The following is a 112,877-nucleotide window of genomic DNA, read 5'->3' on the forward strand; positions in this document are numbered from 1 at the left end:
ATGGACCAGATCGAGTCGCCGCCTGACAAAATCGTCCGACATGCGACACTTTTGTCCAATCAACTTCATGTATTGCGACAGCGCATGTATCCACCGGAGGCACAGAAATCCCTCAGGCCGTTTGCAACGCATGAAGTCTCGTCACTGACGTCTATCCCCGAATCGACGCTGCGGACGATGTCGATTGAGGGTAAGGGCCCGATCCCTTCGCGGCGTGAAAACAACCACCGGACTTATACGCTTGAGCAGGTCAACGAGCTCAGGCAGTTCTTCGCCGCACAGAAGCCGAACGATGCTCTCCGCTACCTACCTCGCCGGCGCGCTGGCGAACACCTCCAGATCCTCGGAGTCGTGAATTTCAAGGGCGGTTCGGCCAAGACCACCTCAAGCGCGCATCTCTGCCACTACCTGGCGCTGCAGGGTTATCGGGTGCTGGCGATCGATCTCGATCCCCAGGCCAGCCTTTCCGCAATGTTCGGTGCCCAGCCCGAACTTGATGTCGGTGCCAACGAGACGATTTTCGCATCTCTGCGAAGCGGCGAAGACAGGCGCCCGATGCGCGAGATCGTGCGCAAGACATACTTTACCGGGATCGATCTCATTCCTGGCAATATCGAAGTCATGGAGTACGAGCACGAGACCCCCCGCCTTCTCGCTGAGAGCAACGGCGGCGAAGCGGCTCTGTTCTTCGAGCGTCTCAGGATGTCGATTGCCGAGGTTGAAGACGACTATGACATCGTCATTCTCGACACGCCGCCATCACTGGGCTTCCTGACTCTTGGCGCCATCTGTGCGGCCACCGGGCTAATTGTTACGGTTCATCCGGCGATGCTCGATATGATGTCAATGTCCCAGTTCCTTTTGATGATGGGGGATCTGATCAGTGTGATCGGTAGTGCTGGCGCAGCCCTGCAGCAGGACTTCCTCAAGTACCTGATCACGCGACATGACCCTAACGACCAGCCGCAGACGCAAATCGTCTCGTTGATGCGCCACCTTTTCGCCGATGACGTCTTTATTCCGACCGCGATCGAAAGCACTGCGGTAGAGAGTGCCGGGCTACACAAAAAGAGCGTCTACGAACTGGCACCCGGTGATGTCGGTCGTGACACGTACCGGCGTGCGCGGGATTCCATGGATGCCGTCAATTTCGCGATCCTCGAGATGATCAACAGGGCCTGGGGGCGCAAATGAGCAAGAAGCCATCACGATCGATCGTCGGCAGCTTCAACCTGCTTTCCGAATCCCTGCGCCCCGACAAGGAACCGGTCGAACCAAACAATCCGTCTTTCTCCCCCGCATCTCACCACACACCCAGGATGCCGGCCGGCGTTGTCGCGGCCACCGAGCGGTCGATCTCCCAACTCCGCGAGGAGCGTGACCAGCTCAGGGCCAGGCTTTCGAATATGGCCCCCGATGAGTTGGACCCGGCCATCTTGGAGCCCTCCCCGATCCCTGATCGTCTGCCGGATGATGATCAGGAAGGCTTTAATGCCCTGGTGGATTCAATTTCTGCCGAGGGACAGAAGCTTCCGATTCAAGTCCGCCCCCACCCGTCCAAGCCCGGTCGCTACCAGATCGTCTATGGCCACCGTCGCTGGAGAGCCGCCCAGCATCTGGGTGTCAAAGTCAGGGCGTTCGTTGTCGACCTGGACGACCGGGAACTGATCATCACGCAAGGACTGGAAAACGAGTCCCGACAGGATCTGAGCTGGATTGAGCGTGCGTCGTTCGCCAGGAAGATGGAAGACGGCAGGATAGATCCACGCGACATCAAAGGCGCGCTGAGTATTGATGACGCCGAACTCTCGAAGATGCGGATGGTGACCCGCGTGATTTCGCGCGAGCTCATCGAGACCATCGGTCGTGCACCCAAGATCGGTCGTCCCCGGTGGCTCAACCTTGCCAAAGCGCTGGAATCCGATCCATCCCGGGAAGCGGACGTTCGCCAAACCTTGTCAGGTGACAAGGCCCCGACCTCGTCGAACGAGCGCTTTAGCCTCGCCATGGCGACGCTTCAGGCAGAGCATTTGAAGTCGTCTGACGAGATCGATCTTCTGACCTCGAAAGATGTTCGAATTGGCACGGCAAGTTTTTCCGGATCCAGCGTCACCATTCGGTTTAGCAAGGATCATGCTGCGCCGCTTCGGGAATTTATTCGAAGCGCACTCGCAGAACTCGCTGATGCCTATGAGCGGCAAGTTGCGTCCAACCGGTCCAAAAAAGGCTGATCCAACCCCTGACCGAGTCAGACCAACGGCGCGCCCATTGTTTCCAATGTTCGTCAGCTGGTGTTATCGCACCGGATAAACCTTGTCAGATGACAAGGCGCTTGAGGGAGCGCGGCACCATGCCTCCGGTCCGATAAACAAAATCAGGAAAATTGTGTATTTGCGCAGCCCGTGCCCACCTTCCAGAACGGATAGAGTCACTCCTCGCCGCGAACTTGTCAGCTGACAAGGCTACACTCGCGATAAGATAATGAGACATCAAGACGGATGTCCGTCAAAGGGGAGGGGAGGAATATACGGAGATGTCCGCCTTCTAAGGCGTCCTTGCCTTATCGGCACTCTCGTAGGCGACAATAAGCTGATTGCACTGGCGGCCTCAAGAACGCCCCGGGAGCTCCGTCTATGTGCCTAGCGATGGTTCGCTCTCCATCGGCAGTCCCTGCGCATACGCAGCCCGCCGTGCCTGCTCGAGAACCATCGCAACAGCCTGCCGGTCGCCGTGTTCAATCGAAACCCGGGCGAACGAGATCCTGAACTAGTTCAGGATCCCGATGATCCGCTCATCGATCTGCTCGACCTGGTCACGTACGTGGACGCGGCTATAGTCCCTGTATCACTCCGACCGGTGGACGAAGAGGTTCAGTGACGAGTACGCGAAATGCGCTTCGAGTGCCGCTAGCTCGATGCCAGGGCTGGTCTGGTAGGCGCAGCACAGCAGGCAAGGGCACTTTGCGCCTGCAGGTGATCCGGATTGGCCTGAAACTGAGTCCGATGGACCTAGAGCACCCCATCCAGCGGGTGTCCGTCAAACAGGTCGCCGAACTCCAGGTACTCCCCGAGCACGTCATAGCTCTTGTGGCGGCCGAGCCGCTTCAGGCGCGCCGGATGCACGCCGCGCTCCATCCCGGTGGTGAGTGCCCCGCGCTTGAGGCTGTGTCCGCCCAGGTCGCGCCGGCCGAACCCGGCCGCCATGGCCCGGCGCTGGATGATCAGGGCCACGCTTTGCGGGGTGAGGGCCTGCTCGCCAATGACCGGCCCAGGCGGCGCGGTCCGCTCGCGCCCTTTGCGGCCGGATGGCGGTGACCAGATCCGGCGGAACAACGGGCCCCGCTGCAGCCCCGCGGCGACCCGCCAGCGCTCAAGGGCATGCACCGGACAAAGTTCGGTATCGCCGTAGGGCAGGGCGACGGTGACCGCCTCGGCCTGGCTTCCTTTGGTCTGCGGCAGGGTCAGGCGGAGCCCCCGCTCTGACGGTGTCAGGTGCTCGATCCTGATGCCGGCGAGTTCCGAGCGCCGCAGCGCGCCGGCGAAGCCGACCAGGATCAGCGCGCGGTCGCGCAGGTCAGTCAGCTCGGTATCGCCGATCGCCGCCAGAAGTCGGCGGATCACCGTCGCTGTCGCCGCCACCTTCTTGCGGCGGATCTCGCCACGGGAGGCGGCGTCACGCTGGATGCCCGCCATGGTCTCGGCGACGCAGGCATCATCGGTGGGCACCGGGCAGCCGGCGAGGCGATGCAGGTAGCGGATCGCGGCGCGCCGGAGCTTGAGGGTTTCGGTCGAGACGCCGCGGCCGCGCTCATCGGCGAGGAAGGCGGCGACATCAGCACCGGAGGCGGGGAGGGGCGTCAGCCCGTGGCGGTCGCACCAGAGGCACCAGACGCGCACGGCCGCGCGGTAGGCCCGCCTGGTGTTGTCCGCCTTGGCCCGGCGGGCATAGGCGCTGGCGGCGCTGCGGGCGCCGGCGAGCGTGCCATCGGCCACCGGGACCGGTTCGTCCTCGATCTCGCTGAACCAGCGCCGGACCGCGTGCCCGTCTCCGGCCAGCGGAGGAGGGGAGGGCACCAGGCTGCCGGCCGATGGCGCGTCGGGGCGGTCTTGCGGTGCGAATTCGGTGTTGTCGGGCACTTGGGGCCTCTCCTGAGCGCGGTTCGGTCGGTTCTGCGCCCGGAATCCTATGAAATTTCTGTAGTAGCGACAACCATGTTTATCAGGAAACCAGTCAAAAAATCCCGATCGCCCGCTGAAAAAGACGGTTGTTTCGTGCTATAAGGTAACTGGAGCAAACTTATGGATCAGGATATTGATTTTCCGTTCGAGGATTTTCCTAGCGTTCCGCCCAACCCAGGCCCGATTCCTTTCCTCCATCAGGGGCCGGAGCAAAATCGGCGTGCCCGCGGCGGTTCGGGGTTTTGCTCCATGGCCACTCGTCGGGCGGTCCGGTCGAGACGATCGGCACAAGGTGGCCGGCGTGCCGCGCCTGTCAGGTCGGGGCGGTGATGGCGAGGTCGCGCATGGACGGCAGACGGTCGACCATGTCCGCGAAATGCTGACGCTCCCTCACCATCAGCCCGGCCGGGACGGCGGGGCCAAGGCACTTCATGGCTCCCCCTGAAATGCCGGCCCAGCAGCTTCTGATGATCGCCCTCGAGCGGGCGGCCGGAGCGTTTGCCCGGCTCGACCAGGCCCTCTCGATGCACCCGCTCCGCGGCGCCTTCCTCTACCGGTTTCGCCTCGATGCGGTGCGCCGCCAGGCGATGGTAGATGGGCAGATGATCGAGCCGTGGCATCTCGCGGCCCTGCTCGAGGGGGTTCGGCTCCGTATGGACCCATGGTTGAGCCTCGCCGAGCGGGGTGACATCTTCGATGCGGCCCGCCACGCGTTCTCGATGCACCAGTGGATCGTCGAGCCCGATTTTGATCAGGAGGGTGAGATCCAGGTGGCGATGAAGGCGATCGAGCGCGATGTCGCGCGCGCCTCCCCGCTGCTCGGCGCGGCGCACGCGGCCCATGCCTGGCTGGCCGGGGGCGGGAGACGAGCTCCATTGCGGGGCGCACTGATCCGCTTCTGGCGTCAGAGCGGGCTGCTGCACCTTCCGGTGCCGATCACCGGACCGCAGGCCCTCGGCGGCGACCTTCCCTTTGACCGGGAGAGCTGGATCCCGCTTCTGCTCCATGCACTGGCGAACGAGGCCGCGGCAGCCCAGGACCTCATCCGCGATCTCGATCGGGCCTGGCAGGTCGCACGCGCTTCGATCGGCAAGCGGCGCAAGAACAGCCGGGCCGCCATGGCGATCGATATCCTGGCGGCAACCCCGATCATCTCCGCGAAATCGCTCGCCGAACGGCTCGGCATGAACGTGGCGAACGCCCACACCCTGCTCGGCGAGCTGCTCGAAGCCGGGCTGGTCGTCGAGCTGACCCACCGCAGCAAGCGACGGCTCTTCGGCCTGTCGGGCATGGGCCGGATGCGCGACTACGTGGCGCCGCCGCGCCGGCCGCAGCCGGGGCGGGGAAGGGGGCGGCCCCGGATCGAACCCGAAATGCCGCAGCCCGCGCCGCCCGCCGAGCTTCCGCCGGCGCCCTCCGGTGGCGTCCTGCCCCGGCTCGCGTTCGACTTCAGCGATCTGGAAGAGGCCATGGCGGCAGCCGATGCCGCGATCCGCGAGACCAGGATCAGCCTCGATCGGATCCGTCAGGCAGGCAGGCCGGAGTAGGGACTACCTCGACCGGTGGTGCGCCCTGGGGAGCAGCTGAAACCTATACGGTTCAGCGGAATGACCCGGCGTTCGTCTCGAACAACGCCGCGGAGGACGTCGCTGTCAGTCGGCAGCCGCCTTCATCTGCTCGCAGCCATGTCGGTAGAGCGCCTGGGCAGCGGCGACGCCTGCGCCGAGGCGGATGTCGAGGCCGAGATCGGCCATGCACATCTCGGCAACGGCAAGGCCAGAGAGCGCCATCGCATCGGTGAGCATGCCGAGATGACCGATGCGGAAGACCTGGCCGGCGACATCGCCGAGCCCAGCACCGAATGCCATGCCGTAGCGCTCGGCGGCGTGGGTGACGATGCGCGCGGGGTCGAACCCGTGTGGGACGCGAATGGCGGTGACCGAGTTCGAATAGAGCTCGGATGCTGCGGCGCACGGTGCCAGGCCCCAAGCGGCGACCGCAGCACGCACGCCATTGGCGATCCGGGCGTGGCGGGCGAAGACGTTGTCTAGCCCTTCATCGAGCAGCATCCGGCTCGACAGCGCGAGCCCGTTCAAAAGTCCGACCAGCGGCGTGTAGGGATACCCGTTCGCGACGTTGGTGGCCCGCATGTCGTCGATATTGAAGAAATTACGCGGGAGTTTAGCATCCCGGCTGGCCGCGAGGGCCTTCTCGCTGAAGGCGGTGATGGCGAGGCCAGGGGGCAGCATGAAGCCCTTCTGCGAGCCGGTCACCGCGACGTCGACGCGCCAGTCATCAAATTCGAACGGCATCGAGCCGATCGAGCTGACACCATCGACGAGGAGCAGCGCATCATGGCTGGCCTCATCCACCACCCGGCGCAGGCCGGCAATGTCGGAGACCACGCCGGTCGCGGTTTCGTTATGGGTGGCGAGCACGGCCTTGATCCGGCCCGCTTTGTCCTCGTGCAGGAGCTCGGCGAAGCGGGGAAGTGGAATCCCCTCGCCCCATGTCACGTCGATCTGGATGACTTCGAGGCCGAAGCGCCGGCACATCTTGATCCAGCGGTCGCTGAACATTCCGTTGCGGGCGGCGAGGACGGTGTCGCCGGCGCTGAGCGTGTTGGAGATCGCGGTTTCCCACCCGCCGGTTCCCGTCGAGGGGAAGATGAAGATTTCGCCACGCTCCGCCTTCATCACGCCGCGGCAGCCGGCGAGCGCCGCTTTCAGGATCGGCGCAAAAGCCGGCGACAGGTGATCCACGGTCGGCATGTCGCACGCCTTGCGGATCACTTCGGGAATATTCGTCGGCCCGGGGATGAAGACAGGGTTTTGCAGGCTCATTGGGCGGATCCTTCGTCGGTTGCGCGAGATATAGAGAGCCGCCCGACAGCGCGCAATTTTATGGAATGGCCCGCCCCTTCCCCCTTGTAGAGTAATCTGCTGGGGGCCAACGGAAGAAAGGGAGGCAGGCAATGAAGACAGAGATCGCGGTTTTAGGGATTGATCTGGGCAAGAACAGCTGCAGCCTTGCGGGACTGGATGGGACTGGTGCGGTGATCAAACGGCGGCGGATGCGACCGGAGACCGTGGTGACGTTCACGAAGGAGTTGCCGCCTTGCGTGATAGCGATGGAGGCGTGCTGGGCCCGTGTTCGCGGTCATGAGGCAGATTTGGCTGTGTGTGGCTTGGGCAAGTGGTTGAATTGATTGGATTGAATGATCGTGGAGTGGGCGGAATCTGCGCCAACACATAGACACACGACTCTCGGCCTTATGTCTTTTATAACCTGACGAGATACGCTATTCGATAGGCATGTATCTGCGTGTCACCCAGCGCCGGAACCGCGACGGCTCCACGGTCCGCTACTATGGGCTCGCGGAGAACGTCTGGAACACCGACAGCAAGCGGTCGGAGACCCAGGTGATCCACAGTTTCGGCCGTGCGGATCAACTCGATCGCGCCGCTCTCGAGCGGCTGGTGCGCAGCATCAACCGTGTGCTGGGCGATGACGAGCAGGTCGGTGATGGCGCGCCGGCAGGCACCGCGCCGCCCGATATCGAGATCGACGCCGCCTTCGAGTTCGGCATTCCGTTGACAGCGCGGCATCTGTGGGAGGAACTCGGCATCGGCCCGCCGGTCAGGGATTGCCTGAGCAAGGCCGAACTCACCGCCCCGCATGAGGCAGCGTTGTTCGCGATGGCGGCGAACCGGCTCGATGATCCGGGCTCGAAGCGTGCCTGCGCGGAGCGGTGGCTCACCGACACTGCCTGGCTGCCGGAGGCGACTGGTTTGACGGTCGACCACCTCTACCGCGCCCTCGATGTTCTGGCGGTCTGGGCCGACGCGATCGAGCGGGCGGTGTTCCTGCGGGCCGCCGACCTGTTCCGCCTCGATGTCGATCTGATCTTCTATGACACCACGACGGCCTATTTCGAGATCGACGAGGCCGACGAGACCGAGCAAGTCTGGGCCGGGCGGCTGTTCGCCCCGCTGCGCCGGCGCGGCCACAGCAAGGAGGGACGCGACAATCAGCCGCAGGTGATCATCGCCATGGCGGTGACACGGGACGGCATGCCGGTTCGCTCCTGGGTGCTGCCGGGCGACACCGCCGATGTCGCGACGGTGGCGCGGATCAAGGAGGATCTGCGCGCCTGGAACCTTGGGCGCTGCCTGTTCGTCGGCGACGCTGGCATGTATTCGGCGGACAATCTGATGGCGCTGAGCAAGGGGCTCGGCCGCTACATCCTGGCGGTGCCGATGCGCCGGCTGCGCGATGTGGATGAGGCGGTTCTGACCCGACCGGGGCGCTATCGGAAGGTTGCCGACAATCTTCAGGCCAAGGAGGTCGTGGTCGGCGACGGTGAGCGGCGCAAGCGTTACGTTCTTTGCCTGAACCCTGAGGAAGCCGAGCGGCAGCGCCAGCATCGCGACGAGGTTCTGGCCGGCCTGCGCGCCGAACTGGCGTTGCTCGCCGCCCGAGATGCCGAGCATCCCAAGGCCGCCTGCGCGCTGCTCACCTCGCGCCGCTACGGCCGCTACCTGAGCACGGATGCGGCCGGCAGGCCGCATCTGGATTCCGGAAAGATCGCCCATGCCGCCCGCTTCGACGGCAAGTTCGTCGTGATCACCAACGACGACACGCTGTCCACCGAGGACGTCGCCCTCGGCTACAAAGGCGGAACCATCATCGAAGCCTGCTTCCGGCGGATGAAGCAGACCGGGCTCGAGGTCCGGCCGATGTATCACTGGAGCCCGCGCCGGATCGAGGCGCATGTCAGGCTCTGCGTCCTTGCCCTGCAGATACAGCGCTCGGCGGAGTTGCGCTGCGGCCTTCCCTGGGCGCGGATCGCCCACATCCTGGCCGGCCTCAAGGCGGTCCGCTATCAGATCGCCGGCCGGACTATTGTTCAGCGCACGAAAATCAGCCCCGAAGCTGCCGAGACCCTCAAAAACCTTGGAATATCAAAGCCAAAGAAGCTGCTCACAGTCATCGAGCCGCCGCAGGCCAACGCCACCTCATAGATACACGCCCCGATTCCGTATCGAAAATCCATCGGAAAATAGACAGACTTTCCTCACGTCTGCCTCATGACCGCGAACCCGGGCTATGTCGACCGCGGCTATCGCGGCCACAGCGTCGAAGCCGAGGGCAGAAGGATCTTCATCTCCCGCCAGAAACGCGGCATCACCCCCACCATCCGCCGCGAGTTGCGCCGACGCACAGCCATCGAACCCGTCATCGGCCAAATGAAGACCGATGGCCATCTGGGGCGAAACTTCCTGCTCGGCGTCGACGGTGATGCCATCAACGCCGTCCTCGCCGGCGTCGGCCACAACCTCCGCCTCCTCCGCAGATGGCTGATCAGGCTTCTTTGTGCCCTCGTCGCATGGCTCTCTGCCACAAACCGCTCACCAAGCCTCGGCTTCGCCCACCGCCAGATCACATAGTTCACAGGCGACTAGGTAACCATAAATCAAGTATTTCGTGCGATAGGGATCGAATGCTGGGCATCATTCCTCATACGATCGATCAGTATCTCAGGACCCGCGTTCCGCCTGAGGCCAGGGCGGGAATTCTCGGGCGCGCGGGATTTCCGGACGGGCAGACCTTCCGGCTCGATACGGAATATGACGACGAGGCCTGTTGCGCGCTGGTCGATGCGATCGCCGCGGAAACCGGCACGACAACCGAGGCCGTATTCGATGAGATCTCGGCGTTCTTCCTCGACTGGGCGGAACGCACCTTCTCGGGATTTTTCAAGGTTGCGCCGGATACGCGCGGCTTTCTCCTGCTGCAACCGGAGATCCATAGCAGCCTTGCCTGTGGGCTGCGGGCCAGCGGGCAGCGAAAGGTGGCCGACAAGTTCAGGGTCGAGGCGCTGCCGGACGGGGTGCGGATGCATTACCGCTCGTCGAACCGGCTCGGCTATTTCTACTGCGCGCTCGCCCGCTGCCTCGCCGCCCGCAGGGGCGAGGTGGCCGAGATCAGCTTTCTCGACGGCGATGTCGACTCGGCCGCCGCGATCATCGAGGTGAGGCTAAAACCGGCGCTGGCGGCCTGACGCGCATGGATCAGGCCGAAACGCTCGATCGCGCCGCGGTCGAGGCCCTGTGCGAGGCGATGTGTGGCGTTGTCTCCGGCGACCTGTCGGTGCGGCTGCGGACGGCGAGCGCGGACCTGACGGTCCAGAAACTGTCGCTGCTCGCGAATTTCATGCTGGAGACCGCCCAGCGCGCGGTGGAGCGCAGCCGGGCCTATGCCGGGGCACTCGACAACGTGCAGCGCATCGCACGGCTTTCGGCCTGGCAACTGGTGTTGCCCGACCAAGAGGTCGTGCCGGTCGGCACCGCGGCGGGCCTGCCGGATGCGGCGGCCGCGCCGCTGCGGGGGACCGCGTGGTTCCTCGACCGCGTGGGCCCCGGCTGTCGCGCCGCGATGGCCGCCCTGTTCCAGGGCGATGGCGGGACGCTCGAATGGCTGGCGGCGGATGGCGAGGCCTGGTTCCGCACCGAGGTCGCCGCCCTGCGCGACGAGGGCGGGCTCTCGGGGTATCTCGTGATCACCCAGGACGTCTCCGAGCGCCGGCGGGCGACCGAGCGCATTCGCTATCTCGCCGAGCACGACCCGCTGACCGGGCTCGCCAACCGGAGACGGCTGCACGAGCAACTCGAAGGGGAACTCGAGGCCGGCCGCCGGCAGGGTACGAAATTCGCGGTCCATGTCATCGATGTCGACCGATTCAAGACGGTGAACGACCTGTTCGGCCATGCCGCGGGCGACCGGCTGCTGGTCGATCTCGCCACCTGCCTGCGGCAGGAAGCGCGGGAAAGCGACATGATCGCCCGCATCGGCGGCGACGAATTCGTCGTCCTGCAGACCGGGATCGGCGATGCGCGGGACGCCGGGGCGCTGGCCGGGCGGCTGGTCGGGGCGGTGAGCGCGCGGCTCGCCGAGACCGGCGCGCGCGCGCTGGCGGCGACGGTCTCGATCGGCATCGCGCTGGCGCCAGATGACGGCACGACCGCCGAGGCCCTGCTCTCGCATGCCGACATGGCGCTCTACCAGGTGAAGTCGACCGGACGGAACGGCTTCGCCTTCTTCAACACCGAGATCAACGAGGCCCAGCTCGCCCGTCGGCGGATGGAGGCGGAACTGCGCGGCGCCTGCGAGCGAGGCGAAATGGCGGTGCACTACCAGCCCCTGTTCGAGATCGCGTCCGACCGGGTCGTCGGGTTCGAGGCGCTGGTACGCTGGCGGTGGAACGGCGAGGAGATCTCGCCGGCCACGTTCATCCCGATCGCCGAGGAGTCGGGCAGTATCATCGAGATCGGCCGCTTCGTGCTGCGCGAGGCGTGCCGCGAGGCGGCGGGCTGGCCGGCGAAGCTGCGCGTCGCCGTCAATATCTCGGCGCTGCAGATCCAGGACGGCGGGCTGCCCGATCTTGTCGCCACCGTGCTGGAGGAGACCGGTCTGGAGGCCGGGCGGCTCGAACTCGAGGTGACCGAGTCGCTGCTGCTCGCCAATGCCGAGGCGGCGACCGAGGTGCTCGCGCGGATCCGGGCGCTCGGGGTGACGATCTCGCTCGACGATTTCGGCACCGGCTATTCCTCGCTGGCGACGCTGCGGATGTTCCCCTTCGACAAGATCAAGCTCGACCGCTCCTTCGTCAATGATCTCGGACGGCTCGGCGAGGCGGAAGCGATCGTGATGGCGGTGCTCGGGCTCGGCCGCGCGCTCGACGTCTCGGTGGTCGCGGAAGGGGTGGAAACCAAGGAACAGGCCGCCATGCTGCGAGAGGCAGGATGCTCGCTGCTGCAGGGCTACCTGATCGGCCGACCGGCACCGATCGCCCGGTTCAGCGCGGAGGTCGGCCGCGACGTTACGAGCAGGATGACGAAAACACCGATACCTGCGGATTCGCCTGGTTAGGCAACCCGGGCCAGCTAGTGTCCTGATTCTGTAGTTTCTCCGATTTGGCTTGAGCGCTGGCAGAAGCGCTGGATAGCGGCGAGGATGTTGTCGGCGGACTTGGTCCAGCGGAAGGGCTTTGGGATCGGCGTTATGAGCGTCGATGAAGGCGCGGATATCGCTTTCCAGCTGCTGGGTTGAGCGGTGGACGCCGCGTCTGATCTGCTTTTCGGTCACCAAGGCGAAGAAGCGCTCGACTTGGTTACTCCAGGATGCTCCGGTGGGGGTGAAGTGGACATGCCAGCGCGGGCGCTTGGCGAGCCAATCGCGGATCGGTTTGGTCTTGTGGGTGGCGTAGTTGTCCATCACCAGATGGACGTCGAGGTTGCTCGGCACGTTGGCCTCGATCTGGTCGAGGAACTTCCTGAACTCGCTGGAACGGTGCTTGGGGTAGCAGCGGCCGATGACCGCACCGGTGGCGATGTCGAGCGCGGCGAACAGCGAGGTTCGGCATGCCGGGTGTAGTCGTGGGTTCGGCGCTCGATCTGGCCGGGGCGCATCGGCAGCAGTGGTTGCGTACGGTCAAGCGCCTGGATCTGCGATTTCTCGTCGACACACAGCACCAGCGCCCGTTCAGGCGGCGCCATGTAGAGGCCGACAATGTCACGGACCTTCTCGACGAAGAGGGGATCGTTGGAGAGCTTGAACGTCTCGCTCCGGTGGGGTTGCAGGCCGAAAGCGCACCAGATGCGATGGATGGTGGATGGCACGTAGCCGACCGCCCTGGCCATCAAACGGAGCGACCAGTGCGTCGCCCCGGGCGGCGTTGTCTCCAGCGTCAGGCGGATCGTCTCGGCGATCTCGTCGTCACCGATCGGACCAACAAAAACGCGCCATAATTCATGTGCAAACTGCCCCTCTTGCAGGGGGATGAAAATCATGAAAGCCAAGCACATTGGACTCATTGTCAGCCTCTTCACCCTAGCCATCGCTGGTTCTACATCGATCGCGATAGCAGGACCGCCACCATGGGCCGGCGGTCCTCATGGTCCTCCACCTCCAGGCTGGGGCCACGCACCCGGACCACCGCCCTGGGCGCACGGCCCGCACAGGCCTTGGGGATGGTGGTATCCAGGCCCCCCCCCTCCACCGCCTGTTGTGTATTATGCTCCCCCGCCAGTCATATATGTGCCGCCGCCGCCACCGCCTCCTCCTCCGCCGCCGCCGGTGGTATATGCGCCACCACCTGTATACTTCGGGCCGCCTTCACTATCCTTTGGTGTAACCTTCCCTCTCCATTAGGAAAGTATCGACACGGACAAGATCAGAACATAAAACGAACAAAGGAGTTGCTCCCTGAAGTTCCAGGATAGGTGATCACACTATCGTTATGAACCGGACCGTTCTCCAGATCGATCTTGAACTCGATGCCGAGCGGCGGCTCCTCGATGCCGCCGTCGCTGAAGCCCGGGCCGATCTCCGGCCGGCTGTGCCGCATGAGCAGGTGCGAGCCGATCTCCTGCGCGAGATCAAGCGGCTGAATCTGGCGATCGCTGGTCACTGAGCATGCAGGTCGAATGGCATCAGCTTGCCCTGGAAGATCGTGATGTCATTGTTGCTTATCTCGAACTGCTCAACCCGAACGCAGCCTCAAGCGTTCTGCGTGGACTGGTGCTCGCCGGCGACAGCCTGGCACTGTTTCCCGCCCGGGGCCGCTTGGGCTTGGCCGCCGGCACCCGGGAACTGGTGGCGGTGTGGCCGTATCTGATCGTGTATGAGGTCGATACGTCATCCGATACGGTGCGGATTCTCCGTATCTGGTACGAAGCCCAGGATCGACCGTGATGAATGCCAAAAAGAAAATGGCGGCCTTTAAGGCCGCCAAGTTAAGAGATTGGGAGCGAACCTCAGCGGAGATCGCTTTCCGCTTCACGGTCCGATATGGCCCGGTTTGGCGGGGCTGCAATATGCATGTTTTGAGAGGTGATGTGGGGCGGCGGCCAGTCTGCCGCCATGACACGAGAGCGTAATATCGCCTTGAAATCAGGGCTGGAAAACGCATGTCAAACTCCGGACAAGGCTTTTGGGTTGCCTTTCCAATCGTCTCAGCGTTTAGCGATCTGCCACTCAGCGACCCCGGCCCATGGGGTCGCCATTTTCTCGTCTGCACCACACCAGACGCGACACTCCCCGCGGCGAAAGGCGACCAGGGGCAGCCAGCAATCATGCGACTGGTGAAAGAGCCGAGAGAAAGGATTCGTGCCTGCCATCCTGGCGAGCTTGTGGCGCGTTGATTTGACAGTCTATGGGGCGGGCTCTGGAGTTCGCCGGCGGCCTGTGCGGTGTCTATGTGACGACTTCGCGGCGACTTGCCAGGAAGTTCCATAATGCCGAATCTGGGACGCAATCATTCCTTCGAGACACGCTCCAGGTAGATCGCAGGACCATCAGCCGTAGATTTTCGATTTCATGACAAGATATTTTACATATCATGAATATTTTCATATAAAGATGATAGATAAGTTCGTCCCTGACGTAAGCGCAGGCGTCAAAAGCATCTTTACGATAGGGCATAGTCGATGTTGACATGGACAAGGATTGGGCTCCCCCAACGGGTCGCCATTGTGGCCGTCATCAGCTTTGGGGCTGCCACTTTTGCACAAGCTCACTCATTTCCGACGCAACCCCAAACTGTTTCAGTGCCGGGCACAGTATTGGAGTGCCACCATCAGTATGGTGCATCATATATGCATTTTTGTGTAAATCCCACCAAAGCAAATTCTCCGGAAAAGAGGGATGCTTGCCTATCCGGTTGACTCCCATACCTACTAGATCTAGTGTTGGGCATGGATGTCCTGGCCCGTGAAGACCTGCCGTTCCCGCAGTCTCTGCCGGAATTCCAGCGTATTTTCCCGAACGACGCGGCCTGTGCCGCCTATCTCGAAAGCGCCCGCTGGAATGGAGGGTTCGCCTGCCCAAGGTGCGGCGTCGTTGGCGAGCCGTTCCGTTTCGAGGCGCGCCCGGGCGTTCTGCGCTGCCGGGCCTGTCGCAAAGACGTAAGCCTGATGGCTGGGACCGTTATGGAACGCAGTCACACGCCGCTGTCGACTTGGTTCTGGGCGGCTTACTTGATCGCCAGCCAGACGCCCGGAATGTCGGCCGTCCAATTTCAGCGGCAACTCGGCCTGTCGCGCTACGAGACCGCCTTCGGCATCCTTCATAAGCTGCGCGCCGGGATGGTGCGCCCCGAGCGCGACAAGATTGGCGACACGCCGCAAGAACACGTCGAAGTGGATGAAACGTGGGTTGGAGGACGAACCCGAGGCGATGGACGGGGTGTCCATCACAAGGTTCTCGTCGCCTGTGCCGTGGAGGTGCGCCACCGGAAACCGGGAACCAAGCTCGACAATCGGAAAGACGGTCGCTACGCGGGACGCGTTCGTCTCGCTGTTGTCCCCGACCGTAGCGCCAATTCGCTCTGCGGATTCGTCGAAAACGCCGTTGCTCCCGGATCGCTGATCGTTACCGACGACTGGAGCGGCTATGCCGGTCTCGGAAGGCGCGGGTTCGACCACCATGCAATCGCCGAATGCGGCGACCCGGAGGTGGCAGAAGAATTCCTGCCGATCGTCCACTTGGTCTTTACCAACCTGAAGACCTGGATCAACGGCATCCATCACGGGGTCAGCGCCAAACATCTACAAGCCTACCTCAATGAATTCACGTTTCGGTTCAACCGGCGCCTCTATCCCTTCAACGCGTTCCGCTCGCTGCTCGGAATCGCGGGTAGGGCAGCCGCACCAACCTTTGACGAGCTTTATTCCGGGGAATGGACACACCCTACATTTAGTGGGTGTGGGTAACAACCGGATAGGCAAGGAGGGATGATTATAAAAATGAAAAATCCAAAATAAAAGGATTTTTTATTGTAATTGGTCCGGCGACACCTCTTGTTGGATCTTGAAAAACATAAATAAAAATTTCCACAAACTTATTAAACAAATATTCGAGTGAGAAAACTCAAAGATGAAAAATGATTTCAATATATATAAAAATAAAAAATATGATCATCAATATTTAATATTCGTCATATCGTATGACCAAAACATAATAGAGAAATTTAAATACAAAAAGATTTATCTTGCGCCTTTTTTAGTTGGAGACGACGAAACCATATTTAGTTTATTGTTTGAAAAAAAAGAAGGCGAAATAAATTTCGATATTTGCATATTTTATTCAGAAAATTATTCTTATAATATAATTAAAATCATTCCAGAGATAAAATTGATAACTGACATCCCGATTTTAGCTATATCAGGATCATATGATGAGTTATTTGTTGTGGATTTACTTAGGATAGGAGCAGACGACTGTGTCGTCTCAGCAATAGGAGCAATAGATCTAAATCTACGGATTGAGAAACTAATTGAAAAAAATAGAAGTTCTGCAGATCACCAAAACCATAATATTCAAAACAATCCAATAAACAAAAACAATAATAATAATAATAATAATAAAATCTTTGTTTTTGAAAAGTTTTATAAATATTTTACTCCAAGTGAGGATAAAATACTAAGCGAACTCATAGAAAATAAGGGGAAAGTCGTTAGCAGGGAATCTCTGTCTCTTCATACAAGAGATTCATATAAAAACACATCAAAAAGAACAGTTGATAATATCATTTGTAGGATTAGAAAAAAATTCGACATGCTATCCATTAACAATTACGTCATAAAGACTTATAGCTCTTTAGGATATTCCTTCATAGGAGATCCAGATAAATTCTTTTATGATTTAGCAATTAATATTGAAAAATATGAAAAAACCCTGCCAGAAAATCGTAATTGATATAGTTTATGCGGAGGGAACGCACAGTAAACATCGGATGCGTCTGAATCTTGGTGTGAGTTCAGCAGGCGCAGGACAGCGCCCGCCGGGCGCTGGAATAGAGGCCCCAGAGCATGAGGGCGATCGCCACCCCGTAGATTGCACCTTCATGGGTGGCAATGAAGCCCTGGATCGGCAGACCGAGCTGCCCGACAGCCGGTAGTACAGAGGCGATGGTTGCAATCGCCAGTGGCAGGATCGGGGTACAGCAGAGCAGTGCAGGCAAGGTTGCCAGCACCGCGCCCAGCACGGTGCCAGTCGGCCCCACCCGTGCCCCCTGTCGGATGCCGTAAACGCCGAGCGTCACCGTCAGCGCGAGAAGAACGGCCATGATCAGCGCCAGAACAAACTGGCCTGGTGTCAGGAAGCGAAGCGAGACCAATCCGACGACACCGCCCGTGCTGGTGGCGGGCAGCAGCATCGCATAGAACCCGAGCGCCGCGACAAACAGGACCATCGTCCCGATCACGGCCCGGCGGGAGCCCAGGGCGAATTGCAAGGCGCGCGGCACCATCTCCACGCGCTGATAAAAGGCGGCAATCATGATCCGGTCTTTGGCTTGATGAAGCTTGCGATCTTGCCGAAGGTGGCGGAGGGCGTCGAGGAAACCACGGCGACGTGCCCGTCCGGCGCGATCACCTGGTAGACATCGACAAATTTGTGCGGATTGTAGAGGTCGAACAACGCCTTCGTGTCGTCTCCGATCACGAAATGCGGGTCGTTCAGCAGCTTCGGTGCCGCCTGCTCGACAAACTGGTGCATGCTCGGGCCAGAATAGCCGCCATTCTTGTCGTCGCGCAGCACGAGGATCGTCATGTCAGACTTGTCGATCTCCGCCTGATGCTGTGCGAAGGTCCTGAGCCCGGCCTTGCAGCTTGGACACCAGGTGGTGACCTGCCAGACCACGAGCGGATGGCCCATATAGGTTTTCAACTCGACGCTCTTTCCGTCAACGATGAACGGCGCGTTGGGCGCAGTCATGTCCTGCGGCGCCGGCGCGCTGGTTGGCCCCATCTTGCCTGTGGGGCCGGCAAATGCGGTCGCTGAAGCAAGGCCGGTGAACGCCAGTGCAGCCAATAGCGGTTTCCCGAGCCGCAGGAACCGAGAGTGAAAGAGGTTGTTGGTTTTTGTCATGCGCATTCTCCTTTCGTGGTCATGAATCCATCCTCGTTCTGCCGTGCCTGACTGTTGCATCGCGTTCACCCGGCGCAGCAGGAGAGTTGCTTCACGTCCTTGGTAAAGGTCTGTGCCGCAAGCTTGATCCCCTCGCTCATCACCAGATAGGGGAACAGCGTGTCGCCCAGCTCCTGCACCGTCATCCGATGACGGATGGCGAGTGCCGCAGTCTGGATCATTTCTCCAGCATTGTGAGCGAGGATCTGTGCGCCGATCAGCCGGTTGGTGCCGGCTTCGGCAACGAGCTTCACGAAGCCTCGCGTGTCGAAATTCGCGAGTGCTCTGGGCACGTTTTCCAGATCGAGGCGCCGCACGATAGCTTCGATGCCTGCCGTTCTCGCCTGCCCCTCGTCCAGTCCGACCGTCGCGACCGAAGGGTCGGTGAAGATCACCGCGGGGACCACCGAGAGGTCGAGGCTGGCGTCGCCGCCCGTCATGTTGATCGCAGCCCGCGTTCCGGCCGCCGCGGCGACATAGACGAGCTGCGGCATCGTGCTGCAATCGCCTGCCGCGTAGATATTCGCGGCTGATGTCCGCAGATGGTCGTCGACCACGATGGCGCCGTTGCGATCGGTAGTGACACCGGCCTGCTCAAGGCCAAGTCCTCCAGTCGTGGGCCAGCGTCCGGTAGCCACCAGTAGCCGCTCGGCTTCGATGCGCCCGGTGCCAAACGCCACTATGAAACGACCAGCCTCATAGGCGACGTTCTGAACCCGGGTCTCGTTGAGAACACGGATGCCCTCGGCTTCAAACGCCTCCTGTAGCGCCGCGCCAAGTTCGGGATCGTCGCGCGTGAGCAGGGTGCTGCGGGCGAGCACGGTCACGTCGACGCCGAGACGGCGATATGCCTGGGCCAGTTCGAGAGCCACGAAGGACGATCCGATCACCGCGATGCTGGTGGGAAGCTCGTCAGCAAACAGGGATTCAGTCGAGGTCCAGTACGGGGTCTCCGCGAGCCCCGGGACCGGCGGGATCATCGGCGCGGCACCGGTCGCGATGAGGATGCGATCCGGAGTCTGCCGCGTTACCTTTCCAGTGTGCTCAGTGATCGTGAGCGTGCGCGCATCCGCGAAGCGTGCTTCGCCACGCAGCAGCGTGATCCCCGGATTGTCATCGATGATCTTCTGGTATTTCGCACCACGCAGCGCGTCCACCCGCCCGCGCAACTGGGCAAGCAACACCCGCCGGTCCACCGGTTCTTCGCTGCGGGCGATACCGTCGAACGGATGGTGCCCACGCTCATGCCGGATTTCGGCGGCCCGGAGAGTGATTTTTGAGGACACGCATCCAGCATTGACGCAGGTGCCGCCGATGACCTCGCCTCGCTCGATCATGGTCACCCGGGCGCCGGCATCAACCGCCCGGATGGCGGCCGCAAAGGCAGCGCCGCCACTGCCGATGATGGCGATATGCAGCCCACCGCCGTGCGGGGCCGTCGTGCCGCGCGTGGTGTCGTCGTTCAGCGTCTCCATCCCATAGCCATGCGGCGCAAGCGCAGCTCGCAGCGCCGCGAGGTCAAGACCATCGGCGCCGTCGATCCGCGCGGTCCGGCGATCGTAGTTGACATCCGCCCGGACGTCCGGAAGGCTGTTGAGGGCTTTCTCGGCTATGCGAGCGCAGTGCTCGCAGGTCATGCCCGTCACGCTCAGAGTAAGAGAGGTCATGCCAGGTCTCCGATGGTTCCGGTGCAATTGATATTGTGTGCTTCCAATGACTGCTGATCCTGGTGTCTGACGACCACCGCAGCGGCAGGTGACGGCATTGGGTCATCCTTGCGGGTTATGGCCGCACCGTGTCTGGATGGCGGTGTTACTGGCTGGCGCAACATCTGACTCCGATCGGCGCACAGACCCAGCGCGCAGAGTCCAAGGGCGCATGTGACCGCGCAGGGCAGGATCGTCAGGATGATAGGCGCAACGCCGGCCGCCACCAGCCAACTCCAGCCTCCGGCGGCAAGACCACCAGCCACGGCGAGAGTAAGGCCACCGATGATCGTCACGCGACTGGTCAATAGGCGCCGCCAGTTGACCCGGACGCCGGTATCCGAACGATTACAACATGCAGCCATGGCCCGAACTCCTTCTGCAGCCCTGGTGCGAGCCATAGCGCGAATATCCGCAGCATTCCGATACCAAGACTGCCCCAGGACACTTTTGGCCACCGGCAGGATCATCGCCGGCCCACCCATGGCTGCGCGGGGCGCGGAAAATATCACCTGGTCGGAAACGCATGACCCCTCCAAATTTATCTCACGATGGTCTAGATAGGTTCTGGAGTAACTCCAGAATCAAGGGCATGTCGTGGGTAATGTGAATGACCGCCAAATTCGTGCCTCGGCTGCTAGGCTGGATGGTCCGTTGGAGCCGATCGGCAAGGTTGCGCGGCAAATCGGCTGTGGCATCGACACGATCCGCTTCTATGAAAAAATCGGAGTTCTACGTCAGCCGCGACGCACCGGGAGTGGCCGTCGGGTTTACGGCCCCGCCGAAATCGCACGCCTCGCCTTCATCTGCCGGGCACGGGAACTCGGCTTCTCTCTTGACGAGGTGCGCGGACTGCTCGACCTCGCGGAGGAGAAAGAGCGGCCCTGCGAGGATGTTAAGCAGGCCGCTGTCCGTCATCGCCAGGACGTACGACGCAAGATCTCCGACTTGCGGGCGGTCGAAGCCACGCTCGGCACCCTGATCCAGCAGTGCGAAGCCGACGGGCCAGCGGAATGCCCGTTGATCGAGGCATTATCGCAGCCGAGCATCGTCGTGCCCCGTCTTTGAAAGCGTCACCCGGAAAATCCATTCACAACCCCAAGCCAAGCAACGCCACAGAACTGAACCACGCCGGGATATGCCGCTGGCGTGGCCGGCCGCGGCCCGCGGTCGGGAAGATCAGCGCCACGTCAGCCGGATAGACCTTCTGCTTGAACGGAATCCCCACGGCCCACCGCAAATTGCGGGCACTCAGCGCCTGGCGAAACGGCGCACTCAGGCCATAGCCGGTGTCAGCGAGCACACAGCCGAACCGCGCGCCGCCCACCCTGATCCGGTCGATCTGTCAATCGCGATCTCCGTCTTCCTACGAAATCCCTGGCGATCCGGCGGCACTCGCGCCTTGCTCATGCGGATTGGATCGCTTGTCCAGCTCTCCGGCAGGAACAGGCGCAATCCCCGGTGTCGGTGTAGCGCGACAATCTGGGGTGAGAATACGCCATCACCGTCCGGGAACATATTCTCGTGAGGCAATACGATTCTCACGCTGATTGTCGCGCGGCAGTCGGGCCAATTACCTCGATTACCATGGCCCTGTCTGCGGTAAACCCGGCAAATTTCGAGAGTGGCCGCCACTTCGCTGCGTGGCTGGGACTGACGCCACGAGAACATTCGACAGGTGGAAAACATCGCCTTGGCCGGATCAGCAATGCGGGCAATGAGCGGTTGCGTTAGTTACTGGTCGTCGGCGCGATGGGGGTGTTTCGATACGCCAAGCCGGGCAGCAAATCAGCAAATACCTGGCTGTTGCAATTGCAGGAGCGCCGGCCGCGCAAGATCGCGGTGATCGCTCTGGCCAACAAGATCGCCCGGATCATCTGGGCGATGATGGCGCGCGGCGAGGCATACCGGCGGCAGCCGGCAGCAGCCTGACCGCGGCCGGTGCCAGGGAGGCAAGAGCGACAGAAGAAGATGGTGATTGGTCGAACCGACGAATGGCGGCAATCCAGCGGGGGTCAACGGCAGGTCGATGCCGCAGATTTGTTTGGATGCCATTCGCGGAACCCATCTGGGCTGGCGGTCATGAGGCCGCGCCAAAAAGCCGGACACATGACCGCATTCGTGCCGCCGCCAAATTCTCGCACCGTCGATCTTGAATCCCGGGCCGTTCCACACATGACCCCCTCGATTGAGAGGAGGGACAGATGGCGAGCGGCGCTGCCTTATCTTGTCGAACGCGATACGCCGTTGGGCCGCTGGGCGCGGGGATTGCTCGACCGAGCGCATAAGAACGTGGGCGTAGTCGCGCTGGCCGCGAAGCTGGCTCGGATCGCATGGGCTGTTTTGGCGCACGGTTGCGATTACGGCGCCCAATTCGAAGCGGCGGCTGCGGCAGCATGACGGAATCGCCCGAACAGCGCTCGCAGTTGGGCGCGAAAGGGCAGTCGATGTCTGCGTGAGGTGAAAGGAAGATGGCCTGACAGTCGAATGGCGGCTTGAAACCCTGACCCATTGAACGGCCTCCGAGGCCGGTGTGATTATAAGGATCAGGCCGCGCGGATCTCCATCTTGGCCGGGTTCGAAGCCCGAGACCGGATACGTTGAAGCAGACTGATTAGAGCCAGATGAAATTCACCCCTTGCGGACGGGGCGGGCCATACGTTCAGTTCGTTTGCGAAGACGAACGGAGATACGATGGACTGGAGGTCAACCGGGCGAGCGACAATACGCCGAGTTACTGCATCTTCGTAGGCCGGGCGGATTATGCGAAGCGCCGGATAATGCGGAGTGTCGGCCGCTGAACGCCGGCATTCCATGCTGCTGCGCCTAATGCTGCCCGTCGATCCGCCGAGCCACGCGTCGCCCGCCTTAAGGTCGTGCTCCCTTTGGTCTATGTTGTCTCTTGGTCTATGGGTGAGAGCAACGACTTTGGCGGACGAGAACGACCTCTCGGCGGACATCGCGCGCGTTCGGCGTCGGTTGACCGATCTCGATGCCGAGCGCACGAGGCTCAAGGCCGAGTTGGAGACGCTGGAAAAGAGGCGGGCGTCTGATCGCCGACCGGCCGAGCAGCCGTTCCCTGGTGATGCCGCGGTCACCAACCACTCGTCGTCGCTCGAGAAGGTCGATTTGTTCCGGCGGTTGTTTGCCGGGCGCCCCGATGTCTTTCCGGTTCGATGGGACAATAGAAAGACCGGGCGTTCAGGATATTCGCCGGCCTGCTCGAATGAGTGGGCAAAGGGGATTTGCGGCAAGCCGGCGGTGAAGTGCGGAGAGTGCCCACATCAGGCCTTCATCGCACCCTCCGAGGACGTGATCGAAAGACACCTGCGCGGCGGTGGCACCTCCACCAGCGGCTTTGTCGCCGGGGTGTATCCATTGCTGCAGGACGAAACCTGCTGGTTCCTGGCCGCAGACTTCGACAAGGAAAGCTGGGCGGACGATGCCAGGGCATTGCAGGACACCTGCCACGCGAAAGGAATTGCCGCCGCTTTGGAACGGTCGCGGTCGGGGAATGGTGGCCATGTTTGGATCTTCTTCTCCGAGCCTGTGCCGGCAAGGGCCGCCAGGCAGTTGGGCTCGGCGTTGATAACGGAGACGATGGAAAGCCGCCCCGAGATCGGTTTCTCCTCCTACGATCGGTTCTTTCCCAACCAGGACACGATGCCCATCGGTGGCTTTGGCAATTTGATCGCGTTGCCGCTGCAAAGAAAGGCTCGCGAATGCGGCAACAGCGTGTTTGTCGACAAGGATCTACAGCCTTACGACGACCAGTGGGCGTACCTGTCATCCCTGCCTAGAGTGCCGGCAGCCACCGTCTTCCGGATCGCGGACGAGGCGGAATCGTCGGGTCGTGTCCTGGGTGTTCGCATGCCGGTCGAAGACAAATATGCGGAAGAGCCATGGAAGATGTCGCCGGCGCGGCGCAGCGAGCCGCGGCGCATCGAGGCTGCGATACCGAAAACCGTCAGGATCGTGGTCGGCGATCAGGTTTACATCGACCGGACGGAGCTTCCGCCGGCCCTGATCACGCAGTTCATTCGACTGGCGGCGTTCCAGAACCCGGAATTCTATCGTGCGCAGGCCATGCGGCTGCCGACATTCGGCAAGCCGCGGATCGTCTCCTGTGCCGAGCTTTATCCGAGACATGTCGCTTTGCCCCGCGGCTGTCTCGAGGAGGTGATCGATCTCGCCAAGAGCCACGGGGCCGTCACCGAGTTGGAGGACCGCCGCGAGAGCGGCACGCCACTTCCCGCGGGCGTCGTCTTCCAGGGCGAGTTGCAGCGGCCGCAGTCGAGGGCCTTCGAGGCCCTCGTCGCCCACGACGCCGGGGTGCTTGCGGCAACGACCGCCTTTGGCAAGACTGTTGTCGCGGCGGCGCTCATCGCCCATCGCAGCCGGAACACGCTGATCCTCGTCCACCGGCGCGAACTGCTGAAGCAATGGGTGGAGCGTCTGCGGACTTTCTTGAATATAGGCCGCAATCAGATCGGCGTAATCGGTGGCGGAAAACGGAAGCCGACCGGCATCATCGACGTTGCGCTCATCCAGAGCCTGGTCCGCAACGGGGAAGTTGCGGACACAGTTGCCGATTATGGCCATCTGATCGTCGATGAATGCCATCACCTGTCGGCGGCAAGCTTCGAGCTTGTCGCTCGGCGATCGAAGGCGCGGTATGTGGTGGGCTTGTCCGCGACTGTGGCCCGCAAGGACGGCCACCACCCGATCATCTTCATGCAATGCGGCCCCGTCCGTCATCGGGTCGATGCTAGAGTTCAAGCCGCCGAAGGCGGCATCCGCCACCGGGTGCGCGATCGCTCGACGACATTCGAGCTGCCGCCGTCCCTGGCGTCAGTCGAGCGTCCGTCGATCCCTGCGATCTACGCGGCATTGGCTCAGGACGGCTCGCGGAACGATCTCATCTTCGGCGACGTGCTGAAGTCGCTCGAGGCGAAGCGCTCGCCTGTCGTTCTGACGGAGCGGAAAGATCATCTTGATCGGCTTCGGCAGCGGTTCTCGCCGTTCGTGAAGAACCTCGTCGTGCTGCGCGGCGGCATGTCTGCGGGCGATCGCAAAATGGCCGAAGCCGCAATGCGGGTCCCGGACGATCAGGAGCGCCTGATCCTCGCGACCGGCCGTTACATCGGCGAAGGCTTCGACGACGCCCGCCTCGACACGTTGTTCTTGACGATGCCGATCGCCTGGAAGGGGACATTAGCGCAATATGTCGGCCGTCTCCATCGCCAGCATGCTGGAAAGCGGGACGTCCTTGTCGTGGACTATGTCGATCATGCTGTGCCGGTTCTCGCTCGGATGGCCGTGAAACGCCGCGCCGGCTATCGCGCCTTGGGCTACATCATAGAGTAGCTGCGCCTCGCGGGGATGCGAGACGCCGCATGGCGGTCAGCGCGACCAGATAAGTTGGACACCCGCAAGAACCCCTTCGGCTTGGGACACTCATGCGGGTTTGACCAGGCTCGTCCATCTTGAAATAATGTTCACTACATCTTACACTAAATCAGATAGTGTAAAAGTTAGTGAGCAATATGAGCGCCAAACCCGAAGCCACATTGCCAATCCCGGTGCGCCGTGCCCTCAGGAAGCTGGGTGCGGACATCCGTGATGCGCGTCGCCGTCGGAGAATTCCGACGACGACCATGGCGGAGCGCTCGCTCATCAGCCGCGTGACGCTCACCAAGGTCGAGAAGGGCGATCCCAGCGTCAGCTTTGGCATCTACGCCACTGTGCTCTTCGTCCTCGGCATGACCGAGCGCCTGGCTGAACTGGCTGACCCCAAGCACGACACCATTGGCCTCAGCCTGGAGGACGACCTGCTGCCGCAGCGCATCCGCAGCCCGAACAAGCCCAAGGGAACCGGCTGATGGACCGCGAGATTTTTGTCTACATAGACCTGCACGGTGAACCCATTCTCGTCGGCCGCCTGTGGTCGCGCGTGCGCAAGGGGCGGGAAAGCGCGTCGTTTGAGTACGACCCGGCGTGGCTTGCGCACCCGGAACGCTTTGCGCTGGAGCCAGCCTTGACGCTTGCGCCGGGGCCGTTCCACACTCCGCCCGAAAAGGCGCTATTTGGCGCGATTGGTGATTCCGCACCCAGGGGTTACGCATGAAAGAAGCCGGTGAGCACTTGCTCCATGTAACGGTTATCCCAGGCGGCCATTTTGCGGCGCCCCTTGAGACTGGCCTTTGATGCCTGATGGCGGCGAACGAGGTTGATTGCGATCTTGCGAAGCAGGGAGAAGTTCTGGACGGCGTTGCGATCCCGGATCCGGCAGTGATCTTCGTTGAAGGTGACGTCGAGCACCCAGTGTAGGCTGTTCTCGATCTGCCAATGTTGACGGATCGCTTTCGCCAGGATTTCGGGTTGATCGTCGCTGCTGGACAGGAAGTAGCGGATTTCGGCTTCGATCTTGCCGGATCCGTTGACGCCGCGGATGGTTTCCACGGCCAGAACGCTCTTCAACCCCGGCCAGTCGCGCAGCGGTTCCAGCGCTACGGCGTCCGGACAGACGAACACCCGGCGCCGAACAAGACGACCATGACCATCATCGAATTCGTCATGCACCGGCCGATCAACGGGTGAGCGGCTGAAGCAGGTGGTTGCGCAATACTCCTGCACGGCGCTGTGTTTCTTCCCCTGGTTTGCTTTGAGGGTGACGAGATAATCAGCACCCCGCTCGAGAATTTTGGACGCGATGGCTCGCTGGCACCCCATCGCGTCCAGCGTGACAATGGCGCCCTTGATGTCCAGCACATCCAGCAATTCCGGGATCGCGGTGATCTCGTTCGATTTGTCGCCGACCTGACGCTGGCCGAGCACCAGCCCCCGATCACTCGCCCATGCACTCACAACGTGAAGCGCCGCCTGGTCCCGGCTGCGATCAAACGAGCCGCGGATCGTTTTCCCGTCAATCGCCACCACTTCCCGGTCCAAAGTCGTCCCGAATGAGCGCGCCCACGCTTCGAAACATGCCTCGAAACGCCCGGTATCGATCAGCATGAACACACGCCGGAAGGTGTCGTGCGATGGAATGCCGTTCGGCAGCGCCAAAAACGTGCCCAGCCATTCCTGCTTGCTACGGCCATACAGTGCCATATCCTCCCAGCTTTCCGCCCCGGCAATCACCGCGCACACCGCAATCACCAGAATATCAATTAGCCGGTGCTCAACCTTGCCGCCGCAGCGGGGGTCTTCCAACGCCGAAAATTCCTCCACAAGCCGCCTCACCGACATGCACGTCTCCCAATCTCAAGGAGACTCCCCGAATCACACCCGATTCCATGCCGTCAACTATGCCCGAAATTTTCATGCGTAGCCCCTGATTCCGCACCCGACCGTTGGGGCCGTGTGCTCATGCGCCGGGCTGAACGCCGCCGCGCCGAGCGGGAGAGGCAGGCACCGCGCACGCTGTTTGAGGCTGACTTTTTGCTCCTGGTGGACGACGTGGCGCGTCAGGGGGCCTTGCGGTTCAGGGCCGAGCCGGATGGTCCTTTCCTTGCGCCGGAAGACAGCATGCGGATTCCGCCCTTGATAGAGTTGCCCCGTCTGCTGTCCGCCGTCGAGCGGGTTTCGAACGAGGAAGAGGACGACGAAGACCTGCGCGTCTTGATCGTTCCCGGTTCTTCCTTAGGCGGAGCGCGCCCCAAGGCGTCTGTGCGCGACCATGACGGCCATCTGGCACTGGCCAAGTTCCCGCACAAGCAGGACGACATCAACGTCGTCCTTTGGGAGGGGGTTGCCCTGTCTTTGGCAGAGAAAGCTGGGATTGGTGTGCCCGAATGGCGCATCGAGACGATAGGCGAGAAGCCTGTCATTCTCATCCGCCGCTTCGACCGCAAAGGGGGGCTGCGCGTCCCGTTTCTGTCCGCCATGAGCATGTTGGGCGCGAACGACAACGAACAACATTCCTATCTGGAGATTGCCGACGCGCTGCGGCAGTTCGGGGCCGCGACGAAGGACGATCTGGCCCAACTCTGGCGACGGATCGTCTTCAGCGTCCTCATATCAAATACCGACGACCACCTGCGGAACCACGGTTTCCTGTACGGTAGCCACAAAGGTTGGCGACTATCGCCTGCCTACGACCTCAATCCCGTCCCCGTGGACATTCGCCCGCGAGTCCTCTCCACAGCAATCGACATGGATGATCCTACGGCTTCCATCGAGTTGGCGCTGGAGATGGCCAACTACTACGGCCTGAAACCGGTAGACGCAAAGGCCATCGCCCAGCAGGTGGCGCTTGCCGTCGCCAAATGGCGCGGTGATGCCGCGAAGCTGGGCATATCAGCACGCGAGATCGAGCGCATGGCGTCAGCCTTCGAGCATGAGGACGCCAGGAAGGCGCAGACGCCTTCCTGCTGACGCCGGGACAGGCATACGTCAGGGCCACAATCCGGTGGAGACAAAGGGTCAATCCGAAGCGGAAATCAACAGGCGGGCCGTTTCCTGGCGAAAACTCCCATCTCACTCCGCCGCCCTTCTTTCAGCTCGGCCTGCAGCCCGTCGATGATCGCCTGCCGGTCTTCCCTGTCCTTTTCCGCCTCGGCACCCTCATTGACCGGGACGATGTAGCGCTGGGCCGCCTTGCCCTTGCCAATCCAGACCTCTTTTACCCAGAGCTGGGTATCGCCATGCTGGCGATCGAGCACTAGCGGGACGATCGACACCAAATCCTGTGGGGAGTGACTCACGATAGTGCTTCCGCGACTCGGACGCTGTGATTATGGGATGGCTGGCTCACCCCTCTCGTGGCGATCGGGTAGTATCGCCGCTGGTTTGGAGAGAGGAGCAGGCCGATGGATATCGTGATTCTCGGCATCGATCTTGGCAAGAACTCTTGCAGCATGGTGCGCATGGACGCCGCCGGCCGGTCGTTGCGGTCGAATTCGCGCAAGCCTTCGCCCGGCTGGGCAGCCAGGTAACGATCCTGGCGCGTCACACGCTGCTTTTCCATGACGATTCACTGATCGGCGAGACCATTGCCGCTGCCTTCCGCGCCGAGGGGATCGAAGTCCTCGAACATACCGAGGCCAGCCGGGTTGACTACCGGAATAACGAATTCATCCTTGCGATCGGGAAGGGTGAACGACTACCTCACCTATGATTCTGATGATGTCCACCGACTGAGGTTCATCAGGCGGGGGCGCGCGCTCGGCTACCTGATCGCGACAATCTGTCAGCTTCTCGCACTCTGGGGTGACACCAACCGGCCGAGCGCGGATGTCAAGCGGATTGCTCTGGCTCATCCGGAATCCATGCGCCGCAAGATTGCCGAACTCGTTTCTATGGACAGAGCGATCGAACACCTTGCAGATTTTTGCACGAGCGATCATCAGCGAGATTGTCCGATCCTCGATGATCTCACCAGCGCATCTCTTCTACCTGACGATGGTGAACCGGGGTTATCTGATCGACGCAATCATTGCTGGCTTCGGCGCCGTGCCCCACATCCGCAACGCGACCGTCGCACTTGCGCATATTTCCTTGAATTACACGACGATCTTCAACATCCTGTTCCTGGCGGTATCATCACTCCTTGCGCAACATGTCCGGTGCACCGGACATGTTGCGCATGATGGTGGCGCTATCCGAAGGCCAGGATCATCACCATGACCATATCTGAACCACCCACCGCCTCCCCCCGCATGCAGGAAGCCTTCGATCCTGCGCCCAGACGCCCTATGCCGGACAGCGACAATCAAAGAGGATACTGGGCGTCTCCGGCCTGAAGCCGGCGAACGCTACAGTTATGGTGCAAGGCAACAAACCCAATCCGGCGCGAGTGAGGATCACTCTGGCCTTCGGCGCACTCGGGCTGTTCGCCGTGGTCGGCATCGCCGCGTTCGCCGCCGGCTTGTCCTTCCATGGGCTGACCGCCTCGCCGGACGCAATCGTCCGCATCATCCGCTCCTGGGGCGCATGGGGCGCGCTCGCCGCGATCGCCCTGATGATCGCGCATTCCTTCCTGCCGCTGCCAGCCGAGGTGATCGCGGTTGCAAACGGCATAATCTTCGGGCCCGTCTGGGGAACCGTGATCACCTGGACCGGCGCGATGCTCGGGGCCTGGGCCGCCTTCGGCCTCGCGCGCCTCTTCGGCCGCCCCCTCGTCGAGACATTCGTCCCCGCACGATATCGGCACACGCTCGATGACTGGGCGGAAACGCGGGGCGCGATGCCGCTCCTCATCCTCCGCCTGATTCCGATCGTCGCGTTCAACCTGATCAACTACGCGGTCGGCCTCGCGCGTATCTCGTGGTGGACCTTCACCTGGACGACCGGCCTTGGAATCCTCCCCATGACCCTGTTGATGGTGGTATTCGGAGATCGTCTGGCCAGCGTTTCCGGCGAAGCGGGGCTGGTCGTCCTCGCCGGTGTGCTGCTGGCCTGGCTCGCGGTCAAGCTACTGCGGAAGCGTCTCCCACTGCACCGGCCGGGCCGGAGATCGCCGGCCCGCCCACGCTCTGGATCATGAAGCTTCCCGATGTATTGGCTCGCCAGTAATGAACGCCGCAAAGCGGGGGCAATTGGGTTCGACTGCACCCGCGCCCGATATCGCCGCGATTATTCCCCGCCAGGCAAAGTTTGGAGTAGTTCATGGGGCCGGCGATGACCACAAAAACGGAGCCTTCGGGATTTGCTGGGTCACCTCTCTGACACGATCGTTCATGCAGCCCGGACGCACGCGCTACTGGCGTATGGTCTCGCCTTCGTGCTGACCGCGGCGGAAGCGTTTCCCGTCATCGGCGCGCTGGTACCTGGAACCGCCATTATTGTCGGATTGGGCGCTCTCGTGCCGACGGGTGCCCTGCATTTCTGGCCTCTGGTGGCCTGGTCCACGGGAGGCGCCATCCTGGGCGACGGGCTGCCCTTCTGGTTTGGCTCCCGGTTCCGGAACCAGGCGACAGGGCTCTGGCCACTGAGCCTGCATCCGGATCTGCTGCCGCGAGGCAAGGCATTCTTCGAGCGCCATGGCGGGTCCGCCGTCATCATCGCACGCTTCACGCCAGGCGTGCGGGCCGTTGTGCCCATTGTGGCCGGAGTCAGCGGGATGCGTTCGCTCCGCTTTTATGTGCTCGACGTCGTTTCAGCGGTCATCTGGGCGCCCGCGCATGTCGGCGCCGGGGTTCTCGTTGGCGCCTCGTTGGCCATTCTGGGCGTCATGGCAGGCAGGCTCGAGGCCCTGCTCATCGGCTTGATCGTCAGCCTCGTGCTCCTGCTCTGGCTGGTTCCACGGCTTCTCCGCTTTGTGATTATGGGATGGCCCGCCCCTCTCGCGGCGATCGGGTAGTATCGCCGCTGGTTTGGAGAGAGGAGCAGACCGATGGATATCGTGATTGTCGGCATCGATCTTGGCAAGAACTCTTGCAGCGTGGTGGGCATGGACGCCGCCGGCCGGGTTGTTTTGAGGCGGAGACTTCGGCGGGGAACGTTGGAAAGTTTCGTTGGCGAGCTTGGGTCGTGCATTGTGGCAATGGAAGCATGTTGCGGCGCTCATCACCTCGGGCGGATTTTCGCCGCGCGGGGCCACGAGGTGCGGCTGATGTCGCCGGAATATGTCCGTCCGTACGTGAAGGCGCAGAAGAACGATGATCTCGACGCGGAGGCGATCGCAGAGGCTGCGACGCGGCCAACGATGCGTTTCGTGCCGGTGAAGAGCCAGGACCAATCTGATCTCCAGGCTTTGCACCGAGCCCGGGAGCGCCTGGTCTCGGAACGGACGGCGCTGATCAATCACTTGCGGGCGTTGCTGCTGGAGCGAGGGATCGTCGTTCCGCAAGGCCGGAGGAAACTGGAAGCCGAGCTTGAGACATTGGCCGAAGATGGCGGTTTTGCCGCGTTGAGCCCGCGCATCCGGACGTTGATCGAAGATCTTCGGGCGGAATGGCGTTCACTCGACCAGAGGATCACCGGCTTCGACGCCGAGTTCGTTCAGTTGGCTCGTGACGACGTGGCTGTGCGACGTTTGACCAAAATCCCAGGAATGGGAACGATAAACGCTACGGCGCTGGCGGCGGCGGTCGGCGAGGCGCAGGCATTCAAACGTGGGCGGGACATGGCGGCGTGGCTGGGGCTCGTTCCACGGCAAATGACAACGGGTGGAAAACCGCGCCTGCTCGGCATCAGCAAACGCGGCAATCGTTATTTGCGGAAGAACTTGATCCATGGCGCACGAGCGGCGCTGCCTTATCTTGTCGAACGCGATACACCGTTGGGCCGCTGGGCGCGGGGATTGCTCGATCGAGCGCATAAGAACGTGGTCGTAGTCGCGCTGGCCGCGAAGCTGGCTCGGATCGCATGGGCCGTTTTGGCGCACGGTTGCGATTACGACGCCCAATTCGAAGCGGCGGCTGCGGCCGCATGACGGAATCGCCCGAACAGCGCTCATAGTTGGGCGCGAAAGGGCAGTCGATGTCTGCGTGAGGTGAAAGGAAGATGGCCTGACAGTCGAACGGCGGCTTGAAAACCTGACCCAGTGAACGGCCTCCGAGGCCGGTGTGATTATGAGGATCAGGCCGCGCGGATCTCCATCTTGGCCGGGTTCGAAGCCCGAGACCGGATACGTTGAAGCAGACTGATTAGAGCCAGATGAAAATCACCCCTTGCGGACGGGGCGGGCCATACGTTAGCTGGTTGGAAAGCAAGCGCGGGCCAGCGCTTGCCTGGGCCCACGCCGGCAAAGGCAGGATCCGCAGTAATGTGGCTTCCATCCTCGATCCGGCACGGGCGGAACTGTCCGGCCTGATCACCCTCGCCGGGGCTCTTGCGGGCAGCCTCTGGCTTTTGCTCGGCGTTCTGCAGGATCTGATCGCCGGAGATCCGCTGGTTTATGCCGATCACGCGATCCTGCATTTCCTTGAGCCCTATCGAAGCGGCATACCGATGGAAGCGGCGATGGCATTCTCTCGGCTTGGCAGCGGCGCGGTCACGGTTGCTGTCGCAGCGGTCGTGCTCGTCTGGCTCGACCGGCAGAGCGCGTGGCGTGGTGCGGCCTATGGTATTGCCGCTGTGATTGGTGCCTCCCTGTTCACCGCGGGGCTCGATCTTGCCCTGCATCGCGCGCCACCGTCGCCGATTGCGCCCGGCTGGAGCCTTATTCCGTTTCCCGGCGGCGATCTTGCAACCTCATGCGCGGTTTATGGCATCCTGACCGTCATCGCCGGCCGACGGCTCGGCGCGCGCCCACGTATTGGGCTGATCACGGCGACGGTCCTTTTCGCTGCACTGCAGCTCGGCAGTCGGGTCTATCTCGGGCTGGACTGGTTTTCATCCGAACTGGCTGCGCTGGGCTTCGGGTTCGCGTGGGCTGCCGGTCTCGGCCTCGCCTATGTTGCGCGTCCGGTCGAACCCGTGGCACCCTGGCGCCTCGTCGCCATTACGGCGGCTACGCTCGCCACCGCCGGTACGGCGGCGGTCGCCCTAAATCGCAATGCCGATCTGGCGCGCCATGACGTGGGGCGCATGAGCACGACGATGACGTGCCCTGACTGGCTTCAACACGGCTGGCAAAACCTGCCAACACGCAGCCTCGGCATGCTCGGCAGTTTTTCCGGCTCACTGACGATCCAGTGGATTGGCCCGGCCGACGGGCTTCGGCACGCTCTCGCCCAGCTCGGCTGGCGCTCGTCCGCGCCCTGGACATTTCGCAATGCTCTTGAATTTCTAGCCCCGCACGCAAGCCCAGCCGAGATCCCGGCGCTGCCGCGCTGGGATGACGGCCGACGCGCAGACCTGATAATGGTTTTCGTCGGACACGGCCTTGCCGCCGATCAACGGCTGGTGCTGCGCCTCTGGAAGACGAGTGTATCTGTAACCATGCCGACAGGATCGGTACGGACGCTCAGGATAGGGGAGATCGAGATGCAGAGGCTGCGAAGGATGGTCTCAACCCTGACAATCCCTGTCTCGGAAGGTTCCGCTTATACCGTCCTGCCTCGAATCGCGGCGGCATTACCTGCCTCGCGGCTGGTGACGCGTGCCGCCGATGGCGCCACCGTCCTGCTCGCCGGTGATCGTGCCGTGGATACGGAGGGATGCCTGACGCAGCACCGAGGGGACGGTGCGCAATGAGGGTTCTTATCGTCGAGGACGAGGCGAAGACCGCAGCCTATCTCCGAAAGGGTCTCGAAGAGAACGGCTTCACGACGGATGTGGCTACTGATGGAGAGACGGGGCTCCAATTCGCCCGCCACGGCGGCTACGATGCCATTATCCTCGACATCATGCTGCCACGGCGCGACGGCTTCGAAATCCTCGCCGAAATCCGGCGGCGCGACAGCCATACCGCCGTGCTTCTACTCACCGCGCGGGACCAGGTGACAGATCGCGTCGCCGGGCTGGAGGCCGGGGCCGACGATTACCTCGTCAAGCCCTTCGCGTTTTCCGAGCTGCTTGCCCGTGTGCGCACCATCCTGCGGCGAGGGCACGCGCGGCAACCGGCGCTGATCCAGATCGCCGATCTCGAGATTGACCTCTCGGGACACCGGGCAACGCGAGCGGGTCAGGCGCTCGATCTGACGCCGAAGGAGTTCCGCCTGCTTTCGTTGTTGGCCCGCCGCGCGGGCGATGTCATCTCGCGAACGGTCATTGCCGAACAGGTCTGGGACATCAATTTCGATTCTGGCACGAACGTCGTCGACGTCCACATGTACCGCCTCCGCGCCAAGCTGGACGACCCGTTCTCCCGCCGCCTGATCCACACCGTTCGTGGTGTGGGTTACGTGCTCGAAGACCGTGGCGGCTGATCCTGAAGCGCCGAGCGCTGGCGGATCGATGTCCCTGCGGATGACCGCGTGGTACGCAGGGACGGCGTTCCTGCTCGTCCTGCTGGCCACTAGTCTCCTGACCTGGTCGTTCGGCGCGCGCATCGCCAGGCAGGAAGACCGCACGCTGCACGTGCTCGCACGGATCGCCCGCCCGCTGGGCGGCGCTGCCGATCCGTCCGCGTCGCTGGCCATTGCATCGGCGCTTGAGCGAGCGGGCAACACCCGCGAGATCCAGTTCCGCGTCATCGGCCCGCACGGTCGGATCACAATCCAGTCAAATGGCAATCATCTGCCTCTGCCACCATCGGTCGGCTTGCCGAACGTTGCCACGCTTGATAGCGGCGGGATGGCGTTTCGTGTTCTCACCCAGCCCCTGCCGAACGGCTTCATGCTGCAGATCGCCATCGCCAGCCCCGGCTCGCAGGCCCTCCTGCTCCGTTACCGCGAAACCCTTACCCTGGTTCTTGCGGTGTCGATCATCCTCTGCGCCGTGCTCGGATATCTCATCGCCCGTTCGGGCATGCGCCCGATCGAGCGCATTGCCGAAACGGCCGAAAATATCCGCCTTTCGACCCTCCATGAACGTCTCGACGTCGCAGGGCTTCCCGCCGAACTCGCCGCGCTCGCCAACACGTTCAACCTGATGCTGGACCGGCTTGAGCAATCCTTCCTCCAGCTCTCCCAATTCTCGGCTGACCTCGCGCACGAGCTGCGCACGCCGATCAGCAATCTGCGCGGCGAGCTGGAAGTTGCGTTATCGAGGCCCCGCTCTGACGATACTTATCGGGAAGTCCTCGGCTCCGCACTCGAGGAATGCACTCGCATCAGCCGGGTCATCCAGAGCCTCCTGTTCCTTGCCCGCGCCGAGATGGTCGGGGCTCCACCCGCCGTTGAAGCTCTTGATCTTGCCACCGAGATCGCAACGGTTCTCGAATTCTACCAGCCGATGGCGGCGGAGGCGGGGCTGTCGCTGACCGCCCGCGTCCGCCCGGGACTACCGATCAGGTTCGACCGCATTCTCCTCCAGCAGGCGCTCGGCAATCTGGTGGCCAATGCAATCGCCCATACCGGCACCGGCGGGCAGATCACCATCGAGGTTGCGGAGGTGCTGGAACAGCTCTCCATCCGCATAAAGGATACCGGGCAGGGGATCGCACCCGAGCATCTGCCGCATGTGTTCGACCGGTTCTATCGCGCCGATCCCGCGCGTTCGCATGTCGGCGGCAATCTCGGGCTCGGCCTCGCCGTGGTTCGCGCGATCATGGACCTGCACGGAGGCCGGGTTTCCATTGAAAGCACGCAGGGTCAGGGCACCACCGTATCGCTACTGGTGGCAGCGACCGCGCGTTAATCCCGAAACGGTGAGCCCAAACTGACGAAATCGTCATTCTGGCGTGGTGGAAACGTCATTCTCGCCGGCTAAAGCGCGAACTCATTTCCGCTTGAAGCCATGAAGAAAACGTCCCGACACCTCCGTTTCAGACCCAACCGCGTCGGTGCTCTTGCGCTTGCGACACTGCTTGCCGGCTGTGCGCGGTATCAGCCGGCGCCGTTGCATCCCGGTACTTCGGCCACGGCACTGCTCGGCCGCCGTCTCGACGAGCCGGCGCTTGGCCAATTCCTCGCGGCTATGGGCGTGCATCCGCGCGGACACTGGGGATTGCGGGCTCTGACGCTCGTTGCCGTCTATGAGCGGCCAGATCTGCGAATCAGCGTCGCCGCCTATGACGCCGCGAAGGCGGCAGTGACGACGGCCCAGCAGATCCCGAACCCCACGCTTTCCCTCGCGCCCAGCTTCAACGCGACTCAAGCCTTCCCGTCGCCAATCAAGATCGGGCCGGTCATCAGTTTTCTCGTCTCCAATCTCGGCGCTCGCGAAGCTGGCATCGCCGCCGCGCGGGATCGCCAGCAAGCCGCGCGAATACTCATCGCTGCCGCGGCATGGCGGGAACGCAGCAACGTCCGCAACGCGCTGCTCACACTCTGGCTCGATGAACGGATCGCCAGGATCAAGGCGCGCGTCGCCAGCTATGCCGCGACAGCGTCCCGCCTCGTAGCACAGCGCGTTACCTCTGGAATGCTTGCTGATACCGTGCTCGCCAGCACAACCGAGGCGGCGAACAAGGCAAGCTTTGGCACCGCTGAAGCGCGGGTCCAGATCGGAATGGACCGGGCCCACTTGGCCGCTGCGATCGGAATGCCGGCGGCGGCGCTTCGAGGTAAGCACCTTTCATTCACCGCCTTTGAGCATCCGTTGCCGCCGGCCAATCTCGCCGCTCTTACGCGCACGGCGCTGGTAACCAGTCCATCAGTCGTCGCGGCCTACAAGAATTATCGCGCGGCCGACGCTTCTCTCCGCAAAGCGATCGACCAGCAGTTTCCAGGCTTTCGTATTGGCCCCGGGTATCACTACGATCAGGGCGCCAGCAAGTTCATACTCGCCCTCTCGCTGCCGCTGCCAATTCTCAACCAGAATCAGGACCCGATCGCCGAGGCGCGTGCAAGGCGCCAGCTTGCGGCGGCCCTGTTCGATCGGGCGCAGGTGCGCGTTCTCCACGAGATCGACGCGGCCAAGGCCGCTCTGCAAGGCAGCGTAAGCGTTGCGCGCGCGGCACGGCTTCTTCTCGCAACCGCCCGCGAGCGCGAACGCCAGGCTATTGAAGCTTACCGCGCCGGTGCGACCGGCCAGCTGCGCATGGTCGAGGCCGAACAGCAGGCAACTTTGGTCCGCGAACAGGAGCTGACCACGGATGCTCAGCGATTACGCGCCCTCGCAGCCGTGGCCGACGCGCTCCATCACCCCATTTTCCGGGAGAGCCACTGATGAAGCGGCATCTGCAGGCCATCGCGGCAAGCCTGTCACTTGTTTGCGCCGCAGCTGTCGCGCATGCCGCGGCCCTGCGCAGCGTGACGATCAATGCGGCCACGATGAGCAGCGGCCTCATCAAGACGAGCGTCCTGCGCCTTGAGACTAAACATCCCAGCTCCGCGGCTTACGGCCTGGTGATCGATCCTTCCCCGATTATCACCTTGCGGCACCGGATCGTCTCGGCACACGCAAAGCTGACGCTGGACGATGCAAATCTCGCCCGCGCCCAGAAGCTTTATCGCTCTGGAGGTAACGTCTCCAAGGCCAGCCTGCAGCAGATCCAGGCTAAAACCGCCATTGCGCAAGCGCGTGTCGAGGAATTGCTGGCCCAGGCGAAAATGCGCTATGGCGCCGCCCTCGGAACGGCAATCGCCGATAATGGCCCCTCGTTCAGGACAATCAACGGCGGAGGTTCGCTTGTCTCGGTTGTGCAGGCAGGTGCCACACTTGTATCCCCGCCGGCCGCATCCGCCAGAGCGCCGGATGGATCTCGCGTCATGCTGCGCCCTGTCGGATCTGCCGGCCGGATCCCGAAAGGCTTGCTGGGGCAGACCTTTTTCTACACTGGCCCCGCACTGCCCATCGGCGTACCGCTCGCCATCACGCTCCGCGCGCCCGGCGTTGTTACCGGCTACGCCGTGCCCGCGGCCGCGCTGATCTGGCACAACAATGGCCCCTTCATCTTCGTCCGGATCGGCGCCAGCCGTTTCGCGATGTACCGTGTGACCAGATCGCACCCGCTGTACCGTTCGGGCACGATCTCGGGCTTCTTCGTGCCCGGCGCAGACCTGCCTGCCCACCCGGCGATCGTGACGTCGGGCGTTGGATTGCTGAACTCGGCGCTGGCCGGCGGTGGCGCATCCGCCGCGAACAACGACTGAGACAATCACATGCTGTCTCCGATCGTCCGTGCCGCCCTGCGCTACCGCCTCGTCGTCGTGCTTCTGGTCGCGGGCTTCGCGGCCCTACAACTCGCCCGCCTGCCCACCGCCCGCTACGATGTCTTCCCCACATTCACTGCCCCAACAGTCGTGATCCAGACAGCGGCGCCTGGCTTCAGTGCGCTGCAGACCGAGCAGGTGGTCACCGATCGCCTCGAACGCACCCTCACCGGCCTGCCCGGGCTCGCGAAGATGCGCTCGTCCTCGGAATCGGGCCTGTCTGTCATCCATCTCGTCTTTCACGGCGGCACCGATCCCTATCAAGACAGGCAGCGCGTCGCCGGGCGTCTGAGCGAGCTTGGCGGGGTGCTCCCGGCCGGGATCCTGCCCCGCCTTGCGCCGATGCAGTCCTCCACTGGCACCGCCCTCGAAATTGGGCTCTACGCCCGGCGCGGCATGTCCCTCGAACGTCTGACCGCTATCGCCGAAGCCGGACTACGGCCCGCCCTGCAAGCGGTGCCCGGCGTTGCGAATGTCGTGATCTTCGGCGCACGCCCGCCACAGCTGAATGTCGAGGTCCAGCCCCGATCGCTCATCGCCACCGGCTTCACCATGCAGGATGTGGCGCGTGCCGCAAGGCACGGCAGCGCCGTGCTCGGCGCCGGCTTCATCGACAACGGCAACCAGCGGTTGGTGCTCGCCCCTCACGGTCAGGCACGCACCGCTGCCGTCCTCGCGAAGACCTGGCTCGGCACAAGCGACGGCGCGCCAATCAGCCTCGGCGATGTGGCAAGCGTCCGGTTATCGGCGCCGCCCCGCTACGGCGCGGCGCTGATCCACGGTCACCCCGGCCTGCTGATGATCGTCTCCTCGCTCTATGGCGCGAACACGCTTGCGGTGGCCGACCAGGCAGCCCGAACGGTCGCGCGGCTGACGCCGGGCCTTGAGGCGCAAGGGATCGAGATTGATCCCAGAGCCTTCACGCCGGCTACGTTCATTCATGTCGCACTGGCCGATCTCGGCCATGTGCTGCTGATCGGCGCGGCGCTCATCCTGCTTGTCCTGCTCATCGCGCTGCGCGACTGGCGGGCCTCAGTCATCTCTTTTGTGGCTATCCCGGTCTCGCTGCTTGCCGCCACTGCGATCATCACGGCCCTCGGGATCACGCTGAACACGATGGCGCTCGCGGGGCTTGCGATCGCACTCGGCGAACTCGTCGATGATGCGGTCGTCGATGTCGAAAACATCACCCGCCGCCTGCGCGAGAACCGCATCGCCGGCAGCCCGGAACCACCGCTCCGCGTCATCTTCAGGGCATCGTTGGAAGTGCGCAGTGCTATCATTTTCGCCAGCGCCGCCGTCGCCATCGCCTTCACCCCGGTGATCGCACTCGGCGGTGTCGCAGGCCGGCTCTTCGCCCCCCTCGGGATTGCCTACATTGCTGCGATCGGCGCGTCACTCGTCGTCGCGCTGGTCCTTACTCCGGCCCTCGCCGCGCTGCTCCTGGTTCGGCCCACCGCGGCGGCGGACCACACGCCGCCGATCGCACTGCTGCGCCCGGCTTATCGCCGCGCTCTCGGCAGGCTGGAACATCACGGACGTGCCTTCATCGCCGCCGCGCTCGCCCTGATCCTGCTGGCCGGTATCAGTGTCCCGCTGCTGCAAATTCGATTCCTGCCGCGCTTTCGAGAAAACGACGTCATCGTCCATTATCTCGCCGCACCTGGCACGTCGATCGACGCGATGCTCGCCATTGGCAGGCTCGCGATCCACACGCTCGAGAACCTCCCCTCGGTCGGGGATGTCGTGATGCATATCGGCCGCGCTTCGATGAGCAACGGCCATGCCGGGGTGAACAAGGCCGAGATCGACATCACGCTCAGCGAGACCGGCAACCGCCACGTCGAACGATCGACGCGGCAGATCCTGGCGTCGGTCGACCATATCGACGGCCTGTCCTGGTGGTCGCGCACATTTCTTAGCGAGCGTGTCGATGAAAGCCTTTCCGGCGTCACCGCCCCGGTATCCGTTTCGGTATTTGGCCCCTCCCTCGATGCGATCGACATCGCAGCGGCGCGGATCGTGGCGGCGTCACACGGGGTGCCTGGCGTGCGCGCAGCAAGCATGGCGGCAGTCCAGCAGGTGCCCGCCCTCGCGATCGACCTGAACCGCGCGGCGATGCTGCGATACGGCATTACCCCCGGCGCGGCGCTCGAGGCGATGAAGATCGCTTATTCAGGCGCCACCGTCGGCCATGTCTATCGCGGTACTCTCGTTGAGCCGATCGTTGTCACGCTGCCCGCAGAACTCCGCCATCAACCGGCTGCAATCGGCGACCTCCCGGTCGCGGCGGCAGGCGGCATGATCGTGCCCCTCGACCGTATCGCGACAATTCGCCAGACACGGGTTCCGGCGCAGATCCTGCATAACGACGGCCGCCGCGTTCAGGTCGTCACCGTCCAGGTCGCGCATGGCCATGCTGTCCCGGTGATCCGCAGCCTGCGCCAGCGGCTTGCCAGGCTTCGGCTGGGCACGGGGGTTTACGTCCGCTACGGCGGCACGGCAGTCGCCGGCGGTACCGCGCGGCGCGAGCTTGCCATCCACGCCGCCATCGCGCTTGCCGGCATCCTGATCCTGATCGCGCTCGCCCTGCGCGAGGCGCGGGCCGTTGTGCTCATGATGGCGATTATGCCGGTTGCCTTCTCCGGTGGCATCACGGCGACCTGGGCCTTCCTTGGTGGCCATCTCGAACTTGGCGCCATGGTCGGTCTAGCAACGCTGTTCGGCCTCACGTTGCGCAACGGCCTGCTGCTCCTGATCCACATGCGCCGACTCATGGAGGGCAGCGGCAAACCATGGTCAGCAGATGTCGCGCGACAGGCCGCGGCCGACCGGCTTCCGGCGATCCTGATCACCGCCTGTGTGACCGCCCTCGGCCTGCTTCCGCTCGCACTCGCTACCGGCTCCCCCGGCGACGCCATTGAGGGGCCGATGGCCATCGTCATCCTCGGCGGCCTCGCAACCGCAACGATCCTGACGCTGTTCGTCCTTCCGATCCTTGCGCCGCGCGTTCTTCGTCTCGCCGCCCCGAAGCCCGACGGCCTCGGTTGACAAGACCTCACCGCGAAGGTGGGAGCCGAACAACCTCGCTCCCCTTATCGTGGACATGAGCCGCGACCTGCGCTGGCCTAGACCTCGATACCGTCGTAGCGGACCTCCGTCATCATGCCCGTCATCATGTGATAGAGGTTGTGGCAATGCAGCGCCCAGCGCCCGGGGTTGTCGGCGTCGAAGGCGATCCGCACACTGCCCATCATCGGCGTCACCAGCACGGTGTCCCGCACCGCACCATTCAACGGCCGACCGTTCACCGCGACGACCGGGAACGCATGGCCATGCAGGTGCATCGGGTGAGCCATCATCGAATGGTTTACCATCTCGATTTCCACGCGCTGGCCCTTCCGGAGCATCAGCGGCGTGATGTTCGGCCAGAACTCCCCATTCAGTGACCACGAATAGGGCTTCATGCCGCCCCCGAGGACAATTCGGTGCACGAGGTCGGGCTTGCGGGCGGCCAGCGGCGCGCGGGCGACCAGCCTGGTTTCCAGCGAATTGTCGACCGGCAGCATCTGGTCGAGCCCGGTGTCCTGGATCCGTACTACCCGCGAGCCCGGCGTTGCCAGCACGACACCGGTCCGCCGGCGCGACCCCTCCAGCCGCGCGAGAACGGGGAACGCTCCGGCCCCCGGCAGATCGACCACGATGTCCAGCCGCTGCGCAATAGCCAGCGGAAAGCGGCGTCCGACAACCGGCACCACCGGATGCCCGTCGACCGCAACCACCCGGCCGGTCAACGCGCCGAGATCGATCCAGAACTGGCTCGACGATGCCGCGTTAATGATCCTGAGCCGCACACGTCCCGACCGCTCAACCTGAATGGTTTCAGGGTCGTGCAGGGTACGGTCATTTGCCAGGAACGCGTCGTAGTTGATGTCGTTCAGGTCCATCGACATCCCACTCATCGACATGCCGCTCATCGACATGCCGCTCATCGACATGCCGCTCATCGACATCCCCATCCCCTTGCCGGCGGCCGTATGGGCCATTCCCTGCATCGGTCCCATGCGATTGCCGACAGTCATCGGGGCCGGCGCAGCATTCTCCGTCGAGCGGGCCATCGCGTGAATCGCCGAGGGCGTCTGCCCGGTCAGGCCGGCTAGCAGCGCGTCGGGCGCGGTGAAGCTGAAATCATGCAGCATCACCACCACCTCCTGCCGGCCCTCGGCCAGAACGGCAGCATCCTGGACGATCAGCGGGGCCGTCATGAGACTCTGCTCCTGCAAACCCTGGTGCGAATGCATCCAGTAGGTCCCGGGGATCGGCACGTAATCGTAAGCGCGCGTCGCCGCCGGCGCGAGTGGCGGGGTCTGCGGCCATGGAAAGCCGTCCTGTGTCCAGGGCGGCAACTGGCCGTGCCAGTGAATTATGGTGTGATCGGCGGTCCGGTTCAAAAGTTTGACCCGAAACTGCTCGCCCGGCGCCAAGGTAAGCCCGGGGCGGCCGGCCTGATCGGTCAGACGGAAGACCCGCGCCGCGCGGGGCTATGGCTGAAAATAGGTGATGAGGTTTGAGAAGGCGGCGTATCGTGGCGGGTGTCCAAGCCTGCCAGAACCTCCCTGAGGAGCGATACGCCTATGAACGAGAATAGCACGATCACCTCCTTTCATCAGCCTGGTTCGATCATGGACCCGTTGACGGACATTGCCCGTGAGGGCGCGCGGCAGATGCTGATGGCAGCCCTGAAGGCCGAGGCGGCAAGTTTCGTCGCCCAGTTCAGCGAGGAACTCTTGCCCGACGGCCGGCAGCGTGTTGTCCGGCACGGCGCCGGACCGGAACGGGCGGTGCAGACCGGGATCGGACCGGTCCCGGTGCAGCGGCCGAAGGTGCGTGACCGCGCGCCGGGCGTGTCGGCGGAGACGAGGATCCGCTTCACCTCGGCGATCCTGCCGCGCTGGGCACGCCGCTCGAAAAGCCTCGATGCCCTGTTGCCCGTGCTGTATCTGCGCGGCGTCTCCACCGGCGATTTCCAGGAGGCGCTGACGGCGTTGCTCGGGGCGGACGCGCCGAACCTGTCGCCGGCGGTGATTTCCCGCCTCACGGCAGGCTGGCAGGAGGAGTATGATCGTTGGCAGCGCCGCGATCTCTCGGCGCGCCGCTATGTCTATGTCTGGGCCGACGGCGTCTACCTGCAGGCCAGGATGGAGCCGCAGGCCGAGTGCATGCTGGTGATCATCGGGGCGACACCGGAAGGCCGGAAGGAGCTTCTGGGCTTTCAGGTCGGCTTCCGCGAGAGCGCGCAGAGCTGGCGCGAACTGCTGGTCGATCTCAAGGCCCGAGGGCTTGCCGTGCCGCCCGAACTGGCCGTCGGCGACGGCGCCCTTGGGTTCTGGAAGGCGCTGGACGAGGTGTTCCCCGGCACCCGCCATCAGCGCTGCTGGTTCCACAAGATCGCCAACGTGCTCAACCACTTTCCGAAATCCATGCAGCCAGCGGTGGCAGCCGACCTGCGCGAAATCTCGCACGCTGAAACCCGCGCCGCCGCCCTGGCGGCGATCGACACCTTCAAGGCGAAATATGCCGCCAAGTATCAGCGCGGTGTCGCCTGTCTGACCAAGGACACCGAGGTTCTGCTGGCCTTCTATGACTACCCGGCCGAACATTGGGAGCATCTGCGTACCTCGAACCCGATCGAGAGCGTCTTCGCCACCGTTCGTCACCGCACGGTGCGGACCAAAGGCGCGTTATCGCAGAAGACCGCCAAGCTAATGGTCTTCACTTTGATTCGGGCCGCTTCGAAGAAATGGCGCAAGCTCAACGGCACCAGCCAGTTGCCACGCGTCATCGAAGGCGTCAGATTCAACGACGGCGTCGCACAATCCGACGCCACCCAGAGCCGCGCCGCCTGATCACGCCGCGTCACCCAAATTCCGCCATAGCTCCGCCGCGCGCCCGTTCACCTCGAGGCTACGCGTTCCGGCAACGAGGCGCTGCCCAGCCCGAGCAGCCGTTGCGGCCCGGGCAACAGCCATGTCGGCAGCACTCAGGGTCAGACTTGCGGCCATAAGTCCCCGACGGGTTATCATTGGCATTTTTGCATCCTTTTCTCGTTGCGGCAGTGACAGGCCGAAACAGCTCGTGGCGGGCCGGAGCAAAGACGGTGGTTGGGAAGACGTCGTCGCGATGCGCCGGCAATCCCCGGATTTTCGGGTCGGACATGATGGCGGTGAGGCGCCCTTTGTGAACGCCGGATCCTAACGCCACGCGATCGGGCGGCCTTGACGCTCCAGCGATGCGGGTGAGCGCTCTCTACGTTCAGCACTCGATGGGACAACCTGCCGCCTTCCACTCGGGATACCCATCTTCCAGTCGTATCGCCTCAATCCCACAGGCGCGAAGCTTCGCCACCGCCTCGAACGAAAGAACGCAGTAAGGCCCCCGGCAATAGGCAACAACCGGCGACCGGGCGACAAGACTGTCCAGCATCGCGTCAAGCTGATCGAGCGGAATATTGAGCGCCCCCGGCAGATGCCCGTGAGCAAATTCCTCCGTTGGACGGACATCGAGGAGTGTCACGCTGCCGTCCCGGAGGCGTTCAAGCAGGGTCAAGCGCGATACGGGCTCGAGAGAATCCCGCGCCCGGAAATACGCCTGCATCACCTGGTCGATTTCCGCGATGTTCCGCTCGCCCACTCGCCCCAGGCTGGCCAGCAACGTGACCACCTCGGTCTCGGAGACCAGGCTGTAGAACACGTTCTTGCCCTCCCTCCGCGGCGCCGCAAGGCGGGCACGGCGCAAGACCTGCAGGTGGCGGGACGTGTTCGAGAGCGACAGGCCGATCCGTTCGGCAAGATCCTCCACGCTACGCTCGCCCTGGGCGATCAGTTCGAGAATTTCGATCCTGTGCGGATGTGCAAGTGCCGCGGCGATCTCGGCGAGATGGCTGAAAATCTGTTGCTTTGGACCACTGCTTGACTTCATCACCGACTCATTCAATCAATATCGCGAATGATAATGTGACAGCGCGCTGGCGACAAGATCGCCGCGTCAGCCGGGAGCCAAACCCATGATCCTCCGACAGTTCCTGCACACCGACCCCACGGCGGCCTCCTATCTGCTCGGCTGCGTCGGCAAGGGCGCCGGCGTGGTTGTCGACCCGCTGTTTCCGATCGAACCTTATCTGCACGCCGCATCGGCCTCGGCGACGCCGATCCGCCTTGTGATCGACACGCATCTGCATGCCGATCATCGCTCCGCCGGCCGCGCGCTGGCCGAAGCGGCCGGTGCCGAATACGCCATCCACGAATCAGCCGAGGTGGGCTATGCTTGCCGCCGTCTTGTAGACGGCGAACGGCTCGAACTCGGCAATGTCGTGCTCGAGGTGTTGCACACGCCCGGCCACACGCCGGAGCATCTCTGCCTCACGGTGACCGACCGCACCCGCGCGGATGAGCCATGGAGCGTGCTCGGCGGCCACACGCTCATGGTGGGCGATGTCGGCCGGACCGAGCTTGCGACCGACGCCGCGCGCGGCGCGCGCGACCTGTTCACCAGTCTCGTCAGGCTCAAGGCGTTACCCGACCATATCGAGGTGCTGCCCGGTGCTCTGGCCGGCTCGGTCTGCGGCCGCGGTCTCTCCGGCAAGCCGGTATCCACCATCGGTTTCGAACGGCGACACAACCCCGCCTTTCGCATCGGCGATGCCGACCGCTTCGTCGCCTTCATGCTCGAGAACATTCCGCCCGCGCCCGAGGGGGCGGCCGAACTGCGCGCCTGGAATGCGGGCTTCACCGCGTGACCATGGTGGCAAACGCCTCGGATCATATCCGCGGCATCACGGCCAATCGCGGCCAGTTTACCCTGCAGGCGCTGCAGGTCTTCTTCGTCGGTCTTGTCATCGGTATGGAGCGAGCGGTCCTGCCGACCCTCGCGCACGAGTTCGGCGTCGCTCCCGGTGCCTTTCTTTTTCTCGCGAGCTTCGTTCTCTCCTTCGGCCTGGTGAAGGGCGCGCTCAACCTTGTCGCCGGCGGGCTTGCCGACCGGTTCGGCCGCAAACCTGTCCTCATCGCCGGCTGGATCGCCGCCATTCCCATCCCGCTGCTGATCTGGGCGGCACCCAACTGGTGGTGGATCGTGATCGCGAACGTGTTTCTCGGTATCAGCCAGGGCTTCACCTGGACGATGACGGTGACCAGCCAGATTGACCTCGCCGGCAGCCACCAGCGCGGGCTTGCCGTCGGCATCAACGAAGCCACGGGGTATGTGGCCGTCGGCCTCGCCGGTGCTTGTGCTGCCTTGCTGGCCGAGGCGGTCGGCGCGCGTGATGCCCTGCTGATTTTCGGCATGGCCACGATTGGTCTGGCCTTCGCCACGATCACCCGTGTGCGCGACACGCTTGCCTGGGTGAAGGCCGAACATGCCGAGGCCGGTGCCGGTGCCTCGCAGGATCATACGCTCACGCTGCGCGCGATCTTCGTCCGCATCTCTTTCCGCGATCGGGTCGGGCGGGCGATCTGTCAGGGCGGCATCGTCAACAAGATCGCCGACACACTGGTCTGGGTGATGTTCCCGCTGTTCTTCAAGGCACATGGTGCAAGGCTGGTCGAAATCGGCTGGCTGACCGGCACCTACGCCATGGTCTGGGGCGTCTCGCAGCTCTGGACTGGCCATCTGGGTGACCGGGTCGGCCGCCGCGCCCCAGTGATCGCCGGGTTTTTTCTCCTCGCCGCCGGCATCGCGATCACGGCGGCCGGGCGCGATGCGTCGCTATGGCTGCCGGGGGCGATCGTCATGGGCGTTGGCATGGCGCTGCTCTACCCGAACCTCATCGCTGCGATGTCGGACCAGGCAGCGCCGTTGATCCGCGGCAAGGCCCTCGGCACTTACCGCTACTGGCGCGACACCGGCTACGCGCTCGGCGCCGTCGCGCTCGGCCTCATCGCGCAGTTCGCCCACGCAACCCTGCCGGCGTTGTGGATCACGGCGGCCCTCGTGGCCGGCTCGGGCCTTTGGCTCGCGCGGGATATGCCGCGCGCCGCAGAATAGCGCCGCCTCGCTCAGCGCTCACGCGCCGCCGGGGCGACGACACGCACCGTCGCGGTCATGCCGGCGGCGAGGAGCATGCTCGGCGGCACATGGTCGAGCGTCACATAAACCGGAATCCGCTGAGACAGCCGCACCCATGAATACACCGGATCGACGCGCGGCAGGCCGCTGCGTGCATCCTGCATGTTGGCATCTGCAACCCCGCGTCCGATCCCCTGCACATGGCCATCCAGCACCCGGCCGGGGTCGGACATCAGCTCGATCCGGGCCGGCGCGCCCGGCCTGATCTGGTCGAGCTCGGTCTCCTCGAAATACGCGGTCACCCAGAGTTCGCCAGTATCGACCATCGTGATCGCGCCGCTGCCGGCATGGGCATAATCGCCTGCATGGGCGGTGAGATTGGTGATCGTGCCGCTCACCGGCGCGCGGACCACCGTGCGCGCGAGATCGAGCGCAGCCTGCGCAACCCCCGCCTCGTCCGCCTGCACGCGTGCGGCGGCGGCCCGTGCGGCGGCGGCATTGCCCCGCGTCTCCGCCGAAACCGCGATCGAGGGCAGTCGCGCGCGCCGCGCCGCATCCGCCGCCTTCATCCCCGCGATCGCCCGATCGGCGGCGAGTGTTGCCCTCGCCACAGCGAGACGATTGGCGAAATCCGCAGGATCGATCCTGAACAGGACCTGCCCCTTGCGCACGCGTTCATTGTCATGAACCGCAACCGCGACGATCCGGCCCGAAATCTCCGGCGCCACCGTCACGGCGAAGGCGCGGACTCGCGCATCCCGCGTCCGGGGCGTGGCGTCGTAGCGATGTCAGGTGGCAAAGCCGAGCCAGAACCGGCGGTCGAGCTCCACCATCGCAAAATAAGGCGATGCCTTACGCAGGATCTCATTCGCCTGGCGTAGCTCCCGGACCTCTCGTTCCAGAGACTTGATCCGCTTCTGGTCAGCACTCGTCGGACCGGGCCGTAGCCCCTGATCGCGCTCCGCCCGGCGAACCCACCCCCTCAGCGCCATGGATCAAGTTCTTGCGCAAATAACGGCACGCCGGCCACGGAATGCATAGACCGCACCATCAAACGGGTTCCCGCCAAAGACCTGCTGGACCATCATCGCCAGCCCGTCCAGCCCCTTCCTCGTGTCCGTCCGGCCGCAGGCAAGATAGACCCGGACACCCGCACCCGGCGCGATCATGCGCCCCTCAGCACCGCCAGCACCCGGCTCAATGCCGCCTGGCTCACCCCGGCGCCGAAACGCAATACCACCCCGTCCGGCAGCGCGATCTCGATTGTCTCCATCGCCGTCGGCGCCGCCAAGCCCAACGCCGGCGCAGTCCCGCTTACCACCGCCCGCGCAAAGCCCGGCACCAACGGCGCCGCTTCAGCCAGATCCCCCTCGCCTGAGCCGCGATTGTCCCGCGCGCGGGCTCAACTGCCCGTGCGGCGGAGCAGGTAGATATCCATGATCCAGCCATGCTGCGCCCGCGCCTCGGCACGGCGGGCAAGGATGCGGGGGCCGGTCTCTGCAAGGAGGCCGGCCTCGGTGAGCTCTTCTGCCATACCGACATAGGCGCCCCACCAGATCGAGAGGCCTTCCGGAGCAAGGTCCTGGAACGCGCAATCGCCGTCGAGCATGACAAGGATTGTGTCGACGCCCTCTGGCCAGCCACCGTCACGCAGCCGCCGGCCGGTGGTGACAGTGAAGGGAGTACCGATCTCGCTCAGCGGGATAACATGGGCCGCGGCGAGCGCCTGGATCGAGGTTATGCCGGGGATCACCTCCGTCCGCAGCCCAAGCCGAGCGGCAATGCGCAAGGTGCTGTCGTAAAGCGAAGGATCACCCCAGACGAGCAGCGCCACCCTTCCATCGCCGCCCGGCAGCTCCTTGGTGATGGCCGCTCGCCAGGCCTTGGCAATGGCGTCGTGCCAATCATCCACCCGTCTGCGGTAGTCGGGAGTAGCGGGGTCGCGCACCGGCTGGTTGAACTCCACCATACGGGTCGCGGGATTGGTGATGAACTCGGCGCAGATCGTGCGGCGCAGTTCGGCGAGGTCGGCCTTGCTCTCCCCCTTGCAGGGAATGAGGACGACATCGGCCGCGTTGAGCGCGCGGATCGCCTGAAGTGTCAGATGCTCCGGGTTGCCGGTGCCGATCCCGATCAGCGAAAGAGCGATCATGCCTCCGCCGCCTCTGCAAGCGGCCCATAGAGGATCAGCGCCGGCGCCGTTCCCGGATCGCCCGACAGCCGTTCGGCCAGTTCCGCAACGGTGGTGCGGACCAGCTGCTGCTCGGCCCGGCCCACGGCCTCGGCCAGAAGGGCGGGGGTGCCAGGCGGCAATCCTGCGCCGGTGAGCATGGTGAGGAACGCCGGGAAGGTGCGCTTGCCCATGAAGACCACCGTGGTGGCCATCGGATCAGCGAGCGCCGCGAGGTTCAGATCCTCTGCCAGCCCGCCGGTCACGTCATGTCCGGTGACGAATTGCACCCGCCGCGCTGTTATCCGCCGCGTCAGCGGTATTCCGGCGGCAGCGGCGGCGGCGCAGGCCGAGGGCACGCCGGGGATGATCTCGAACCCGATCCCAGCGTCGCGGAGCGCGGTGGTCTCCTCCTCCAGTCGCCCGAAGAGCCCAGCGTCGCCGGATTTCAGCCGCACGACCCTGGCGCCGGTCTTCGCATAATCGACCAGAAGCCGGCTTACTTGATCCTGCTTCGGCGAGGCGCGACCCGCCCGCTTGCCAACTCCGACCAGGTCCGCATCGGCCCGCGCATGGGCAAGGGCGGGCCCGGAGGAGAGATCGTCGAAAAGGATTGCATCCGCAGCCGCGATACGCGCCGCGGCCTTCAGTGTCAGGAGCTCGGGATCGCCCGGTCCAGAGGAGACGAAAGAAACGAAACCATTCATGACGTCCCCCCGATCAGGTGGAAGAAAGAGCCGGAGACATTGCCGCGCCGCGACCCGGTCTCTGCCACCGTCTGGCCCGCCGCATCGGCAACCGCCGCCATCGGCGCATCGGGCTGCTCGACAACCCCTGCGTAGTGGAACTCATGCCCGGCAATAACGGCACCCCCGGGCAGGCCAAGGCAGGGGCCGGCAAGCCGCGCCCGCCTGTAACCCAGATGCATCTGCCGCTTGGCGAAGCTGGTGACGAGGCCCAGAAGCCCCGCCATCTCGTGCCGCGTGCCCTCGGCATCAACCAGTCCCGCGCCGAGCGCCATGTAGCCCCCGCATTCGCCATGAACCGGCCGGGTCTCCGCGAAGGCTCGCAGCGCCGCCCGGAACCGCGCGGCGGCAGCAAGGCGGCCGGCGTGCAGTTCGGGGTATCCGCCCGGCAGCCAGCAGGCGTCGGCACCAGGGTCAGGCGCCTCATCGGCGAGCGGAGAGAACGGCAGGATCTCCGCCCCCTCAGCGCGCCAGTCGTCAAGGAGATGCGGATAGGTGAAGGAAAAAGCTGCGTCCCGGGCGAGCGCGATGCGCTGGCCGGGCGGCGGGAGGCGTGTTGCGACGGGCGCGGGCAGGACGCGCGCGGCGGCGGCGATATGGATCGCCTCCAAGTCGCAATGTTCGGTGACCAGCGCCGCCGCGGCCTCTATCAGCGCCTCGAGAGCCGGATGCTCGCCGGCCTGGACGAGGCCGAGATGCCGCTCCGGCATGGTTATGGTCGCGACGCGGGGCAGGGCGCCGAGGACGGGCAGCCCCGCCTCGGCCATGCCCGCGCGGATCAGGGCCTCGTGCCGCGGGCTTGCCACGCGGTTCAGGATCACGCCTGCGATCGGCAGATCCGGCCGGAACCGCGCGAGGCCGAGCGCCACGGCGGCTGCGGTCTGTGCCTGCCCCTTCGGGTCGATCACCATCAGCACCGGCCAGCCCGCCAGCGTCGCGATATCCGCGCTCGCCCCGGTCCCCGCCAAGCCCGGCTTCGCGACCCCGTCGAAAAGCCCCATGGAGCCCTCGGCAAGGATCAGATCCGCCCCCTTGGCGCGCCCAACCTCCGCCGCGATCCGCCCCGGCGGCATCGCCCAGCTGTCGAGGTTGACCGAAGCGCGCCCCGCTGCTGCGCTATGGAAGGCCGGATCGATGTAATCCGGACCGGATTTGAACGGCTGAACCGCCAGCCCCGCGTTGGCAAAGGCCCGTGCCAGCCCCAGCATCAACGTCGTCTTGCCACTGCCCGACGCTGGGGCCGAGATCATAAGCCCCGGCACCGGCCCTGCCACGGTGGCGCGCGCGCCACTCACTCCCGCCCCTCCGGGAAGCGCGGCTCGGATCCGACGGGGCGGTAGCGGCGGTCGTAATCCCCGGCGTAGAGGCGGCTCTCCGCGAAGCCCTCGGCGGCGAGTGTGCGGCCGACGAGGATCAGCGCGGTGCGGTCGATCTCGGCGGCCATCTGCGCCTCGATGGTCGCAAGACTGCCTCGCAGCACCCGCTCGTCCGGCCAAGAAGCGCGCCAAACCACCGCAACAGGGCAATCTGCGCCGTAATGCGGGGTCAGTTCCTCCACGACCTTCGAAAGGACGTGGATCGACAGGTGGATGGCCAGCGTTGCGCCGGTTACGGCGAAGGCCGCGAGCGTCTCGCCTCCCGGCATCGGCGTCGCCCTACCAGAAGTGCGGGTGAGCACCACAGACTGCGCCACGCCCGGCAGTGTGAGCTCCGTCGCCAGCGTCGCGGCGGCGGCTGCGAAGGCAGGCACGCCCGGGGTCACGTCGAAGGGAATCGCAAGCGCGCGCAGGCGGCGAAGCTGCTCCCCCATCGCCGACCAGACGGAGAGATCGCCGGAATGGAGGCGTGCCACGTCCTGCCCCGCCGCATGGGCGGCGGTGATCTCGGCTATGATCTCGTCGAGCGAGAGTGGCGCGGTGTTCACGATCCACGCGCCTTCAGGGCAATGCGCCAACACCACGGGCGGCACCAGCGATCCAGCATAGAGACAGACCGGAGAGGCCGCGATCAGGTCGCGGCCGCGGAGCGTCAAGAGGTCTGGAGCGCCGGGGCCGACGCCTATGAAATGAACAGTCATACTTTGGCCTCGGTAGTGGCGATGGCGGCGGTTGCGGTCCCGTCTGCGGAAGTCGCGCGGGGGCCGAGAAGGCGGGCGCCGGGGCCGGCAGCGGCGAGCGCCGCAGCCTCTGCCAGGCTTCCTGTGCCGTAGCGGGCGGCGACGCGGGGGGATCGCGTGAGCGTTTCGGTGTTCGCGAGCGTGGCAAGCGGCACCAGCGTCACCGCCAGCCCCAGCTCGGCGGCCAGCACAAGAAGTGGCGGCGCCTCGGCCTTGTCGGCGGCGGTGGCAAGGCTGCTCAGCGCCCCGCCGCCCGCTGCAGCGATGGCCTCGGCCAGCGCTGCGGGCGTCGTCCCGTCCCGGAAGCCGAGCCCCGCCACCCTCATTTCACAACGCTCCATTGCACCACCGGCCGTGCCGCGCTCCACCCCCGCTTTCGGCCAAGGGGTTGCGCCTCGGCAAGCTCAATCCGCAGCAGGCTGCCACCCTTCGCGGCGGACCATTGGGCCAGCAGCGCTTCGGTTTCAAGCGTTACCCCGTTGGCGACAAGCCGTGCGCCTTCGGGCAGCCTCGGCCAGAGCGCCGCAAGCAGCGTCTCCGTCGCTCCGCCGCCGATGAAGACGGCATCGGGCGGCGCGAGCCCGTCCAGTCCTTCCGGCGCGCGCGCCTCGGTGACGCCAAGCCGCGCGCCCAGCCCGAAAGACTCGGCGTTGGCCCGGGCGCGAGCGGCGCGGGTTGGATCGGCCTCCAGCCCCGAGGCGCGGGTGCCCGGCGCGGCGAGCAGCCATTCGATGGAGATCGAGCCGGAGCCGAGGCCGATATCCCAGAGATGCTCGCCCGGCTTTGGCGCCAGCGCCGAGAGTGTAAGCGCGCGGACCGGGCGCTTGGTGATCTGGCCGTCATGGGCGAAAAGCGCGTCTGGCAGGCCCGACGCGCGGGGGAGGGCGGGACCGCCCGCCGCCTCCAGCGCCACCGCGACCGGCGGCCCGCCCGGGGCGGCCGACGGGACGGGGCGGGCGGCGAGAGCGTCGGCCGTCATCACCTCGATCCGCTCGCGCGGGCCGCCGAGCGCTTTCAGCCGCCAGAGCCGCGAGGCCCCGAAACCCTGCGAGGCGAGCCATTGGGCAAAAGCCGGTGCCGCCGCCCCGTCGCGCAGCAGGCACAGAAGCCGTGCCCCGGGGGCGAGATGCCGCCGCGCCTCCGCGAATAGGGCAGCGTGGAGGGCGAGAGTTGTGACCTCCTCCTGCCGCCAGCCGAGCCTGGCGGTCACGAGCGCGAGTGTCGAAGGCGCCGGAAAGGCCCGCCAGTCTCCGGGGGAGAGGTGGCGCGAAAGGCTCCCTCCGGCCCCATGCCAGAACGGGTCGCCCGAGGCGAGCACCGCCACCCGCCGCCCGGCATGCGCCAGAACGGGAGCCACGGAGAAGGGCACCGGCCATGCCTGACCGCGCTCGTCCACGCCCTCTGCCACCCCGGCAAGTGCGAGGTGACGCGGCCCACCAAAGACCACTTCGGCCGCCTCCAGAGCCGCCAGCGCGGCGGGAACCAGCCCCTCGCGCCCGTCCTCACCGATGCCGATGATCGAAAGCCAGGGTTCAGCCATGCACGCCCCCGCTTGCGATGCGCGCGCGTTCACGACAGGAGAGGGGGAAGACGGAAGGAGACAGGCGATGCGGGTCCTGCTGCTCGGTGGCACCAGCGAGGCGAGCGCGCTCGCCCGCGCCCTGGCGGAGGCCGGGGTGGATGCGGTCTTCTCCTATGCCGGCCGCACCGGGGCACCGGTAGCCCAGCCGCTGCCACAGCGCATCGGTGGCTTCGGCGGCGTTGCGGGGCTGGTGAACTGGCTGACGGCGGAGCGCATCACCCACATGATCGATGCCACCCATCCCTTCGCGGCACAGATGAGCGCCCATGCCGTCGCTGCTGCGGCCGAGACCGGCGTGGCGCTTCTGGCCTTCGAACGCCCGCCCTGGCGCGCGGGCGCGGAAGACCGCTGGACCCATGTGCCGGACACCGCTGCCGCCATCGCCGCGTTGCCGTGGGCCCCGAGGCGGATCTTCGTCGCCATTGGCAGGCAGGGCCTTTCCGCCTTCGCCGCGGCCCCGCAACACCATTATCTCCTGCGCCTCGTGGATCCGCCCGAGGTGCCCTTGCCCCTGCCGGATGCCGAGGCCGTCGTCGCCCGTGGCCCCTTCTCCGCGGCGGGCGACCGGGCGCTGCTGGAGTCTCATCGCATCGAACTGATCCTCGCAAAGAACGCCGGCGGCAGCGGCGCGCGCGCCAAACTCGACGCCGCCCGGGCGCTCGGTCTTCCGGTAATCCTGATCGACCGCCCGGAAGTTCCCGACCGGCCAGTCGCCGTGAGCATCGCCGAGGTGATGGCCTGGATCTTTCATTCCACCTGCCCTGAACCCTGAGCGCGCGCGCTTTCGGACGGCGAACCGGTGCCCGCTTCGCCAGGGAACATGCGCGGCGTATAGACGAACCGCCCCACCCGCCGCGTGGCGGAATTGCCCATCAGGACTACCGTCCGCATGTCGGCCATCTCCGGCGTTGCCTCTACCAGGGTTACCGTGTTGATCCGCTCCTCGAGGGTGCTCACGGCCCGGGCGAAGGTGATCAGCTGATGGGCCCCGCATTCCTCGCGCAGGATCTCAAGCGCGCGGGCGAAGCCTTCGGGCCTGCCTCTGGAACGGGGGTTGTAGAAGGCCATGGCGAAATCCGCCTGTGCTGCGAGCCGCAGACGCCGCTCGATCACCACCCACGGCTTGAGGTTGTCCGACAGGTTGATCGCGCAGAAATCATGCCCCAGCGGCGCCCCGGCACGGGCAGCAGCGGCCAGCATCGCGGTGATCCCGGGAAGCACGCGGATGTCAAGCTCCTGCCACTCCGGCGCGCCTTCCAGCGCCTGGAACACGGCCGAGGCCATGGCGAAGACCCCCGGATCGCCGGAGGAGACCACGACGACGCGCGCGCCCGCAGCTGCCATCTCCAGCGCATGGCGGGCCCGGTCGAGCTCTACCCGGTTGTCGGACGGATGCAGCGTCAGCCCCGCGCGCGGCGCGACGCGAGCGATATAAGGGATGTAGCCCACCACATGGGTCGCCTCTGCCAGCGCGGCCTCTACCTCTGGCGTCACCAGCGCGGCGTCCCCGGGACCGAGCCCGGCGATGGCGAGCCAACCACTCATGCGTCGATCTCCGGTCGCCGGCCCTGGCCGTGGACGAGGACGATAGCGAAATAGGGGTAGTCGCCCTCCGGAAGATCGGCGAGGCGGGCGACGCGCTCGTCGGCCATCGTGCCGCGCTCCACAAGCCAGGCATCCGCCAGCCGCCCGGCCTCTGCCAGCGCACGGCGAACCTTCGGCAGATTGCGGCCGGTCTTCATCACCACAAGCGCCTCCGCCTCCCGCATCTGCGCCACAAGCCGTGCCTCGGGCAAGGTTCCGGGCAAGACGCAGAGGATATCGTCGCCCCAGGTGATCGGCACGCCGGTTGCCGTCCAGCAGCCCGACATGCCGGTGATGCCGGGGATGACCTCCACCGGCACCCGGCCCTTCAGGCGAGTATAGAGATGCATGAAGGAGCCGTAGAAGAATGGGTCGCCCTCACAGAGGACCACGACCTCCTCGGTCTCGGCCAGCTGGGCAAGGTGGTCGGCCCAGAGGTCGTAGAACCGTGCCAGCGTCTCGGTGTATTCCAGGCTGTCGAAGGCGATCTCAGTCGTGACCGGGTATTCCATCGCATGTTCGATTGAGCCAGGGGCGAGCATCCCCTCGACGATGCGGCGCGCCTGCCCGGCGTGGCCGGCCTTGCGGAAGAAGGCTATGTGACGGGCACCGCGGATCGCACGGTCGGCCTTAACGCTCATCAGTTCCGGGTCGCCGGGGCCAAGCCCGGCGCAGAGAATGCGGCCCATGCTCATTCTTTCCGGCTGGCAAGCGCGTTGATCGCGGCGACGGTGACGGCGGACCCGCCGAGCCGCCCCATGACGGCCATCGACGACACCGGCGGCGCCTCCATCAGTGCGGCCTTCGACTCGGCGGCACCGACAAATCCCACCGGGCAACCGATTATCGCGGCCGGGCGCGGGCAGCCGGGATCTTCCAGCATGTTCAGCAGGTGGAAAAGCGCCGTCGGCGCATTGCCGATAGCCACCACCGCGCCCGCGAGCCGTGGCCGCCAAAGCTCCAGCGCGGCGGCGGAGCGCGTGGTGGAAAGGTGCTGCGCCAGTGCCGGCACCTTAGGGTCGTGGAGCGTGCAGAGGATCTCGTTCTCCGCCGGCAGCCGCGACCGGGTGATCCCCTCGCTGACCATACGCGCATCGCAGAGGATCGGCGCACCGGCCATGAGGGCGGTCCGGGCGGCCTCGGCCAGGCCCGGGGTGAAGGCGACGCTCGCCTCCAGCCCGACGAAACCGAGCGCATGGATCATGCGCACAACGACCGGTTCCTCCTCCGGCGTGAAGCGGGCGAGGTCGGCCTCGGTGCGGATGGTGGCGAAGGACTGCCGGTATATCGCGGCGCCGTCGGTCTCGTAGGCGTGGGGCATCAGGGGGCACCGAATGGGTAAGGGGTGGCGAGAAGTGCCGCGGGCGAGAGAGCGGGGCGAAGGGGCGGGGCACCGGCGGAGGCGTCGCGGGCAAGATCGAAGCCCTTGGGCGTGGCGGTCAGAACCAGGCCGCAGGGCCCGGGATGGGCGCAGCCCTTGGCGCAGCCAGAGACATGGAGGCTCTGCCCGGCCGCCAGCTTGGGCGCAAGAGCCCGGGCGAGCGCTCGGGTCTCGGCGAGCGCCTGCGGACAGCCGAGCCGCCCGGTGCAGGCATGGACGCGCAGCAACGGATCCTCAGGATAGGCCAGAATCCCGGAAAGCGCAGGCAGCGCCCGCAGGCCGGGCATAAATACGCCCCGCCAGGGCGTCAGCCGAATCTCGGCGCTCAGGTCCGCGAGGGCCGAGAGCGTCTGTGCAGGCATCAGCCCGAATGCTACGATGGCGAGTTGCCCGTCGCCGACCGGCCCTGGTTTTGGCAGCGCAGCAGGTAGGGCAGGGGCAACGTTGCAACCCCCTGGCAGGTCGTGCTTGCCAATAAGATGCTTGCGCATCCGGCCGCGGCCGTTCCGGACACCTCCAGTCTCCAGGAACCAGCCGATCAGCTTCGTCAGAATAGCCGGTAGCGTCTCGGCCGTCACAGGCCAGCCCGTGGCCGAGCCATCGGGGCGCAGCACTAGCCGACCGTCCGCCGCCCGTTCCAGCCGGAGATCGGCGGCGGTCCCCGCCAGCACCGGCGCAGAGCCGATATCGAGCGTTGCGCCGAATTTCGAGGGCAGGGGCGCGGCGCGGAGCGCCTCGGTCAGGATGTTCGCCAGGCTCGTAATCTCTGCCGCCTCTCGATAGAAAGGCGCGATGGCGATGGCGCGCGCGCGCTCGGTTTCCGGGTCGGGGTCGACCAGCCCGTGGGCCGCCAGCTCCGCCAGCAGTGCCGCGTGGTCCGCCTCGGCCACGCCACGGATCTGTAGGTTGGCGCGCGAGGTCAGCTCCACTTCCCCCGATCCGAATCGTACCGCCGCCGCTGCTACCGCCCGCGCCTGTGCCGAGCTGAGGCGGCCCAGCGGCGGGCGCAACCGCACCACAAGCCCATCGGCCGAGGCCATCGGCGTCAGCGCACCAGGGCACCAGCCGCGGATTTCGGGCTCGCTCATGCCCGACCCTCCAGCGCCGCGGCGATGGAGTTGCGCTGGGTGATCCAGAGTCCCGCATCACGGAGTGCGGCGAATGTCTCGTTCATCCGGGCCAGCGCCGCCGGGTTTTCCCGGGCTAGGAACTCAGCCACCTCGATCCGCCCCAGCGTCGCCTCGTGATAGAGGTCGAAGAGATGCGGCGGGACGGCGCGGGCAAGATGGGCGAAGGCAGCGAGGTGGTCGAGCGTCGCTGCGATCTCCGCCCCGCCGCGGAAGCCGTGGCGCATCATCCCCTCGGCCCAGGCTGGGTTGGCGGCGCGGGCCCGCATGACGCGCGCGATCTCTTCCGAAAGCGCCCTCGCGCGCGGCGCCTCCGGGTTGGTCGCGTCGAGGTGGTAGAGCGCCGGGGCCGGCCGGCCGAGCCGCGCGGCGGCGGCGGCGATTCCGGCTTCATGGGCAGCAAAATCCTCGGCCAGCAGCAGGTCCGTCTCCGGCAGATCCTGGGAGTGGACGAAGGCATCGGCGGTACCCACGCGGGCCTCCAGCGCCGAACGGGCCTCGCGGCTTGCCCCATCCGCGCCGATCGCCCAGGCGGAAGCTGCCAGCCATGCCTCACCCGCCGCCGCACGCGCGGCATCGCTAAAATCGATGGGATCTGCGGCGATGCCGAGGCCATAGGCCCCGGGCTTCGGCCCGAAGACGCGAGGGCTGAGTGCGGCATATGGGTTTTCAGCCGGATCCTCCTCGCGATCCGCCAGCGCCGCGGCGCCCGCCTCGAAGAGCTGGGCGAGGCCGGGGAATATGTCGCGGAAGAGGCCCGAGACGCGGAGCGTTACGTCGATCCGCGGGCGACCGAGCAGCGCTGGCGGGATCACCTCGAATCCCGAGACGCGAGTGGAGCCTTCGTCCCAGACCGGCGCAAGGCCGGCAAGATGCAGCGCCATGGCGAAATCCTCGCCCGCCGTCCGCATCGTGGCAGACCCCCAGAGGTCTACGATCAGCCCCCGCGGCCAGTCGCCCTGGTCCTGCAAATGGCGGCGGATCAGCTCCTCGGCGAGCTTCACGCCCTGCGCATGGGCGGCCCGCGTCGGCACTGCGCGCGGATCGACGGCGAAGAGGTTGCGCCCGGTGGGCAGCACATCCGACCGCCCACGTGCAGGAGAGCCGGAGGGCCCTGACGCTACCCGGCGGCCGTCGAGCGCGGCAAGAAGCCCGGTGCGCTCCTCGATCCCGCAGGCGCCGCGCCCGAAGACGTGGAGCCCCTCGCCGAACCGGCTTTCCTTCAGATCACAGACGAAACGGTCGATCCGGGTGATCGCCTCCGCTGCACTGGCGCCGGGCGGTAGCGCTAGGTCATCCTCAACCCCCTGCGCGCGCGCTTCCTCTCGAATCGCGGCGACCAGCCGGCTCCGCCTCGCCGGGTCGAGCCCTTCGGCGGTGGAATATTCGTCGAGCAGGCTCTCCAGCCGTGCGAGCCCCTCAGGCAGTGTGGATCCGACGAGTGGCGGCGGAAGGTGGCCCAAGGTCACCGCGCCGAGCCGCCGCTTGGCCTGCGCCGCCTCGCCGGGGTCATTGACGATGAACGGGTAAATTACAGGCATCGCGCCGGTAAGCGCCTCTGGCCAGCAATCGGCCGAGAGCGCGACCGACTTGCCCGGCAGCCATTCCAGCGTCCCGTGAGCGCCGATATGCACGAGCGCCGCCAGCCGCCGGGCGCGCAGCCACAGATAGAAAGCGACATAGGCGTGCCGCGGTGTGGAGGCGAGGTCGTGGTAGCTCGCCTCCCGCCCGGCGCGGTGCCCACGCTCGGGTTGCAGTGCGACGAGCATGCGGCCAAGCGCGAAGGCTGCGAAGTGGAAGACGCCGTCGCGCACCGCCGGATCCTCTTCCGGAGCGCCCCAGGCCTCGTTGAGTTGCTCGCGCAACGCCTCGGGCAGGGTGGTAAGCGCGACGCGGTAATCGGCGAGCGGCCAGGCCAGCGTCTCGGCCCCCAGCCGCGCTGCCAGCCCGGCCTCGGGGCCAGTCACGTAGCCCGCCGCAGCGAGATCGGAGAGGATCGCCTCGGCCGAGGCCAAGGCATCGAGCCCGACGGCATGGGCCATCTGATGCGCCCGGCCGGGGTAGGTGGAGAGGATCAACGCCAGCTCCCGCTCCGCTGCCGGGGTGGCGGCCAGCCGCTGCCAGCCCCCTACCCGGGCGGCGGCGCGGGCCACCTGCTCGGGCTCGGCCCGATGTACGAAGCGCGAATATTGCAGCGCGTCATCGCGCGGTGTCGCCGCCTTGAAGCTGACGGCCCCTGCGAAGAGCCGTCCGTCCACCTCCGGCAACACCACATGCATGGCGAGGTCGGCCGGCGACAGCCCGCGATCCGAACCTGCCCAGTCACGCCGCTGCGCGGTCGAGAGTGCGACCTGGAATACCGGCGCCCCCGGCCCGTCGAGCGGCGAGCGCCCCTCCGCCCCCTGCGCCGAGAAGGCCGTCGCATTGACGATGACAGCGGGCGGATGCGCGGCCAGCAGCTCGGAAACGAGCGGCGCGGCGCTCGGGGCCTTCAGCGAGGGCGCGAAAAGGCCGTAAGCGGCAAAGCCTTCCGCCTCCAGAGCCCCGATCAGCGCATCGATCGCACCGAGATCCGCCGCCGTCAGATAGGCGCGGTAGAACGTGACCGCCGCCGCTGGCCGCGGATCCTCCGGCAGTGCGGCCACGACACCCCGCCCGGGCAGGTATAGCCCGACCTCCGGCATCGTCTTCGCGCCTGCGACCGGCCCGGCATAGAGTCCGGCGGCAAGCGAGAGCTGCGCCAGTGCCGCCTGCGCGGCAACCGCCCCTCCGGCATCGCACAGGGCCGAAAGCCGGCGCAGGGTGGAGACGGGCAGCGTCGAATAGGCATCGAGTGCCGGATCCTCGCGCCCGTCGGCGGGCAGCACGGCGAGCGCCAACCCCTGCCGTTGGGAAAGGTCGCGCAGGGTCGAGAGGCCATAACTCCAGTAGGCCTCGCCGCCGATGAGCCGGACCAGCATCGCCTTGGCGCCGGCCAGGGTACGCTCGGCATAGGTGTCAACCGACAACGGATGGCGCAGCGCCACTAGGTTGGCGAGTCGTAGCGTGGGAAGGGTGCTACCCGCCTCCCGCGCGCGGTGCCAGCCCGCCGCGAAGGCGCCAAGGTCACTGTCGGAAAACGAGAGCACCACAAGATCGGCCGGATCCTGGCCGAGATCTTGCGGGGTCTCGGTCTCCTCTAGTCCATGACTCTCGCGGAAGATGACATGCACGGCGCGCGCACGCCCTCAAGCGCCGAGCGCGGTTCGGATGCGCGCGGCATCGACATCGCCGCGCTCCGCGATCACCACCAGTTGGGAGCCACGGGGCAGGCTGCCCCAGGGCCGGTCGAACTGGCTGCGCACCCGCGCACCTACCGCTTGAACCAGAAGCCGCATGGGCTTGTCGGCCAGCGCGACATAGCCTTTCACGCGCAGGATATTCTGCTCGGCTGCCAGCTTTTCGATCGCGACCTCCAGCGCCTCCTGGCTTGCCTGTTCCGGCAGATCGACGACGATCGTATCGAAGTCGTTATGCTCGTGATCGTCCGCCCCATCGTGATGCGAGGGGCGGGCGGCGAGGTCGTCCTCCGCAGCCGCATTGAGACCGAGGATGACGGCCGGGTCGACCTTGCCATCGCGCACCGTGACCATCGGGATGCGGCGCGGCGCCTCGGCTTCGATCGCGGCGCGGGCGACGGCGATGCCGGCTTCGCCGGCGAGATCGGCCTTGGTCAGCAGGATCAGGTCGGCGCAGGCGATCTGGTCCTCGAAGACCTCGCCCAGCGGCGTGTCGTGATCGAGGCTGTCGTCGGCCTCGCGCTGGGCCAGCACCGCATTCGGGTCCGGCGCGAAGCGGCCGGCGGCCACGGCCTCGGCGTCGGCCAGCGCGATAACGCCGTCCACGGTGATGCGCGAGCGGATGGCGGGCCAGTCGAAGGCCTTCAAAAGCGGCTTCGGCAGGGCGAGACCGGAAGTCTCAATCAGTATATGGTCGGGCCGCTTCGGTAGGGCGAGGATCGCCTCCATCGTCGGCAGGAACTCGTCGGCGACGGTGCAGCAGATGCAGCCATTTGCGAGTTCCACGATGTTCTCCACTGGGCAGCTCTCATTGGCGCAGCTTTTCAGAATCTCGCCGTCCACCCCCTGGCTGCCGAATTCGTTGACCAGCACGGCGAGGCGACGGCCACCCGGATTGGCCATAAGGTGGCGAATCAGCGTGGTCTTGCCGGCGCCGAGAAAGCCGGTGACGACGGTGACGGGTATCTTGGCGAGGTCGTTCATGGCGCGGGTTCCTGCGGGGGGATTCTTGCGATGGATTGCTTGCGGAAGATCACGGGCCGCTCGCGCCAGGGTACGAGGCCGTTCGGCGCGCGGGCATAGGCTGCGGCGCCCCCGAGGATGTCGGGCGCATCCTCGGGGGCCAGCCGGCCGTAGATATAACTCCACCGCCCTGGGGCGGAGAGCGCGACGGCGGCGCCGGTATTGCAGGCAGACAGGCACTCGACCGGGCGGATCGTGACGCCCTCGGGGCAGTCCCCGGCCTGAAGCGCGGCTAGCAGGCGCGCGCCGAGGCAGGGCATCCCCTCCACCGGCTCTTGCCCGGCGCGGCAGGTGATGCAGACATGGAGCGTCGTGCCCATCGGGTCCTCTCGGTTGGCGGCGGCCCTGGGGGCATGCGAGACGAGGACGGGCCAGAATGCCACACCACCGTCGGTCGCAGCGCACCCCGGCCGCCCGGTCAGTTTTGCTGCTGGCAGGTCTCCCGGCTAACGGATATAAGCCTCTCGGCCCTGCGGACGCCCGCCTTCCCGGTCCGCGGACCAGTGGCATCGGGCGACCTCTCCGGTCACGGTCGCGGGGGCGGCTGCGCTCGGGGTTCCCCCTGTCGCATTCCCTCTTAGGCCCGACGCAAGCCGGGCACCAGCATGGCGTCAGGTGTGGCAGGATGCAGCCTGTTGTCAAGAACAAGGAGCGACGCAATGGGCCGCAAACCCGTCAGCGAGGAAGAGCACGCCGCCAAGAAGGCCAAGATCAAGGCCGCGCGCGACCGGATGATGGCGGAGAAGATCGGCGAGAAGGGCCTGATCATCGTCCACACCGGCCCCGGCAAGGGCAAGTCCTCCTCCGGGTTCGGGATGATCCTGCGCTGCATCGCCCATGGCATGCCCTGCGCGGTCGTCCAGTTTATAAAGGGGGCCTGGGACACGGGTGAGCGACGGCTCCTGACCGAGCATTTCGGGGATCTCTGCCAGTTCCACGCCATGGGCGAGGGCTTCACTTGGGAAACCCAGAACCGCGCCCGCGACATCGCTGCCGCCGAGGCCGGCTGGGAAAAGGCCAAGGAGTTGATCCGTGACCCCTCGATCCGTATGGTCCTTCTTGACGAGATCAACATCGCGCTGCGCTACGAATACCTCGACATCGAGGCCGTGATCGCCTTCCTGCGCGAGGAGAAGCCCGAGATGACCCATGTCGTCCTCACCGGCCGTAACGCCGCCGAGGGGCTGATCGAGGCTGCCGACCTTGTGACCGAGATGACGCTGGTCAAGCACCCGTTCCGCGCCGGAATCAAGGCGCAGGCGGGGGTGGAGTACTGAACGTCAGAGGGCACTGCGCCGGGAAATTTGGGCCACGAGCAAGACGAACTTGATAAACGGGGTGGGGAGCGCGCGATGCCGGCGCTGATGATCCAGGGTTGCGGCTCGAATGTGGGCAAGTCGATGCTGGTCGCGGGGCTGTGCCGCGCGGCGCGGCGGCGCAGGCTGACGGTGGCGCCGTTCAAGCCGCAGAATATGTCGAACAACGCAGCCGTGACCGCCGACGGGGGGGAGATCGGCCGCGCCCAGGCGCTTCAGGCGCTTGCCTCGGGGTTGGAGCCGGTGACCGATATGAACCCGGTCCTGCTCAAACCCGAAACCGACCTCGGCGCTCAGGTGATCGTTCAGGGCCGCCGCATCGGCACCATGCGGGCGCGGGACTATTCCCGGCGCAAGCCCGAGCTGATGGCGCCGGTGCTCGAATCCTTCAACCGCCTCAAGGCGGCCCACGATCTCGTACTCGTCGAAGGCGCGGGCAGCCCGGCAGAGGTGAACCTGCGCGCGGGCGACATTGCCAACATGGGCTTCGCGCGCGCCGCCGACGTGCCGGTGGTGCTGGCTGGAGACATCGACCGCGGCGGGGTGATCGCCCAGGTCGTCGGCACCCAGACCGTGCTCGACGCGGAGGATGCGGCGCTTGTCGTGGGCTTTCTGATCAACAAGTTCCGCGGCGATCCCCAGCTCTTCGAGGCTGGGTACCGCCTGATCGAGGGCAGGACCGGCTGGCGCGGCTACGGCGTGCTGCCGTGGTTCCCCGGCGCCTCGCGCCTGCCGGCGGAGGACGCGCTCGACCTCGGGCGCGTCGCCAAAGGCGGACCGTTCCGGGTGGTCTGCCTCGCGCTTTCGCGCATCGCCAATTTCGACGATCTCGACCCGCTCTCTGCCGAGCCAGCCGTCAGCGTCACCATGCTGCGCGCGGGCGAGGCCCTGCCGGGCGACACCGACCTCGTGATCCTGCCAGGCAGCAAATCGACACGCGGCGACCTCACTTTTCTGCGCGCGCAAGGCTGGGACATCGACCTCGCCGCGCATCGCCGTCGGGGTGGCGCGGTGCTTGGCATCTGCGGCGGCTTCCAAATGCTCGGGACGCGGATCGCCGACCCGGAAGGCATCGAGGGGCCAGCGGGCGAGAGCCCAGGCCTAGGTCTTTTGGACGTCGAGACCATCATGGGCGGGGACAAGACGCTGACCCGCATCTCTGCCCGCCACACCGCCACCGGGGCGGAGTTCGATGGCTACGAGATCCACATTGGGCGCACTCGGGGACCCGACTGTGCCCGGCCCTTCGCCGAGGTCGCAGGCCAGCCAGAGGGTGCCGTGTCCGGCGACGGGCGGGTGATGGGGAGTTACCTTCACGGCATGTTCTCGGTCGACGGCTTCCGCCGCGATTTCCTCGACCGGCTCGGTGCGCAGGGTTCCGGCCTCGACTACCGGGCGGGTGTGGAGAAGACGCTCGACCAGCTCGCCGCGCATCTCGAGGCGCATCTCGATCTCGACGGCCTCTTCGCGCTCGCGCGGTGACGGCTGGCGCGGCTCAGCGGATCTCCCAGTCAGTCGCGCAGTTCTGTTGCCAGCCATTGCGGTGCAAAAGCGGTGTGTCGTCGCTGAAAGCGGGCCAGCCGAGGCAGAGGTAGGCGGCGAACTCCCAGCCCTCTGGTACCTCGAACAGCTCCTCTATCCGCTTCGGCTCGACGATCGAGACCATGCCGAGCCCGAGGTTCTCGGCCCGCGCAGCGAGCCAAAGCGTATGTATCGCCATCGCGGTTGACTGCCGCAGCGTTTCCGGCATGGTCTGGCGGCCGAGGCCGTGCCCTGCGTCCGGATCGGTCACGGTGAAGACGGCGAATTGTACCGGCGCGGCCTCAAGGCCCGCGAGCTTGAGCTTGGCGTAGGTCCGCGCCTGATCGCCCGAATAGAGCGAAGCTGCCGCTCCGTTGCAGCGGGCAAATTCCACACGCACGGCCGAGCGCAGCCCAGCATCCTCCACCCGGAAGATCCGCCAGGGCCGGGCGTTGCCGACCGAGGGCGCGCTGTCGACCGCCACGCGCAGCCGCCGCAGCACCTCATCAGGCACCGGATCGCGGCGGAAGTGGCGAACGTCGCGGCGCCAGTGGAGGAGACGCGAAAGCACCGCCGCCTCTTCGGTGCCGAATGTCTTCGGGCCCTTGAGCGCCGCTTCCATGCGCTTCCATTCTTCCTCGCTCCCCGGCAGGCCGAGGCGCAACCAGTCCGGCCGGGCCGGAAAAATCCGCGACCAGATCCGATGGCGGGCGAGCCGCGCCTGCGCCGCCGTCCCTTCGGGCGTGCGGTAAAGGCGGAAAAGCCCGGTGCCGCCGATCAACTCCCACCCCGCGCGTGCGACCAGCGCGTCGAGCCGCAGGGCGTTCTCGGCGAGGCGCTGGCGCGTGGCCTCCGCCCAGGCGGTGTCAAGAAGCGCGCGCCGGCCGATCTCCAGTGCCGGGCCTGAGACGGCCCAGGGACCGGCGCGCTCGGCTAAGGCCGCGATATCGGCGGCCGGGCCGATGGCGAAGCCGAGGCGCACGCCCGCCAGCCCCCAGAACTTGCCGAACGACCGGAGCACTATCAGCCCGGGCCGGCCACAGCCCGCGGCGAGGGAAAGCGCCGGATCGGGGTCGCCGAAGCTTTCGTCCACCACCAACCGCCCAACCTGCGGCAGTAGCGCGAGAAGCGCCTCGGGCTCGATCCGCCGGCCGTCGGGGTTGTTGGGGTTGACCAGCACGGCGAGGTCCGCACCCGCCAGCTCCTCCAGCCGCGAGACCTCTTTCACCGCCCATCCGGCAGCGCGCAGCGCAGCGGCATGTTCGTTATAGGTCGGCGCCAGCACCCTTGCGCGGCCCGGGGGGGCTAGATGCGGAATCAACTGTATCGCCGCCTGCGCGCCGGCCAGCGCCACCATAGGCGCCTCGGTGCCCCAGACCCCGCGCGCCGCCTCGATCAGCGCGGCAAGTGCGCGCTTGGTGGGAAGCGCCGTCCAGGCCTCTGGCGGCAGTGGTGGCACCGGCCAAGGCTGGCGGTTGATGCCGGTCGACAGGTCGATCCAGTCCGCGGCCGTGCCGCCGAACCCCGCCATTGCCTCGTCCAGATTGCCGCCGTGGTCGCGCATCATCCCCTCACAGAGCCGCCGCAAGCAGCAGGAGCGCAGCCAGAGCCGCCAGCGCTCGGCGGTAAAGCGCAAGAGCCGCCGAAATGCTAGCCGAATTCGGATCGCCGCCGCCAGCGTTCACCCAAGGCTCGTCCGAAAGCCGGTCCCCGTAGACCCGGGGGCCTGAGAGGCGAATGCCGAGTCCCCCCGCCATCGCCGCCTCCGGCCAGCCCGCGTTGGGCGAGCGGTGGTGGCCCGCGTCCCGCCACATCGTCGCGCACGATGCGCGGGGGAGGGCCGAGACCGCGGCGAAGATCAGCCCGCAAAGCCGTGCCGGGATCAGGTTCGTCACATCATCGATCCGCGCCGCGGCCCAGCCGAAGGCCTCGTGCCGGGGTGTGCGGTGCCCGATCATCGAATCTAGCGTATTAATCGCCTTGTACCCAGCGATCCCGGGCAGGCCAAAGATCGCTCCCCAGAAGAGCGGCGCCACGATCCCGTCGGAGGCGTTTTCGGCCAAGCTCTCGATCGCCGCTCGGGCGACGCCTGCCGAGTCGAGCCGCTCCGTGTCCCGCCCCACGATCATCGCGACCGCGCGCCGCGCGCCGGGCAGGTCGCCCCGGCCGAGCGGCTCGGCCACGCGCGCCACGTGATCGTCGAGCGAGCGTGCCGCGACCAGTGGCCATGCGAGAACGCCCGTCAGCACCAGCCCTGCCCAGCCGCCGGGCTGCAGCGCCGCGATTATAGCGGCGAAGGCGACGGTCACCGCAATGACCAGAAGCGCCGCCGCGACCCCCAACAGCCGGTCCCGCCCCGGCCGCGCGCCTGCCGTGTTCCAGTCCCGATCCAAGCGCCCAATCAAATCACCGATCCAGGTCACGGGATGGCCGATACGACGATAGAGCGGATCGGGCCAGCCGAGCCCCCAATCTACTCCAAGCGCCACCGCCATTGCCGCCGCCATGCTCATCTTCCGCCCCGAATCCGGAAGCGCAGGATATGGCGGAAGCCTGAGGCGCGAAGGGCGGCGGGCGTCGTTTCGGGCACCGTTCCCGGCGCGAAGATCAGCCCGCCCGCCGCCCCGGTATGGGCGATGACGAACCCGAGCGCGCCTTTCGCGGCGGCCAGTGTTTCGGTCGGATCGTCCGCCGGGCCGCGCAGGCGGATCGTGCGCCGAGCCGACTCGGAGGCAAGCGCGGCCACTCCGGCGAGGTCGCCGCAAGCGGCGGGCCAGGCGTCGGAGTGGTCGGCGATGTCCGGGAAAGCCGCGTCCCGAGGATCGGTCCGCCGCATCGGCCCGAAGAAGCGGCCGACGATCTCCATTCGCGACGGCGCTGGCGGTCGGGCAAGCACGCGGCCTGCGCGCGAGGCCCAGAGAAGCCCCTCGGGATCATCCAACATCAATGGATCGACCGCCCCCTCGGAGCCGAGGCAGGCCAGCACGATGGTCTTCGGGTCCGTGACCCCTGCCGCCCGTGCCAGGGCCACCCGCGCCGGCATGTCGAGCCGCAGGCTGAACCGCCCCTCGGGCCGGACCCCGAGGCTTCTCAGCAGTCCGGCCGCGCCTGCCTTGCTCAGCACCCGCGCGCCCGGCTGGTGCAGTGCGAAGGGCCCGGGAAGGCGCAGGGCACGGTGACCAGCGCCACTGGCCCGCCGGGGCCAATGCGTCCCTGCAGGAACTCTCCGAAATGGCCGAGGACGGCGATCTCAATGCCGTTCATGCCAGCGCCCGGTTGGTGAAGCCGATCGACCAGACACCGCCCAGCTGTGCCCGCAGATGCGTGGCCGACAGCGGCGCGATCTCGAAGCCGAGTCCCGCCGGGGCTTCCCCCAGTGCGAGCCCGAGCGCTGCGCGGATCGTCCCGGCATGGGCAACGACAACGACCATGCCGCCCTGCGTCAGCCCCTCCAGCGCGGGTGTCACCCGGGCCCAGAGGTCAAGGAAACTCTCGCCCCCCGGCGCGCGGTGCGCAGCGATCTCCACCCGCCCGAGCGGGCCCAGATCGGGGAGTTCCTCGGGCAACAGCCCCTCCCAGGCGCCGAAATCCTGCTCCCAGAGCCGGGGGTCCAGCGCCGCCTCCCGACCTGGAAGGAGCGCTGCCACGGTCTCCCGGCAGCGCCGGGCGGGGCTCGTCACCAGCCGCGCCTCCGCCGCGCCGAGCGCAGCCAGCGCAGCCCGCGCGCGCGTCAACGCCTCGGTGCCGGGCAGCCGCGCAGCAGGGTCGCTGCGCCCGGCAAGCCGCCCGCCCGCGTCCGAGGGCGCATGACGGATCAGAATCAGGCTGGTCGTCTCCGTCCCCGACACAGTCGGCTTTCTCCCTTTTCCTTCGGCCAAAATGATGTTTTCTGCTGCCTCGAAAGGAGAGGCAGCATGATCCTACTCATTACCGGTGGCGCGCGCTCGGGCAAGAGCAGCTATGCGGAAGGGCGGGTGGCTGCGCTGCCGGGGCGGCCCTGCTATATCGCGACGTCAGAGATCCGCGACGCCGAGATGGCTGAGCGCATTGCCCACCACCGCGCCCGCCGCGGCCCTGAATGGCGCGAGCGCGAGGCGACTTTCGACCTCGTCGCGGCCCTTACCGAGACCGACGGTGACGGCCCCCGCCTCGTCGATTGCGTCACGCTGTGGCTGACGAACCTCGTGCTGACCGATCGCGACTGGCAGGCGGAGCTGAACGCCCTTCTGGCGGCGCTGCCGGCGCAGCAAAGCCCGGTGATCTTCGTCACCAACGAGGTCGGCCTCGGCATCGTCCCCGAAAACGCGCTCGCGCGCGCCTTCCGCGATGCGGCGGGGCTGGTGAACCAGGCCCTCGCGGCTGCGGCAGACGAGGTGCAATTCGTCGTCTCCGGGCTGCCCCTGAAGGTGAAATGATGCAAGCTCCGCTTTTCCCCGCCGCCTCCTTTGGCGATCTCCGCGCCCGGCTGGCGGATCTGCCCGCCGCCGACCCGACCAGCATCGCCGCGGCCCGGGTGCGCCAAGACAACCTGACGAAACCCCCTGGCGCGCTTGGCCGGCTGGAGGAGCTAGCGATTTTTATGGCCGGCTGGCAGGGCCGCGCGCGCCCAGTGCTGGACCGTGCGCAGGTGGTGGTCTTCGCCGGCAACCATGGCATCTGCCGGCAGGGCGTAAACCCCTTCCCGCAGGAGGTTACCGCCCAGATGGTGGCGAACTTCACGCGCGGCGGCGCTGCGATCAACCAACTTTGCCGGGTGAGTGGCGCGGATCTCTCGATCGTGGCGCTCGACCTTGACCGCCCGACCGGCGATTTCACCGAAGGTCCTGCGATGACCGAAGCCGAGGTGCTTGACGCCATGGTCCGCGGGGCTGCGGCGGTCGACACCGGCGCGAATGTCCTTTTGCTAGGTGAGATGGGGATCGGCAACTCGACCGTGGCGGCCGCACAGGCCCGCGCCTCCTTCGGCGGCACGGCCTGGGACTGGGTCGGTCCCGGCACCGGCGCGGATGCCGACAAGATCGCGATCAAGGCTCATGTCATCGAGGCGGGGATGGAGCGCCACGCTGCCGCCCTCAGCGACCCGCTTGCCACACTCGCGGCCTTCGGCGGGCGCGAGCAGGCGGCGATCTGCGGGGCGGTTCTCGCCGCGCGGGCAGCGCGGATCCCAGTGATGCTCGACGGCTTCATCTGCACTGCCGCCGCGGCCGTGCTTGCGCCGCTTGGCATCGGCGCGCTCGACCACTGCATGGTCGGCCACGCCAGCGCCGAGCCGGGGCACCGAAAGCTACTTTCGGCCATCGGCAAGAAGGCCGTCCTTGATCTCGGGATGCGCCTCGGCGAGGGGTCGGGCGCGGCGGTGGCGCTGGGCGTGCTGCGGGCGGCGCTCGCCGTGCATGACGGCATGGCGACCTTCGCCGAAGCCGGCATTTCGGCCGGATGAGCGGATCCTGGATCCAGTCCCGGACGGACGAGGCGCGGCTGGCGCTGATGCTGCTGACGCGCATGCCGATGGGCCGGCTCGACGCGGCGCCGACGCTCGCTGCAGCCGCCTGGGCCTACCCGCTCGCCGGCGCTGCGGTTGGGGCGGTCGCGGGGCTGGTCTATCTGCTGGCCGCGGGACTCGGCCTCGCGTCCCTTCCATCGGCGTTGCTAGCAGTGGCGGCGGGCGTGGTCGCGACCGGTGGTATGCATGAGGACGGGCTCGCCGATCTTGCCGACGGCTTCGGCGGCGGCGGCGACCGCACCCGGAAGCTGGAGATCATGCGGGACAGCCGTGTCGGCAGCTACGGGGTGATCGCGCTCTGCCTTGCGCTTCTCCTCCGCGTGGTGCTGTTGGCCGAAGTCCTGCCGGGCCATGCGCCGCTGTTCGTTCTCCTCGGGCTCGGCGCGCTCAGTCGGGCGCCGCTGCCGGTCCTGATGCGGCTTCTCCCCGCCGCGCGTGCCGAAGGGCTCGGCCACTCCGCGGCGCTGCGCATAGGTGCAGGGCAGGCGGCCGCCGCGGCCCTAACCGGCTTCGTCCTCGCCGCGCTCTTCCTGCCGTTGCTTCTCTGCCCCGTCCTCGCGGCGGCGGCGGCAGCCGCTCTGACCGGCCTTCTTGCTCGCCGCCAGATCGGCGGTTTCACCGGAGACGTCCTCGGAGCCGCGCAGATCGCCGCCGAACTCGCGGCCCTGCTGGCGCTCGCCGCCGCCTGAGGGTCGGATTTTGCGTTGACGGCTTGGCGTGCCGGCTTCTATGCAGGTCTCGATGGTTCCCCTCGGGGATGAAAAGGGATCGCGGTGAGGATTCAGGTCCGATGCCGCGGCTGCCCCCGCAACTGTTAGTGGCGGGCCCTCTCCAGAAGCCACTGGCCCAGCGGGCTGGGAAGGCGGTGGGGGCAAGTGCTACGGGCCAGGAAACCCGCTACCACGCAGCGCTGTTCAATGCTTTGGGATAGTAATGAGTGCGAGAGGGGTGTTTGAGTCCGGCGAGAGCTGCGCGGTAGCGGTCTTGGCTGAGTGCGCTGGCGCTGACTTTGCTGGTCATCAGGATGTTGAAAGCGAAGCTGCGCAATCGGGCGATGACGCCAGGGTTGGTTCGGATCCAGGGCTGTTCAATACTGATTTCTGAGTTGTGGTGATGATCCGCAACATCGAGGAGAGAATTGATTTTTCGGGGAGCGCGGGGATTCCCGACCGGCGGGATTTGGGATTCTTGGGAAGGCAACCGATTCGGAGGTTGTCATGGCCGCGTTCAGCTCGTTGCTGAATATACTGGCAGAGGTCTCCGATCCGCGGCGCGCGGAAGGCAAGCACTGCAAGCTGCCGCATTGTTCGTGGATGACGTAGTCGGCGCCGGCCGCCGCGGCGAGCGCGCGGCCGGCGGAGCGGTGATCGGCATGCAGATGCGTGTCGATCACGAGACGGATCGGCGTCGCCGAGGTCGATGCGGCCAGCAAATAGGGCTCGATCGGGAATAGCGGGTCGACGACCACGCCGGCCCCTTGCCGACACAGTCGAGCAGATAGGAGGTCCTAGTGTCAGCCCGATCATCGCCGGGACGGTAAATGTGTACGCGGCGGTGGAAAAGCTAGGCCTGCGCGGATCACATCTCGCTGAAAATCAACACCGATTCTTTATTGCAAGAGTGAAACTCGAAGGATTCAATAATCCCGTCGATAGAATGCTGCGGATCGCAAGTGTCATCAACGTGTAATACGATAGCTTCTTGCAACCCAAACTTGCGGCACCTTAAATCTTCACCTGTTTGGGCATTTCCTAAACGCAGACCAGTGAGCAGGTTGCGGCTCCCGCCATAGGACGGTGAATTCTAAACGACGGATGAATAAAGCACTCGGCATTGTTGCACTGATCTGCAAAGCCGGAGATAAGTCCGAGGCAAAAATTGAGGCGACTATCAGCGCGGAGCGGATGATTTTCTACGCCCGCGAGGCCGAGGCAGAGGCCGGCACCGGGCCAGGCGCTTCCAGAGAGCGCGAAGAGGCGGAAGACCTCATGAGCCGGGCCATCGCGGGCAGTCAGGAGATCCGTTCCGAGGCCAGTGACGCTCTTGCGGCAGGCCGAAACGGCAACGCCGAGGAAGCGGCCTTCATCCGCGAAGGCATCGCGAGAGAGATCGGAACCATGCATGACCAGATCCGTGATGAACGGGAAGCCGTGCAGGAGACGCCACCTCACCACCAGGTTGAAGACGACGGGTACGAATTCGAACCGGGCTTCTGATCACAACACCCAGCCGGGAAACTGGCTGGGTTTTTTTGGAGAGTTTCAAAATGACTACGCTCGAAGCCGCCGCCCCGGTTCACCGAGGCAACGCTTGTCAAGGAGATGGAGAGGTTGGGGATCGGCAGGCCGTCAACCTACGCCTCGATCCTCGAAAACATCACGTCCAGGTCATACGTCATCGAGGGCAAAAAAGGGTTCCTCTCGCCCGCACCAATCGGTGAGAAGATCCGAGATGCCTTGGTTTCGCGCTTCGACTTTGCCGAGCTTGCATACACCAAGGGACTTGAGGATCAGCTAGACGAGATCGCGGAGGGCCGGGCCGTCTATGAGGACGTTGTGCGGGGGGCGTGGAACGCGCTGGATGGCGGTCTAAGCAAGCTCGACACACTGACCATCACCCCGGCGCATCCGTGCCCAGAGTGCGGCAAAGCCCTCACGAGGCGGAAAGGCCAGCACGGCTTTTTCTGGTCCTGCACCGGCTGGCCGGACTGCAAAGTGACTTTGCCAGACGAGAAGGGACAACCCGGCAAGAAGAAGGCACCAGCACCGCCGACCGGCATCATGTGCCCGTCATGCGGCAAGGAACTGGCGAGGCGGCAGGGGACATCAAAGCCAAAGATGAAGGGCATGAAGCCGAGGCCCTACGACTTCTATAGCTGCACAGGTTTCCCGAAATGTGAGGCCAAGTTTCAGACTGGCGCAGACGGGAAGCCGGTATTCGAAAACCAGACCAAGCAAGCGGCGGAGTAGGGAAAATGAACCGTTTTACTTTCATGGGATGGGCAACAGAGAAGCCAGAATTAAAAACCTATGGCAAAACGACCATTGCTCGTATCCGTCTAATACGGAATGACTTTATAGGAATGGATGAAGACGGCAAAAAGAAAGAGATGGAAACCTCAATAACCTTTACAGCCTTCGGGAATCTCGCGAAGGTTTTGTGTAAGACAGTAATGACAGGTGACCAAATCCTTGTGGAGGCCCGCGTTCGGAACAACGACTATGAAGCAGACGGCAGGAAGCTATATGGATTCAATTTCGAAATTTTAAATTTTGAATATGGGGCGCCGGGGAGAGCCAAGCGGGAGCGATACGCCGATGAAGGGCCAGGGAAGGCCAATCGGGAGCGAAACGCCCATGAGGGGCCAGGGAAAGCCAAGCGGGAGCGTTACGCCGAACAGTTCGCGGTGCGGGCCTTGAAAAAAAGGTCTGATTACCTCCAAAACTATCTAAACACCGTCGAAATCTACGCCCCCGGCACCGTTGAGAGGTGGGTGGCCGAAGGTGAGTATGAAGCCGTGAAGGCGATTGTTGGACGCGGTCAAAACCCTGAACATTTTTCCCGCGAGATTCTATTGGCGGGCGAGAAAGCAGCGATCGACGCGGCTCGGCGGGAGGCAGACGCCAATGGTGGAGGCCTCTCGCCCTGAAATCGATGGTATCGATAGATTATCTCCCGTTATGGATATAGTCTATTCATGGATAAATGGAGATGGTCATGCCGAATGCATCATGCGCCGCACGACAGCCTGATCCCGAGAGATCGGATCATCTCGATCAGAGCCGATTTTCGCCACAGAACCGGAGACGCCTGAGTGCGCCCGGCATGCGGGCGTTCCTGGCCATCGCGGATCTATGGGGCCTCGACGAGGAGCAGCGGCTCCTGATCCTGGGATGTCCTACCCGATCGACATTCTACAGATGGGCCAAAATCGCACGCGAGCATGGCGAGATGACCCTCGATGTCGACACCTTGACCCGTATATCGGCCGTGCTCGGCATTCATCAGGCCCTTGGTATCCTGCACCTAAGCGAGAAAGAAGGTGTCGCCTGGCTCAAGACGCCGCACGGAGCCACCGTATTCGGCGGCAGGCCGCCACTGGCTCTCGTGACAAGCGGCACCCAGGACGGGCTCATGACAGTTCGGCGCTTCCTGGATGCAGTGCGGGGCGGCATCTACATGGAACCCTTCGGGGGACTGGACCGTAACTTCGTTCCCTGCCTATCCGGTTAGGACACACAACCACCATATCTAGGGTGCCGCCGTTCTCCGGAGTAGAGCGCTCCATAGGTTGGTGCCGCGGTCCCGCCGGCAATTCCCAACAACGATCGGAAGGCATTCATCGGATAGAAGCGCCTGTTGAACCGAAACGTGAACTCGTTGAGATACGCTTGTAGGTGCTTCTCGCTGACGCCATGATGAATGCCGTTCAGCCATGTCTTCAGGTTCGAAAACACGAGATGGATGAGCGGCAGGAATTCGTCCGCTATCTCGGGGTCACCGCAAGCCGCAATGGGATGATGGTCGTAGCCGGCCTTTTGCAACTCGCCGTAGCCGCTCCAGTCGTCTGTGACGATGAGTGCCCCTGGAGTGACCGCAGCTTCCACAAATCCACCCAGCGACCTGCTGCTGCGATCAGTGACCACAGACAGCCGCACGCGGCCCGCGTAGCGGCCGACCCGTCGATGGTTCTGGACGGCGCCCGGCTTGCGGTGCCGCACCTCCACGGCACAGGCGACCAGCGTCTTGTGATGGACGCCACGCCCTTCGCCGCGTGTTCTGACACCCACGAACGTCTCATCGACCTCGACATGGGTTCCCGGCAGACCACCGATGCGATCCTGGTCAGGCCGCACCATTCCGGCCCGCAGTTTATGGAGGATGCCGAAGGCCGTCTCATAGCGCGATAGGCCGAGCTGCCGCTGAAACTGGACGGCTGAGATGCCAGGTGTCTGACTGGCAACGAGATAGGCCGCCCAGAACCAAACCGAAAGGGGGGTGTGACTGCGCTCCATGACTGTGCCGACGGTGAGGCCGATCTGCCGCCGACATGAGCGGCAAGTCAGAATGCCAGGGCGCGTAGCGATCCGAAACGGATCGCCGACAACGCCGCAACGCGGACAGGTGAACCCGCCGGGCCAGCGCGTTCGCTCCAGGTAAGTCGCACAGGCAGCATCGTCCGGGAACAGGCGTTGGAACTCAGGGAGTGACCTAGGGAACGGCATATCATGACGTTCCTGCACAGCCACGTCCGTCATTCAAAACTCCGGACGGGCATCGGTGGGGCTGGTTGCCTACCGGCAACGACCAGATTCCAATACGACCAAGAACACGGATCGATGATGCCTGGGGGCGCGGTGTCGAGAGCGACAATGAAATCCCTATCGGAGACGTATTGGCGAATTTTAGCCATATCTTCAGCTGTCGCTCGCGTCATCGCGTAAGCCAGGAACCTTACCGGATCAGCAAGAGATCGTTCCGGTGGCTCAAACCAGACAATCCGACTGGCGATCTTGGCCAGATCGTCTGTGACAGGGAAGGCCCTCACGTTCCCACGCCGCCGGGGCTATGTCCGCCACCGTTTGGATGATGCGTGTGTTTTGTCGGCAATATTGAAGGCAATCGCTGTAAATCGACCCTGCGGACAGCGTCCAGGATCAAGTTCCTGCTTTTTGTAGGTAATTCCTGAAGATTCCCGTCGCCAAAGTAGGACAAAGCCTTCAAGCTGATCAGCGGATTGAATTGGCTTCCATAGATCACCTGCCCGGCGCTCAAAGCCATCGGTAGCGTGATACGGCCATCCACAAGGAGCGCAGCTATATCGAGATAGTCCTTCATCTCACTTCGTTTTTGGACTACTGAGACCTTCGTCCCCGCAATATCCAGTAACGAGGCAACCTGGATATGATTGTCCGGACAAGTCACCGTAGGGAGAATGCGCTTAAAGCCAGGAAGGCCGAAAAATGACACCTTTATGGCGCCGCCCCGATCGACGCTGACATCAAGCGTGTTCTCCGCCTTTCGTAGAACTTGTGCGCCATGCAGGAACGGCATCACATTCAACAGATGATCCGGGTCAACCCCCTCGCTGCTGAAAAAGTCGAAGTCGATTGACTCTCGGTGGCCAAGATGGAGTGCCAAGGCCGTTCCGCCATAGAGCGCAAAATGGCCCGGTACCTGATCGAGATCACGCCATAGGGCAATCTGCGGGGCCGGCAATACATCGACTCGTGGAACAAAGACATTTGACATTCGCACGCCTCTTTCCCAATGCACCAGCGCTCGCTCTAGGCATAAATCTACATCTATGGCGTGTATGCGTCAAGCGGATAGGCATGCTTCGTTCCATACCGGGACCTGGTGAAGGAGTTGAAACTATGAGAAATGAACGGTTCAACAGCATATGGGATGCCATTGAGGATACGCCTGCCGAGGCGGAGAACATGAAGCTCCGTTCTACACTGATGATGGCGCTCAAGGATCACATCGCCCGTGCTGGTTTGAGTCAGGGCCAGGCCGCCAAGCTGTTCGGCGTCACGCAGCCGCGCATCTCCGATCTGCTGCGCGGTAAGATCAATCTCTTTGGCTTGGATACCCTGGTCAATATGGCGGTCGCGGCCGGTCTGCACGTCGAGTTGCGCGTAATGGAAGCGGCATGACCAATGGAGACGCCGTCGTGTTGAGCCGCTATCCACAGCTCAGGTTCATAGCTTCACAGCTCACGGAAACGACGATCCTAACCGAGGCTGAAGCCCTCGCGCTTTATGAGCGCAACTGGCGGTTCCTCGACCTTGAAACAATGGATGACGAAGAGCGCCGCTTCCTTGATTCGCTCGTTCGTGGGGTCGGAAAGGGTGTCTTGAACATCTGAAATCCGGACCGGCTGTATTTCGATGGCCGGACAGTGCTCATGACCAGACCAGGCTCAACGCCGATGTCACCGGCAGATAGAGGGTGCGCGGTCGCCGGACCAAAGGTGTAAAGCCGAAGGCCATATAGAAGGCTGCCGCACTGTCATCGATAGCGTCGGCAAAGATTGCATGCGCACCGATGGGCGCCGTCGCCACGGTCTTGATGGCGTCGAACAGCAGGGCGTCTCCAAGCCCCTGTCCAGCATAATCGCGATGTCGCGCAAGCCAGCCGATCAGCACGGCCGGGACAGTCGGATAGCGCGGCAGCTTCTTCGCCAGCGGCTCGGGAACCTCGTTCAAGGGGACGTTGCTCGACGACAGGGTGTAGAAGCCCGCCACCCTGTCTGTCGCAATCTCCCTAGCGACGAAGCAGGTGGCGTATTTGCGCTTCAAGTCCTGCGAGACGGTCTCGCGGAAATAGCTGTCGATCCGATCGTTGCCGCAGGTGAAATCCACCCTCTTGTGCGCTTTCGCCAGCGGCTCGATGGCGAAGCGGACACTCACCGACGTTCGATCAGCTCGGCATGACGCTTCGCGGCGCGGACCAGCCGCTCATTCGGGTTGGGTGGATTGATCAGCGCCTCGGCGAAGCGGATTTGATCCTCACGAGCGAGGCGCATGATCTCGGCATCTTCGACGACGCGCCTGGCGTCTTCTCCCGCAGTCGCAATGAGATAGCCGGTCAGGGTCAGGCCGCGTAGGCGAGCGGCGCGCTGCATCTGGTCGTAGACTTGGATTGGAATACGAGCCTCCAACCGTGCGGTCTCAGTTTCGACTTGTGGCTTGGGCATAGCGGCCTCCTTCTCTCCATAATATACGGCAATTTGCCGTATCGATCAAGGATCGAACCACCAGCAAGCCCCCCCTGGCCAGGCTGACCGTGTGGTCTGGTGAACGGCTAAGCGTTTGCCCAACAAACGACCGTTGAACGGTCAACGCCGGAATGTCCGGAAACCCTGGACCTTTGACGAGAAGTCGGACAAGGTGATTGACGGACGGAAAAACGGACATCTGCCATGGCGAATATCGGCTACGCACGCGTCAGCACGATCGACCAGGACCCAGCGCTCCAGCTCGACGCGCTCGCGGCGGCCGGGCAGGGGCTACGCATGAAAATTTCGGGCATAGTTGACGGCATGGAATCGGGTGTGATTCGGGGAGTCTCCTTGAGATTGGGAGACGTGCATGTCGGTGAGGCGGCTTGTGGAGGAATTTTCGGCGTTGGAAGACCCCCGCTGCGGCGGCAAGGTTGAGCACCGGCTAATTGATATTCTGGTGATTGCGGTGTGCGCGGTGATTGCCGGGGCGGAAAGCTGGGAGGATATGGCACTGTATGGCCGTAGCAAGCAGGAATGGCTGGGCACGTTTTTGGCGCTGCCGAACGGCATTCCATCGCACGACACCTTCCGGCGTGTGTTCATGCTGATCGATACCGGGCGTTTCGAGGCATGTTTCGAAGCGTGGGCGCGCTCATTCGGGACGACTTTGGACCGGGAAGTGGTGGCGATTGACGGGAAAACGATCCGCGGCTCGTTTGATCGCAGCCGGGACCAGGCGGCGCTTCACGTTGTGAGTGCATGGGCGAGTGATCGGGGGCTGGTGCTCGGCCAGCGTCAGGTCGGCGACAAATCGAACGAGATCACCGCGATCCCGGAATTGCTGGATGTGCTGGACATCAAGGGCGCCATTGTCACGCTGGACGCGATGGGGTGCCAGCGAGCCATCGCGTCCAAAATTCTCGAGCGGGGTGCTGATTATCTCGTCACCCTCAAAGCAAACCAGGGGAAGAAACACAGCGCCGTGCAGGAGTATTGCGCAACCACCTGCTTCAGCCGCTCACCCGTTGATCGGCCGGTGCATGACGAATTCGATGATGGTCATGGTCGTCTTGTTCGGCGCCGGGTGTTCGTCTGTCCGGACGCCGTAGCGCTGGAACCGCTGCGCGACTGGCCGGGGTTGAAGAGCGTTCTGGCCGTGGAAACCATCCGCGGCGTCAACGGATCCGGCAAGATCGAAGCCGAAATCCGCTACTTCCTGTCCAGCAGCGACGATCAACCCGAAATCCTGGCGAAAGCGATCCGTCAACATTGGCAGATCGAGAACAGCCTACACTGGGTGCTCGACGTCACCTTCAACGAAGATCACTGCCGGATCCGGGATCGCAACGCCGTCCAGAACTTCTCCCTGCTTCGCAAGATCGCAATCAACCTCGTTCGCCGCCATCAGGCATCAAAGGCCAGTCTCAAGGGGCGCCGCAAAATGGCCGCCTGGGATAACCGTTACATGGAGCAAGTGCTCACCGGCTTCTTTCATGCGTAACCCCTGGGCGGCCGGGTGTGTGAAAATCTTCGACGATCGCGCTTCAGGAGCGCGGGCCGATCGGGCCGGGCTGCGCGCCGCACTCGACTATGTACGCGACGGCGACGTGCTGATCGTCTGGAAACTCGACCGCCTGGGCCGCTCGCTACCGGATTTGATCGAGACCGTGACGTCGCTGGCAACACGCAGTGTCGGATTCCGGTCACTCACCGAGGCGATCGATACGACCACGCCGGGCGGTCGCCTGGTCTTCCATCTGTTCGGCGCCTTGGGGCAGTTCGAGCGCGACCTGATCCAGGAGCGCACTCGCGCCGGCCTGGCCGCGGCGGCAGCCCGCGGTCGCAAAGGTGGCCGCAAGCCGGTCATCACCAACGAAAAGCTCAACCGCGCGCGGGCCATCATCGCCAGCGGATTGACCGTACGCGAGGCCGCAGCCCGGCTCAGAGTCGGCAAGACCGCACTCTATGATGCCCTACGCCGCTGATTGAGAGGCCACACAGCAGCCTCCGCCAGCAACGTTCACTGAAAGTTCGCCCTTAGCGTTGTTCAGATGACAGCCGACGCTCTGCCCTCAGTAAAACGTTGAAGTCTAATCAGAATAGCCAACAGGAGGAAGTAATGAAGAGTAACACAAATGGGCTGATATTCGTCGAAATCTGTTCCAAAACTCGCATGGCGTGCGCAGCGGGCGTGATCAGCCTTTTCGGTCTTGCTCCGCTTGCGCACGCGCAGAGCCTGAGCGACGCGCTGCGGCAGACGACCTTCCAGGGCATGGTCGGCGCAATCCACTTCGACTATGGCAATAACGGCCATACGAGCAAGAGCACGCACTCCTTCGCGATCGGCGGCCATCTGATCGCCCATACCGGCTCGTTCGACGGGTTCAGCGTCGGCCTCGGTGGATACACCGCGCAGTCGCTCGGCCTGTACAGCAAGAACAACGCTGGCGACCAGGTTCATTATGACGGCGAACTCACCGGCTCGCACTACGGGATCCAGTCGTTCCGGCAGGCCTATCTGCAGTATCAGACACCGAAAGTAGAAATCCGCTTCGGCCGTCAGCTGATCCAGACGCCGTATGCCAACCAGGATTACTACACCTTCAACCCGCGCGCCTTCATGGGCGTTGCCGGTGTGGTGAACGTGCTTGGCAATGGAAGCAACAAGGTTGATGCCGGTGCGCTGAGCCTCGATGGTAATCCAGCAGCGTTCAGCGTCTTCATGACGCGAATGTTCACCTATGAAAGCCGCTATTCCAGCTCCTTCGTTACCAACAACCGCTACTCCGGCACCAAGCCAACCAACGGCTTGATCGCGATCGGCGCACGGTATCATGGTAATCTCGGCTCGACACAGCTGACAGCACAGGCGTGGTATTACGACTTCTATCAGTATGCGCAACTCGTCTATGGGCAGGTCGATCTCGTCCAGCCGCTCGCCAACGGCCAAGCTATTTTCGGCTCGGTGCAGGCGCTGACCGAAGGCAACTCGGCCGGCAATGCCGCGAACATCCAGGCGTTCACCAACAATACTTCCAGCTCGGTCAATGCGCATATCTATGGCGCCAAACTAGGCTATTCGTTCGGCGACGGCAGCATTGCGCTGATCGGCGACTATGCCCCGACGGAATACAATTCGTTCCATCACGGTGGCGTGTTGCACCCGTATAACGACAATACCGGGACCACGTTTACCGATACGATGCAGAACGGCTTGGCCAATCTCGGGCCGGGCTATGCCTACGGCATCACGACGAACTACGACTTCCTCAACAAGAAGCTGAAGGTCGGCGTCACCTATGTCCGTTACCTCGTCCGTTACGGCTTTGGCGGCGATGCGCGGAACTACTCCAGCTATGCCTATACCGGGAGCTTCCCGAGCAACAACTACATACCCAACCAGCAGCTCTGGGCGCTGGACGCAAATGCTTCCTACGACCTCTCCTCGGTGCTGAAGCAGGGGTTACGCATGAAAGAAGCCGGTGAGCACTTGCTCCATGTAACGGTTATCCCAGGCGGCCATTTTGCGGCGCCCCTTGAGACTGGCCTTTGATGCCTGATGGCGGCGAACGAGGTTGATTGCGATCTTGCGAAGCAGGGAGAAGTTCTGGACGGCGTTGCGATCCCGGATCCGGCAGTGATCTTCGTTGAAGGTGACGTCGAGCACCCAGTGTAGGCTGTTCTCGATCTGCCAATGTTGACGGATCGCTTTCGCCAGGATTTCGGGTTGATCGTCGCTGCTGGACAGGAAGTAGCGGATTTCGGCTTCGATCTTGCCGGATCCGTTGACGCCGCGGATGGTTTCCACGGCCAGAACGCTCTTCAACCCCGGCCAGTCGCGCAGCGGTTCCAGCGCTACGGCGTCCGGACAGACGAACACCCGGCGCCGAACAAGACGACCATGACCATCATCGAATTCGTCATGCACCGGCCGATCAACGGGTGAGCGGCTGAAGCAGGTGGTTGCGCAATACTCCTGCACGGCGCTGTGTTTCTTCCCCTGGTTTGCTTTGAGGGTGACGAGATAATCAGCACCCCGCTCGAGAATTTTGGACGCGATGGCTCGCTGGCACCCCATCGCGTCCAGCGTGACAATGGCGCCCTTGATGTCCAGCACATCCAGCAATTCCGGGATCGCGGTGATCTCGTTCGATTTGTCGCCGACCTGACGCTGGCCGAGCACCAGCCCCCGATCACTCGCCCATGCACTCACAACGTGAAGCGCCGCCTGGTCCCGGCTGCGATCAAACGAGCCGCGGATCGTTTTCCCGTCAATCGCCACCACTTCCCGGTCCAAAGTCGTCCCGAATGAGCGCGCCCACGCTTCGAAACATGCCTCGAAACGCCCGGTATCGATCAGCATGAACACACGCCGGAAGGTGTCGTGCGATGGAATGCCGTTCGGCAGCGCCAAAAACGTGCCCAGCCATTCCTGCTTGCTACGGCCATACAGTGCCATATCCTCCCAGCTTTCCGCCCCGGCAATCACCGCGCACACCGCAATCACCAGAATATCAATTAGCCGGTGCTCAACCTTGCCGCCGCAGCGGGGGTCTTCCAACGCCGAAAATTCCTCCACAAGCCGCCTCACCGACATGCACGTCTCCCAATCTCAAGGAGACTCCCCGAATCACACCCGATTCCATGCCGTCAACTATGCCCGAAATTTTCATGCGTAGCCCCTGGGTGCTGAAGGGTCTCTCCGTTGCCGAGGATACGGATATCACCGATGCAGAGAATCGCGCCGGTTACCACCACTACAACAACCCGTATTTCAGCAGCCGTTTCTACCTCGAATACAATTTCTGAGAGGCTGTCTCGAAACTCATTCGAGATGATTGGGTTATGGGCTGGGCGGTTGGGCCGGATCTTGATTCGTCGAGGTTATAAACACACTGGACGAGACCTCGATGTGGACCCCGACCACCCGGCGGCGAGATAGCCGCGCAGGGCTATGCTATGGGAGCGATCTGACCGATGCCGAATGGATCATTCTATTGCCGTTCCTGCCGCCTCATGCCGATTGTGGCCGAAAACGAGCGCATTCCATGCGGGAGATCATGGACGCCATCTGCACATGCTTCGCGGCGCCAATGCATGGCGGCTGATGCCGGACAGCTTCCCGCCGTGGCGAGCGATGTATCGCTGGTTCGCCCGTTTTCGTGACGAGGGAACGTGGGAAATCATAAACTACCACCTCGTCATGCAGGACCGGGAACGGGTGGACCGCGCGGCGAACCCGTCCGCGGCTGTCATCGACAGCCACAGCGTCATGACACCTGAGAGCACCTTCACGGCCAACTGGGAATGGGCCCGCCTCAGGTCACCGCAAGCCAGCGCCCTTCGCGGCTAGAGACCTGAATTGTCTCGACTAGCGTCTGTATCCGCAGGCCCATGCGGAAGTTGTAGGGCTCTGGCCGCATTTCGGCTATCGCTTCAAGGAAGCCTGCCACCTCGATCGCCTTAAGGTCATTGAAGCCAAGCTGATGGCCCGGGGCGACACAGAAAAGGCCATAGGGCGCGTGCTCGGGCCCCGCCTCGATCCGGCGGAAGCCTTGGCGGCCATGGGGATCGTCGGTCGCGTAGAAGTGCAACTCGTTGAACCGCTCCTGGTTGAACGCCAGCGCGCCCCTGGTGCCAAAGACTTCGAAGGCATGCTGCATCTTGCGCCCCGTTGCGATCCAGTTTCCCTCGATCGACCCGGTTGCACCGTTGGAAAAGCGCAGGAAGGCACGGCCGATGTCATCTACCTCAACCTTGCGGATACCCCCCTTGCCGTCCGGACGCTCTCGGATCATCGTCACGCAGTCGCCCATCACCGTTTTGATCGGTCCCGCTGCGGGACCCATGAGGAACTCCGCCGTGGCCAAGGCATGGCTGCCGATATCGGCCAGCGCCCCGCCACCCGCCGGATCATGGCGGAAGGTGAACGAGCCAGTGGGATCGGCCATGTAATCCTCGGCATGCAGGCCGCGATAGCCAAGGATCTCTCCCAGTTCGCCCGACGCGATCATCTCGCGCGCGAGCGCGACCATCGGGTTGCAGAGGTAGTTGAAACCGACCTGCGTGCGCGCGCCCGCATCCTCTGCCGCCTCTGCCATCTCAAGCGCGTCTGAGGCCAGCGGCGCAAGCGGCTTCTCGCAATAGACATGCTTGCCTGCGGCGACGGCAGCCAGCGCCATCTCCTTGTGCAAGGCATTTGGCGCGGTGATGCTGACCAAGTCGATCTCTGGATTGGCCACGGCGGCCTTCCAGTCGGTCGCGGCATGGGCGAAGCCAAGTGCATCGGCTGCCCGTTGCGCAGCGGCATCGCTGATATCGACCAGCGTGTGGAATTCGAGCGCATAGGGCAGGTCGAAGACCCGGGCCGCCATGGTGTAGCCGAAGGCGTGCGCCTTGCCCATAAAGCCACTGCCGATCAGGCAGATGCGCAGCCGCGGTTTGTCGGTCATGTCATTTCTCCGGGAAGTCGTAAAAAGCCTGATTGCAGATCAGCGAGCTACCGGCCTTACCCATGCCGGCAAATCGCCCTCCGCGCTGTCCACGACCGCCTCGACAAAGGCGACGCCTTTCAGCCCGTCGTAGGCCAGCGGCAGGTTTTGCCCCAGTGGCCCCGGATCGCGCCCCGCATGCCGGGCGCGGATCGCCTCGCCGAAGCCTGCGTAAAGGTTGGCGAAGGCTTCAAGATAACCCTCCGGATGACCAGGCGGAGTGCGGGTGCGGACCTTCGCATCCTCGGACAGGTCGTCAGCCCCGCGCTTGATGAGCTGCACACGACCGTTCAGCGGGGTGTAGACCAGCTCATTCGGCTGTTCCTGAAACCACTGGAACGATCCCGTCTCGCCGAAGACGCGCAGGCGCACACCGTTGGAATTGCCGATGGCCACCTGCGAGCACCACAGAAGTCCCCGGGCCCCACCTTCGTACCGCATCATCACATGAGCGTTGTCATCCAACGCCCGTCCCTGGACGAATGTGGCCAGATCGGCCGAGAGCGCCTGCAGCTTCAGCCCCGTCACGAAGCCGGCAAGGTGATACGCGTGGGTGCCGATGTCGCCGATAGAACCACCCCGTCCGTTCTTTTTCGGATCGGTGCGCCATGCGGCCTGCGCATTTCCCTGCTGTTCGATTGCGGTCGCCATCCATTCCAGCGGATATTCCACCTGCAGGCTGCGGACAGCGCCGATATCGCCCCGCGCGACACGCACGCGGGCATCATGCACCATCGGGTAACCGGAATAGGTGTAGGTCACGCCGACGAAACGCCCGCTCTCACGCGCGAGCGCCTCCAGCGCTACACCATCCTCCAGCGTCGCGGTCAGGGGCTTTTCGCAGATCACATCGAAACCCGCCTCGATCAGCGCCTTGGCGATCGGGTAATGTGTGAAGTTCGGCGTGCAGATCGCGACCGCGTCTACCCGGTCAGCGCGGTCCTTTTCGCCCGCGATCAGCTCTTGATAGGTGCCGTAGCTGCGATCCTCTGTAATGCCTTGCGACAGCGCAAAGGCACGCCCGCGGGCTGGGTCCACATCGAAAGCCCCCGCGACCAACTGCCAGACCCCATCGAGCCGCGAGGCGAAGCGATGGATGTTGCCGATATAGGCGCCTTCGCCGCCGCCGACCATGCCGAGGCGCAATTGACGATCAAAGCTCATGTCTTATTGCTCCAGCCCGAGCATTGCCCGGTTCGCTTCCAGGTTCGCACCCGGTTTGACAAAGTTGTCAAAGGCGCGGTCCGAGACGCGGATGATGTGATCACGGATGAACTGTGCCCCTTCGCGGGCGCCATCCTCGGGGTTCTTGATGAAACATTCCCATTCCAGCGTCGCCCATCCGTCGAAGCCGTAGCTGGAAAGCTTTGTGAAGATCGCGCCGAAATCCACCTGCCCATCACCCGGGCTGCGAAAGCGGCCCGCCCGCTTCGACCAAGGCTGGTAGCCACCATAGGCACCGGATTTGCCATCGGGCCGAAACTCGGCGTCCTTCACATGAAAAGCGCGGATGCGATCGTGATAGTGGTCGATAAAGGCGAGATAGTCGAGCGCTTGCAGCACGAAATGGCTGGGATCGTACATGATGTTGGCGCGGGGGTGGTTGTTCACTTTCTCAAGGAAATACTCCCACGAATGCCCGTCATGAAGATCCTCACAGGGGTGGATCTCGTAGGCAACGTCTACGCCATGAGCGTCGAAATCGTTCAGGATCGGGGCCCATCGGGCGGCCAGTTCGGTGAAGCCCTCGTCCACTAGACCCTCGGGCCATTGCGGATACGGATAAACATAGGGCCACAGCAGAGCGCCGGGAAAGGTCGTATGCGTTGTGATGCCGAAGCGCTGCGAGGCGCGGGCAGCAAAGCACAGCTGTTCCTCGGCCCAGGCGCGGCGCGCGGCGCGGTCTCCGCGAACATGCTCCGGCGCGAAGCTATCCATAATCTGGTCGTGCGCAGGATGCACTGCAACCAGCTGCCCGGTGATATGCGAGGCAAGCTCGGTCAGAACCAGCCCGCGATCGGCCAGCATGCCCCGGATCTCGTCGCAATAGGTCTGGCTTTCTGCGGCCAGCTTCATGTCAATAAGCCGCGTGTCCCAGGTCGGGATCTGCACGCCCAGAAAGCCCTTCTCCGCCGCCCATGAGGCAAGCGACGGCAGAGAGTTATAGGGCGCGTCGGCGGCGGCAAATTGCGCAAGGTAGACCGACGGTCCTTTGATCGTCTTCATGGGCTCAGGCCTTCAATTTCGTAGATGGAACAGGCGCGTCGTCATAGCCGCCCCAAACTGACTGATCGAACTGGATAACTGCCCCGGTCATCATTCCGCTGTCGTCGGAGGCCATCCACAGAACCGCGCGGGCCACTTCGTCCGGATCGAGGATGCGTCCGAAGGGTTTGCCCGCCGCAGCGCGATCGATGAAGTCTGGGTCGCCTGTCTCCGAAAGAACCAGCGCCCGTTCGTGGTCCGAATTCATCCAGCCAATATCCAGCTGATTGACGTGGACTTTGTTGCGCAGAAGCGCGAAAGCCGCGTGGCGCGTCAGAGTTGTTAGTCCACCCTTCGACACGGCATACGGGGCGAGGAACGGCTGACCGGCATGGGCAGACATGGTTCCGATGTTGACGATCCGGCCTTCAATTCCCAGCCGATCCATGACCCGCGCCGCATCCTGAATGAGGAAGAACGGCGCACGGGTATTGATAGCCGTCATTCTGTCAAACAGCTCAGGCGAAGTATTTAGCATGTTTCCACGGTCGGTAAGGCCGGCAGCATTCACCAGGATATCCACCCGACCGAAGCGCGCATCCGCCGCAGGGATGATCCGTCGTACATCTTCGATGTTGCCAAGGTCGGCCACGATCATCTCAACCGGCACGCTGGTTTTGTCGGTGATCTCCTTGGCCACGGCGACACCCTTCTCGCGCCCGCGCCCGACGATGGCGATGCCCGCCGCCCCGGCCTCGGCAAAGAGCCGCGCGATGGCGGCGCCAAGGCCCTGCGTGCCGCCCGTGACAACTGCGATCTTTCCGTCGATCCGGTTCATTACACCACCTCGTATCCTGCCAGCGCCATCACGCGCATCAGTTCGGCATGCCCCTTCTTCGCCATTTCTAGCGGGTGCGAGACCTTCGGGTCCTGTTCTGCCTCGACGACGAACCAGCCCTCGTAACCATAAGCCGCCAGCCGTTGCGTGATGGCGACGAAATCCAGCGAGCCATCGCCCGGCACGGTGAAGGCCCCCTTTACTACGGCGTCGAGGAAGCTTTCCCGGCTTCGGTCCAGTGCGTCGATCACGTCCATGCGCACGTCCTTGGTGTGGACATGGCTGATTCGCGCATGATGTTTGTCGATCACTCGCAGCACGTCGCCGCCGGCGAAGGCCATGTGGCCCGCGTCGAAGAGAAGCGGTATGCCCTCGCCCGAATGGGTCATGAACTGATCCAGCTCAGCCTCGGTCTCGATCGCGGCGGCCATGTGATGATGGTAGGCCAGCGGCATGCCCCGATCGGCGCACCATTCGCCGAACTCGGTCATCTTGCGGGCGTAGACGCGGATCTCGTCGTCCGAAAGCTTCGGCTTCGTCGCCAGCGGCTGCGACCGGTCCCCCTGGATCGAGCGGGCGGTCTCACCATAGACGATGCAGGGCGCACCGGCATCTACGAAGAAATCCATCTGTGCGCGGATGCGGTCCTTCTCGGTCTCGATATCGCCATCAAGCAAGAGACCCGAGAACCAGCCCCCGCAGACCGAGATGCCGTAGCGATCGAGGATTGGGCCAAGCTCAGTCATGTTCATCGGAAAGCGGCGGCCGGTTTCCATCCCGGTGAAGCCTGCGACGCTGGCCTGGTGCAGGCATTCGTCGAGGCTGACGTCGTCCGACAGCTCCTCGAGGTCGTCATTCCACCACGCGATGGGGGCGATGCCAAGTTTCGCTTTCATGGTTCAGACTCCTACGCGTTGCTTGGCGCGGATCGCGTCCTGGGCCTTCCGGGCTTCGGTGACGGCTTTGAAATTGGACACCTCCGGCACACCCACGTCCCAGTCGGCGTCGCCCGGCACCCAAGCGTATGCGTCCGACACGATGCTGATGACTGTCGGTCCGTCATTGCCCTGCGCCCATTTCAACGCCTCTTCGAGGTCTGCGAGGCTTTCGACATGGCGCGCGGCGGCACCCATCGCCTCGGCATGCTTGGCAAAATCAACATGCGGCGGGTTTTCCGGATTGGCGATCCTGCAATCCTTCAGCAGGTTGTTGAAGCCCGGCACGCCCTTGAACTGCTGCAGGCGGTTGATGACGGCGAAGCCGCCATTGTCGCAGACCACGACGATCATTCTGTCGCCGGTCAACACTGCGGAATAGATGTCCGAGTTCATCATCAGGTAAGTGCCGTCTCCCAGCATGACCATCGGCGTGCCGCCAAGCCCACCCGGCCCCTTCTGGGCCATGGCATGGCCCCAGCCGGCGGGGATCTCGTAACCCATGCAAGAAAAGCCGAATTCGCAATCGAAGGTGTTGGGGTCTTTCACTCGCCAGTTCTTGGTGATCTCGCCCGGTGTGCCGCCCGCGGCACCGATCAGCGTGTCATTGGGCCGCGCGACCTTGTTCATCACGCCGATGACCTGCGCATAGGAGGGCACCGGGGAATTGGTTGGCGCCTGATGCTCGTCAAGGATCCGGTTCCACTCGGAAAAGAGATCTTTTGCGACCTTCAACCGTTCATCCGGCGCGACCCAGTCGCCGAGGGCGGTGTCCATCTCGGTCATCGTCTCGCGCGCATCGCCCACGACCGACAAGGCGCGGTGCTTCACTGCGTCGAACCGTGCGGCGTTGACGGAGATGAACTGCGCCTCTCGCGCGAACGCGGTCCAAGAGCCGGTGGTGAAATCCTGAAGCCGCGTGCCGACGGCAAGGATCACGTCAGCCTCGGCCGCCAGCGCATTGGCCGAGGTGGAGCCGACGATGCCGATCGGACCCGCATGGACTGGATGATCATGCGTCAACCCGCCCTTGCCGGCGATCGTCTCAACCACCGGAATGCCGTGTTTCGCGGCGAATTCCGCCACGATATCCTCCGCCAGCGAATAACGTACGCCCCCCCCGGCGATGATCATCGGCTTCTTCGCTGACTTTAGTAGCTCCACCGCCTTGGCCACCGCATCGCGGTCCGGGCGCGGCCGGGGGATGTGCCAGACCTTGGGTTCAAAAAACACCGCCGGGTAGTCGAAGGCCTTTTCCTGCGTGTCCTGCGCCAGCCCGATGAAGGCCGGGCCGCAATCCGCCGGGTCCAGCATCGTCGCCACGGCCTGCGGCAGCGAGGTAATGATCTGCTCGGGCAGCGAGATGCGGTCCCAGTAGCGCACCACCGGCTTGAACGTGTCGTTCACCGTGATCGTCGGATTGCCGAAATGCTCCACTTGCTGCAGCACCGGGTCAGGCAGGCGATTGGCGAAGGTGTCGCCTGCCAGCAGCAGCACCGGCAGGCGGTTTGCCATCGCGGTGCCGGCGGCGGTGACCATGTTGGAGGCCCCCGGTCCGATGGAGGTCGCCGCGATCATGATCTGGCGGCGGCGCTTCGCCTTGGCATAGCCGATGGCGGCGAGCGCCATGCTCTGCTCGTTCTGACCACGGTAGGTTGGCAGCTGATCTTGCACCTGCTCCAGCGCCTCGGACAGGCAGGTCACGTTGCCGTGCCCGAAGATGCCGAAGAGACCGGCAAACAGCGGCACGCGTTCGCCATCGATCTCTGTGTACTGATGGGTGAGCCAGCGCACGAGCGCCTGGGCCATGGTCAGACGGACCGTTCTCTCGGACATTTCGCCTCCTCCCGCAGATGGAATCTTGTTATCGAGGAAATGTATATTGACATATTAAAGATAATGCAACAAATATTGTTATCGAGTTCAGGGAGGTTTTCATGCTCAAGATTGCGGTGCTCGGCTGCGGTCGAATTGGCCGGATGCATGCCGAAAATATCAATTCGCATCAACGCGCTACGCTGGTCGGGGTTTATGACGTCGTCAAGGAGGCCTCGCGCTCCGTCGCGCAGAAACTTGGCGTACGCGAGTTCGAGTCGGCCGCAGAAATCTTCGCGTCAGCCGAGGTCGACGCAGTGTTGATTGCAACCTCGACAGCAACCCATGCCGATTTCATCGAACAGGCCGTGGCGGCGGGCAAGCCAATCCTGTGCGAGAAGCCGATCGACCTGTCGCTAGCCCGCGTGCGCTGCTGCGCGGCGAGGATCGCGGGTAGCGACGTGCCGATCATGCTGGGCTTCGTGCGCCGCTTCGACACCGGCCATCGCGCCGTGCGTCAAGCCATCGAGGCCGGTCAAATCGGCGAGTTGCATCAGGTTGTTATCACCTCGCGCGATCCCGACATCGCGCCGGATGCCTATATAGAGGTCTCGGGCGGGATCTTCCGCGACATGACGATCCACGATTTCGACATGGCACGCTTCATCCTTGGCGAAGAGATCGAAACCGTCACAGCCGCCGGCGCGCGCCTCGTTTCGCCCGCACTGATGGAGCGTTGCGACGACTGGGATACCGTCAGTGTGCTGATGACCACAGCAAGCGGCAAACAATGCGTCATCGGCAATTCGCGCCGCGCAGTCTACGGTTATGACCAGCGGGTTGAGGCCTTTGGAAACGAAGGTATGGCGATCTCGGAAAACCGCACGGAAAGTAATCTCCGTCTTTCACGCGCCACCTTTACCGATCAGGCTCCACCGCTACAGAATTTCTTTATCGAACGCTACGCGCAAGCGTTTGCATCGGAAATTGACGCCTTCGTAAATGCTGTCGAGAAGGGTGTCGCGCCGGAGGTCGGCTTCGATGATGGCGAAAAAGCCCTCATGCTGGCAGAAGCCGCGCTGCTTTCGGTGCGCGAAGGCCGTACCGTTCGGATGGAGGAACTGGGATGACCCTCTACGCGTCATTCGGCAATTTCATCGACGGTGCATGGCAGGCGGGACGAGCGAAACTTGATGTCGTTTCGCCAGCGACGGAAAAGCTGCTGGGCACCATCCTTGCCGCCGATACCAGCGACACGCAGGCTGCGCTGGAGGCCGCCGCCCGTGCGAAGGCGCCACTGCGGGCCATGGGCGGCTTCGGCCGCGCCGATGCGATGCACCGTATCGCCGATGCGATGCTGGCCCGCACCGAAGAGGCGCAGCGCATGATCGCGACCGAGACCGGCAAGCCGCTGGCCCAGGCGGGCCGAGAATGGGGCCTTGCCTGCGACCAGTTCCGCTGGTTCGCCGAAGAGGCCCGCCGCATCTACGGCCGTATCGTGGACAGCCGCGTTCCCGGCGGCCGGTTCGAAGTGACGTACGAGCCAGTGGGCGTGGTCGGCGCCTTCACGGCCTGGAACTTTCCAGCCGCCCTGCCCGCTCGCAAGCTGGCCCCGGCGCTCGCCGCTGGCTGCCCGGTCGTGCTGCGCCCCTCGTCTCAGACGCCCGGCGTAGCGATGATCATGGTGGATTGCATCCGCGCGGGCGGCCTGCCCAATGGCGCGGTTAACCTTGTCGTGGGCAGTACGGCCGCGACCTATGCACCAATCATGGCGGACAAAAGGGTCCGCAAGGTCTCGCTGACCGGGTCGACGCGGGTGGGTCAGCAAATGATCCGCGATGCAGCCGACACCGTTAAGAAGGTGTCGATGGAACTCGGCGGCAACGCGCCGCTTATCGTCTACGACGACGCCGAGTTGCAGCATGTGCTGGATATGACGGTGCCAACGAAATTCGCCAATTGCGGGCAGGTTTGCGTAACGCCCGACCGGATCTTCGTCCACGACAGCCTGCATGATGCCTTCGTCACGGGCTTCGTGGACCGTGCCAAGGCCATCGTGCTGGGCGACGGGCTAGATCCAGCGACTACAATGGGCCCGCTCATCAACGCCCGCCGTCTGGAAGACATCGACGGCGTAGTGCAGGCGGCGGTGAAGGCCGGGGCGAAGCTCGCACATGGCGGCCGCCGCTCGCCTACCCACAACACCGGCCATTTCTACGAACCGACCGTGCTGACCGAGGTCACCGACGACATGGCCGTCTTCGCCGAAGAGAACTTCGGCCCTGTCGCTGCCATCACCCGCTTCACCAACGAGGACGAGGTGCTGGAGCGCGCCAATGCATGCGACATGGGGCTGTCGGCCTATGCCTTCACTCGCTCGGCCGACCGGGCGCGGCGCACGGTGGCGGCGCTTAAATCGGGGATGGTCGGGATCAACTCCTTCGCCCTTGCGGCCTCCGAGGCACCGTTCGGCGGCACCAACCATTCCGGTATGGGCCGCGAGGGCGGGACCGAGGGGATCACCGACTACCTCGACACGAAGCTGGCACAAGTCGTTTTCTGAGGGGGGATCATGCGCAACAAGCTCAAGGATATCTGGGTTGAGGGCCGGCCCGTGCTGCACGGCTGGCTTTCGATAGGCAATCCCTTCACCGCCGAGATCATGGCGGCGCAGGGCTATGACGCGATCTCGATCGACATTCAGCACGGGGCGCTGGACTATTCCGCGGTCCTGCCGATGTTCCAGGCGATGCGGGCCTCGGGCGTGGTGGCGATGGCGCGGGTGCCCTGGCTCGACCCGGCGGCGATCATGAAGACGCTCGACGCGGGTGCGATGGGGATCATCTGCCCGATGATCAACTCGCGCGCCGAGGCAGAGGAATTCGTCTCCTACCTGCGCTATCCGCCGAAGGGTCAGCGCAGCTTCGGCCCGACCCGCGCGGGCGTCGTCATGCCGGGCTACGGGCTTGCAATGAACGACGAGATCCTCGCCTTTGCGATGATAGAGACACAGGTCGGCATGGACAATCTGGAAGAGATTGCTGCGACGCAAGGGCTGGATGGCATCTACGTCGGCCCCGCCGATCTGACGCTGGGCACGAAGGCGGGCCGCCTGCCCCCGGGCTTCGACCGGCAGGAGGACGAGATGATCGCACTCATCCAGCGCATCGCCACCGTCTGCCGCGCGGCGGGCATCAAGGCTGCGCTGCATTGCGGGACGCCCGAATACGCTGCCAAGGCGATCAGCTGGGGCTATCATATGACCACGGTCTCGGGCGACACGCGGCTGCTGGCGGGTGCTGCGGCCGCCTCGGTCGCACGCTGGCGCGAATTAACCGGCGCTGAGCCCAAGGCAGCTGGGTCCACGGGCAACAAGGGGGGAACCTACTGATGCCGCATATTCTGGCCGCCGGGAAACTGCATCCCTCCGGGGTGGCTTTGCTCGAACAGACGACCCATAACGGCTACACCTTCGATTATATCGAGGAGGTGTCCGAGGCCTCCTATATCCCGCTGATCTACAAGACCGACGCGCTCATTCTGCGCACCCAGCCTCTGACGGCCGAGACGGTGGCGAAGGCTCCCAAGCTCAAGGTCGTTTCGCGCCATGGCGTGGGTTACGACGCGGTCAATCTGGAGGCGCTGAACGCGCGGGGAATCGCGCTGACGGTGGTCGGCGACGTAAACTCCGTCTCGGTCGCCGAACATGCGATGATGCAGATCCTTGCCCTGGCCAAGCGCGCTTTGGTGGCGGACCACGCCGTGCGCGAGGGGCCCTGGGGCTGGCGCAACCGGCTGGAGGCGCGCGAGATCAGCGGGCTGAACTTGCTGATCCTCGGCTATGGCCGCATCGGCCGCAGCCTTGCACGCATGGCGAAGGGCTTCCAGATGGAGGTGCGCGCCTACGACCCGTTCCTACTTAAGGCAGGCTGGCCGGAAGGTGATGTTTCCCCTGTCGAAACGCTAGCTGAGGGGCTGGCCTGGGCCGATTGCATCTCGGTCCACATCCCGAAGGGCGACAAGCCCCTGATCGGCGCAGATGAAATCGCGGCGATGAAGCCCAACGTAATCCTTGCCAACACCGCGCGCGGCGGCATCGTGGCCGAGGAGCCGCTGCGCGCGGCGCTGGCTTCGGGCCATGTCTTCGGCGCGGGCATGGATGTCTTCGACGCGGAGCCGCCGGTGGATGGCGGCCCCTTTGCCGCGCTGGACAATGCCCTCCTCTCGCCCCACATCGCCGGCCTAACCGCGGAATGTGCCGAGCGGATGGCCGTTTCGTCCGTGCAGAATGTGCTGGATTTCTTCGGCGGGAAAATCTCGCCCGATCTCGTGGTCAACAGAGTCGTGGCTTCCGCGCACTGACCACAACCGTTTAAATGTTCGGGGTGGGGTAGTATCATCAACGGCTCTGGTGCGAATAGCCTGACGAGCCAAAGGTTGTGGCGGCGAGGCTGCGATGTTGTCGCTTTAATGGGCGGCGAGGACGGCCTCCCAGACGGCAGGCGCAGGTCGACCCCGAAGACGTAGCCGACCGAGGCGGAATTGCCCCTTGCGGATCCGTCGCTTCAATTCGATCCCGGCTACCGTGATCGCGGCGGTCTCGAACCGCTTGAAGCCGAGCGTTGGACCGACCCGCGACTTCACGCCCCGATGGTCCTGCTCAACAAGGTTATTCAGATACTTCGACGATCGCAGCTTCGTGTCAGCAGCCAGTTCACCGTCAGCCTTCATCTCGCGCACCGCGCGGTGCGATGCGGCATAGCCGTCCAGCGTGACGGTCCGCGGACCCGAGCCCTGACCCTTCTGACCCTTGATCGCCTTGCGGAAGAACGCCTTGGCCGCGGCAACGTCACGCTTGGTGCTGAGGCGGAAGTCACACCTGGCCATTGCGCCGCCCTCAAAGTCACCAAATGGCTAGTACGATATCGCGGCCAGCCGTTTGCACCAGAGCCTCATCAAGAACGGGCGCCGCAACATACATTGCAGCGCCTTATCTTATTCAATACACTTGTGTTTCAGGGGTAATGGGCAGCCTGAGCTTCGGGGGCCGCCGAACTATGAAGGGACAAAGCCGTGACAACCAGCGAAAAGGCACCGGAGAACTACGAGGATCTCATTCGGCTCATTCATGATCGGTATGACCAGATGAGCAAGACCTATCAGCGGATCTCAGTCTACCTCACCCAAAACCCAAATGACGTTGCAATTCGCCCTATAAGCACGATCGCCGCAAGCTGCAACATCCATGCGTCAAGCTTTGTCCGCTTTGCACAATGGCTTGGCTATACGGGCTTTAAGGACCTGCAAACCCTCTTCCAGAAACGCCTGTCGACGGCCGCCCCTGGCTTTGACGCCCGGAAGAGGGCTTTGGAAGACGAACTCCAGCTGCTCGAGGACCACTCTGAACTCGGCTTTCTGAGGGACTTGGTAGTTCGCGATATCGCTTCTCTGCAAGGTCTGTTGGACAAGATCAGTGCCGCGGACATGGTAAACGCGACAGAGCTGATTGAGCGTGCCGATACGGTCTACCTGATCGGGCAGCTCAGGTCGGAACCGGTAGTCAACCTTCTGCGCTACATCCTGACCATGCTGGGCAAGCGCTGCGTCCTACTGGATGAAAGCGGCGGTCTTGCGACGCATGTGGCGCGCACCATGCGACCGACCGACGTGCTTATGGCCGTTACCTTCCGCTTCTATGCGAATGAAGTCGTGAACATCGCGGAAGAAGCCGAACAATCCGGTGTGCCGATCATCGCGATCTCCGATACGACGCTCTCGCCACTCATGAAGTCAGCAAGAATCCTCTTCGCGGTGCCCGAGCATGAATATACATTCTCGCGCTCGCTAGCAGCACCGATGTGCCTCGCACAGGCACTGATGGTCGCCGTGGCGGCCCGGCTGCAGCACAACAGCGTCGATCCAAGGATCCCAACGGTCACCGGCCAATAGCGAAAGAGTTCTTCAAAACGGGAATTCCTGTGGCGCGGCGTTCAGGATGAAAAAAGTGATCGCGACTTTGGTGTCCGTCGTCAGGATATTTGGCGCAGATTGTCAAGGATGCACAGGCGCTATTCACGGTTCCGGAGGATGAATACTCGTTCACGCGCACGCTCGCGGCGCCGATGTGCCTCGTGCAATGCCTTGCGGTGGCGAGTGCGGCGATCCTTCAGGGCAGCCGAGACGAATTGCCACGTATCCCCACCGTCACCGAGAAGGATCGCAGCCGCGGTGCCGCCGGCCTTCGTCGCCGGCGCACTGAAGGAACATGACGCTTCCGGCGGCGGTATTATTGCAATAAAGCTTGCAATAAACCACTATTGGCAATAAAAGTTCTAAAGCGGCGCGGATCGCATGCCAGAGCCGCAGTATGGGAGGACTCTGAATGAAAGCCAAGCTGGCCATTGCCCCGATCGCCTGGACGAATGATGACCTGCCAGAACTCGGCGGTGACACGCCGCTCGAAACCTGCCTCGCCGAAAGCCGCGCCGCTGGCTTCATCGGCGTCGAGAATGGCGGCAAGTTTCCAAAAGATGCTGCGTCGCTGCGGGCAAAGCTGGACGCTTTCGATCTTTCCCTCGTCGGCGGCTGGTATTCCGGAACGGTGCTGGACGCGCCGGACGATCTCGTGGCCGAGCGCGAACAGGCCGCCGCGCAACTCGCCCTGTTTCGCGAACTCGGTGCTTCCTGCCTCGTCTACGGCGAAACTGCCGGCACGCTGCAGAACCGCCGCAACGCCCCGCTCGCCGGCCGCCGTGTGTTAGCGGAGGATGCGTTTCCCGCCTATGGGCGGCGCCTGACGAGCTTTGCCGAATACTGTGCGGAACAAGGCGTTCCGCTCGCCTTTCACCATCACATGGCCACCGCGGTCGAGACCGAGCGCGACATCAACCTGCTGATGGCCCATACCGGCGAGGCCGTCGGCCTGCTTTTCGATGCCGGGCATCTCCGCTTTGCCGGCGGCGACATGTTCCGCGTGCTGACGAAACATGGCAGGCGAATCCGCCATGTTCACGTTAAGGATGTGCGAGAGCCAGTGATCGCGGGGCTCGACCGTACGCGGCAGTCCTTTCTGGATGCGGTCCTCGCTGGCGCCTTCACCGTGCCGGGCGACGGCTCCATCGATTTCGGACCGGTCATCCAGCGTCTTGCCGATTTCGGTTACGAAGGCTGGTTCGTCGTCGAGGCCGAGCAAGACCCGGCCAAGGCACCGCCGGCGCGCTATGCGAAAATCGGCCACGACGCTCTCGCCGATGCGCTGCGTCGCGCCGGCTATTCTATTCAGGAGACCCGATGATGGCTCAATTGTCGGGAAAAATCGCGATTGTTTCCGGCGGCACCCAAGGGCTTGGCTTGGCGATCGCCCGGCTATTCGCCGAGCGCGATGCCGCCGGGTTGGTCACCTGTGGCCGCTCGCGTGAAAAGGGTGAGGCGCGGGCAAGGGAAATATCTGAAGCCACTGGCGCTCGGGTAATCTTCGTGCAAGCCGATCTCGGGCAGGTCGAGGATTGCCGAGCGGTCGTCGCCGCGGCCGACACCGCTTTCGGTCGGGTCGATGTCCTTGTCAACGCCGCTGCGATCACCGACCGCGGCACCATCATCGATACCTCCCCGGATCTGTTTGACCGCATGTTCGCCGTCAACGTCCGCGGACCGTTCTTTCTCATGCAGGATGCAATCCGGATCATGCGGCGAGAGAATACCGAAGGCACGATCGTCAATATCTGCTCGATGTCGGCGAAGGCTGGGCAGCCCTTCATTTCCGCCTACTGCGCCTCGAAAGGCGCGCTGGCGACCCTGACGCAGAACACCGCCTATGCACTCCTGCGCAACCGAATCCGCGTCAACGGCCTGAATATCGGCTGGATGGCGAGCGATGGCGAACACCGGGTTCAGACCGAATTCCACGGCGCCAGCGAGAACTGGCTGGCCGACGCCGCAGCGCAGCAACCCTTCGGCCGGCTGATCGACCCGACCGAGGTCGCGCGCGCGGTTGCCTTCCTCTCCAGCGCCGAATCCGGATTGATGACGGGGGCGATGGTCAACTTCGACCAGTCGGTCTGGGGTGCCTACGACTCGTCTCCGGGACCCGCGGCACCGCTCTGACGGTGGCGACTTTCGTCAGGGCGCGGGTGCCGGGCACCGAGTTAGTATTCGACCTCCAAAGTCTAGACCGCATGGTTGTCGCTAAAGTGCGAACTGAATAGTGTCACGTGAGGCGCGTAGCGGCGGTGTTCCGGCGCCAGCACGATCCGCCGCAGCGCAGTCTCGATCTTCGACTGAAAATGCAGCAAGGCCTGATTGCGTTCCACGCCCATCCACAGCGAAGTGACCCGGCCAACCTTCGCGAAGCAGCCCGCGCAGACAAGGATGAACGGAAGCCCCGGCGCGTGGATTGCGGCGAGCGCGTGGTCGATGTCCCAGGCCTGAAGCGGTAGGCTTCGCCGATGACGCGCAGTGTCACATGATATTTTGCGCCGCCACCTTCGCGACTTGATCGACGCCTACAACTTTGCCCAATGGCTCAAGACCCTAAAGGGTCTCATACCAAACGAATTCATCTGCAAACGATGGACGTCAGAGCCAAACGGGTTCATCATCACCCCAATCGACCAAATTCCGGGACTAAACACCTAGTCCAACGACAACTGACTAGATTCCTCATAATTGCGGGCGGGCAGATTCTCCCGGGTGTAAATTCGCAGTTCGGCATGCGACAGTGCCGGGGTGGAGGTGATCAGACCGCAGCGGTAAAGAAGGGTCTGCAAGCTACCTAGGGCCTGGCCACGCGGATTCTGATCAATCGCGTAATCCATTGTGCCGTCCTTGAGATAGATGATGTGATCGTCGGATAACTCGTGTCCGATCCAGAATGGACGCGGCATAGCCCCTTTCAGCGCATTCATGATGCCGATCGAGCCGGCGCCGGTATTGTAGACGCCGACAAGCGGCCCGAACGACAATGCCGCTCGCAGAGAACGCGCACAACGATCAGGGTCGTCGCGCGTATCCATTTCGATGATCTCGCAATGCAGGTGGGGGAAATCGCGCGATAGCGTCGTCTGGAAGCCTCCCATGCGCTCGACATGACCAGCCCAGTCGTGATGGGCACCGAGAACGGCGACCCGGCCACTCTGCCGGCAGCTGCGCCCGAGAAGATGGGCGGCAGTGGCGCCTGCCTGACGATTATCAATGCCAAGATAATCAGCTCCGGCGAGACCCGGCAGATCGGTCACGATCGTTACCACCTTCTGGCCGGCGGCCTGGATGGATTGGACCGCGGCACGGATCTCCGGTCGGTCCGGGACGGCGAGGATCATTCCTTTTCGTGCGTACGACGTCTCGGAAATGAGGCGCACGAAGCTTGCGGTATCCTCCACGGCAAGGATGTGCCGGTGCATGGCGATGCCACGATCCAGCATGGCGATACCGTCGCGGAAAGCCGCCCGAAGGCGGACGAAAAATGGTGAGTCGTTCTGCGGCAGGATCAGGTCAAGATGCGTGATCGGCCTGTAGGCTTCTGGCAGATCCCGGCGCACACCCATCTCGCGCGCGACCTGGATCACCCGTTCGCGCGCGGCATCTGAAACTGACTCACGCTCGTTGAAGACCCGGTCCACTGTGGCAATGCTTACACCCGCCACCCGCGCAATGTCGGCAAGGCGGGCGCGCGGCCGTGTCTTGCGGGAAGCTTGGGCTCCAGTCATGCGCGAGAGTGCGCCGCTGACGAAAAATCGTCAACAGCGCACGCGGCGTGCCCGTTCCAGAGCGCGTAAGAAGAGATGCCGGACCGCGCGGCAGGACTTGCCGAAGCGCTGCCGCAGGGAGGACATACGATGAAGATCGCACTTGATCCGTTCATGCACCGTCATCTTGGCCTGGAGGAACTACCCTTCAGAGTGAAGGAAATCGGCTTCGACTGGATCGAACTTTCCCCGCGGGGAGATTTTCTGGAATGGTTCAAGGCGCCGCGGGTGTTTCCGGAACGGGTGCGGGGCTTCAGGCGGGCGCTGAAAGAGGCCGGTGTGGGGATCGCCTCGCTGCTGCCGATGTATCGCTGGGCGTCGAATGACGACGACGAGCGCAAGGCAGCGGTGCGGCACTGGAAGCGCGCCATCGAGATCTGCCTCGAACTGGAAGTCGACACGATGAACTCGGAATTCGGCCGTGGCCCACACCCCGACAAGGGGTCCTGCTATTGTTGCCATACCGGCTCGATGATCGAGGCCTGTGAAGACTCCTGGTGGCGTTCGATGGAGGAACTTGTGCCAGTGTTCGAGCGGGAGGGTATCAACCTTCATGTCGAGCCGCATCCGGAGGACTGGGTGGAAACCCTTCAGCCGGCAGTGGACATCATCCGCACGGTCAATTCGCCGCGGGTGCGATTTCTTTACTGTGCGCCGCACACCTTCTACTTTGGCGACAATACAGCGGCAATGCTGCGCGAATGCGCGGATGTGCTGGCACATGTGCATGTCGGCGATACATTCAATCACCGGGCCAGTTCGGGCCTGCGCTACATCGTCAACCCTCCCGGTTCGGCTGCGCGGGTGCACCAGCACCTCGATATCGGTCAGGGAGAGGTGCCATGGGACGAGTTCTTCGGCACGCTCGCGGAAATTGATTTCGACGGCATCATGACCGCCTGCGTCTTCGCCTGGGAGGAGCGGGCCGATGCCTCTGGTCGCTTCATGCGCGCCGAAATGCAGCGCTACATCGACAAATTCTGGAAACGGGAGCTCTGAAATGACCCTACGGATTGGTGTTATCGGGACCGGCGCGATCGGGCGCGACCACATGCGGCGGATCAACCAAACCTTGTCTGGCGCCAAAGTGACGGCCGTGTCGGATGTCAATATCGAAAGCGTCCGCACCGCGCGGGCGGATCTTGCGCCCGAGGCTGAGGTCGTTGGCTCCGGCGAGGAACTGGCTGCATCTGCTGGCGTCGATGCCGTGGTGGTAACGTCGTGGGGCGCGACCCATGAACAATACGTCCTGGCCGCCATTGCGGCGGGCAAGCCGGTCTTCTGTGAGAAGCCACTGTCGACCACGGCGGCGGGCGCCGGGCGTATCGTCGAGGCCGAAACCGCCTTCGGCCGCCGCCTCGTGCAGGTGGGCTTCATGCGCCGCTACGATGCGGGCTACCGCATGCTAAAGGCGGTCGTCGAGAACGAGATCGGCCGGCCCCTGATGGTGCATGCAGCGCACCGCAATCCGTCCGTGCCGGAGCAGTATATCACGCCAATGGCGATCCAGGACACGCTGATCCACGAAATTGATGTCCTGCGCTGGCTTCTCGACGATGACTACGTCTCCGCGCAGGTCATCTCTCCACGTCGGACACGGCATGCACATGCGAGGGTCGAGGATCCACAGATCGTCCTCCTGGAAACCAAAAGTGGCATCCGGATCGATGTCGAGATCTTCGTCAACTGCCGCTACGGCTATGACATCCAGTGTCAGGTTGTGGGTGAGGAAGGTCTCGCCAGCCTGCCAGACCCAATGGCGGTCGTGATGCGCAAGGATGCAAAGTTGCAGAGCGCGATCATGACCGACTGGAAGGATCGATTCATCGACAGTTACGATCTCGAGTTGCAGGATTTCATCAAGGCGGCGGCGCGGGGAACCGCATCCGGCCCGACGGCCTGGGATGGATATGTCGCCGCGGTCTCCTCGGATGCCTGTGTAGAGGCGCAGAGCCAGCCGGGTTCGATCGTGCCGATTTCGCTGCCCGCGCGCCCTGCTCTTTACAACTGAGGTTTCTCATGCGCTTCGCACTCAATCACATTGCAACACCGAAACTTTCTCTTGCCGATTTCCTCGGTCTTGCGCGCCGCCTCGGGATGCCGGCGATCGAGATCCGCAACGACCTTCCGGATGTCGTCGGCACGATGCCGGCGGGCGCCGTCAGGGCTGCGGCCGTAGCATCCGGGGTCGATATTCTTTCGATTAATGCGCTTTACCCCTTCAATGTCTGGTCGGGGGACGTGCCTGCGCGCGCGCTTGCACTTGCGGATTATGCGCAGGCCTGTGGTGCGCGGGCGCTCGTCATGTGCCCGTTGAACGATGGCACGCCGGTGCCGCATGGCGATCTGGTCGCTGCCCTGCGCGAGTTGGTGCCGATCCTGCGCCAACATGGCATTACTGGTCTGGTCGAGCCGCTGGGCTTTCCTGTCTCATCGTTGCGGACGAAACGGGAAGCGATCGAGGCAATCAGGGAAGCCGGCGCCGGCGATGTCTGCAAGTTGGTGCATGACACATTCCATCATCACCTTGCCGGCGAGAGGGAATTCTTCCCGGAGTTCACTGGCCTTGTCCATATCTCGGGCGTCAGGGAAACTGATTTGGCTGTGAACGACATGCTGGATGCTCACCGCGCGCTCGTCGATGAGATGGATCGTCTGAACAATATCGGTCAGCTCCGCGCCCTCGCGACCGGTGGCTATGCGGGCGCGGTGAGCATCGAGCCCTTCGCGCCTTCGGTGCATGATGATCCTGATCCGGAAGCGGCGCTCCGAGCCAGCTTTGCTCATGTCGCTCAGGGGGTAGCTTGAGGTGCTTTGCCGCGTCGTGCGTGGCTCACGGAATTTTTTTATTGATTGGTGAGTATTTGCTTGACGCGGGCGCGGCCGAGTGATTTTTTGCATGCCTGATAAGTTTGCAAAAATATTTGCGGGTCTGGCATGGTGCGGCCTGCGTGAGAGGGAGGATATGAAGATGCGGACGATCGGGACGGGTATGCTGGCAGGTCTGCTGGGCGGTGTGGCGCTTGGCTGTGTTTCGCTGGCGGGGATGACAGGGACGGCGGTGGCGAAGGCGCCGGAATACACGTTTGCGATGATCACGCACGCGCAGCCCGGGGACACATTCTGGGACATCATTCGCAAGGGTGCGGAAGCGGCGGCGAAGAAGGACCATGTGAAGCTGGTTTATCTGAACAACCCGAACGCCTCGGGCGAGGCGCAGCTGATCACGAATGTGACGCAACAGCATGTCGACGGGATTGCGGCGACGCTCGCCTTCCCGGATGCCGAGGATCCGGCGCTGGCGCAGGCGGAGAAGGCCGGAATACCTGTGGTTGGCTTCAATGCGGGCACGAGTGAGTGGAAGAAGGCCGGCATGTTGATGTATGTTGGCGAGGACGAGACGATCGCGGGTGAGGCGGTGGGCGATCGCCTCAACACTCTGGGTGCAAAGCATGTGCTTGTAGTCGACCAGCAGCAGGGTGCGATCCAGCTTGAGGATCGCGGCGACGGGATCAAGAAGACCTTCAAGGGCAAGGTGTCGGTGCTGTACGTGGACGGCTACGATATGGCCGGCGCGCAGTCGCGGATTGTCGCGAAGCTGCAGCAGAATCGTGACATCGACTATGTGGTGACGCTGGGTGCGCCGTTTGCGCCGACGGCGATCCAGGCTGTGAAGATGGCTAACAGCAAGGCGAAGGTTGCAACCTTCGACCTCAATCCCCAGGCCGTGCACCTGATCCAGGAAGGCAAGCTGCAATTCGCGGTGGATCAGCAGCCTTACGTGCAGGGCTACGAGGCCGTCGATTTCCTCTGGCTCTACAAGACGAATGGCGACGTGGTCGGGGGCGGCAAGCCGGTGTTGACCGGCCCAACCTTCGTGACCTCGAAGAACGTAGCGGCGGTCGCGAAGTTCGCGGAGCGCGGCACCCGCTGATCCTGGCCCGATCCTGAGGCTTCCCGCCGGCTGGCGCCGATGATGGCGCCGGCCGTGCGAAGCGCCGAGCGGGAGGAGAGATGACGATCATGACCAATGGCACGATGACCGGGAACGATGCGCCGCGCACTGCGCACCCGCAGCTGGTTCAGCAGGCGTTCTGGCGGAAGACCCTAAAGCGACCGGAGGCCGGCGCGCTGGGCGGGGCCATACTGGTCTTTCTTCTGTTCTTCGTGGTGGCGCCGCCGTTCCGACAAGTGGATGCGTTCACGACGGTGCTCTACCAGTCGGCGACGATCGGGATCCCGGCGGTTGCGGTATCGCTGCTGATGATCGGCGGCGAGTTCGACCTGACGGCGGGTGTCGCGGTGACGACGTCGTCGCTGGCGGCGTCGATGTTCGCGACGAAGGTGGCTGGCAATATGTGGGCAGGGATCGTGTTCGCGCTGCTGGTTTCACTGGCGATCGGCGCGCTGAACGGCTACCTTCTGATCCGCACGCGGCTGCACAGCTTCCTGGTCACGTTGTCGACCTTCCTGATGCTGCAGGGGCTGAACATCGCGCTCACCAAGCTGGTGACCGGCAATGTCGCGACCGGGGACATCAGCCATGTGCCCGGCTTTGCCTCCGCGCATGCGATTTTTGCCTCGACGTTCCGGATCGGCGGTGTCGATGTCAGCATCGCGATCCTCTACTGGTTCCTGTTCATCCTGGTGGCGACCTGGGTTCTGCTGCGCACGCGGTTCGGCAACTGGATCTTCGCGGTGGGCGGCAGCGACGAGAGCGCGCGGGCCGTGGGCGTGCCGGTGCGGCGGATGAAGATCGTGCTGTTCATGCTGGTGGGCTTCAGCGCCTGGTTTCTCGGCATGCACATGCTGTTCGAATACAACGAGGTGCAGTCCGGCGCCGGTGTCGGCAACGAACTGCTCTACATCGCCGCGGCGGTGGTGGGCGGCTGCCTGATGACCGGAGGCTATGGCTCGGCGATCGGCTCGGGCTTCGGGGCGTTCATCTTCGGGATGACGACGGAAGGGGTGATCTATGCCGACTGGGATCCCGACTGGTTCATGTTCTTCGTCGGCGCGACGCTGCTGACGGCGACGGTGGTCAACACCTGGCTGCGTCTGCGGGCGAGCGGAGGGAAGTGAGATGAGCGAGAGATCCGCGCCGATCATCCAGCTCACCGATATCGGCAAGAGCTATGGCAATATCAGCGCGCTGCGCGGCGTCAGCATGACGGTGCGCAGCGGTGAGGTCACCTGCGTGCTGGGCGACAACGGTGCGGGCAAGTCGACGCTGATCAGCATCATCGCCGGGCTGCGCGAGCACAGCACGGGCACCTACGCGGTGGATGGCGAGGCGGTGACGTTCGGCTCCCCGCGCGAGGCGCTGGATCGCGGCATCTCGGCGGTCTACCAGACGCTGGCGCTGGTGCCGCTGCTGCCGATCTGGCGGAACTTCTTTCTCGGGTCCGAACTGACCATCGGGCGTGGTCCGTTCCGCCGGCTCGACATCGCCTCGATGTGGGAGATCACCGACCGCGAACTGCGCCGGATGGGCATCCATGTCGCCGATCTCGACCAGCCTGTGGGCACGCTCTCGGGCGGGCAGCGGCAGGTGGTGGCGATCGCGCGGGCGATCCATTTCGGCGCACGGGTGCTGATCCTCGACGAGCCGACCGCGGCCCTCGGCGTCGCCCAGTCCGGCCTCGTGCTGCGCTACATTGCCCAGGCCGCCCGCGAACACGGTACCGGCGTCATCTTCATCACCCACAATCCGCACCACGCCTACATGGTCGGCGACCATTTCATCATCCTCGCCCGCGGCGAGGTCGAACTCGACGCTGCCCGCGACGGCCTCACCCTCGAAAACCTTATGTTCCACATGGCTGGCGGTGCCGGGCTCAACGCACTCCAGCACGAACTCAACAGACCCCAGCCACAAGGCGCCTGATCGTGCCGGCAGCAACTCAGCAGACCCTGAACGATGGCGAAACGACCCGGCTTGCGGCGAGTAGGCGTATGAAGGCGCTCGACGTGATCACGATCGGCCGCTCCTCGGTCGATCTGTATGGCGCCCAGGTCGGCGGGCGGCTCGAGGATATGCGTTCTTTCGACAAATATATCGGCGGTTCGCCGACAAACATCGCCTGCGGCGCGGCGCGTCTGGGGCTGCGATCAGCGGTGATCACCAGGGTCGGCGACGAGCATATGGGCCGCTTCATCCGCGAACAGCTGTCCCGCGAGGGCGTGGATGTGCGCGGCGTCGTCACCGATCCCGCGCGGCTGACCGCCCTCGTGCTGCTGGGCATCCGCGATGAAGACCAGTTTCCGCTGATCTTCTACCGTGAGAACTGCGCGGACATGGCCCTCTGCGAGGACGATATCAACGAGGGACTCATCGCCGAGGCGCGCTCGGTGTTGGCAACCGGGACACATCTCAGTCATCCCCGTACCGAGGCTGCGGTGTTGAAGGCGCTGCGGCTCGCGCGGGCGCATGGCGCGCGAACCGCCCTCGATATCGACTACCGCCCCAATCTCTGGGGGGTGGCCGGGCATGGCGCGGGCGAGAGCCGCTATGTCGAAAGCGAGGCGGTAACCGCGAAATTGCAGATGACGCTGGAGTTGTTCGACCTGATTGTCGGCACCGAGGAGGAGTTCCATATCGCCGGCGGCTCGCCTGACACGCTGACGGCGTTACGGGCGGTGCGCGCGCTGACCGGGGCGACCCTGATCTGCAAGCGCGGTGCGAGAGGGGCGGTGGCCTTCGCAGGTCCGATCCCGGCCAGGATTGAGGATGGCGAGACCGGGCCTGGCTTTCCTATCGAGGTGTTCAATGTTCTCGGCGCCGGCGACGGCTTTTTCGCCGGCCTGCTGAAGGGGTGGCTCGATGACGAAACCTGGCCGAAGGCTCTGGAATACGCCAATGCCTGCGGCGCCTTCGCGGTTTCGCGCCATGGCTGTACGCCATCTTATCCTTCGCTTGAGGAACTGACATTTTTTCTCCGGCGCGGTGTCCGTGAACCCGCTCTCCGACATGACGCCGAACTTGAACGGCTTCATTGGTCGACCACCCGGCCGCACGGCGTCGCGGATTACCGGATCTTTGCTTTCGACCATCGCGCCCAGTTCGAGGAGATGGACGGTTATACGGCGCAGAAAGGCGGTGCCTTCAAGCGGCTTTGCCTGGAAGCGGCGCTCTCGGTGCAGGCCGGCCGGCACGGCTACGGCATCCTGTGCGATGAACGGATCGGCCGACGCGCGCTGCACGCGGCCTCCGGCTCGGGGCTGTGGATCGGTCGGCCCTGCGAGTGGCCCGGCTCGCGCCCACTCGCCTTCGAGCCCGCGCTCGGCAGTGATTGCGGCGGCCTGTCCGAGTGGCCGAAGGAAAACATCGTCAAGGTTCTCTGCTTCTGCCACCCGGACGACGATGCGGCCATGTGGGCAACCCAGGAAGCGGCGGTGCGGCGGTTGTTCGAGGCCGCGCGCCGCAATGACCTGGAATTCCTCCTAGAAATCATTCCCTCCAAGGTCGGCCCGGTGAATGATGGCACCACCGCGGCGCTGATCCGCCGCTTCTACGCCGCCGGGATCTATCCCGACTGGTGGAAGCTCGAACCGATGGCGAGCCTGGCCGCCTGGGAGGCCGCCTGCACCGCGATCGAGACGCATGATCGCCACACGCGCGGCATCGTGGTACTCGGCCTTGATGCGCCGGAAGCCGATCTCGCGGCGAGCTTCGCGGTCGCGGCGGGCTTTTCCCTGGTGAAGGGGTTCGCTGTAGGGCGCACCATCTTTGCCGGAGTGGCGCGCGCCTGGCTCACGGGCGAGATGGATGACGGCACGGCGGTGACCGAGATGGCGCGCCGCTTCGCGCGGCTTTGCGCGATCTGGGACGATGCGCGGACCCAGGCACGGGAGAAGGCGGCATGAGCAACACGATCAGGCTGACGGCGGCGCAGGCCATGGTGCGCTGGCTCGCCGTGCAGATGACCGAGGAGGGTGAACGCTTCATCGAGGGCGTCTGGGCAATTTTCGGCCATGGCAACGTGGCGGGACTGGGCGAGGCGCTGCACGGCATCGGTGATCGCCTGCCGACCTGGCGCGGCCAGAACGAGCAGACCATGGCTCATGCCGCCATCGCCTATGCCAAGACGAAGGCACGCCGCCGGGCGATGGCTGTTACATCGTCGATCGGGCCGGGTGCGACCAACATGGTCACCGCGGCAGCGCTCGCCCATGTCAACCGCCTGCCCGTCCTCTTCATTCCCGGCGACGTCTTCGCCAACCGCCGCCCCGATCCGGTCTTGCAGCAGATCGAGGATTTCGATGACGGCACTGTCAGCGCCAATGACTGCTTCCGTCCGGTCAGCCGCTATTTCGACCGGATCGCACGGCCAGAACACCTGCTCACCGCCCTGCCGCGCGCGTTGCGCGTGATGACCGATCCGGCGAATTGCGGCCCGGTCTGCCTCGCTTTCTGCCAGGACGTGCAGGCCGAGGCCTACGACTATCCCGAAACCTTCTTCGCCCCCCGGACCTGGCGCATTCGTCGCCCCGAACCCGATCCGCGCGAAGTCGCGGATGTCGCTGCCCTGCTGCGCGCGGCGCGCCGGCCGGTGATCGTCGCCGGCGGCGGGGTGATCCACTCGGGCGCGGAGGAACGCCTCGCCACTTTTGCCGCCCAGCACAACATCCCCCTCGTCGAGACCCAGGCTGGCAAGGGCGCCGTGTCCTGGCAGGACGAACGGAATTTCGGCTCCCCCGGCGTGACCGGCTCGGACTGCGCCAACCGGCTCTGCGCCGAGGCCGACCTGGTTCTCGGCGTCGGCACCCGCTTCCAGGATTTCACCACGGGAAGCTGGACGGTGTTTGCCAATCCGGCGCGGCGCCTCGTCTCGATCAACCTGGCCGGCTACGACGCGAACAAGCACGGCGCGACAGGGATCGTCGGCGATGCGCGGGCGACGCTGGACGCGCTGTCGCTGGCGCTGACGGAACACCGCGCGCCCGATTTCGACGCGGAAGCCCGCCGCGCCTGGCATGCGAAAGTCGCCGCCGTCACCGCGCCGCCCGCAGAGGTCCATCGCAACGCGCTGCCAACCGACGCGCAGGTGATCGGCGCCGTGCAGCGCGCGACAACCGAGCGGAGCATCGTGATGTGCGCGGCCGGCACCATGCCCGGCGCGCTGCAGGTGCTCTGGCAGGCGTCGCCGGGCGGCTATCACATGGAATACGGCTATTCCTGCATGGGTTACGAAGTCGCCGGCGCGATGGGCGTCAAACTGGCCGCGCCCGACCGCGAGGTGATCTGCTTCGTCGGCGACGGTTCCTACATGATGGCGAATTCGGAACTCGCCACCGCGGTGATGCGGCGGGTGCCCTTCACCGTCGTGCTGACCGACAATCGCGGCTATGGCTGCATCAACCGGTTGCAGGCCGAATGCGGCGGTGCCGCCTTCAACAATCTCTACGAGGACTGCAATGTCGAGGTTCAGCCCGAGATCGATTTTGTCGCCCATGCCGCCGCGATGGGGGCTCACGCCGAGAAGGTTACGGATATCGCGGCGCTCGAGGCCGGCATCGCGGCGGCGCGTGGCCGCGCCGTCCCGACTGTCCTGGTGATCGATACCGATCCCGCTCCCGGCACAGGCGCCGGCGGCCACTGGTGGGATGTTGCCGTACCGCAGGCGGGCGGCCCCGAGCGACTTGAACAGGCGCGGGCGCGCTACAGCCGCAACGCGGCCGCCCAGCGTGTCGCCGACTGACCCGAACCGTCCCGAGAACAGGATTTCCCGGATGCCCGACCTGCTGCGCAAACCCTTCGGCACTCACGGCAAGGTGCACGATATCACCCCCGCCGCGGCCGGCTGGCGGCATGTCGGCTTCGGGCTCTACCGCCTGCGCGCCGGCGAGTTCGCCGCGGAGGCGACCGGCGGCAACGAGGTGATCCTCGTGATGGTCGAGGGGAAGGCGTCGATCCGCGCTGCCGGGCGGGATTGGGGCGTGCTTGGCGAGCGGATGAGTGTCTTCGAGAAATCCCCGCCGCACAGTCTCTATGTGCCGAACGGCGCGGAATGGGCGCTCGTAGCCGAAACGGACTGCATCGTCGCGGTCTGTTCGGCGCCGGGCAGGGGCGGGCACGCGGCGCGGCGGATCGGGCCGGAGGGCATCGTCCTGACCGCCCGCGGCGAGGGCACCAATACGCGCCACATCAACAATATCGCGATGGAAGCCGAGGACTACTGCGATGCGTTGCTGGTTACCGAGGTCTTCACGCCGGCCGGCCACTGGTCGAGCTATCCTAGCCACCGGCACGACGAGGACGATGATCCGCGCATCACCTATCTCGAGGAAACCTACTACCATCGCCTGAACCCGGCGTCGGGCTTCGGCGTCCAGCGGGTCTACACCGATGATCGCGCGCTCGACCAGACGATGGCGGTCTCGGACGGCGATGTCGTCCTGGTCCCGCGTGGCCATCATCCCTGTGCGGCACCGTATGGCATCGAGATGTATTACCTCAACGTGATGGCCGGGCCGCTCAGGAAATGGCGTTTCCTGCCGGACCCTGAATTGGGTATCGCTAAGTAGGGTGCGGTTTTCAACCAGACCGGCCGCTTTGTGCGTGCCGAGATGCAGCGCCATATCGACAAGTATTCGAGGCAGAAATGAGCCTGCCGATTCAAATACGTAAGCATGTTGATTTCCGCTGAGATTGAGCTCAGGCCCCAGTTAAACAGCGGGTTTTCCTAAGCAATTGAAAAGGCGCGTGAAAATGGGCGTGCGCTGGAGCTGTGGCACTACAGGGCGGAATGCGCAGCCGGATCAGGCTACGGCTTGCTGGGGGGTCTGCAGACGGGGTGACATGGCGATGCGGGCGGCCTTGAAGGCTGCGGAGGCCGCGGCGCCAGCTTCGGTGCGGACCTGCCAGCGCTTGCCGTTCTGACTGATTTCGCCGTGCTGCAGTCGGTCGAGATCACGCAGGAGATCGGCCCATTCGACGCGCTTGCCGGCCCGGCGGAGTTTTTCGTCGAGCGCCTGGTGCAGGATCAGCGCGAGAAAAGAACAGAACACATGGCCGCGGATGGCGGCGTCGGAGGAATGGTAGATTGGCCGGGTGCGCATCGTCGCCTTCGCCACACGGAACAGCCGTTCGACATTCTGCAGGTCCCGGTAGCGGAGCACCGCCTGCAGCGGCGAGATCCTGGCATTGGAGCGCAGCACGAAGACGCCGTCGAAGCGGGCTTCCTCGGCGAGCTTGCCGGCGTCGATCTCGAACAGCTTGCTCTTGCGGCCGGGCTTTGCGTCACTGACCGGGCGCAGGAAGCGGCGATAGGCGGAGTTGCCGATCAGCGCCTTGTCGCCTCGCGTCAGCTGACGATCGAGGGCGGCGACCACCTGGCGCCTGGTCTCGGCCTCTTCGATGGCCACCACCTCGTTGCGGCAGACGATATAGCGCTTGCCCGCGACCTTGACCTCCTTGATGAAGAGCTGGGTCTCGTTGCCACCGGCGCGCTCGAGGCAGAGTGGGATGTACGGGCGCTCATCGGCCAGCACCACCTCGCGGACGATGCGATCGGTGCGTTCCCTTGCGCCGAGGACGTATTCCAGTCCGCGCTCCTCCAGCGCGGCGATCGTCGCCGCGCTGATCATGCCGCGATCGGCGACAACGCAGACCCGGGTGATGCCGAAGCGCGATCGCAGGCGGTCAATCACCGGCACCAGCACCGAGACATCGGCGGTGTTGCCCGGCCACATCTCGGTGCAGATCGGCCTTCCGTCCTGATCGATCACCACGCCCAGGATCATCTGCGCGAGCTGTGGGCGGTAATCCTTGGAGTGGCCCCGCGCGCCCAGCGTCTCGCCGCCGGCACCTTCGAAATACAGCGAGGTGGTGTCCATGAACACGACCGAGAGGTCGGTGAACAGATCATGCCGTCGGGCGAAGAGCCGCTCTTCCACCAGATCCTTCACCGTCCGCGGTGCAAAGGGCGTGGCATCCCCCTGTTCCTCGTCCAGCAACTCCTCGCCGAGCCAGGCCATGGCGCGGTAGAGGTGATGCAGGCCGAGCTCCTCGGTGCCGGGAATGTCGTAATCGTCGAGCCATTTGTCGCAGGCGCGATCCGAGCCCGAGACCATGATCCGGTGGAGCACGGTGGCGAACACCGCGCGCTCGACCGGGAACTCGAACTGCCGCCCGGCCAGCAGCTCCTCGAGCACCGCAGCGATCCCGCTCTCCTGCCACAGCCGGCCGAAGAGCAATGGCGCGCCGAACCGGCGCATGCTCAGCATGGTCGCCTCATTCTCTATGGCGGAGAGCAGCATCATCT

Annotated in this window: 105 protein-coding genes, 15 pseudogenes and 2 riboswitches (1 of these 122 running past the window's edge); of the genes and pseudogenes, 69 read left to right on the top strand and 51 right to left on the bottom strand. The window is 64.3% G+C overall.

Features of this window, described 5'->3' with window-relative positions:
* Entirely contained in the window at positions 1-1,194 is a 1,194-nt protein-coding gene (repA, locus tag ACMV_RS17155; RefSeq protein WP_007424908.1) for a plasmid partitioning protein RepA, read from the top strand.
* The gene (repB, locus tag ACMV_RS17160; protein WP_007424907.1) at positions 1,191-2,231 is read left to right on the top strand and encodes a plasmid partitioning protein RepB; all 1,041 of its coding nucleotides are present in this window, start codon (positions 1,191-1,193) and stop codon (positions 2,229-2,231) included. Before repA ends, repB begins: the two co-directional genes overlap by 4 nt.
* Positions 2,232-3,008: 777 nt before the next feature.
* On the opposite strand, the gene ACMV_RS17165 is transcribed toward repB, so the two are convergent.
* On the bottom strand, positions 3,009-4,136 hold the full coding sequence (locus ACMV_RS17165) for a site-specific integrase (RefSeq protein WP_013634862.1): 1,128 nt from the start codon (positions 4,134-4,136) through the stop codon (positions 3,009-3,011).
* A 509-nt stretch (positions 4,137-4,645) separates the two neighbouring features.
* Here ACMV_RS17165 and ACMV_RS17170 point away from each other — a divergent pair.
* Positions 4,646-5,725, top strand: a complete 1,080-nt coding sequence (locus ACMV_RS17170) for a hypothetical protein (RefSeq protein WP_231844542.1) — start codon at positions 4,646-4,648, stop codon at positions 5,723-5,725.
* Positions 5,726-5,830: 105 nt separating this feature from the next.
* Here the strand turns inward: ACMV_RS17170 and bhcA are convergent, their stop codons facing one another.
* Positions 5,831-7,021, bottom strand: coding sequence for an L-aspartate--glyoxylate aminotransferase BhcA (bhcA, locus tag ACMV_RS17175; protein WP_013634864.1), 1,191 nt, complete (start codon positions 7,019-7,021; stop codon positions 5,831-5,833).
* Positions 7,022-7,152: 131 nt separating this feature from the next.
* Here bhcA and ACMV_RS17180 point away from each other — a divergent pair.
* From ACMV_RS17180 to ACMV_RS17200, 5 genes and pseudogenes are all read left to right on the top strand, one after another.
* A pseudogene (locus tag ACMV_RS17180) lies at positions 7,153-7,320 on the top strand (IS110 family transposase); the annotation flags it as partial.
* Between the two features lie 172 nt (positions 7,321-7,492).
* The gene (locus ACMV_RS17185; protein WP_013634866.1) at positions 7,493-9,202 is read left to right on the top strand and encodes an IS1634 family transposase; all 1,710 of its coding nucleotides are present in this window, start codon (positions 7,493-7,495) and stop codon (positions 9,200-9,202) included.
* Positions 9,203-9,286: 84 nt separating this feature from the next.
* Positions 9,287-9,628 (top strand): annotated as a pseudogene (locus ACMV_RS17190) (IS5/IS1182 family transposase); the annotation flags it as partial.
* A gap of 53 nt (positions 9,629-9,681) precedes the next feature.
* On the top strand, positions 9,682-10,242 hold the full coding sequence (locus tag ACMV_RS17195; RefSeq protein WP_013634867.1) for a heme NO-binding domain-containing protein: 561 nt from the start codon (positions 9,682-9,684) through the stop codon (positions 10,240-10,242).
* A gap of 5 nt (positions 10,243-10,247) precedes the next feature.
* On the top strand, positions 10,248-12,110 hold the full coding sequence (locus tag ACMV_RS17200) for a putative bifunctional diguanylate cyclase/phosphodiesterase (protein ID WP_013634868.1): 1,863 nt from the start codon (positions 10,248-10,250) through the stop codon (positions 12,108-12,110).
* 14 nt (positions 12,111-12,124) lie between these two features.
* On the opposite strand, the pseudogene ACMV_RS20085 reads toward ACMV_RS17200, so the two are convergent.
* Together ACMV_RS20085 and ACMV_RS20095 are read right to left on the bottom strand one after the other, a co-directional pair.
* Positions 12,125-12,964: pseudogene (locus ACMV_RS20085) on the bottom strand (IS630 family transposase); the annotation flags it as partial.
* A gap of 449 nt (positions 12,965-13,413) precedes the next feature.
* Entirely contained in the window at positions 13,414-13,650 is a 237-nt protein-coding gene (locus ACMV_RS20095) for a hypothetical protein (protein ID WP_007424934.1), read from the bottom strand.
* 5 nt (positions 13,651-13,655) lie between these two features.
* On the opposite strand from ACMV_RS20095, the gene ACMV_RS17210 reads away from it, so the two are divergent.
* The 3 genes from ACMV_RS17210 (at position 13,656) to ACMV_RS20100 (ending at position 16,937) form a co-directional block, all read left to right on the top strand.
* Positions 13,656-13,934, top strand: coding sequence for a type II toxin-antitoxin system RelE/ParE family toxin (locus ACMV_RS17210; protein ID WP_007424933.1), 279 nt, complete (start codon positions 13,656-13,658; stop codon positions 13,932-13,934).
* A 1,001-nt stretch (positions 13,935-14,935) separates the two neighbouring features.
* Positions 14,936-15,952, top strand: a complete 1,017-nt coding sequence (locus tag ACMV_RS17215) for an IS1595-like element ISAcr1 family transposase (RefSeq protein WP_007421341.1) — start codon at positions 14,936-14,938, stop codon at positions 15,950-15,952.
* A gap of 163 nt (positions 15,953-16,115) precedes the next feature.
* The gene (locus ACMV_RS20100) at positions 16,116-16,937 is read left to right on the top strand and encodes a response regulator transcription factor (protein WP_013634871.1); all 822 of its coding nucleotides are present in this window, start codon (positions 16,116-16,118) and stop codon (positions 16,935-16,937) included.
* Positions 16,938-16,998: 61 nt separating this feature from the next.
* Here ACMV_RS20100 and ACMV_RS17220 read toward each other — a convergent pair whose 3' ends face one another.
* The 4 genes from ACMV_RS17220 to ACMV_RS20105 all read right to left on the bottom strand — a co-directional run bounded on the left by ACMV_RS17220 (position 16,999) and on the right by ACMV_RS20105 (position 20,325).
* Positions 16,999-17,520, bottom strand: a complete 522-nt coding sequence (locus tag ACMV_RS17220) for a hypothetical protein (protein WP_007424852.1) — start codon at positions 17,518-17,520, stop codon at positions 16,999-17,001.
* A complete protein-coding gene (locus ACMV_RS17225; RefSeq protein ID WP_007424853.1) occupies positions 17,517-18,110 on the bottom strand; it encodes a peroxiredoxin family protein in 594 nt (197 codons plus the stop codon). The genes ACMV_RS17220 and ACMV_RS17225 overlap by 4 nt, the downstream gene beginning before the upstream one ends.
* A 65-nt stretch (positions 18,111-18,175) precedes the next feature.
* The gene (merA, locus tag ACMV_RS17230; RefSeq protein ID WP_013634873.1) at positions 18,176-19,816 is read right to left on the bottom strand and encodes a mercury(II) reductase; all 1,641 of its coding nucleotides are present in this window, start codon (positions 19,814-19,816) and stop codon (positions 18,176-18,178) included.
* Positions 19,813-20,325: a hypothetical protein gene (locus tag ACMV_RS20105; protein WP_138919264.1), complete on the bottom strand. Its 513-nt coding sequence runs from the start codon at positions 20,323-20,325 to the stop codon at positions 19,813-19,815. The genes merA and ACMV_RS20105 overlap by 4 nt, the downstream gene beginning before the upstream one ends.
* A gap of 184 nt (positions 20,326-20,509) precedes the next feature.
* Here ACMV_RS20105 and ACMV_RS17235 point away from each other — a divergent pair, with 184 nt between their 5' ends.
* Positions 20,510-20,923, top strand: a complete 414-nt coding sequence (locus tag ACMV_RS17235) for a MerR family transcriptional regulator (protein ID WP_007424855.1) — start codon at positions 20,510-20,512, stop codon at positions 20,921-20,923.
* A gap of 64 nt (positions 20,924-20,987) precedes the next feature.
* Here ACMV_RS17235 and ACMV_RS20110 read toward each other — a convergent pair.
* A pseudogene (locus tag ACMV_RS20110) lies at positions 20,988-21,310 on the bottom strand (transposase); the annotation flags it as partial.
* A gap of 108 nt (positions 21,311-21,418) precedes the next feature.
* Here ACMV_RS20110 and ACMV_RS22010 point away from each other — a divergent pair.
* The 5 genes and pseudogenes from ACMV_RS22010 to ACMV_RS17260 form a co-directional block, all read left to right on the top strand.
* A pseudogene (locus ACMV_RS22010) lies at positions 21,419-21,787 on the top strand (transposase); the annotation flags it as partial.
* Positions 21,788-22,063: 276 nt separating this feature from the next.
* Positions 22,064-22,255 (top strand): annotated as a pseudogene (locus ACMV_RS21595) (IS110 family transposase); the annotation flags it as partial.
* A 528-nt stretch (positions 22,256-22,783) separates the two neighbouring features.
* Positions 22,784-25,222: a TOTE conflict system archaeo-eukaryotic primase domain-containing protein gene (locus tag ACMV_RS17250; RefSeq protein ID WP_007424858.1), complete on the top strand. Its 2,439-nt coding sequence runs from the start codon at positions 22,784-22,786 to the stop codon at positions 25,220-25,222.
* A gap of 179 nt (positions 25,223-25,401) precedes the next feature.
* Positions 25,402-25,737, top strand: a complete 336-nt coding sequence (locus ACMV_RS17255) for a hypothetical protein (protein WP_013634877.1) — start codon at positions 25,402-25,404, stop codon at positions 25,735-25,737.
* Complete coding sequence (locus ACMV_RS17260) at positions 25,737-25,982, top strand: HipA N-terminal domain-containing protein (RefSeq protein WP_013634878.1); 246 nt, start codon at positions 25,737-25,739, stop codon at positions 25,980-25,982. Before ACMV_RS17255 ends, ACMV_RS17260 begins: the two co-directional genes overlap by 1 nt.
* Here ACMV_RS17260 and ACMV_RS17265 read toward each other — a convergent pair.
* Positions 25,973-27,106 (bottom strand): ISAs1 family transposase, encoded by a 1,134-nt coding sequence (locus ACMV_RS17265; protein WP_013634879.1) that lies wholly within the window; start codon positions 27,104-27,106, stop codon positions 25,973-25,975. The genes ACMV_RS17260 and ACMV_RS17265 overlap by 10 nt on opposite strands.
* A 120-nt stretch (positions 27,107-27,226) precedes the next feature.
* On the opposite strand from ACMV_RS17265, the gene ACMV_RS17270 reads away from it, so the two are divergent.
* Positions 27,227-28,234 carry a type II toxin-antitoxin system HipA family toxin gene (locus tag ACMV_RS17270; protein WP_154653554.1) on the top strand — a complete coding sequence of 336 codons (1,008 nt, stop codon included), beginning with the start codon at positions 27,227-27,229 and terminating at the stop codon, positions 28,232-28,234.
* Positions 28,235-28,311: 77 nt separating this feature from the next.
* Here the strand turns inward: ACMV_RS17270 and ACMV_RS17275 are convergent.
* A pseudogene (locus ACMV_RS17275) lies at positions 28,312-28,545 on the bottom strand (hypothetical protein); the annotation flags it as partial.
* A gap of 197 nt (positions 28,546-28,742) precedes the next feature.
* Between ACMV_RS17275 and ACMV_RS21600 the strand changes: the two are divergent.
* The 12 genes and pseudogenes from ACMV_RS21600 to ACMV_RS17325 form a co-directional block, all read left to right on the top strand.
* A pseudogene (locus ACMV_RS21600) lies at positions 28,743-28,958 on the top strand (NAD-binding protein); the annotation flags it as partial.
* A pseudogene (locus ACMV_RS22015) lies at positions 28,954-29,121 on the top strand (MerR family DNA-binding protein); the annotation flags it as partial. The pseudogenes ACMV_RS21600 and ACMV_RS22015, both read left to right, overlap by 5 nt.
* The gene (locus tag ACMV_RS22020) at positions 29,105-29,485 is read left to right on the top strand and encodes a hypothetical protein (RefSeq protein ID WP_371259416.1); all 381 of its coding nucleotides are present in this window, start codon (positions 29,105-29,107) and stop codon (positions 29,483-29,485) included. The pseudogene ACMV_RS22015 and the gene ACMV_RS22020, both read left to right, overlap by 17 nt.
* A gap of 169 nt (positions 29,486-29,654) precedes the next feature.
* The gene (locus tag ACMV_RS17285; protein WP_231844546.1) at positions 29,655-30,344 is read left to right on the top strand and encodes a TVP38/TMEM64 family protein; all 690 of its coding nucleotides are present in this window, start codon (positions 29,655-29,657) and stop codon (positions 30,342-30,344) included.
* A gap of 162 nt (positions 30,345-30,506) precedes the next feature.
* On the top strand, positions 30,507-31,160 hold the full coding sequence (locus ACMV_RS17290; protein WP_013634883.1) for a DedA family protein: 654 nt from the start codon (positions 30,507-30,509) through the stop codon (positions 31,158-31,160).
* Positions 31,161-31,193: 33 nt separating this feature from the next.
* Positions 31,194-32,234, top strand: coding sequence for an IS110 family RNA-guided transposase (locus ACMV_RS17295; RefSeq protein ID WP_013634884.1), 1,041 nt, complete (start codon positions 31,194-31,196; stop codon positions 32,232-32,234).
* 335 nt (positions 32,235-32,569) lie between these two features.
* Positions 32,570-33,940: an LssY C-terminal domain-containing protein gene (locus ACMV_RS17300; protein ID WP_231844547.1), complete on the top strand. Its 1,371-nt coding sequence runs from the start codon at positions 32,570-32,572 to the stop codon at positions 33,938-33,940.
* Positions 33,937-34,614: a heavy metal response regulator transcription factor gene (locus tag ACMV_RS17305; protein WP_013634886.1), complete on the top strand. Its 678-nt coding sequence runs from the start codon at positions 33,937-33,939 to the stop codon at positions 34,612-34,614. Before ACMV_RS17300 ends, ACMV_RS17305 begins: the two co-directional genes overlap by 4 nt.
* Positions 34,615-34,642: 28 nt before the next feature.
* Positions 34,643-35,986 (top strand): heavy metal sensor histidine kinase, encoded by a 1,344-nt coding sequence (locus ACMV_RS17310; protein ID WP_013634887.1) that lies wholly within the window; start codon positions 34,643-34,645, stop codon positions 35,984-35,986.
* A 99-nt stretch (positions 35,987-36,085) separates the two neighbouring features.
* On the top strand, positions 36,086-37,459 hold the full coding sequence (locus ACMV_RS17315; protein WP_013634888.1) for a TolC family protein: 1,374 nt from the start codon (positions 36,086-36,088) through the stop codon (positions 37,457-37,459).
* Positions 37,459-38,385: an efflux RND transporter periplasmic adaptor subunit gene (locus ACMV_RS17320; protein ID WP_013634889.1), complete on the top strand. Its 927-nt coding sequence runs from the start codon at positions 37,459-37,461 to the stop codon at positions 38,383-38,385. Before ACMV_RS17315 ends, ACMV_RS17320 begins: the two co-directional genes overlap by 1 nt.
* Before the next feature lie 9 nt (positions 38,386-38,394).
* Positions 38,395-41,496: an efflux RND transporter permease subunit gene (locus ACMV_RS17325; protein ID WP_013634890.1), complete on the top strand. Its 3,102-nt coding sequence runs from the start codon at positions 38,395-38,397 to the stop codon at positions 41,494-41,496.
* Positions 41,497-41,573: 77 nt separating this feature from the next.
* Here the strand turns inward: ACMV_RS17325 and ACMV_RS17330 are convergent, their stop codons facing one another.
* Positions 41,574-42,929 carry a multicopper oxidase family protein gene (locus ACMV_RS17330; protein WP_013634891.1) on the bottom strand — a complete coding sequence of 452 codons (1,356 nt, stop codon included), beginning with the start codon at positions 42,927-42,929 and terminating at the stop codon, positions 41,574-41,576.
* Positions 42,930-43,079: 150 nt separating this feature from the next.
* On the opposite strand from ACMV_RS17330, the gene ACMV_RS17335 reads away from it, so the two are divergent.
* Complete coding sequence (locus ACMV_RS17335; RefSeq protein ID WP_013634892.1) at positions 43,080-44,351, top strand: IS256 family transposase; 1,272 nt, start codon at positions 43,080-43,082, stop codon at positions 44,349-44,351.
* 406 nt (positions 44,352-44,757) lie between these two features.
* On the opposite strand, the gene ACMV_RS17340 is transcribed toward ACMV_RS17335, so the two are convergent.
* Complete coding sequence (locus ACMV_RS17340; RefSeq protein ID WP_007424874.1) at positions 44,758-45,423, bottom strand: ArsR/SmtB family transcription factor; 666 nt, start codon at positions 45,421-45,423, stop codon at positions 44,758-44,760.
* 85 nt (positions 45,424-45,508) lie between these two features.
* On the opposite strand from ACMV_RS17340, the gene ACMV_RS17345 reads away from it, so the two are divergent.
* Positions 45,509-46,240: an MBL fold metallo-hydrolase gene (locus tag ACMV_RS17345; RefSeq protein ID WP_007424875.1), complete on the top strand. Its 732-nt coding sequence runs from the start codon at positions 45,509-45,511 to the stop codon at positions 46,238-46,240.
* A 2-nt stretch (positions 46,241-46,242) separates the two neighbouring features.
* Positions 46,243-47,487, top strand: a complete 1,245-nt coding sequence (locus ACMV_RS17350) for an MFS transporter (RefSeq protein ID WP_039889235.1) — start codon at positions 46,243-46,245, stop codon at positions 47,485-47,487.
* Positions 47,488-47,498: 11 nt separating this feature from the next.
* On the opposite strand, the gene ACMV_RS17355 is transcribed toward ACMV_RS17350, so the two are convergent.
* From ACMV_RS17355 to ACMV_RS17400, 10 genes and pseudogenes are all read right to left on the bottom strand, one after another.
* Positions 47,499-48,242 carry an efflux RND transporter periplasmic adaptor subunit gene (locus ACMV_RS17355; RefSeq protein ID WP_013634894.1) on the bottom strand — a complete coding sequence of 248 codons (744 nt, stop codon included), beginning with the start codon at positions 48,240-48,242 and terminating at the stop codon, positions 47,499-47,501.
* Between the two features lie 76 nt (positions 48,243-48,318).
* Positions 48,319-48,494 (bottom strand): annotated as a pseudogene (locus tag ACMV_RS20960) (transposase); the annotation flags it as partial.
* 9 nt (positions 48,495-48,503) lie between these two features.
* Entirely contained in the window at positions 48,504-48,677 is a 174-nt protein-coding gene (tnpB, locus tag ACMV_RS21860; RefSeq protein WP_007424878.1) for an IS66 family insertion sequence element accessory protein TnpB, read from the bottom strand.
* Positions 48,674-48,799 carry a hypothetical protein gene (locus tag ACMV_RS21865; RefSeq protein ID WP_256379520.1) on the bottom strand — a complete coding sequence of 42 codons (126 nt, stop codon included), beginning with the start codon at positions 48,797-48,799 and terminating at the stop codon, positions 48,674-48,676. Before ACMV_RS21865 ends, tnpB begins: the two co-directional genes overlap by 4 nt.
* Before the next feature lie 111 nt (positions 48,800-48,910).
* The gene (gene cobF / locus ACMV_RS17375) at positions 48,911-49,660 is read right to left on the bottom strand and encodes a precorrin-6A synthase (deacetylating) (protein WP_007424879.1); all 750 of its coding nucleotides are present in this window, start codon (positions 49,658-49,660) and stop codon (positions 48,911-48,913) included.
* Positions 49,657-50,385 carry a uroporphyrinogen-III C-methyltransferase gene (gene cobA / locus ACMV_RS17380; protein ID WP_013634897.1) on the bottom strand — a complete coding sequence of 243 codons (729 nt, stop codon included), beginning with the start codon at positions 50,383-50,385 and terminating at the stop codon, positions 49,657-49,659. The genes cobF and cobA overlap by 4 nt, the downstream gene beginning before the upstream one ends.
* Positions 50,382-51,719: a cobyrinate a,c-diamide synthase gene (locus ACMV_RS17385; RefSeq protein WP_013634898.1), complete on the bottom strand. Its 1,338-nt coding sequence runs from the start codon at positions 51,717-51,719 to the stop codon at positions 50,382-50,384. The genes cobA and ACMV_RS17385 overlap by 4 nt, the downstream gene beginning before the upstream one ends.
* Entirely contained in the window at positions 51,716-52,501 is a 786-nt protein-coding gene (cobM, locus tag ACMV_RS17390; protein ID WP_013634899.1) for a precorrin-4 C(11)-methyltransferase, read from the bottom strand. Before cobM ends, ACMV_RS17385 begins: the two co-directional genes overlap by 4 nt.
* Positions 52,498-52,866, bottom strand: a complete 369-nt coding sequence (locus ACMV_RS17395) for a cobalamin biosynthesis protein (protein WP_013634900.1) — start codon at positions 52,864-52,866, stop codon at positions 52,498-52,500. The genes cobM and ACMV_RS17395 overlap by 4 nt, the downstream gene beginning before the upstream one ends.
* On the bottom strand, positions 52,863-54,080 hold the full coding sequence (locus ACMV_RS17400; protein WP_013634901.1) for a bifunctional cobalt-precorrin-7 (C(5))-methyltransferase/cobalt-precorrin-6B (C(15))-methyltransferase: 1,218 nt from the start codon (positions 54,078-54,080) through the stop codon (positions 52,863-52,865). The genes ACMV_RS17395 and ACMV_RS17400 overlap by 4 nt, the downstream gene beginning before the upstream one ends.
* Positions 54,081-54,147: 67 nt before the next feature.
* Between ACMV_RS17400 and ACMV_RS17405 the strand changes: the two genes are divergently transcribed.
* Positions 54,148-54,894, top strand: coding sequence for a cobalt-precorrin-6A reductase (locus ACMV_RS17405; RefSeq protein WP_007422871.1), 747 nt, complete (start codon positions 54,148-54,150; stop codon positions 54,892-54,894).
* On the opposite strand, the gene cobJ is transcribed toward ACMV_RS17405, so the two are convergent.
* From cobJ to ACMV_RS17440, 7 genes are read right to left on the bottom strand one after another with little or no spacing between them, the layout of a single operon-like run.
* Positions 54,870-55,667 carry a precorrin-3B C(17)-methyltransferase gene (gene cobJ / locus ACMV_RS17410; RefSeq protein ID WP_013634902.1) on the bottom strand — a complete coding sequence of 266 codons (798 nt, stop codon included), beginning with the start codon at positions 55,665-55,667 and terminating at the stop codon, positions 54,870-54,872. The genes ACMV_RS17405 and cobJ overlap by 25 nt on opposite strands.
* Positions 55,664-56,395 carry a precorrin-2 C(20)-methyltransferase gene (locus ACMV_RS17415; protein WP_039888094.1) on the bottom strand — a complete coding sequence of 244 codons (732 nt, stop codon included), beginning with the start codon at positions 56,393-56,395 and terminating at the stop codon, positions 55,664-55,666. The genes cobJ and ACMV_RS17415 overlap by 4 nt, the downstream gene beginning before the upstream one ends.
* Before the next feature lie 2 nt (positions 56,396-56,397).
* Positions 56,398-57,027, bottom strand: a complete 630-nt coding sequence (locus tag ACMV_RS17420) for a precorrin-8X methylmutase (RefSeq protein WP_007422874.1) — start codon at positions 57,025-57,027, stop codon at positions 56,398-56,400.
* The gene (locus ACMV_RS17425; protein ID WP_007422875.1) at positions 57,027-58,175 is read right to left on the bottom strand and encodes a precorrin-3B synthase; all 1,149 of its coding nucleotides are present in this window, start codon (positions 58,173-58,175) and stop codon (positions 57,027-57,029) included. Before ACMV_RS17425 ends, ACMV_RS17420 begins: the two co-directional genes overlap by 1 nt.
* On the bottom strand, positions 58,172-61,426 hold the full coding sequence (cobN, locus tag ACMV_RS17430; RefSeq protein WP_013634903.1) for a cobaltochelatase subunit CobN: 3,255 nt from the start codon (positions 61,424-61,426) through the stop codon (positions 58,172-58,174). Before cobN ends, ACMV_RS17425 begins: the two co-directional genes overlap by 4 nt.
* Positions 61,427-61,441: 15 nt before the next feature.
* Complete coding sequence (gene cobW, locus ACMV_RS17435) at positions 61,442-62,476, bottom strand: cobalamin biosynthesis protein CobW (protein WP_013634904.1); 1,035 nt, start codon at positions 62,474-62,476, stop codon at positions 61,442-61,444.
* Entirely contained in the window at positions 62,473-62,835 is a 363-nt protein-coding gene (locus tag ACMV_RS17440) for a DUF1636 family protein (RefSeq protein WP_007422877.1), read from the bottom strand. Before ACMV_RS17440 ends, cobW begins: the two co-directional genes overlap by 4 nt.
* Before the next feature lie 95 nt (positions 62,836-62,930).
* Positions 62,931-63,135: riboswitch (cobalamin riboswitch) on the bottom strand.
* A 39-nt stretch (positions 63,136-63,174) separates the two neighbouring features.
* Between ACMV_RS17440 and cobO the strand changes: the two genes are divergently transcribed.
* Both cobO and ACMV_RS17450 read left to right on the top strand, forming a co-directional pair.
* Positions 63,175-63,792 (top strand): cob(I)yrinic acid a,c-diamide adenosyltransferase, encoded by a 618-nt coding sequence (gene cobO, locus ACMV_RS17445; protein ID WP_007422879.1) that lies wholly within the window; start codon positions 63,175-63,177, stop codon positions 63,790-63,792.
* 75 nt (positions 63,793-63,867) lie between these two features.
* The gene (locus ACMV_RS17450; protein WP_013634905.1) at positions 63,868-65,313 is read left to right on the top strand and encodes a cobyric acid synthase; all 1,446 of its coding nucleotides are present in this window, start codon (positions 63,868-63,870) and stop codon (positions 65,311-65,313) included.
* A 13-nt stretch (positions 65,314-65,326) separates the two neighbouring features.
* Here the strand turns inward: ACMV_RS17450 and bluB are convergent, their stop codons facing one another.
* The 5 genes and pseudogenes from bluB to ACMV_RS17470 form a co-directional block, all read right to left on the bottom strand.
* Positions 65,327-65,974: a 5,6-dimethylbenzimidazole synthase gene (gene bluB / locus ACMV_RS21615; protein ID WP_231844550.1), complete on the bottom strand. Its 648-nt coding sequence runs from the start codon at positions 65,972-65,974 to the stop codon at positions 65,327-65,329.
* Positions 65,963-66,916, bottom strand: a pseudogene (gene cobD / locus ACMV_RS21620) (threonine-phosphate decarboxylase CobD); the annotation flags it as partial. The gene bluB and the pseudogene cobD, both read right to left, overlap by 12 nt.
* Positions 66,917-66,923: 7 nt before the next feature.
* The gene (cbiB, locus tag ACMV_RS17460; protein WP_013634907.1) at positions 66,924-67,865 is read right to left on the bottom strand and encodes an adenosylcobinamide-phosphate synthase CbiB; all 942 of its coding nucleotides are present in this window, start codon (positions 67,863-67,865) and stop codon (positions 66,924-66,926) included.
* The gene (locus ACMV_RS17465) at positions 67,862-68,476 is read right to left on the bottom strand and encodes a hypothetical protein (RefSeq protein WP_013634908.1); all 615 of its coding nucleotides are present in this window, start codon (positions 68,474-68,476) and stop codon (positions 67,862-67,864) included. Before ACMV_RS17465 ends, cbiB begins: the two co-directional genes overlap by 4 nt.
* A gap of 136 nt (positions 68,477-68,612) precedes the next feature.
* Positions 68,613-69,200, bottom strand: a complete 588-nt coding sequence (locus tag ACMV_RS17470; RefSeq protein ID WP_013634910.1) for a histidine phosphatase family protein — start codon at positions 69,198-69,200, stop codon at positions 68,613-68,615.
* A gap of 66 nt (positions 69,201-69,266) precedes the next feature.
* Here ACMV_RS17470 and cobU point away from each other — a divergent pair, with 66 nt between their 5' ends.
* The 3 genes from cobU to ACMV_RS17485 are packed head-to-tail and all read left to right on the top strand — an operon-like array spanning position 69,267 to position 71,544.
* Positions 69,267-69,767 (top strand): bifunctional adenosylcobinamide kinase/adenosylcobinamide-phosphate guanylyltransferase, encoded by a 501-nt coding sequence (gene cobU, locus ACMV_RS17475; protein WP_007421545.1) that lies wholly within the window; start codon positions 69,267-69,269, stop codon positions 69,765-69,767.
* Positions 69,767-70,792 (top strand): nicotinate-nucleotide--dimethylbenzimidazole phosphoribosyltransferase, encoded by a 1,026-nt coding sequence (gene cobT, locus ACMV_RS17480; RefSeq protein ID WP_039887466.1) that lies wholly within the window; start codon positions 69,767-69,769, stop codon positions 70,790-70,792. The genes cobU and cobT overlap by 1 nt, the downstream gene beginning before the upstream one ends.
* Positions 70,789-71,544 (top strand): adenosylcobinamide-GDP ribazoletransferase, encoded by a 756-nt coding sequence (locus ACMV_RS17485; RefSeq protein ID WP_007421543.1) that lies wholly within the window; start codon positions 70,789-70,791, stop codon positions 71,542-71,544. Before cobT ends, ACMV_RS17485 begins: the two co-directional genes overlap by 4 nt.
* 37 nt (positions 71,545-71,581) lie before the next feature.
* Positions 71,582-71,771: riboswitch (cobalamin riboswitch) on the top strand.
* A 171-nt stretch (positions 71,772-71,942) separates the two neighbouring features.
* On the opposite strand, the gene ACMV_RS20135 is transcribed toward ACMV_RS17485, so the two are convergent.
* A complete protein-coding gene (locus ACMV_RS20135) occupies positions 71,943-72,323 on the bottom strand; it encodes an MBL fold metallo-hydrolase (protein WP_007421542.1) in 381 nt (126 codons plus the stop codon).
* Between the two features lie 346 nt (positions 72,324-72,669).
* Between ACMV_RS20135 and ACMV_RS17490 the strand changes: the two genes are divergently transcribed.
* From ACMV_RS17490 to ACMV_RS17505, 4 genes are all read left to right on the top strand, one after another.
* Complete coding sequence (locus ACMV_RS17490; RefSeq protein ID WP_013634911.1) at positions 72,670-73,071, top strand: hypothetical protein; 402 nt, start codon at positions 72,670-72,672, stop codon at positions 73,069-73,071.
* Positions 73,072-73,185: 114 nt separating this feature from the next.
* Positions 73,186-73,824 (top strand): topoisomerase DNA-binding C4 zinc finger domain-containing protein, encoded by a 639-nt coding sequence (locus tag ACMV_RS22025; RefSeq protein WP_199436921.1) that lies wholly within the window; start codon positions 73,186-73,188, stop codon positions 73,822-73,824.
* A gap of 5 nt (positions 73,825-73,829) precedes the next feature.
* Entirely contained in the window at positions 73,830-74,504 is a 675-nt protein-coding gene (locus ACMV_RS20140; RefSeq protein WP_013634913.1) for a single-stranded DNA-binding protein, read from the top strand.
* Between the two features lie 68 nt (positions 74,505-74,572).
* A complete protein-coding gene (locus tag ACMV_RS17505) occupies positions 74,573-75,088 on the top strand; it encodes an MbcA/ParS/Xre antitoxin family protein (protein WP_013634914.1) in 516 nt (171 codons plus the stop codon).
* Here ACMV_RS17505 and ACMV_RS20145 read toward each other — a convergent pair.
* Positions 75,085-76,113 carry an IS1595 family transposase gene (locus tag ACMV_RS20145; protein ID WP_013634915.1) on the bottom strand — a complete coding sequence of 343 codons (1,029 nt, stop codon included), beginning with the start codon at positions 76,111-76,113 and terminating at the stop codon, positions 75,085-75,087. The genes ACMV_RS17505 and ACMV_RS20145 overlap by 4 nt on opposite strands.
* A 286-nt stretch (positions 76,114-76,399) precedes the next feature.
* Positions 76,400-77,107 carry a nucleotidyl transferase AbiEii/AbiGii toxin family protein gene (locus tag ACMV_RS17515; RefSeq protein ID WP_013634916.1) on the bottom strand — a complete coding sequence of 236 codons (708 nt, stop codon included), beginning with the start codon at positions 77,105-77,107 and terminating at the stop codon, positions 76,400-76,402.
* Between the two features lie 125 nt (positions 77,108-77,232).
* Between ACMV_RS17515 and ACMV_RS17520 the strand changes: the two genes are divergently transcribed.
* Together ACMV_RS17520 and ACMV_RS17525 are read left to right on the top strand one after the other, a co-directional pair.
* The gene (locus ACMV_RS17520; RefSeq protein WP_013634917.1) at positions 77,233-77,514 is read left to right on the top strand and encodes a helix-turn-helix domain-containing protein; all 282 of its coding nucleotides are present in this window, start codon (positions 77,233-77,235) and stop codon (positions 77,512-77,514) included.
* Positions 77,511-77,726 (top strand): hypothetical protein, encoded by a 216-nt coding sequence (locus ACMV_RS17525; RefSeq protein WP_013634918.1) that lies wholly within the window; start codon positions 77,511-77,513, stop codon positions 77,724-77,726. The genes ACMV_RS17520 and ACMV_RS17525 overlap by 4 nt, the downstream gene beginning before the upstream one ends.
* A gap of 37 nt (positions 77,727-77,763) precedes the next feature.
* Here ACMV_RS17525 and ACMV_RS17530 read toward each other — a convergent pair whose 3' ends face one another.
* Positions 77,764-78,270, bottom strand: coding sequence for a GNAT family N-acetyltransferase (locus tag ACMV_RS17530; RefSeq protein WP_013634919.1), 507 nt, complete (start codon positions 78,268-78,270; stop codon positions 77,764-77,766).
* The gene (locus ACMV_RS17535) at positions 78,267-78,557 is read right to left on the bottom strand and encodes a type II toxin-antitoxin system TacA family antitoxin (RefSeq protein WP_013634920.1); all 291 of its coding nucleotides are present in this window, start codon (positions 78,555-78,557) and stop codon (positions 78,267-78,269) included. The genes ACMV_RS17530 and ACMV_RS17535 overlap by 4 nt, the downstream gene beginning before the upstream one ends.
* Positions 78,558-78,782: 225 nt before the next feature.
* Here ACMV_RS17535 and ACMV_RS22030 point away from each other — a divergent pair.
* From ACMV_RS22030 to ACMV_RS17550, 4 genes and pseudogenes are all read left to right on the top strand, one after another.
* Positions 78,783-78,863, top strand: a pseudogene (locus tag ACMV_RS22030) (hypothetical protein); the annotation flags it as partial.
* A gap of 88 nt (positions 78,864-78,951) precedes the next feature.
* Positions 78,952-80,085 (top strand): ISAs1 family transposase, encoded by a 1,134-nt coding sequence (locus ACMV_RS17540; RefSeq protein WP_013634879.1) that lies wholly within the window; start codon positions 78,952-78,954, stop codon positions 80,083-80,085.
* Entirely contained in the window at positions 80,078-80,569 is a 492-nt protein-coding gene (locus ACMV_RS17545) for a recombinase family protein (RefSeq protein WP_013634921.1), read from the top strand. The genes ACMV_RS17540 and ACMV_RS17545 overlap by 8 nt, the downstream gene beginning before the upstream one ends.
* Before the next feature lie 134 nt (positions 80,570-80,703).
* The gene (locus ACMV_RS17550; RefSeq protein ID WP_231844548.1) at positions 80,704-82,137 is read left to right on the top strand and encodes a hypothetical protein; all 1,434 of its coding nucleotides are present in this window, start codon (positions 80,704-80,706) and stop codon (positions 82,135-82,137) included.
* Here ACMV_RS17550 and ACMV_RS17555 read toward each other — a convergent pair.
* Positions 82,048-83,181, bottom strand: coding sequence for an ISAs1 family transposase (locus tag ACMV_RS17555; protein ID WP_013634879.1), 1,134 nt, complete (start codon positions 83,179-83,181; stop codon positions 82,048-82,050). The genes ACMV_RS17550 and ACMV_RS17555 overlap by 90 nt on opposite strands.
* A gap of 74 nt (positions 83,182-83,255) precedes the next feature.
* On the opposite strand from ACMV_RS17555, the gene ACMV_RS20965 reads away from it, so the two are divergent.
* Both ACMV_RS20965 and ACMV_RS21625 read left to right on the top strand, forming a co-directional pair.
* On the top strand, positions 83,256-83,393 hold the full coding sequence (locus ACMV_RS20965) for a hypothetical protein (RefSeq protein ID WP_013634922.1): 138 nt from the start codon (positions 83,256-83,258) through the stop codon (positions 83,391-83,393).
* A 101-nt stretch (positions 83,394-83,494) separates the two neighbouring features.
* A pseudogene (locus ACMV_RS21625) lies at positions 83,495-83,871 on the top strand (transposase); the annotation flags it as partial.
* 31 nt (positions 83,872-83,902) lie between these two features.
* On the opposite strand, the gene ACMV_RS17565 reads toward ACMV_RS21625, so the two are convergent.
* The 6 genes from ACMV_RS17565 to iolD (ACMV_RS17590) are packed head-to-tail and all read right to left on the bottom strand — an operon-like array spanning position 83,903 to position 90,889.
* Complete coding sequence (locus ACMV_RS17565) at positions 83,903-85,036, bottom strand: Gfo/Idh/MocA family protein (protein WP_013634925.1); 1,134 nt, start codon at positions 85,034-85,036, stop codon at positions 83,903-83,905.
* Between the two features lie 39 nt (positions 85,037-85,075).
* Positions 85,076-86,239 carry a Gfo/Idh/MocA family oxidoreductase gene (locus ACMV_RS17570; RefSeq protein WP_013634926.1) on the bottom strand — a complete coding sequence of 388 codons (1,164 nt, stop codon included), beginning with the start codon at positions 86,237-86,239 and terminating at the stop codon, positions 85,076-85,078.
* 3 nt (positions 86,240-86,242) lie between these two features.
* Complete coding sequence (locus tag ACMV_RS17575) at positions 86,243-87,301, bottom strand: sugar phosphate isomerase/epimerase family protein (protein WP_013634927.1); 1,059 nt, start codon at positions 87,299-87,301, stop codon at positions 86,243-86,245.
* Between the two features lie 4 nt (positions 87,302-87,305).
* Positions 87,306-88,118 (bottom strand): SDR family oxidoreductase, encoded by an 813-nt coding sequence (locus tag ACMV_RS17580; RefSeq protein ID WP_013634928.1) that lies wholly within the window; start codon positions 88,116-88,118, stop codon positions 87,306-87,308.
* On the bottom strand, positions 88,118-89,014 hold the full coding sequence (gene iolE, locus ACMV_RS17585) for a myo-inosose-2 dehydratase (protein ID WP_013634929.1): 897 nt from the start codon (positions 89,012-89,014) through the stop codon (positions 88,118-88,120). Before iolE (ACMV_RS17585) ends, ACMV_RS17580 begins: the two co-directional genes overlap by 1 nt.
* A 3-nt stretch (positions 89,015-89,017) precedes the next feature.
* Positions 89,018-90,889 (bottom strand): 3D-(3,5/4)-trihydroxycyclohexane-1,2-dione acylhydrolase (decyclizing), encoded by a 1,872-nt coding sequence (gene iolD / locus ACMV_RS17590; protein WP_013634930.1) that lies wholly within the window; start codon positions 90,887-90,889, stop codon positions 89,018-89,020.
* A 101-nt stretch (positions 90,890-90,990) separates the two neighbouring features.
* Here iolD (ACMV_RS17590) and iolG point away from each other — a divergent pair, with 101 nt between their 5' ends.
* Genes iolG through ACMV_RS17610 form a run of 4 tightly spaced genes read left to right on the top strand, consistent with a single transcriptional unit; the run spans position 90,991 to position 95,230 of the window.
* Positions 90,991-91,998, top strand: coding sequence for an inositol 2-dehydrogenase (gene iolG / locus ACMV_RS17595; RefSeq protein WP_013634931.1), 1,008 nt, complete (start codon positions 90,991-90,993; stop codon positions 91,996-91,998).
* On the top strand, positions 91,995-93,431 hold the full coding sequence (locus tag ACMV_RS17600; protein ID WP_013634932.1) for an NAD-dependent succinate-semialdehyde dehydrogenase: 1,437 nt from the start codon (positions 91,995-91,997) through the stop codon (positions 93,429-93,431). The genes iolG and ACMV_RS17600 overlap by 4 nt, the downstream gene beginning before the upstream one ends.
* Positions 93,432-93,437: 6 nt before the next feature.
* The gene (locus ACMV_RS17605) at positions 93,438-94,259 is read left to right on the top strand and encodes an HpcH/HpaI aldolase family protein (protein ID WP_085947348.1); all 822 of its coding nucleotides are present in this window, start codon (positions 93,438-93,440) and stop codon (positions 94,257-94,259) included.
* Positions 94,259-95,230, top strand: coding sequence for a hydroxyacid dehydrogenase (locus ACMV_RS17610; protein WP_013634934.1), 972 nt, complete (start codon positions 94,259-94,261; stop codon positions 95,228-95,230). Before ACMV_RS17605 ends, ACMV_RS17610 begins: the two co-directional genes overlap by 1 nt.
* Before the next feature lie 105 nt (positions 95,231-95,335).
* Here ACMV_RS17610 and ACMV_RS17615 read toward each other — a convergent pair.
* Positions 95,336-95,743 (bottom strand): annotated as a pseudogene (locus tag ACMV_RS17615) (DDE-type integrase/transposase/recombinase); the annotation flags it as partial.
* 198 nt (positions 95,744-95,941) lie between these two features.
* Here ACMV_RS17615 and ACMV_RS17620 point away from each other — a divergent pair.
* The 4 genes from ACMV_RS17620 (at position 95,942) to ACMV_RS17630 (ending at position 98,971) form a co-directional block, all read left to right on the top strand.
* Positions 95,942-96,817: a MurR/RpiR family transcriptional regulator gene (locus ACMV_RS17620; RefSeq protein WP_013634936.1), complete on the top strand. Its 876-nt coding sequence runs from the start codon at positions 95,942-95,944 to the stop codon at positions 96,815-96,817.
* A gap of 89 nt (positions 96,818-96,906) precedes the next feature.
* Positions 96,907-97,137, top strand: coding sequence for a hypothetical protein (locus ACMV_RS20170; RefSeq protein WP_013634937.1), 231 nt, complete (start codon positions 96,907-96,909; stop codon positions 97,135-97,137).
* Positions 97,138-97,250: 113 nt separating this feature from the next.
* The gene (gene iolE, locus ACMV_RS17625; RefSeq protein ID WP_013634938.1) at positions 97,251-98,162 is read left to right on the top strand and encodes a myo-inosose-2 dehydratase; all 912 of its coding nucleotides are present in this window, start codon (positions 97,251-97,253) and stop codon (positions 98,160-98,162) included.
* A complete protein-coding gene (locus tag ACMV_RS17630; protein WP_013634939.1) occupies positions 98,159-98,971 on the top strand; it encodes an SDR family oxidoreductase in 813 nt (270 codons plus the stop codon). The genes iolE (ACMV_RS17625) and ACMV_RS17630 overlap by 4 nt, the downstream gene beginning before the upstream one ends.
* 62 nt (positions 98,972-99,033) lie before the next feature.
* On the opposite strand, the gene ACMV_RS21250 is transcribed toward ACMV_RS17630, so the two are convergent.
* Positions 99,034-99,183 carry a 2'-5' RNA ligase family protein gene (locus tag ACMV_RS21250; protein ID WP_007421630.1) on the bottom strand — a complete coding sequence of 50 codons (150 nt, stop codon included), beginning with the start codon at positions 99,181-99,183 and terminating at the stop codon, positions 99,034-99,036.
* A gap of 142 nt (positions 99,184-99,325) precedes the next feature.
* Between ACMV_RS21250 and ACMV_RS20970 the strand changes: the two are divergent.
* Positions 99,326-99,502 (top strand): annotated as a pseudogene (locus ACMV_RS20970) (IS481 family transposase); the annotation flags it as partial.
* Here ACMV_RS20970 and ACMV_RS17635 read toward each other — a convergent pair.
* On the bottom strand, positions 99,499-100,572 hold the full coding sequence (locus ACMV_RS17635) for a LacI family DNA-binding transcriptional regulator (RefSeq protein WP_013634941.1): 1,074 nt from the start codon (positions 100,570-100,572) through the stop codon (positions 99,499-99,501). The pseudogene ACMV_RS20970 and the gene ACMV_RS17635 overlap by 4 nt on opposite strands.
* A gap of 129 nt (positions 100,573-100,701) precedes the next feature.
* On the opposite strand from ACMV_RS17635, the gene ACMV_RS17640 reads away from it, so the two are divergent.
* The 9 genes from ACMV_RS17640 to iolB all read left to right on the top strand — a co-directional run bounded on the left by ACMV_RS17640 (position 100,702) and on the right by iolB (position 111,138).
* The gene (locus ACMV_RS17640) at positions 100,702-101,610 is read left to right on the top strand and encodes a sugar phosphate isomerase/epimerase family protein (RefSeq protein ID WP_013634942.1); all 909 of its coding nucleotides are present in this window, start codon (positions 100,702-100,704) and stop codon (positions 101,608-101,610) included.
* 1 nt (position 101,611) lies between these two features.
* Entirely contained in the window at positions 101,612-102,622 is a 1,011-nt protein-coding gene (locus ACMV_RS17645; protein WP_013634943.1) for a Gfo/Idh/MocA family protein, read from the top strand.
* Between the two features lie 8 nt (positions 102,623-102,630).
* Positions 102,631-103,419, top strand: a complete 789-nt coding sequence (locus ACMV_RS17650; protein ID WP_013634944.1) for a TIM barrel protein — start codon at positions 102,631-102,633, stop codon at positions 103,417-103,419.
* Between the two features lie 163 nt (positions 103,420-103,582).
* Positions 103,583-104,545, top strand: coding sequence for a substrate-binding domain-containing protein (locus ACMV_RS17655; RefSeq protein ID WP_013640659.1), 963 nt, complete (start codon positions 103,583-103,585; stop codon positions 104,543-104,545).
* Between the two features lie 80 nt (positions 104,546-104,625).
* The gene (locus tag ACMV_RS17660; RefSeq protein WP_013634946.1) at positions 104,626-105,693 is read left to right on the top strand and encodes an ABC transporter permease; all 1,068 of its coding nucleotides are present in this window, start codon (positions 104,626-104,628) and stop codon (positions 105,691-105,693) included.
* A 1-nt stretch (position 105,694) separates the two neighbouring features.
* Entirely contained in the window at positions 105,695-106,498 is an 804-nt protein-coding gene (locus ACMV_RS17665) for an ATP-binding cassette domain-containing protein (protein WP_007421524.1), read from the top strand.
* 68 nt (positions 106,499-106,566) lie between these two features.
* Positions 106,567-108,477 (top strand): bifunctional 5-dehydro-2-deoxygluconokinase/5-dehydro-2-deoxyphosphogluconate aldolase, encoded by a 1,911-nt coding sequence (locus tag ACMV_RS17670; RefSeq protein ID WP_013634947.1) that lies wholly within the window; start codon positions 106,567-106,569, stop codon positions 108,475-108,477.
* Entirely contained in the window at positions 108,474-110,312 is a 1,839-nt protein-coding gene (gene iolD, locus ACMV_RS17675; protein ID WP_013634948.1) for a 3D-(3,5/4)-trihydroxycyclohexane-1,2-dione acylhydrolase (decyclizing), read from the top strand. The genes ACMV_RS17670 and iolD (ACMV_RS17675) overlap by 4 nt, the downstream gene beginning before the upstream one ends.
* Before the next feature lie 31 nt (positions 110,313-110,343).
* Entirely contained in the window at positions 110,344-111,138 is a 795-nt protein-coding gene (gene iolB / locus ACMV_RS17680; protein WP_007421521.1) for a 5-deoxy-glucuronate isomerase, read from the top strand.
* A 234-nt stretch (positions 111,139-111,372) separates the two neighbouring features.
* Here the strand turns inward: iolB and ACMV_RS17685 are convergent, their stop codons facing one another.
* Positions 111,373-112,877: the 3' portion of an IS1634 family transposase gene (locus ACMV_RS17685; RefSeq protein WP_013634949.1), read on the bottom strand. Its footprint extends 175 nt past the window's final position; the window shows 1,505 of its 1,680 coding nt (coding positions 176-1,680); the start codon falls outside the window, past its right edge; its stop codon occupies positions 111,373-111,375.

The organism is Acidiphilium multivorum AIU301 (genome assembly GCF_000202835.1).
In the GTDB taxonomy this organism is placed as follows: domain Bacteria; phylum Pseudomonadota; class Alphaproteobacteria; order Acetobacterales; family Acetobacteraceae; genus Acidiphilium; species Acidiphilium multivorum.

Coding starts and splice junctions, on each gene's coding strand:
- iolB (WP_007421521.1), top strand. CDS start 110,344: ATGCCCGACCTGCTGCGCAAACCCTTCGGCACTCACGGCAAGGTGCAC.
- iolG (WP_013634931.1), top strand. CDS start 90,991: ATGCTCAAGATTGCGGTGCTCGGCTGCGGTCGAATTGGCCGGATGCAT.
- ACMV_RS17645 (WP_013634943.1), top strand. CDS start 101,612: ATGACCCTACGGATTGGTGTTATCGGGACCGGCGCGATCGGGCGCGAC.
- ACMV_RS20100 (WP_013634871.1), top strand. CDS start 16,116: ATGAAAAATGATTTCAATATATATAAAAATAAAAAATATGATCATCAA.
- bluB (WP_231844550.1), bottom strand. CDS start 65,974: ATGGAAGCGGCGCTCAAGGGCCCGAAGACATTCGGCACCGAAGAGGCG.
- cobT (WP_039887466.1), top strand. CDS start 69,767: ATGCAAGCTCCGCTTTTCCCCGCCGCCTCCTTTGGCGATCTCCGCGCC.
- ACMV_RS17540 (WP_013634879.1), top strand. CDS start 78,952: ATGTCGGTGAGGCGGCTTGTGGAGGAATTTTCGGCGTTGGAAGACCCC.
- ACMV_RS17255 (WP_013634877.1), top strand. CDS start 25,402: ATGAGCGCCAAACCCGAAGCCACATTGCCAATCCCGGTGCGCCGTGCC.
- ACMV_RS17545 (WP_013634921.1), top strand. CDS start 80,078: ATGCGTAACCCCTGGGCGGCCGGGTGTGTGAAAATCTTCGACGATCGC.
- ACMV_RS17215 (WP_007421341.1), top strand. CDS start 14,936: ATGGATGTCCTGGCCCGTGAAGACCTGCCGTTCCCGCAGTCTCTGCCG.
- ACMV_RS17555 (WP_013634879.1), bottom strand. CDS start 83,181: ATGTCGGTGAGGCGGCTTGTGGAGGAATTTTCGGCGTTGGAAGACCCC.
- ACMV_RS17305 (WP_013634886.1), top strand. CDS start 33,937: ATGAGGGTTCTTATCGTCGAGGACGAGGCGAAGACCGCAGCCTATCTC.
- ACMV_RS17600 (WP_013634932.1), top strand. CDS start 91,995: ATGACCCTCTACGCGTCATTCGGCAATTTCATCGACGGTGCATGGCAG.
- ACMV_RS17350 (WP_039889235.1), top strand. CDS start 46,243: ATGGTGGCAAACGCCTCGGATCATATCCGCGGCATCACGGCCAATCGC.
- ACMV_RS17610 (WP_013634934.1), top strand. CDS start 94,259: ATGCCGCATATTCTGGCCGCCGGGAAACTGCATCCCTCCGGGGTGGCT.
- cobA (WP_013634897.1), bottom strand. CDS start 50,385: ATGAATGGTTTCGTTTCTTTCGTCTCCTCTGGACCGGGCGATCCCGAG.
- ACMV_RS17575 (WP_013634927.1), bottom strand. CDS start 87,301: ATGAAGACGATCAAAGGACCGTCGGTCTACCTTGCGCAATTTGCCGCC.
- cobU (WP_007421545.1), top strand. CDS start 69,267: ATGATCCTACTCATTACCGGTGGCGCGCGCTCGGGCAAGAGCAGCTAT.
- ACMV_RS17295 (WP_013634884.1), top strand. CDS start 31,194: ATGGATATCGTGATTGTCGGCATCGATCTTGGCAAGAACTCTTGCAGC.
- ACMV_RS17655 (WP_013640659.1), top strand. CDS start 103,583: ATGCGGACGATCGGGACGGGTATGCTGGCAGGTCTGCTGGGCGGTGTG.
- ACMV_RS17570 (WP_013634926.1), bottom strand. CDS start 86,239: ATGAGCTTTGATCGTCAATTGCGCCTCGGCATGGTCGGCGGCGGCGAA.
- cobJ (WP_013634902.1), bottom strand. CDS start 55,667: ATGAGTGGTTGGCTCGCCATCGCCGGGCTCGGTCCCGGGGACGCCGCG.
- repA (WP_007424908.1), top strand. CDS start 1: ATGGACCAGATCGAGTCGCCGCCTGACAAAATCGTCCGACATGCGACA.
- ACMV_RS17170 (WP_231844542.1), top strand. CDS start 4,646: ATGATCGCCCTCGAGCGGGCGGCCGGAGCGTTTGCCCGGCTCGACCAG.
- ACMV_RS20145 (WP_013634915.1), bottom strand. CDS start 76,113: ATGACGGACGTGGCTGTGCAGGAACGTCATGATATGCCGTTCCCTAGG.
- merA (WP_013634873.1), bottom strand. CDS start 19,816: ATGACCTCTCTTACTCTGAGCGTGACGGGCATGACCTGCGAGCACTGC.
- cobF (WP_007424879.1), bottom strand. CDS start 49,660: ATGATCGCTCTTTCGCTGATCGGGATCGGCACCGGCAACCCGGAGCAT.
- ACMV_RS17525 (WP_013634918.1), top strand. CDS start 77,511: ATGACCAATGGAGACGCCGTCGTGTTGAGCCGCTATCCACAGCTCAGG.
- ACMV_RS17505 (WP_013634914.1), top strand. CDS start 74,573: ATGCCGAATGCATCATGCGCCGCACGACAGCCTGATCCCGAGAGATCG.
- ACMV_RS17535 (WP_013634920.1), bottom strand. CDS start 78,557: ATGCCCAAGCCACAAGTCGAAACTGAGACCGCACGGTTGGAGGCTCGT.
- iolE (WP_013634929.1), bottom strand. CDS start 89,014: ATGAAAGCGAAACTTGGCATCGCCCCCATCGCGTGGTGGAATGACGAC.
- ACMV_RS17265 (WP_013634879.1), bottom strand. CDS start 27,106: ATGTCGGTGAGGCGGCTTGTGGAGGAATTTTCGGCGTTGGAAGACCCC.
- ACMV_RS17200 (WP_013634868.1), top strand. CDS start 10,248: ATGGATCAGGCCGAAACGCTCGATCGCGCCGCGGTCGAGGCCCTGTGC.
- ACMV_RS17565 (WP_013634925.1), bottom strand. CDS start 85,036: ATGACCGACAAACCGCGGCTGCGCATCTGCCTGATCGGCAGTGGCTTT.
- ACMV_RS17550 (WP_231844548.1), top strand. CDS start 80,704: ATGAAGAGTAACACAAATGGGCTGATATTCGTCGAAATCTGTTCCAAA.
- ACMV_RS17670 (WP_013634947.1), top strand. CDS start 106,567: ATGAAGGCGCTCGACGTGATCACGATCGGCCGCTCCTCGGTCGATCTG.
- ACMV_RS20140 (WP_013634913.1), top strand. CDS start 73,830: ATGAACCGTTTTACTTTCATGGGATGGGCAACAGAGAAGCCAGAATTA.
- ACMV_RS17580 (WP_013634928.1), bottom strand. CDS start 88,118: ATGAACCGGATCGACGGAAAGATCGCAGTTGTCACGGGCGGCACGCAG.
- ACMV_RS17635 (WP_013634941.1), bottom strand. CDS start 100,572: ATGACTGGAGCCCAAGCTTCCCGCAAGACACGGCCGCGCGCCCGCCTT.
- ACMV_RS20105 (WP_138919264.1), bottom strand. CDS start 20,325: ATGATCCTGCCGGTGGCCAAAAGTGTCCTGGGGCAGTCTTGGTATCGG.
- ACMV_RS17515 (WP_013634916.1), bottom strand. CDS start 77,107: ATGTCAAATGTCTTTGTTCCACGAGTCGATGTATTGCCGGCCCCGCAG.
- ACMV_RS21250 (WP_007421630.1), bottom strand. CDS start 99,183: ATGGGCGTGGAACGCAATCAGGCCTTGCTGCATTTTCAGTCGAAGATC.
- repB (WP_007424907.1), top strand. CDS start 1,191: ATGAGCAAGAAGCCATCACGATCGATCGTCGGCAGCTTCAACCTGCTT.
- ACMV_RS17340 (WP_007424874.1), bottom strand. CDS start 45,423: ATGAAGTCAAGCAGTGGTCCAAAGCAACAGATTTTCAGCCATCTCGCC.
- iolD (WP_013634930.1), bottom strand. CDS start 90,889: ATGTCCGAGAGAACGGTCCGTCTGACCATGGCCCAGGCGCTCGTGCGC.
- ACMV_RS17485 (WP_007421543.1), top strand. CDS start 70,789: ATGAGCGGATCCTGGATCCAGTCCCGGACGGACGAGGCGCGGCTGGCG.
- ACMV_RS17315 (WP_013634888.1), top strand. CDS start 36,086: ATGAAGAAAACGTCCCGACACCTCCGTTTCAGACCCAACCGCGTCGGT.
- ACMV_RS17450 (WP_013634905.1), top strand. CDS start 63,868: ATGCCGGCGCTGATGATCCAGGGTTGCGGCTCGAATGTGGGCAAGTCG.
- ACMV_RS17310 (WP_013634887.1), top strand. CDS start 34,643: ATGTCCCTGCGGATGACCGCGTGGTACGCAGGGACGGCGTTCCTGCTC.
- ACMV_RS17420 (WP_007422874.1), bottom strand. CDS start 57,027: ATGCCCCACGCCTACGAGACCGACGGCGCCGCGATATACCGGCAGTCC.
- ACMV_RS17335 (WP_013634892.1), top strand. CDS start 43,080: ATGAACGAGAATAGCACGATCACCTCCTTTCATCAGCCTGGTTCGATC.
- ACMV_RS17395 (WP_013634900.1), bottom strand. CDS start 52,866: ATGAGGGTGGCGGGGCTCGGCTTCCGGGACGGGACGACGCCCGCAGCG.
- ACMV_RS17650 (WP_013634944.1), top strand. CDS start 102,631: ATGCGCTTCGCACTCAATCACATTGCAACACCGAAACTTTCTCTTGCC.
- cobM (WP_013634899.1), bottom strand. CDS start 52,501: ATGACTGTTCATTTCATAGGCGTCGGCCCCGGCGCTCCAGACCTCTTG.
- tnpB (WP_007424878.1), bottom strand. CDS start 48,677: ATGATCGCGCCGGGTGCGGGTGTCCGGGTCTATCTTGCCTGCGGCCGG.
- ACMV_RS17220 (WP_007424852.1), bottom strand. CDS start 17,520: ATGATTGCCGCCTTTTATCAGCGCGTGGAGATGGTGCCGCGCGCCTTG.
- ACMV_RS17405 (WP_007422871.1), top strand. CDS start 54,148: ATGCGGGTCCTGCTGCTCGGTGGCACCAGCGAGGCGAGCGCGCTCGCC.
- ACMV_RS17320 (WP_013634889.1), top strand. CDS start 37,459: ATGAAGCGGCATCTGCAGGCCATCGCGGCAAGCCTGTCACTTGTTTGC.
- ACMV_RS17400 (WP_013634901.1), bottom strand. CDS start 54,080: ATGGCTGAACCCTGGCTTTCGATCATCGGCATCGGTGAGGACGGGCGC.
- ACMV_RS17325 (WP_013634890.1), top strand. CDS start 38,395: ATGCTGTCTCCGATCGTCCGTGCCGCCCTGCGCTACCGCCTCGTCGTC.
- cobO (WP_007422879.1), top strand. CDS start 63,175: ATGGGCCGCAAACCCGTCAGCGAGGAAGAGCACGCCGCCAAGAAGGCC.
- iolE (WP_013634938.1), top strand. CDS start 97,251: ATGAAAGCCAAGCTGGCCATTGCCCCGATCGCCTGGACGAATGATGAC.
- ACMV_RS17345 (WP_007424875.1), top strand. CDS start 45,509: ATGATCCTCCGACAGTTCCTGCACACCGACCCCACGGCGGCCTCCTAT.
- bhcA (WP_013634864.1), bottom strand. CDS start 7,021: ATGAGCCTGCAAAACCCTGTCTTCATCCCCGGGCCGACGAATATTCCC.
- ACMV_RS17260 (WP_013634878.1), top strand. CDS start 25,737: ATGGACCGCGAGATTTTTGTCTACATAGACCTGCACGGTGAACCCATT.
- ACMV_RS17630 (WP_013634939.1), top strand. CDS start 98,159: ATGATGGCTCAATTGTCGGGAAAAATCGCGATTGTTTCCGGCGGCACC.
- ACMV_RS17640 (WP_013634942.1), top strand. CDS start 100,702: ATGAAGATCGCACTTGATCCGTTCATGCACCGTCATCTTGGCCTGGAG.
- ACMV_RS17270 (WP_154653554.1), top strand. CDS start 27,227: ATGCGCCGGGCTGAACGCCGCCGCGCCGAGCGGGAGAGGCAGGCACCG.
- ACMV_RS17425 (WP_007422875.1), bottom strand. CDS start 58,175: ATGAGCGAGCCCGAAATCCGCGGCTGGTGCCCTGGTGCGCTGACGCCG.
- ACMV_RS17195 (WP_013634867.1), top strand. CDS start 9,682: ATGCTGGGCATCATTCCTCATACGATCGATCAGTATCTCAGGACCCGC.
- ACMV_RS17440 (WP_007422877.1), bottom strand. CDS start 62,835: ATGGGCACGACGCTCCATGTCTGCATCACCTGCCGCGCCGGGCAAGAG.
- ACMV_RS20965 (WP_013634922.1), top strand. CDS start 83,256: ATGCGTAGCCCCTGGGTGCTGAAGGGTCTCTCCGTTGCCGAGGATACG.
- ACMV_RS17490 (WP_013634911.1), top strand. CDS start 72,670: ATGAATAAAGCACTCGGCATTGTTGCACTGATCTGCAAAGCCGGAGAT.
- ACMV_RS17520 (WP_013634917.1), top strand. CDS start 77,233: ATGAGAAATGAACGGTTCAACAGCATATGGGATGCCATTGAGGATACG.
- ACMV_RS17665 (WP_007421524.1), top strand. CDS start 105,695: ATGAGCGAGAGATCCGCGCCGATCATCCAGCTCACCGATATCGGCAAG.
- ACMV_RS17185 (WP_013634866.1), top strand. CDS start 7,493: ATGTATCTGCGTGTCACCCAGCGCCGGAACCGCGACGGCTCCACGGTC.
- cbiB (WP_013634907.1), bottom strand. CDS start 67,865: ATGAGCATGGCGGCGGCAATGGCGGTGGCGCTTGGAGTAGATTGGGGG.
- cobW (WP_013634904.1), bottom strand. CDS start 62,476: ATGAACGACCTCGCCAAGATACCCGTCACCGTCGTCACCGGCTTTCTC.
- ACMV_RS17415 (WP_039888094.1), bottom strand. CDS start 56,395: ATGGGCCGCATTCTCTGCGCCGGGCTTGGCCCCGGCGACCCGGAACTG.
- ACMV_RS17225 (WP_007424853.1), bottom strand. CDS start 18,110: ATGACAAAAACCAACAACCTCTTTCACTCTCGGTTCCTGCGGCTCGGG.
- ACMV_RS17660 (WP_013634946.1), top strand. CDS start 104,626: ATGACGATCATGACCAATGGCACGATGACCGGGAACGATGCGCCGCGC.
- iolD (WP_013634948.1), top strand. CDS start 108,474: ATGAGCAACACGATCAGGCTGACGGCGGCGCAGGCCATGGTGCGCTGG.
- ACMV_RS17210 (WP_007424933.1), top strand. CDS start 13,656: ATGCAGGTCGAATGGCATCAGCTTGCCCTGGAAGATCGTGATGTCATT.